The sequence below is a fragment of the Streptomyces sp. NPDC001507 genome, assembly GCF_042894765.1.
GTDB lineage: Bacteria > Actinomycetota > Actinomycetes > Streptomycetales > Streptomycetaceae > Streptomyces.
Genome location: NZ_JBIAVV010000003.1, coordinates 454772 through 570114, shown reverse-complemented (window position 1 = coordinate 570114; position 115343 = coordinate 454772). Strand labels below are relative to the sequence as shown.

The 115343-nt window shown below is 72.3% G+C and carries 99 protein-coding genes, 1 tRNA gene and 3 pseudogenes (1 of these 103 cut by a window edge); 47 read left to right on the top strand and 56 right to left on the bottom strand.

The genetic code is table 11. The features are described from left to right. Nucleotides 1-443, top strand: partial view of an LPXTG cell wall anchor domain-containing protein gene (locus tag ACFY0K_RS12925; RefSeq protein WP_390639867.1) — the 3' portion only. The gene continues 289 nt to the left of window position 1, outside the view; the window shows 443 of its 732 coding nt (coding positions 290-732); its start codon lies beyond the left edge, outside the window; the stop codon is at nt 441-443. A 66-nt stretch (nt 444-509) separates the two neighbouring features. On the opposite strand, the gene ACFY0K_RS12920 is transcribed toward ACFY0K_RS12925, so the two are convergent. After that, the gene (locus ACFY0K_RS12920) at nt 510-1094 is read right to left on the bottom strand and encodes a biotin transporter BioY (RefSeq protein ID WP_390639866.1); all 585 of its coding nucleotides are present in this window, start codon (nt 1092-1094) and stop codon (nt 510-512) included. A 435-nt stretch (nt 1095-1529) separates the two neighbouring features. On the opposite strand from ACFY0K_RS12920, the gene ACFY0K_RS12915 reads away from it, so the two are divergent. From ACFY0K_RS12915 to ACFY0K_RS12885, 7 genes are all read left to right on the top strand, one after another. Beyond that, nucleotides 1530-2738, top strand: a complete 1209-nt coding sequence (locus ACFY0K_RS12915) for an ROK family protein (RefSeq protein WP_390639865.1) — start codon at nt 1530-1532, stop codon at nt 2736-2738. 195 nt (nt 2739-2933) lie between these two features. Next, entirely contained in the window at nt 2934-4001 is a 1068-nt protein-coding gene (locus ACFY0K_RS12910) for an ABC transporter substrate-binding protein (protein ID WP_390639864.1), read from the top strand. After that, complete coding sequence (locus tag ACFY0K_RS12905) at nt 3998-4843, top strand: ABC transporter permease (protein ID WP_390639863.1); 846 nt, start codon at nt 3998-4000, stop codon at nt 4841-4843. Before ACFY0K_RS12910 ends, ACFY0K_RS12905 begins: the two co-directional genes overlap by 4 nt. Beyond that, entirely contained in the window at nt 4819-5532 is a 714-nt protein-coding gene (locus tag ACFY0K_RS12900) for an ABC transporter ATP-binding protein (protein ID WP_390639862.1), read from the top strand. Before ACFY0K_RS12905 ends, ACFY0K_RS12900 begins: the two co-directional genes overlap by 25 nt. Before the next feature lie 112 nt (nt 5533-5644). Further along, on the top strand, nt 5645-6997 hold the full coding sequence (locus ACFY0K_RS12895) for an LLM class flavin-dependent oxidoreductase (RefSeq protein WP_390639861.1): 1353 nt from the start codon (nt 5645-5647) through the stop codon (nt 6995-6997). 40 nt (nt 6998-7037) lie between these two features. After that, nucleotides 7038-7928, top strand: coding sequence for a TauD/TfdA dioxygenase family protein (locus ACFY0K_RS12890; protein ID WP_390639860.1), 891 nt, complete (start codon nt 7038-7040; stop codon nt 7926-7928). Between the two features lie 146 nt (nt 7929-8074). Then, nucleotides 8075-8722 (top strand): superoxide dismutase, encoded by a 648-nt coding sequence (locus tag ACFY0K_RS12885; protein ID WP_390639859.1) that lies wholly within the window; start codon nt 8075-8077, stop codon nt 8720-8722. A gap of 147 nt (nt 8723-8869) precedes the next feature. On the opposite strand, the gene ACFY0K_RS12880 is transcribed toward ACFY0K_RS12885, so the two are convergent. Continuing rightward, nucleotides 8870-9532 carry a DsbA family protein gene (locus ACFY0K_RS12880; RefSeq protein WP_351495350.1) on the bottom strand — a complete coding sequence of 221 codons (663 nt, stop codon included), beginning with the start codon at nt 9530-9532 and terminating at the stop codon, nt 8870-8872. Between the two features lie 147 nt (nt 9533-9679). On the opposite strand from ACFY0K_RS12880, the gene pepN (ACFY0K_RS12875) reads away from it, so the two are divergent. Continuing rightward, nucleotides 9680-12265: an aminopeptidase N gene (pepN, locus tag ACFY0K_RS12875; protein WP_390639858.1), complete on the top strand. Its 2586-nt coding sequence runs from the start codon at nt 9680-9682 to the stop codon at nt 12263-12265. Between the two features lie 207 nt (nt 12266-12472). Further along, nucleotides 12473-13510, top strand: a complete 1038-nt coding sequence (locus ACFY0K_RS12870; RefSeq protein ID WP_390639857.1) for a hypothetical protein — start codon at nt 12473-12475, stop codon at nt 13508-13510. A gap of 69 nt (nt 13511-13579) precedes the next feature. Here the strand turns inward: ACFY0K_RS12870 and ACFY0K_RS12865 are convergent, their stop codons facing one another. The 4 genes and pseudogenes from ACFY0K_RS12865 to ACFY0K_RS12850 all read right to left on the bottom strand — a co-directional run bounded on the left by ACFY0K_RS12865 (nt 13580) and on the right by ACFY0K_RS12850 (nt 17881). Next, on the bottom strand, nt 13580-14791 hold the full coding sequence (locus ACFY0K_RS12865) for a glycosyltransferase (RefSeq protein WP_390640004.1): 1212 nt from the start codon (nt 14789-14791) through the stop codon (nt 13580-13582). 310 nt (nt 14792-15101) lie between these two features. Continuing rightward, nucleotides 15102-15332, bottom strand: a pseudogene (locus ACFY0K_RS12860) (RNA polymerase subunit sigma-24); the annotation flags it as partial. Between the two features lie 64 nt (nt 15333-15396). Next, complete coding sequence (locus tag ACFY0K_RS12855; protein ID WP_390639856.1) at nt 15397-17172, bottom strand: TIGR03767 family metallophosphoesterase; 1776 nt, start codon at nt 17170-17172, stop codon at nt 15397-15399. 244 nt (nt 17173-17416) lie between these two features. After that, a complete protein-coding gene (locus ACFY0K_RS12850; RefSeq protein WP_390639855.1) occupies nt 17417-17881 on the bottom strand; it encodes an NUDIX hydrolase in 465 nt (154 codons plus the stop codon). 211 nt (nt 17882-18092) lie between these two features. On the opposite strand from ACFY0K_RS12850, the gene ACFY0K_RS12845 reads away from it, so the two are divergent. Beyond that, on the top strand, nt 18093-21410 hold the full coding sequence (locus ACFY0K_RS12845) for a S8 family serine peptidase (RefSeq protein ID WP_390639854.1): 3318 nt from the start codon (nt 18093-18095) through the stop codon (nt 21408-21410). 67 nt (nt 21411-21477) lie between these two features. On the opposite strand, the gene ACFY0K_RS12840 is transcribed toward ACFY0K_RS12845, so the two are convergent. Both ACFY0K_RS12840 and ACFY0K_RS12835 read right to left on the bottom strand, forming a co-directional pair. Further along, nucleotides 21478-22260 (bottom strand): hypothetical protein, encoded by a 783-nt coding sequence (locus ACFY0K_RS12840; protein WP_390639853.1) that lies wholly within the window; start codon nt 22258-22260, stop codon nt 21478-21480. 2 nt (nt 22261-22262) lie between these two features. Next, complete coding sequence (locus ACFY0K_RS12835) at nt 22263-22790, bottom strand: RNA polymerase sigma factor (protein WP_093502985.1); 528 nt, start codon at nt 22788-22790, stop codon at nt 22263-22265. 317 nt (nt 22791-23107) lie between these two features. Here ACFY0K_RS12835 and ACFY0K_RS12830 point away from each other — a divergent pair, with 317 nt between their 5' ends. The 4 genes from ACFY0K_RS12830 to ACFY0K_RS12815 all read left to right on the top strand — a co-directional run bounded on the left by ACFY0K_RS12830 (nt 23108) and on the right by ACFY0K_RS12815 (nt 28414). Further along, nucleotides 23108-24124, top strand: coding sequence for an aspartate-semialdehyde dehydrogenase (locus ACFY0K_RS12830; protein ID WP_390639852.1), 1017 nt, complete (start codon nt 23108-23110; stop codon nt 24122-24124). A 158-nt stretch (nt 24125-24282) separates the two neighbouring features. Next, nucleotides 24283-25071, top strand: a complete 789-nt coding sequence (locus tag ACFY0K_RS12825; protein WP_390639851.1) for an SDR family NAD(P)-dependent oxidoreductase — start codon at nt 24283-24285, stop codon at nt 25069-25071. A 100-nt stretch (nt 25072-25171) separates the two neighbouring features. After that, nucleotides 25172-27745 carry an aminopeptidase N gene (gene pepN / locus ACFY0K_RS12820; RefSeq protein WP_390639850.1) on the top strand — a complete coding sequence of 858 codons (2574 nt, stop codon included), beginning with the start codon at nt 25172-25174 and terminating at the stop codon, nt 27743-27745. A gap of 210 nt (nt 27746-27955) precedes the next feature. Further along, nucleotides 27956-28414 carry a DUF5707 domain-containing protein gene (locus tag ACFY0K_RS12815; protein ID WP_390639849.1) on the top strand — a complete coding sequence of 153 codons (459 nt, stop codon included), beginning with the start codon at nt 27956-27958 and terminating at the stop codon, nt 28412-28414. Between the two features lie 39 nt (nt 28415-28453). Here the strand turns inward: ACFY0K_RS12815 and ACFY0K_RS12810 are convergent, their stop codons facing one another. Beyond that, nucleotides 28454-29965 (bottom strand): FAD-dependent monooxygenase, encoded by a 1512-nt coding sequence (locus ACFY0K_RS12810; protein ID WP_390639848.1) that lies wholly within the window; start codon nt 29963-29965, stop codon nt 28454-28456. A 142-nt stretch (nt 29966-30107) separates the two neighbouring features. Between ACFY0K_RS12810 and ACFY0K_RS12805 the strand changes: the two genes are divergently transcribed. Then, nucleotides 30108-30719: a TetR family transcriptional regulator gene (locus ACFY0K_RS12805; protein WP_390639847.1), complete on the top strand. Its 612-nt coding sequence runs from the start codon at nt 30108-30110 to the stop codon at nt 30717-30719. A gap of 100 nt (nt 30720-30819) precedes the next feature. On the opposite strand, the gene ACFY0K_RS12800 is transcribed toward ACFY0K_RS12805, so the two are convergent. Then, nucleotides 30820-31071, bottom strand: a complete 252-nt coding sequence (locus ACFY0K_RS12800) for a hypothetical protein (protein ID WP_352361069.1) — start codon at nt 31069-31071, stop codon at nt 30820-30822. Nucleotides 31072-31204: 133 nt separating this feature from the next. Between ACFY0K_RS12800 and ACFY0K_RS12795 the strand changes: the two genes are divergently transcribed. Then, nucleotides 31205-32227: an SDR family oxidoreductase gene (locus tag ACFY0K_RS12795; protein WP_390639846.1), complete on the top strand. Its 1023-nt coding sequence runs from the start codon at nt 31205-31207 to the stop codon at nt 32225-32227. Nucleotides 32228-32280: 53 nt separating this feature from the next. Here the strand turns inward: ACFY0K_RS12795 and ACFY0K_RS12790 are convergent, their stop codons facing one another. The 3 genes from ACFY0K_RS12790 to ACFY0K_RS12780 all read right to left on the bottom strand — a co-directional run bounded on the left by ACFY0K_RS12790 (nt 32281) and on the right by ACFY0K_RS12780 (nt 35653). Beyond that, nucleotides 32281-33327, bottom strand: coding sequence for a helix-turn-helix transcriptional regulator (locus ACFY0K_RS12790; RefSeq protein WP_390639845.1), 1047 nt, complete (start codon nt 33325-33327; stop codon nt 32281-32283). A gap of 70 nt (nt 33328-33397) precedes the next feature. Continuing rightward, nucleotides 33398-35443, bottom strand: a complete 2046-nt coding sequence (gene malQ, locus ACFY0K_RS12785) for a 4-alpha-glucanotransferase (protein WP_390639844.1) — start codon at nt 35441-35443, stop codon at nt 33398-33400. Further along, entirely contained in the window at nt 35444-35653 is a 210-nt protein-coding gene (locus tag ACFY0K_RS12780) for a hypothetical protein (RefSeq protein WP_390639843.1), read from the bottom strand. A 130-nt stretch (nt 35654-35783) separates the two neighbouring features. Between ACFY0K_RS12780 and ACFY0K_RS12775 the strand changes: the two genes are divergently transcribed. From ACFY0K_RS12775 to ACFY0K_RS12765, 3 genes are read left to right on the top strand one after another with little or no spacing between them, the layout of a single operon-like run. Further along, complete coding sequence (locus tag ACFY0K_RS12775; protein ID WP_390639842.1) at nt 35784-36317, top strand: helix-turn-helix transcriptional regulator; 534 nt, start codon at nt 35784-35786, stop codon at nt 36315-36317. After that, a complete protein-coding gene (locus ACFY0K_RS12770) occupies nt 36314-37012 on the top strand; it encodes an ABC transporter ATP-binding protein (RefSeq protein WP_390639841.1) in 699 nt (232 codons plus the stop codon). The genes ACFY0K_RS12775 and ACFY0K_RS12770 overlap by 4 nt, the downstream gene beginning before the upstream one ends. Next, nucleotides 37009-38367 (top strand): ABC transporter permease, encoded by a 1359-nt coding sequence (locus ACFY0K_RS12765; RefSeq protein WP_390639840.1) that lies wholly within the window; start codon nt 37009-37011, stop codon nt 38365-38367. The genes ACFY0K_RS12770 and ACFY0K_RS12765 overlap by 4 nt, the downstream gene beginning before the upstream one ends. Before the next feature lie 87 nt (nt 38368-38454). Here the strand turns inward: ACFY0K_RS12765 and ACFY0K_RS12760 are convergent, their stop codons facing one another. Next, nucleotides 38455-38991, bottom strand: a complete 537-nt coding sequence (locus tag ACFY0K_RS12760) for an HNH endonuclease (RefSeq protein ID WP_181805740.1) — start codon at nt 38989-38991, stop codon at nt 38455-38457. A 352-nt stretch (nt 38992-39343) separates the two neighbouring features. Here ACFY0K_RS12760 and ACFY0K_RS12755 point away from each other — a divergent pair, with 352 nt between their 5' ends. After that, entirely contained in the window at nt 39344-40447 is a 1104-nt protein-coding gene (locus tag ACFY0K_RS12755; RefSeq protein WP_351959175.1) for a mechanosensitive ion channel family protein, read from the top strand. A 133-nt stretch (nt 40448-40580) separates the two neighbouring features. Beyond that, the gene (locus ACFY0K_RS12750; protein ID WP_390639839.1) at nt 40581-41201 is read left to right on the top strand and encodes a Uma2 family endonuclease; all 621 of its coding nucleotides are present in this window, start codon (nt 40581-40583) and stop codon (nt 41199-41201) included. A 12-nt stretch (nt 41202-41213) separates the two neighbouring features. On the opposite strand, the gene ACFY0K_RS12745 is transcribed toward ACFY0K_RS12750, so the two are convergent. After that, nucleotides 41214-41750, bottom strand: coding sequence for a hypothetical protein (locus ACFY0K_RS12745; RefSeq protein WP_390639838.1), 537 nt, complete (start codon nt 41748-41750; stop codon nt 41214-41216). A 240-nt stretch (nt 41751-41990) separates the two neighbouring features. On the opposite strand from ACFY0K_RS12745, the gene ACFY0K_RS12740 reads away from it, so the two are divergent. The 15 genes from ACFY0K_RS12740 (at nt 41991) to ACFY0K_RS12670 (ending at nt 61604) form a co-directional block, all read left to right on the top strand. Then, nucleotides 41991-42818 carry a hypothetical protein gene (locus ACFY0K_RS12740; protein WP_390639837.1) on the top strand — a complete coding sequence of 276 codons (828 nt, stop codon included), beginning with the start codon at nt 41991-41993 and terminating at the stop codon, nt 42816-42818. 301 nt (nt 42819-43119) lie between these two features. Further along, nucleotides 43120-44331, top strand: a complete 1212-nt coding sequence (locus ACFY0K_RS12735) for an ROK family protein (protein ID WP_390639836.1) — start codon at nt 43120-43122, stop codon at nt 44329-44331. 65 nt (nt 44332-44396) lie between these two features. Next, complete coding sequence (locus ACFY0K_RS12730) at nt 44397-45740, top strand: ABC transporter substrate-binding protein (protein ID WP_390639835.1); 1344 nt, start codon at nt 44397-44399, stop codon at nt 45738-45740. Nucleotides 45741-45742: 2 nt separating this feature from the next. Further along, nucleotides 45743-46684 (top strand): carbohydrate ABC transporter permease, encoded by a 942-nt coding sequence (locus ACFY0K_RS12725; RefSeq protein ID WP_390639834.1) that lies wholly within the window; start codon nt 45743-45745, stop codon nt 46682-46684. A gap of 2 nt (nt 46685-46686) precedes the next feature. Next, nucleotides 46687-47580 (top strand): carbohydrate ABC transporter permease, encoded by an 894-nt coding sequence (locus ACFY0K_RS12720; RefSeq protein ID WP_390639833.1) that lies wholly within the window; start codon nt 46687-46689, stop codon nt 47578-47580. A 7-nt stretch (nt 47581-47587) separates the two neighbouring features. Beyond that, entirely contained in the window at nt 47588-48856 is a 1269-nt protein-coding gene (locus ACFY0K_RS12715; protein ID WP_390639832.1) for a 6-phospho-beta-glucosidase, read from the top strand. After that, nucleotides 48847-49818 carry an N-acetylglucosamine kinase gene (locus ACFY0K_RS12710; RefSeq protein WP_390639831.1) on the top strand — a complete coding sequence of 324 codons (972 nt, stop codon included), beginning with the start codon at nt 48847-48849 and terminating at the stop codon, nt 49816-49818. The genes ACFY0K_RS12715 and ACFY0K_RS12710 overlap by 10 nt, the downstream gene beginning before the upstream one ends. Nucleotides 49819-50161: 343 nt before the next feature. Then, nucleotides 50162-51568 carry a hypothetical protein gene (locus ACFY0K_RS12705; protein WP_390639830.1) on the top strand — a complete coding sequence of 469 codons (1407 nt, stop codon included), beginning with the start codon at nt 50162-50164 and terminating at the stop codon, nt 51566-51568. 14 nt (nt 51569-51582) lie between these two features. After that, entirely contained in the window at nt 51583-52620 is a 1038-nt protein-coding gene (locus tag ACFY0K_RS12700; RefSeq protein WP_390639829.1) for a glutamate ABC transporter substrate-binding protein, read from the top strand. A gap of 47 nt (nt 52621-52667) precedes the next feature. Beyond that, nucleotides 52668-53993, top strand: coding sequence for a hypothetical protein (locus tag ACFY0K_RS12695; protein ID WP_390639828.1), 1326 nt, complete (start codon nt 52668-52670; stop codon nt 53991-53993). A gap of 2 nt (nt 53994-53995) precedes the next feature. Continuing rightward, on the top strand, nt 53996-56530 hold the full coding sequence (locus tag ACFY0K_RS12690) for a tetratricopeptide repeat protein (protein ID WP_390639827.1): 2535 nt from the start codon (nt 53996-53998) through the stop codon (nt 56528-56530). Further along, nucleotides 56531-57940 carry a protein phosphatase 2C domain-containing protein gene (locus tag ACFY0K_RS12685; RefSeq protein WP_390639826.1) on the top strand — a complete coding sequence of 470 codons (1410 nt, stop codon included), beginning with the start codon at nt 56531-56533 and terminating at the stop codon, nt 57938-57940. 166 nt (nt 57941-58106) lie between these two features. After that, nucleotides 58107-59447, top strand: a complete 1341-nt coding sequence (locus ACFY0K_RS12680; RefSeq protein ID WP_390639825.1) for a VWA domain-containing protein — start codon at nt 58107-58109, stop codon at nt 59445-59447. Nucleotides 59448-59515: 68 nt separating this feature from the next. Next, nucleotides 59516-61102: an FHA domain-containing protein gene (locus tag ACFY0K_RS12675; protein ID WP_390639824.1), complete on the top strand. Its 1587-nt coding sequence runs from the start codon at nt 59516-59518 to the stop codon at nt 61100-61102. A gap of 97 nt (nt 61103-61199) precedes the next feature. Next, a complete protein-coding gene (locus tag ACFY0K_RS12670) occupies nt 61200-61604 on the top strand; it encodes a globin (protein WP_390639823.1) in 405 nt (134 codons plus the stop codon). Nucleotides 61605-61622: 18 nt separating this feature from the next. Here the strand turns inward: ACFY0K_RS12670 and ACFY0K_RS12665 are convergent, their stop codons facing one another. The 4 genes from ACFY0K_RS12665 to ACFY0K_RS12650 all read right to left on the bottom strand — a co-directional run bounded on the left by ACFY0K_RS12665 (nt 61623) and on the right by ACFY0K_RS12650 (nt 65493). Continuing rightward, complete coding sequence (locus ACFY0K_RS12665) at nt 61623-62303, bottom strand: hypothetical protein (protein ID WP_388711693.1); 681 nt, start codon at nt 62301-62303, stop codon at nt 61623-61625. Beyond that, nucleotides 62300-62713 carry a thioesterase family protein gene (locus ACFY0K_RS12660; protein ID WP_093502926.1) on the bottom strand — a complete coding sequence of 138 codons (414 nt, stop codon included), beginning with the start codon at nt 62711-62713 and terminating at the stop codon, nt 62300-62302. The genes ACFY0K_RS12665 and ACFY0K_RS12660 overlap by 4 nt, the downstream gene beginning before the upstream one ends. Before the next feature lie 6 nt (nt 62714-62719). Beyond that, entirely contained in the window at nt 62720-64384 is a 1665-nt protein-coding gene (gene ettA / locus ACFY0K_RS12655) for an energy-dependent translational throttle protein EttA (RefSeq protein WP_351959157.1), read from the bottom strand. Between the two features lie 353 nt (nt 64385-64737). Then, nucleotides 64738-65493: a GntR family transcriptional regulator gene (locus ACFY0K_RS12650; protein ID WP_390639822.1), complete on the bottom strand. Its 756-nt coding sequence runs from the start codon at nt 65491-65493 to the stop codon at nt 64738-64740. 74 nt (nt 65494-65567) lie between these two features. Between ACFY0K_RS12650 and ACFY0K_RS12645 the strand changes: the two are divergent. Both ACFY0K_RS12645 and ACFY0K_RS12640 read left to right on the top strand, forming a co-directional pair. Continuing rightward, nucleotides 65568-65845, top strand: a pseudogene (locus ACFY0K_RS12645) (hypothetical protein). 594 nt (nt 65846-66439) lie between these two features. Beyond that, nucleotides 66440-66754 (top strand): hypothetical protein, encoded by a 315-nt coding sequence (locus ACFY0K_RS12640; protein WP_390640003.1) that lies wholly within the window; start codon nt 66440-66442, stop codon nt 66752-66754. A 311-nt stretch (nt 66755-67065) separates the two neighbouring features. Here ACFY0K_RS12640 and ACFY0K_RS12635 read toward each other — a convergent pair whose 3' ends face one another. Continuing rightward, a complete protein-coding gene (locus ACFY0K_RS12635; protein ID WP_390639821.1) occupies nt 67066-67461 on the bottom strand; it encodes a glycosyl hydrolase in 396 nt (131 codons plus the stop codon). Nucleotides 67462-68416: 955 nt separating this feature from the next. Then, nucleotides 68417-68794, bottom strand: a complete 378-nt coding sequence (locus tag ACFY0K_RS12630; RefSeq protein WP_390639820.1) for an STAS domain-containing protein — start codon at nt 68792-68794, stop codon at nt 68417-68419. Between the two features lie 159 nt (nt 68795-68953). Between ACFY0K_RS12630 and ACFY0K_RS12625 the strand changes: the two genes are divergently transcribed. Beyond that, nucleotides 68954-69433, top strand: coding sequence for an ATP-binding protein (locus ACFY0K_RS12625; RefSeq protein ID WP_390639819.1), 480 nt, complete (start codon nt 68954-68956; stop codon nt 69431-69433). Between the two features lie 302 nt (nt 69434-69735). Here the strand turns inward: ACFY0K_RS12625 and ACFY0K_RS12620 are convergent, their stop codons facing one another. Then, a complete protein-coding gene (locus ACFY0K_RS12620; RefSeq protein ID WP_390639818.1) occupies nt 69736-69969 on the bottom strand; it encodes a hypothetical protein in 234 nt (77 codons plus the stop codon). 239 nt (nt 69970-70208) lie between these two features. Between ACFY0K_RS12620 and ACFY0K_RS12615 the strand changes: the two are divergent. The 3 genes and pseudogenes from ACFY0K_RS12615 to ACFY0K_RS12605 all read left to right on the top strand — a co-directional run. Next, nucleotides 70209-70519, top strand: a pseudogene (locus ACFY0K_RS12615) (replication initiator); the annotation flags it as partial. A 41-nt stretch (nt 70520-70560) separates the two neighbouring features. Then, nucleotides 70561-70716 carry a helix-turn-helix transcriptional regulator gene (locus ACFY0K_RS12610; protein WP_390640002.1) on the top strand — a complete coding sequence of 52 codons (156 nt, stop codon included), beginning with the start codon at nt 70561-70563 and terminating at the stop codon, nt 70714-70716. Continuing rightward, the gene (locus ACFY0K_RS12605) at nt 70716-71330 is read left to right on the top strand and encodes a hypothetical protein (RefSeq protein ID WP_390639817.1); all 615 of its coding nucleotides are present in this window, start codon (nt 70716-70718) and stop codon (nt 71328-71330) included. The genes ACFY0K_RS12610 and ACFY0K_RS12605 overlap by 1 nt, the downstream gene beginning before the upstream one ends. Before the next feature lie 677 nt (nt 71331-72007). On the opposite strand, the gene ACFY0K_RS12600 is transcribed toward ACFY0K_RS12605, so the two are convergent. Next, on the bottom strand, nt 72008-72229 hold the full coding sequence (locus tag ACFY0K_RS12600) for a hypothetical protein (protein ID WP_351959151.1): 222 nt from the start codon (nt 72227-72229) through the stop codon (nt 72008-72010). Nucleotides 72230-72641: 412 nt separating this feature from the next. On the opposite strand from ACFY0K_RS12600, the gene ACFY0K_RS12595 reads away from it, so the two are divergent. Beyond that, nucleotides 72642-73436: a ferritin-like domain-containing protein gene (locus tag ACFY0K_RS12595; protein WP_390639816.1), complete on the top strand. Its 795-nt coding sequence runs from the start codon at nt 72642-72644 to the stop codon at nt 73434-73436. Further along, the gene (locus ACFY0K_RS12590) at nt 73433-74518 is read left to right on the top strand and encodes a zinc-dependent alcohol dehydrogenase family protein (protein ID WP_390639815.1); all 1086 of its coding nucleotides are present in this window, start codon (nt 73433-73435) and stop codon (nt 74516-74518) included. The genes ACFY0K_RS12595 and ACFY0K_RS12590 overlap by 4 nt, the downstream gene beginning before the upstream one ends. Nucleotides 74519-74529: 11 nt before the next feature. On the opposite strand, the gene ACFY0K_RS12585 is transcribed toward ACFY0K_RS12590, so the two are convergent. The 5 genes from ACFY0K_RS12585 to ACFY0K_RS12565 form a co-directional block, all read right to left on the bottom strand. Then, nucleotides 74530-74889 (bottom strand): hypothetical protein, encoded by a 360-nt coding sequence (locus ACFY0K_RS12585; RefSeq protein WP_390639814.1) that lies wholly within the window; start codon nt 74887-74889, stop codon nt 74530-74532. 24 nt (nt 74890-74913) lie between these two features. Then, a complete protein-coding gene (locus tag ACFY0K_RS12580) occupies nt 74914-76359 on the bottom strand; it encodes a Cys-Gln thioester bond-forming surface protein (RefSeq protein WP_390639813.1) in 1446 nt (481 codons plus the stop codon). Between the two features lie 469 nt (nt 76360-76828). Beyond that, the gene (locus tag ACFY0K_RS12575) at nt 76829-77308 is read right to left on the bottom strand and encodes a single-stranded DNA-binding protein (protein ID WP_390639812.1); all 480 of its coding nucleotides are present in this window, start codon (nt 77306-77308) and stop codon (nt 76829-76831) included. Nucleotides 77309-77581: 273 nt separating this feature from the next. Further along, on the bottom strand, nt 77582-79960 hold the full coding sequence (locus ACFY0K_RS12570) for a GTPase (protein WP_390639811.1): 2379 nt from the start codon (nt 79958-79960) through the stop codon (nt 77582-77584). Nucleotides 79961-79963: 3 nt separating this feature from the next. Then, nucleotides 79964-81571, bottom strand: coding sequence for a dynamin family protein (locus ACFY0K_RS12565; RefSeq protein ID WP_351959145.1), 1608 nt, complete (start codon nt 81569-81571; stop codon nt 79964-79966). Nucleotides 81572-81891: 320 nt separating this feature from the next. Between ACFY0K_RS12565 and ACFY0K_RS12560 the strand changes: the two genes are divergently transcribed. Together ACFY0K_RS12560 and ACFY0K_RS12555 are read left to right on the top strand one after the other, a co-directional pair. Further along, nucleotides 81892-81964 (top strand) — tRNA-Arg (locus tag ACFY0K_RS12560). Between the two features lie 167 nt (nt 81965-82131). Next, nucleotides 82132-84705 carry a BTAD domain-containing putative transcriptional regulator gene (locus ACFY0K_RS12555; RefSeq protein WP_390639810.1) on the top strand — a complete coding sequence of 858 codons (2574 nt, stop codon included), beginning with the start codon at nt 82132-82134 and terminating at the stop codon, nt 84703-84705. Nucleotides 84706-84921: 216 nt separating this feature from the next. Here ACFY0K_RS12555 and ACFY0K_RS12550 read toward each other — a convergent pair whose 3' ends face one another. The 28 genes from ACFY0K_RS12550 to ACFY0K_RS12415 form a co-directional block, all read right to left on the bottom strand. After that, nucleotides 84922-87174, bottom strand: a complete 2253-nt coding sequence (locus ACFY0K_RS12550) for a SpoIIE family protein phosphatase (RefSeq protein ID WP_390639809.1) — start codon at nt 87172-87174, stop codon at nt 84922-84924. Nucleotides 87175-87332: 158 nt separating this feature from the next. After that, the gene (locus ACFY0K_RS12545) at nt 87333-88031 is read right to left on the bottom strand and encodes a GAF and ANTAR domain-containing protein (RefSeq protein WP_390639808.1); all 699 of its coding nucleotides are present in this window, start codon (nt 88029-88031) and stop codon (nt 87333-87335) included. Between the two features lie 94 nt (nt 88032-88125). Next, nucleotides 88126-88785, bottom strand: a complete 660-nt coding sequence (locus ACFY0K_RS12540; protein WP_390639807.1) for a TetR family transcriptional regulator — start codon at nt 88783-88785, stop codon at nt 88126-88128. Nucleotides 88786-88941: 156 nt separating this feature from the next. Then, a complete protein-coding gene (locus ACFY0K_RS12535) occupies nt 88942-89250 on the bottom strand; it encodes an acyl carrier protein (protein WP_390639806.1) in 309 nt (102 codons plus the stop codon). Nucleotides 89251-89254: 4 nt separating this feature from the next. After that, nucleotides 89255-89830, bottom strand: a complete 576-nt coding sequence (locus ACFY0K_RS12530; RefSeq protein WP_351959140.1) for a nuclear transport factor 2 family protein — start codon at nt 89828-89830, stop codon at nt 89255-89257. A gap of 142 nt (nt 89831-89972) precedes the next feature. Then, nucleotides 89973-90218 (bottom strand): acyl-CoA carboxylase subunit epsilon, encoded by a 246-nt coding sequence (locus ACFY0K_RS12525; RefSeq protein ID WP_390639805.1) that lies wholly within the window; start codon nt 90216-90218, stop codon nt 89973-89975. Next, on the bottom strand, nt 90215-91726 hold the full coding sequence (locus tag ACFY0K_RS12520; protein ID WP_352365684.1) for an acyl-CoA carboxylase subunit beta: 1512 nt from the start codon (nt 91724-91726) through the stop codon (nt 90215-90217). The genes ACFY0K_RS12525 and ACFY0K_RS12520 overlap by 4 nt, the downstream gene beginning before the upstream one ends. 115 nt (nt 91727-91841) lie before the next feature. Then, complete coding sequence (locus ACFY0K_RS12515; RefSeq protein WP_390639804.1) at nt 91842-92684, bottom strand: 4'-phosphopantetheinyl transferase family protein; 843 nt, start codon at nt 92682-92684, stop codon at nt 91842-91844. Between the two features lie 8 nt (nt 92685-92692). Further along, nucleotides 92693-93148 (bottom strand): acyl carrier protein, encoded by a 456-nt coding sequence (locus tag ACFY0K_RS12510; protein WP_390639803.1) that lies wholly within the window; start codon nt 93146-93148, stop codon nt 92693-92695. 2 nt (nt 93149-93150) lie between these two features. Further along, nucleotides 93151-94758, bottom strand: coding sequence for an MFS transporter (locus ACFY0K_RS12505; RefSeq protein ID WP_390639802.1), 1608 nt, complete (start codon nt 94756-94758; stop codon nt 93151-93153). A 4-nt stretch (nt 94759-94762) separates the two neighbouring features. Next, the gene (locus ACFY0K_RS12500; RefSeq protein WP_390639801.1) at nt 94763-97021 is read right to left on the bottom strand and encodes an SDR family oxidoreductase; all 2259 of its coding nucleotides are present in this window, start codon (nt 97019-97021) and stop codon (nt 94763-94765) included. 3 nt (nt 97022-97024) lie between these two features. After that, nucleotides 97025-97963, bottom strand: a complete 939-nt coding sequence (locus ACFY0K_RS12495; protein ID WP_390639800.1) for an aromatase/cyclase — start codon at nt 97961-97963, stop codon at nt 97025-97027. A gap of 29 nt (nt 97964-97992) precedes the next feature. Further along, on the bottom strand, nt 97993-98778 hold the full coding sequence (gene fabG, locus ACFY0K_RS12490) for a 3-oxoacyl-ACP reductase FabG (RefSeq protein ID WP_390639799.1): 786 nt from the start codon (nt 98776-98778) through the stop codon (nt 97993-97995). An 85-nt stretch (nt 98779-98863) separates the two neighbouring features. After that, nucleotides 98864-99136 (bottom strand): acyl carrier protein, encoded by a 273-nt coding sequence (locus ACFY0K_RS12485; RefSeq protein WP_093502896.1) that lies wholly within the window; start codon nt 99134-99136, stop codon nt 98864-98866. Between the two features lie 415 nt (nt 99137-99551). Further along, nucleotides 99552-100760, bottom strand: coding sequence for a ketosynthase chain-length factor (locus ACFY0K_RS12480; RefSeq protein ID WP_351959131.1), 1209 nt, complete (start codon nt 100758-100760; stop codon nt 99552-99554). Continuing rightward, nucleotides 100757-102031: a beta-ketoacyl-[acyl-carrier-protein] synthase family protein gene (locus ACFY0K_RS12475; protein ID WP_390639798.1), complete on the bottom strand. Its 1275-nt coding sequence runs from the start codon at nt 102029-102031 to the stop codon at nt 100757-100759. The genes ACFY0K_RS12480 and ACFY0K_RS12475 overlap by 4 nt, the downstream gene beginning before the upstream one ends. Next, on the bottom strand, nt 102028-102357 hold the full coding sequence (locus tag ACFY0K_RS12470) for a TcmI family type II polyketide cyclase (RefSeq protein WP_390639797.1): 330 nt from the start codon (nt 102355-102357) through the stop codon (nt 102028-102030). Before ACFY0K_RS12470 ends, ACFY0K_RS12475 begins: the two co-directional genes overlap by 4 nt. A gap of 126 nt (nt 102358-102483) precedes the next feature. Then, nucleotides 102484-103941, bottom strand: a complete 1458-nt coding sequence (locus ACFY0K_RS12465) for an FAD-dependent monooxygenase (RefSeq protein ID WP_390639796.1) — start codon at nt 103939-103941, stop codon at nt 102484-102486. Nucleotides 103942-104003: 62 nt separating this feature from the next. Continuing rightward, entirely contained in the window at nt 104004-104942 is a 939-nt protein-coding gene (locus ACFY0K_RS12460; RefSeq protein WP_390639795.1) for a hypothetical protein, read from the bottom strand. 26 nt (nt 104943-104968) lie between these two features. Then, a complete protein-coding gene (locus tag ACFY0K_RS12455) occupies nt 104969-106732 on the bottom strand; it encodes a biotin carboxylase N-terminal domain-containing protein (RefSeq protein ID WP_390639794.1) in 1764 nt (587 codons plus the stop codon). A gap of 1 nt (nt 106733) precedes the next feature. Continuing rightward, nucleotides 106734-107303 carry a flavin reductase family protein gene (locus ACFY0K_RS12450; RefSeq protein ID WP_351959125.1) on the bottom strand — a complete coding sequence of 190 codons (570 nt, stop codon included), beginning with the start codon at nt 107301-107303 and terminating at the stop codon, nt 106734-106736. 31 nt (nt 107304-107334) lie between these two features. Beyond that, nucleotides 107335-109050 carry an NAD(P)/FAD-dependent oxidoreductase gene (locus ACFY0K_RS12445; RefSeq protein ID WP_390639793.1) on the bottom strand — a complete coding sequence of 572 codons (1716 nt, stop codon included), beginning with the start codon at nt 109048-109050 and terminating at the stop codon, nt 107335-107337. Between the two features lie 183 nt (nt 109051-109233). Next, nucleotides 109234-110154 carry a MarR family winged helix-turn-helix transcriptional regulator gene (locus ACFY0K_RS12440; RefSeq protein ID WP_390640001.1) on the bottom strand — a complete coding sequence of 307 codons (921 nt, stop codon included), beginning with the start codon at nt 110152-110154 and terminating at the stop codon, nt 109234-109236. A gap of 154 nt (nt 110155-110308) precedes the next feature. Beyond that, nucleotides 110309-111778, bottom strand: coding sequence for an MFS transporter (locus tag ACFY0K_RS12435; RefSeq protein ID WP_390639792.1), 1470 nt, complete (start codon nt 111776-111778; stop codon nt 110309-110311). Between the two features lie 65 nt (nt 111779-111843). Beyond that, entirely contained in the window at nt 111844-112503 is a 660-nt protein-coding gene (locus tag ACFY0K_RS12430; RefSeq protein ID WP_390639791.1) for a hemerythrin domain-containing protein, read from the bottom strand. Between the two features lie 156 nt (nt 112504-112659). After that, the gene (locus ACFY0K_RS12425; protein ID WP_390639790.1) at nt 112660-113964 is read right to left on the bottom strand and encodes a cation:proton antiporter; all 1305 of its coding nucleotides are present in this window, start codon (nt 113962-113964) and stop codon (nt 112660-112662) included. A 215-nt stretch (nt 113965-114179) separates the two neighbouring features. After that, entirely contained in the window at nt 114180-114770 is a 591-nt protein-coding gene (locus ACFY0K_RS12420) for an NADPH-dependent FMN reductase (RefSeq protein ID WP_390639789.1), read from the bottom strand. Further along, a complete protein-coding gene (locus ACFY0K_RS12415) occupies nt 114767-115177 on the bottom strand; it encodes a nitroreductase family deazaflavin-dependent oxidoreductase (RefSeq protein ID WP_351959119.1) in 411 nt (136 codons plus the stop codon). The genes ACFY0K_RS12420 and ACFY0K_RS12415 overlap by 4 nt, the downstream gene beginning before the upstream one ends. Nucleotides 115178-115343: the final 166 nt, after the last annotated feature.

The window sequence follows — 115343 nt, the reverse complement described above, 5'->3', positions numbered from 1 at the left end:
GTTTCGACGGGCTGAAGGTCACCGGGGTGCAGGGGTGCGACGCCGTCGCCGCGAAGGACCTGCCGGCCGGTTCGAACAGCGCCTTCAGCTGTCCCGTGGGCGCGCTGGGCGCCGGCAGGTCGAGGTCGTACGCGGTCGACGCGACGTTCGATCTCGGCAGGACCGGGAAGATCTGCCTGCCCGTGCAGAGCGCGGACGGGAAGAAGACGTTCTGGCAGCAGGGCCCGGTGCCGTTCGGTACGACGAACCCGTCGCCGAACGCCCCGGCCACCCCGCTGCTGCTCGGCACCGACAACAAGCCGGTGGGGCCGAGCGGCGACCAGCTGCCGAAGACCGGCGCGGGACGTGACGTGCTGCCGCTCGGGGCGGCCGGCGCGGCGCTGATCGCGGCCGGGGCGGCGGGGGTGTGGTGGTCGCAGCGCAGGCCGCGGCGGCAGTCGTAGCGGCCGGTACGACAGCGGGGCCCGGGGTGCCGAAAGCATCCCGGGCCCCGCTGTGGTGGTGCGGGGTCAGCGCTTGCCGACGAGCTTCCACGCCGCGGGCACCGCGCCCATCGCCAGGGCCGCCTTCACCGCGTCGCCGATCAGGAACGGGGTGAGGCCGGCCGCGATCGCCGCGGACGCGGACATGTCCGCGGCGTAGGCCAGGTACGGCACGCCGACCGCGTAGATGAGCGCCTCGCCGAGCAGCATCGTGCCCGCCATGCGCAGTACGCCGCGGTCGGCGCCGCGCCGGGCCAGGGCGCCGACGACGGCGGAGGCGAGCATCATGCCGAGGATGTACCCGAAGGAGACCGAGACGCCGGAGGTGCCGCTCGCGAACCACGGCACACCCGCGAGGCCGGCCAGCGCGTACAGGGTGAGGGAGAGCAGGCCGCGGCGGGCGCCGAGGGCGGTGCCGACGAGCAGGGCCGCGAAGGTCTGGCCGGTCACCGGGACCGGGGAGCCGGGCACCGGGACCGCGATCTGGGCGGCGAGGCCGGTGAGCGCGGCGCCGCCGGCCACGAGGGCCGCGTCGCGCACCCGGGACGCGGGCAGGAGATCGGCGAGGACGGTGCCGGTGCGGGTCGACGCGGCGGCGGTGGCGGTGCTCATGGGGACTCCGCGGGATGGGGGCAGGCAAGGGACTCTGTGACGCTATCCCGGCCCGTCTGAGCCGGACACGTCAGCGGTCGACAAAGGCCGGAAGCGGCACTTGGTGGGCTCCCCACAAAGGATGCGGGTTACACGCGGTACGGGGTGACGCCGATCACTGAGGCAGGGATGTTTCGGTCACGTCAACGGCATTGAACAGGCCTGTGGAGTTCCACCAATCGAATCCCAGCGCTCTGGTGGGATTCAAGGTTTCTGGCCTACGCTTCCGGACATGGTCGCCCAGTCCCGGAACTTCACGTCGCGTCGCTATGTCGACCTGCGGCGCCAGGGGGCTGCCACCTGTCGCCGTACGCCCTGAGGCCGCGCGGCGGGAGACCGGTCCGGCGCGCCTCGACCCGAGAGACGTGTCGGCCCCGTTCCCGAGGACGGTTTCCCATGCCCCGTACCGCGGCACCCCCGCTCACCTCCGCCCCCCGTGACCGGCGGCGGACCAGCGCCAGCGTGGTCCTCCGCTCGGTCCTCGAACACGGGCCGGTCGCCCGCTCCACCATCGCCCGGCTGACCGGGCTGTCCCCGGCCTCCGTCACCGACTACTGCGCCCGCTTCACCGAACTCGGCCTGATCCGGGAGACCGAGGCGCCGCAGCGCGCCAAGGGCGTGGGCCGGCCGCACGTGCCGGTCGACCTGGACGACTCGCGGTTCGTGGTCGGCGGGGTGCACGTGGCCGTCCCGTACACCACGGTCGCACTGCTCGATCTGCGTGGCCGGGTCGTCCTACGGCGTGAGTTGAAGCACCGGGACACCGATCCGCGCGCGGTGCTGGCGCGGGCCGCCGCCGGGCTCGCCGCGCTGCTCGACGAGGTGCCCGGCAGCCGGCCGCTGGGCGTCGGCGTCGCCGCCGGCGGCTGGGTGGACCGGGACTCCGGGACCGTCGTCGAGCACCCGCTGCTCGGCTGGCGCGAGGTGCCGGTGCGCGAGCTGCTCGGCGCGCGCACCGGGCTGCCGGTCCATGTGGACGGCCACGCGCGCGCGTTGGTCAACGGGGAACGCCTCTTCGGGCGCGCCCGGGGCAGCCGGAGCGTGCTGCACCTGTTCGTCGGCAACGTGGTCGACGCGGCCTTCGCCACCGGCGACGAGGTGCACCACGGCCCGCGCTCCCAGGCCGGCATGATCGGCCACCTCCCGGTGCCGGGCGGCACCGAGCCGTGCGGCTGCGGACGCACCGGCTGCCTCCAGGTGGAGCTCAGCGAACGCACCCTGGTGCGGCGGGCCCGGGCGGCCGGGGTGACGGACAGCGGCAACCCGATGGACGTCCTCGCGGCGGCCGGGGCCGGCGATCCGGCGGCCGCACGGCTGCTGGTGGAGCGGGCGCGGATGACCGGCCGGGCGGCGGCGCTGCTGCTCGACGTCCTCAACCCGGAGAGCGTGGTCGTCACCGAGGTCGGCGTGCTCTACCGCGAGGACTGTCTGCGCGCGCTGCGCGAGGCGGTCGGAACGGAGCGGGCGGCCGTGGTCGCGCCGACCAGTTTCGGGGCCTCGGTGCTGGCGGTGGCGGGCGGTTCGGTGGTCCTCGACGTGCTGTACCGGGACCCGCTGAGCGCCTCGCCCGCCGCGGCTCCGGCCCTGTCACCAGAGCTTATTTAATTCAGAAACTCGGAATATTGACAGCCGTCGCGCACGGCAAGGAACATCCATCCCATGACCTGTCGCACCCTCTGTTGCTGACGTCTTGACGCGCCCCGGGCGCGCATTTCCCTCTGCGTGAGATCTCTCTTTCCGGCCCCCCGTCGCCGGGAATTCGCCCTGCCTTTCTGCTGCTTTTCTCCCCGGAGCACTCCCATGCCTTCTGCGTCCTCCTCCGGCATCGACCGCCGGCTCTTCCTCACCTCACTGCTCGGCGCCTCGGCGGCCGTGGCCGGGCTGAGCGGCTGCGCGGGTGGCAGTGCCGCCGCCGACACCGCGGGCGCCTCGACCGCTCCGCTGGCCGACAAGGTCCCGGCCGGCACCAGCCTGAAGATCGCCTCCTATCTGGGCCAGCAGCAACTGGAGTTCAAGCTGGCGAAGCTGCCCGCGCTGCCGTTCACCGTGTCGAGCTGGGTGAACATCGGCGCCGGTCCCGACGTCATCAACGCGTTCCGCGCCAAGTCCCTCGACCTCGCCAACAACGCGGGAATTCCGCCGATCCAGGCGCAGTTCCAGGGTTTCGCCGCAAAAATCGTGGCGATCGAGCTGACCCGCAAGCCGAACTACCTGTTCGCCACCAAGCCCGGCAGCGACATACGCACGGTCGCCGAATTCAAGGGGAAGAAACTCGCCTTCTCCCAGGGGCAGGCCCAGGGTGTCGTCCTGCTGCGGGCGCTGAAGAAGGCCGGGCTCGCCTACGACGACGTGAAGCTGGTCCCGCTGACCAGCAACCAGTTCCTCACCGCCCTGCAGTCCGGCCAGGTGGACGTGGCCCCGCTGGCCAACTCCCAGGCGCCGGCCTACCTCCAGCAGTACGGCCCGAAGGGCGCGCACACCATCGCCACCGACGTCGTCGACCTGCTCAACCTGCTGTGGGCGCCGCAGGCGGTGCTGAACGACAAGGCCAAGGCGGCCGCGGTCGCCGCGTACATCCCGCAGTGGGCCAAGGGCCTGGTCTGGCAGTGGGAGAACCCGGACACCTGGAACGAGGAGTTCTACGTCAAGACCCAGAACCTGACCCTCGCCCAGGCCCAGGGCATCACCAAGCTCGCCAACAAGCCGCTGTTCCCGCCCAGCTGGGACGAGGCGATCAAGTGGGAGCAGGAGACAGCGGACCTGCTCGCGGAGGGCGGGTTCGTGAAGAAGACCGACGTCTCCGGGCTCTTCGACCACCGTTTCGAGTCCATCGCCGCCAAGGCCGTACCGGCGGAGTACCGGAAATGACCGCCGTGACCACCGGCACCGTGCCGGTTCCCGTCGCGCAGGACGAGGCGCACCGGGTCCGGCCGCGCCGCCGGCTCTCCCCCGGCCGCCGGCTGCCCGCCGCCCGGCTGGCCGGACCGCTCGTCGTCCTCGCCGCCTGGGCGATCGCCTCCGCCGCCGGGCAGCTCGACCCCGGCGCGATCCCCGCGCCCTGGACCGTCCTGGACACCGCCGTCCACCTGTGGACCGCCGGGACGCTGCGCACCGACATCCTGACCTCCGTGGAGCGGGCCGGGTACGGCTTCGCGATCGGCCTGACCGCCGGGGTGCTGCTGGCCCTGGCCTCCGGGCTCAGCCGCACCGGCGAGGCGCTGATCGACGGGACCGTGCAGATCAACCGGGCGATCCCGACCCTCGGCCTGATCCCGCTGTTCATCCTCTGGCTGGGTATCGGCGAGACCTTCAAGATCGCCATCATCGCGATCGTCGTCTACATACCGATCTACCTGAACACCCATGCCGCGCTGTCCGCCATCGACAGCCGGTACATCGAACTCGCCGAGGTGCTGGACCTGTCGAGGGTGCGGTTCATCCGGGAGGTCGTGATCCCCGGCGCGCTGCCCGGATTCTTCGTGGGGCTCCGGCTCGGCGTCACCGGTTCCTGGCTCGGCCTGGTCGTCCTGGAGCAGATCAACGCCACCAGCGGACTCGGCTACATGATGTTCCAGGCCCAGAACTACGGGCGCAGCGACATCATCCTCGTCGGTCTGCTGATCTACGGCGTCTTCGGTCTCGTCTCCGACACCGTGGTCCGACTCGTCGAACGGAGGGTGCTGTCGTGGCGCCGCACACTGAGCAGCTGACCCGACCCGCCGTGCGACTCCGGGGCCTGACCCGGTCGTTCGGGGAGCGTACGGTCCTCGACTCCGTCGACCTCGACCTGCCGGCCGGGCAGTTCACCGCGCTGCTCGGCCACAGCGGCTCCGGCAAGAGCACCCTGCTGCGGGCCGTCGCGGGACTCGACCACGGGGTCGCCGGCCGCGGGGAGCTCAGCGCGCCGGAGCGGGTGTCGGTGGTCTTCCAGGACTCCCGGCTGCTGCCCTGGCGCCGGGTGCTGGACAACGTGGTGCTGGGCCTGGACGGCAAGGACGCGCTCGACCGGGGTCGCGCCGCGCTCGAAGAGGTCGGCCTCGGCGGCCGTGAGCGGGCCTGGCCGGGCGAGCTGTCCGGCGGCGAGGCACAGCGCGCCGCGCTCGCCCGCTCCCTGGTCCGCGAGCCCGAACTGCTCCTCGCCGACGAGCCGTTCGGCGCCCTGGACGCGCTCACCCGGATCAGGATGCACCACCTGCTGCGCGAGCTGTGGAAACGGCACCGCCCGTCCGTCCTGCTCGTCACCCACGACGTCGACGAGGCGATCGTCCTCGCCGACCGGGTCCTCGTCCTGGACCGGGGCCGGATCGGCCTCGACCTGACCGTGGACCACGACCGGCCGCGCGGCGAGTACCGGGGCCGGCTGCTGGCGGCGCTGGGCGTCACGGAGGACGTCGCGTGACCGTCGGTCGCGGTGGCCGCCCGGGGGGCCGCCACCCCCGGACCCCCGCTCCGGCCTCCGGCCTCGTCCTCGACCGCCGGACGGGCTCAGAAAACCACGTAAAGGACCCCGCATGACCCGCCAGCTCCATCTCAACGCCTTCCTCATGAACACCGGTCACCACGAGGCCTCCTGGCGTCTCCCGGAGAGCGACCCGTACGCGCACGTCGATCTCGGGCACTACGTCGGGCTCGCGCGGACCGCCGAGCGCGGCACCTTCGACTCGCTCTTCCTCGCGGACGGCCCGCACCTGTGGGGGAGCGTCGCGCAGCGGCCGGCCGGAGCGCTGGAGCCGCTCACCCTGCTGACCGCGCTGGCCACGGCCACCGAGCACATCGGCCTGATCGCCACCGCGTCCACCTCCTACAACTCCCCCTACAACCTGGCGCGCAGGTTCGCCTCGCTGGACATCATCAGCGGCGGCCGGGCCGGCTGGAACATCGTCACCACGGCGGGCGCGGAGGCGGCCCGCAACTTCGGCATCGACGAGGAGCCCGCGCACGCCGAGCGGTACGCGCGGGCCGCCGAGTTCCTCGACGTGGCGCTGAAGCTGTGGGACAGCTGGGAGGACGACGCGATCGTCGCCGACAAGGCGGCCGGCGTCTGGGGCGACGACGCGAAGATCCACCCGCCCCGGCACCGGGGCACGTACCTCAGTGTCGAGGGCGCCCTGAACGTGCCCCGCAGCCCGCAGGGTTACCCGCTGCTGGTGCAGGCCGGGTCGAGCGAGGACGGCAGGGCGTTCGCGGCCCGGTACGCGGAGGCCGTGTTCACCGCGCAGCAGACCGTCGAGGAGGCGCGGGCGTTCTACGCCGACCTCAAGGCACGTACGGCCGCGGCGGGCCGCGATCCGGACCACATCAAGGTGCTGCCCGGCATCGTCCCCGTCATCGGCTCGACCGAGGCCGAGGCGCGGGCGCACGAGCAGGTCCTGGAGGACCACATCGTGCACCGGCACGGGGTGGCCAACCTGGAACGACTGCTCCATGTCCCGGCCGGCACCCTGGAGTTGGACGCCGAACTCCCCGCCGGCCTCCCGCCCGAGGACGCCATCGAGGGTGCCAAGAGCCGCTACACCCTGGTGGTCGGGCTCGCCCGCCGGGAGCGGCTCACGGTGCGGCAGCTGATCGGCCGGCTCGGCGGCGGCCGCGGCCATCTGACCTTCGCCGGAACGCCCGAGCAGGTAGCCGACGCGATCGAGACCTGGTTCACCCAGGGCGCCGCCGACGGCTTCAACATCATGCCGCCCGTGCTGCCCTCCGGCCTGGAGACCTTCGTCGACCACGTCGTCCCGATCCTGCGCGCCCGCGGCCTGCTGCGCGGCGAGTACGGCGCGCGCCGGACCCTGCGGGAGCGCTACGGCCTGCCGCGCCCCGCCAACCAGTACGTCACCCCCGCACTCACCACCGCACTCGCCACCGCCTGAAACCCGCAGAAAGTCCGAGAATCCGAAAGGACGCCCCCGCATGTCCATCGAGATCCGCAAGGTCACCGCGAACATCGGCGCCCAGGTCCTGGGCGTGGACATCGCCAAGCCGCTCGACGAGGAGCAGGTCGCCGCGGTCCGCGAGGCCCTGAACGTCCACAAGGCCCTGGTCTTCGACGACGTCCGCCTCGACGACGAGGGCCAGGAGGCCTTCGCCCGGCACTTCGGCGACCTCACCACGGCCCACCCGACGGTGCCCGCCGTCGACGGCGCCCCGAACGTGCTGCCCGTCGACAGCGAGCGCGGCCGGGCCAACCACTGGCACACCGACGTGACGTTCGTCCTGAACCCGCCCCAGGCCAGCACCCTGCGCTCGCTCACGGTCCCGCCGTACGGCGGCGAGACGCTGATCGCCAGTTCGGCCGCCGCCTACCGCCAGCTCCCGGAGCCGCTGCGGGCGCTGGCCGACACGCTGTGGGCGGAGCACACCAACGACTACGACTACGCCGTGCCGGACGAGGAGATCGACGCGGAGCAGGCCGCGCAGCGCGCGCAGTTCACGTCGATCAAGTTCCGCACGGTCCACCCGGTCGTCCGGGTGCACCCGCTGACCGGTGAGCGCGGGCTGTTCATCGGGGGGTTCGCGCAGCGGATCGTCGGGCTGTCCAAGGACGAGTCCCGCAGGATCCTCGACCTGCTCCAGGCCTACGTCACCCGTCCCGAGAACATCCTGCGCCACCGCTGGTCCCCGAACCAGCTGGTCCTGTTCGACAACCGCATCACCCAGCACTACGCCGTCGACAACTACGACGGCGCGCCGCGCCGCCTCAACCGCGTCACCGTCGCCGGTGACGTCCCGGTCGGCATCGAGGGCAAGGAGAGCTACTCGATCGAGGGCGACGCCTCGCACTACACGTCCGTGGCCGCGTGACCACGGCGCCTTGACGGCGCGCCCGCTCCCGCGAGGCCCCCACGTGACGACACGTGGGGGCCTCGCTTCTTGCCCCCGTCCGGCTTGTTGTTGCTAACGTGTAGTTGCAAGCTTCTTGCAATAAGGTTCGGAGGGGATCCACACCCATGCCCGTCTACACGCTTCCTGAACTGCCCTACGACTACTCGGCGCTCGCGCCCGTGATCAGCCCCGAGATCATCGAGCTGCACCACGACAAGCACCACGCGGCGTACGTGAAGGGCGCCAACGACACCCTGGAGCAGCTGGCGGAGGCGCGGGACAAGGGGAGCTGGGGGTCGGTCAACGGGCTGGAGAAGAACCTGGCGTTCCACCTCTCCGGCCACATCCTGCACAGCATCTACTGGCGGAACATGACCGGCCCGAAGGACGGCGGCGGCGAGCCGCTGGCGGCGGACGGCGTGGGCGACCTGGCGGACGCGATCACCGAGTCCTTCGGCTCGTTCGCGGGCTTCAAGGCCCAGCTCACGAAGGCGGCGGCCACCACCCAGGGCTCCGGCTGGGGCGTCCTCGCCCACGAGCCGCTCAGCGGGCGGCTGGTCGTCGAGCAGGTCTACGACCACCAGGGCAACGTCGGCCAGGCCTCCACCCCGATCCTGGTCTTCGACGCCTGGGAGCACGCCTTCTACCTGCAGTACAGGAACCAGAAGGTCGACTTCGTCGACGCGATGTGGGCCGTGGTCGACTGGCAGGACGTGGCCCGCCGGCACGCGGCCGCGCGGTCCCGGGCGGATGTGCTGCTGCTGGCTCCCTGAGCCGCCGATGCGTCCTGCCTCGTGATCGTCTTCTCACCGTTCACCGGGGGCAGGCGGAAGAAGGGAGGCCCCCGCGAGAACGTGACTCGCGGGGGCCCTCCTGTGCGCGGGTGCCTCAGAGCGTGCGGGCGAGGCCGCCGTGCTGGCCTACAGGTTGCTGAAGTCGGGGCCCTTGGTGCGGGTCCGCTTGATCTCGTAGAAGCCGGGGACGGAGGCGACCGCGAGGGTGCCGTCCCACAGGCGGGCGGCCTCCTCGCCCTTGGGGGCGGGGGTGACGACCGGGCCGAAGAAGGCGATCTGCTCGCCGTCGGAGCCGGGGACCGCGATGACCGGGGTGCCGACGTCCTGGCCGACCTTGTCGATGCCCTCCTTGTGGGAGGCGCGCAGCTCGGCGTCGAACTCGAAGTCCTCCTGGTCGGCGTAGTCGATCAGGTCGGCGGGCAGGCCGACGTCCGCGAGCGCGCCCGCGATGGCCTCCACGGTCGGGCCCTCGCCGTTGTTGTGGATCCGGGTGCCGAGCGCGGTGTACAGCGGGCCGAGGATGTCGGAGCCGTGCTTCTGCCAGGCCGCGGTGACGACGCGGATCGGCTTCCACGCCTTGGTCTCCAGCAGCTCGCGGTACTCCTCGGGCAGCTCGTCGAGCTTGGGCTCGTTGAGGACCGCGAGGCTCATGATGTGCCAGCGGACCTCGATGTCGCGGACCTTCTCCACTTCCAGGACCCACCGGGAGGTCATCCAGGCCCAGGGGCACAGCGGGTCGAACCAGAAGTCGACGGGGGTCTTGCCGGAGCTGGTCACGGTCTCGGACATGGTTCTCCTCGGAATACGGCCTTTTCCAGCGGCAACACCGTCACCGGCCACCCCATTCCCGGGTGCCCGCCGTCAGGGGCACGTGGGAGGATCGGTGCTGTCCCGGCTACCGACGACGACGTGTACCGACCCGAAGGAGTGCCGCCCGTGCCCGGTGAGAATCTGTCCCGCGACGAGGCCCGGGAGCGGGCCGCCCTGCTGTCGGTCGACGGGTACGACGTGTCGCTGGACGTACGGTCCGCCGTCGGGGAGGGACAGGACGAGCCGCGCACCTTCCGCTCGGTGACCACGATCCGCTTCCGCTGCAACGAGCCGGGCGCGTCGAGCTTCGCCGACCTGATCGCGCCGGGCGTGACCGCCGTGACCCTGAACGGCAAGGACCTCGACCCCGGCGAGGTCTTCGACGGCACCCGGATCACCCTGGAGGACCTGGCCGCGGAGAACGAGCTGGTGGTGGACGCCCGCTGCGCCTACTCCCGCACCGGCGAGGGCCTGCACCGCTTCGTCGACCCCGAGGACGGCGAGGTCTACCTCTACACGCAGTACGAGCCGGCCGACTCCCGCCGGGTCTTCGCGAACTTCGAGCAGCCGGACCTCAAGGCGCCGTTCCGCTTCGAGGTGCGGGCGCCCGAAGGGTGGACGGTGTGGAGCAACGGCGCCGGTGAACTCGCCGACGGGGTGTGGCGGTTCGCGGAGACCAAGCCGATCTCGACGTACATCACGTGTGTGGTGGCGGGCCCCTACCACTACGTGACGGACTCGTACTCCCGTGCCCTGCCGGACGGTTCGACGCTGGAGATCCCGCTCGGCGCGATGTGCCGCAAGGGCCTCGCCCCCTACTTCGACGCGGACGACGTCTTCCTCGTCACCAAGCAGGGGCTGGACTTCTTCCACGAGCACTTCGACTACCCGTACCCGTTCGGGAAGTACGACCAGGCGTTCGTGCCCGAGTACAACCTCGGGGCGATGGAGAACCCGGGTCTGGTGACCTTCCGGGAGGAGTACATCTTCCGGGGCAAGGTGACGCAGGCGTCGTACGAGGCGCGCGCCAACGTGATCCTGCACGAGATGGCGCACATGTGGTTCGGCGACCTGGTCACCATGGTGTGGTGGGACGACCTGTGGCTGAAGGAGTCCTTCGCGGACTTCATGGGCACGTTCGCGAACGTCGGCGCGACCCGTTTCCAGAACGCCTGGACCACCTTCGCCAACCGCCGCAAGGCCTGGGCGTACCGCGCCGACCAGCTGCCCTCCACCCACCCGATCACGGCCGACATCCGCGACCTCCAGGACGCCAAGCTCAACTTCGACGGCATCACCTACGCCAAGGGCGCCTCGGTGCTCAAGCAGCTGGTGGCGTACGTCGGCCAGGACGCGTTCCTTGAGGGCGCCCGCCGCTACTTCAAGCGCAACGCGTACGGCAACACCCGCCTCGGCGACCTGCTGTCGGTCCTGGCCGAGACCAGCGGCCGGGACATGGGCGCCTGGGCCGGGAAGTGGCTGCAGACGGCGGGGGTGAACTCGCTGACCCCGCAGGTGCTGCTCGACGGGGACGGCAGGGTGGCCGAGCTGGCGGTGCTGCAGGAAGCGGCCGAGTCGCACCCCGAGCTGCGTCCGCACCGGGTCGCGATCGGGCTGTACCGGACGGAGGGCGGCGAGCTGGTCCGGTACGCGCGGGCCGAGGCGGACGTGGACGGCCCCCGTACGGTGATCACCGAGCTGGCCGGTGCCGACGCCCCGGAGCTGGTCCTGGTCAACGACGACGACCTCACCTACTGCAAGATCCGCTTCGACGAGACCTCGCTGGCCACCCTGCGCGAGCGGCTCGGCTCGCTCACCGACCCGCTGGCCCGGGCGCTGTGCTGGTCGGCGCTGTGGAACCTGACCCGGGACGCGCTGCTGCCCGCCCGGGACTTCGTCGGCCTGGTCCTGCGGTTCGCGGGCCGCGAGTCGGACATCGGCGTGCTGCAGATGCTCCAGGCGTGGGCGGAGTCGGCGCTGGTCCACTACGTGGCGCCCGAGGGCCGGGAGGCGGCCGGGCGGCTGCTCGCCGAGGGCGCCCTGCGGGAGCTGCGGCAGGCGGCGCCGGGCAGCGAGCACCAGCTGGCCTGGGCGCGGTTCTTCGCGTCGACGGCGGCGGACGGTGCGGACCTCCGGCTGCTCCAGGACCTCCTGTCGGGGGCGGCGGTGATCGACGGCCTGGACGTCGACCAGGAGCTGCGCTGGGCGTTCCTCGAACCCCTCGCCGCGCACGGCGTGGCCGACGAGTCGGTCCTGGCGGCCGAACTGGCCCGGGACGACACGGCGTCCGGCAAGCGCCACCAGGTGCGGTGCCTGGCCGCCCGTCCGTCGGCGGCGGTGAAGGCGCAGGCGTGGGCGCAGGTCGTGGAGTCGCAGGCGCTGTCCAACGCGCTCGTGGAGGCCACGATCGCGGGCTTCGCCCAGCCCTCGCAGCGGGAGCTGCTGGCTCCGTACGCCGAGAAGTACTTCGAGGTCATCGCCGGGATCTGGGAGAGCCGCTCGATCCAGATCGGCATGGACGTGGTGCGGGGCCTGTACCCCTCCTTGCAGGACCGCCCGGAGACCCTGGCGGCGACGGACGCGTGGCTGACGGCGCACGCCGACGCGCCGCCGGCGCTGCGCCGGCTGGTCCTGGAGGCCCGCGACGACCTGGCACGGACGTTGCGCGGACAGGAGTGCGACGCGCGCGCCGCCGAGGCCGCCGCGAGCTGACCTTTGGCCAGAGGTTGCCCGCCGGGTGACCGTTACGCAATTCATTCCATCATGGCCGTAACCCCTGGTCCCCACCCATCCGGACCAGGGGTTTTGGCTTCCTACTCGGCACCCGAACACCCGTCCTTTAGTACCGTGTTGTCCGCATTTATCGACGAACACGTAACACCGGTTAAGGACCCGGCCGGCCCCGGGAATCCCGAGGCCATGACCCACAACACCCCGCTCTCCCCCCGCCCCCTCCGCCACCTGTCCGACGTCCACCGCCGGGTCCTGACGACGGCCCAGCTCCGCTCGCACGGCGTCGCGGCCAACGAGATCGCCGAGCAGTGCCGGCCGGGCGGCCCCTGGCAGCAGCTGCTCCCGGGTGTGGTCCTGCTCCACCCCGGCCCGCCGACCAGCGAGGAACGCCTGCACGGCGCCCTCCTGTTCACGGCGCGCGAGCCGGCCCCGGGCGTCCCGGCGCAGCCGACCCCGGACTCCCCGCACCGCCCCGCCTACGCGGACGTGATGATCACGGGCCTGGCGGCGCTGACCCTGCACGGCTTCTCCGCCACCCCGCCGCTGCCCGCCCTGGACCACGTGGACGTCCTCGTCCCGCGGATGCGCCGGCTGCGCTCCACCTCCTACGTCCGCGTGCTCCGCACCCCGGCCCTGCCCACCCCCGAGCAGGTCACGGGCCTCCCGGTCGCCCCGGTTCCCCGCGCCCTCGCGGACGCGGTGGCGGACCTGACCGACGCGGAGGCGGTACGGCGGCTGCTGACCGAGGCGGTGCGCGGCGGCCACTGCGAACCGGCGGCGGTGGTCCGGGAGCTGAACCAGGCGAAGCTGCTCTCCCGCCCCCACGTGGTGGACGCCGTCGACTCCCTGGTCGCCGAGGGCCGGGCCATCGCCGAGGACCGCCTGTACCGGATGGTCCACGAGTACGCCCTCCCCGACCCGGTCTGGAACGTGGACCTGAGGCTGCCGGGCGGCCCGCACCTGGGCGGCGTCGACGCCTACTGGCCGGAGCAGGGCGTCGCCGTCGAACTGGACACCCGCGCACCGCGCCATGACGAGGACGCCCTGTGGTCCGAGTACGCCCGCAAGCGCGAGCACCTGGAGCGGCTCGGCATCACGGTCGTGTACCTCACCCCGCGAAAGCTCCGCGACGGGATGGAACAGCAGGCGGCGGTGGTCCGCACGGCCCTGATGGCAGCAAACGACCGCGACCCGGCCGCGTACGTGGTGGTCCTGCCGCGCTGAACAACACGGAACCAGGAGAGGCCGCCGGTTCGGAGGGGGACCGACGGCCTCTTCTCACGCCCTGCGCCGCTACTGCCCGCCGACGCCCGGACGCAGTCCGTCGCGCACGTCGCCCACGACGTGGTCGAGCAGGTCGGCGTAGGCGGCGATCATCCGGGTCCGGCTGAACCGCTCGCGGCTCGCCGCCAGCGCGGGAGCGAACAGCTCGCGGTCGGCCACCGCCGCCGACCAGGCGAAGGCGATCGCGTCGGGGTCGAAGGGTGTCACGAACCCGTGCCCCTCGACGATCGAGGCGCTGTCGCCGACGTCCGTCGTGACCGGGACGGCGCCGCACATCATGCCCTCGATGAGGCAGAGCGGCGCCGCCTCGCCGGAGACGGAGGTGAGGGCGACGACGTCGGAGCCGGCGTACACGGTCTCCATGTCGTGCCGTACGCCGAGCAGGTGCAGCCGGTCGCCGAGGGCGGCCCGGTCGGCGCCGAAGGCGACCTCGATGTCGGCCCACAGGGCGGGGTTGTCCTCGGTCATCCCGGCCCCGCACATCACCACGTGGCCGCCGCCCTCGCGGGCCAGCCAGGCCCGCGCCGCCCGCAGGAAGAGCGGCACGTTCTTCATGCCGGCGTACCGGGCGGCGAACACGACGACGGGGGCGTCCGGAGCCGTGACGGAGATGCCGAGGGACTCGCGGAAGGCGAGCCGCCGCGCCGCGTCCGGCCGGAAGCGGAGCAGGTCGACGCCGTTCGGGATCACGTGCAGCAGCTCGCCGGGGATCCCGGCGGCCTCGTACGCGTCCCGGGTGGACTCGGCGCAGCACACGCAGGCGACCACCGTGCCGTCCGCGATGGCGGCCTTGAGTTCGTCGAGCGCCCGGCCCTGGTTCTCCGGGTCGGACCGGTGCAGGCAGACCACGACGGGGCGGCGCGGCAGCCCGGCCTGGTTGAGCAGCGCGAGCGGCTGCTCCTTCAGCGACAGGATGACGTCCGCGCCGGCCATGGCCCGAGCCGTATCGGCCAGTTCCGGGCCGCTGAAAACCGACGCCGCGACGGTGCCGTCCACCAGTCCCGCGGTACGGCCGAGGGAGGTGACCTCGATGCCACCGGCCGTAAGCGCCCGGTAACACGCGTCGTCCTCCATGCGCTGCGTGGTGGCTTCTCGGTGGACCTCACCGTGCAGACTCAGCACCCGATGCCACTGCTGTCCGCCCTCCACCAGGCCCAGCAGCACATCACTGTGCACGATCCGGGCTCCCCCGGAGAAAAAGCCCTCGTAGACCGAGAGCACACGAAGTCCGAGCCGAGCGCCCACACGAACACCTGCCTTGCACCAGATCGAGCCATCCCCGGGATCCGCGGGTTAGCCGATATGAGGCGGTACGGACGTTTCATTCGGATGAACGGAGTGTCTCGTGTCGAAGTCGGCTGCGTTTACAGGATCAGCTGCGGGCGCAGTGCCGCCAACATCATTCCGCTTCCCTCGCCGCCACCCTTCTGACCTGCACTTTCGCAAGGGCATTCGGCTCCCCCGCACCCTCCGGACGGGCGCGGCCGACGGCAAAAAATCGGCAAGCGGAGCACCCGGACGCGCGACGATGTCACGGGCCGCGCTCGGCGTCGAGGCGGACGGTGAGACGGGCGGCCCGGCGGGTCAGGTGGCCACGTTCGGCGATGTTCGTGGCCTTGCGGGCGGCCTCGGCGTACAGCCGGGCGGCGGTCACCGGGTCGCCGTCGCGTTCGTGCAGGCAGGCGGCGACCGCGGGGTGCCGGGGCGGGCCGGGGCCCAGCTCGGCGAGGGCGGCGAGGCCGGCCCGGCGGCCGTCCGCCTCGTGGCCGCCTTCGCCCCTGGGACGGAGCCGGCCACGGGTTCTCGAGATCGCCGCCGGGGATTTTTCAGGCCTTCTTCAGGACCAGCTCCGTGTTCCGGTCCGTCGGGTCGCCGGCGAGGGCCTTGCTGGCGCCGGGGGCGTTGAAGGCCAGTTCGCGGTAGAGGGCGGCGAGGCCGGTCTGGGAGAGGTCGGCGAAGTCGGTGCGGTGCGGGGCGGCGGACTCGATCAGGGTGGTGAAGAGCGAGATCGTGCCGTCCTTGTTGTCCACCAGCTCGACGATCCTCGCGAGGTGCGGATAGTCGACGTGCGAAGCGGTGGTGATCTCCCAGAACGAGTTGCCGTTGGACGCCTTGTGCGGGGTGATGAGGTTGCGGTGGATGTGGCCGTTCACCCAGGCCAGCACGTTGGCGTGGCGGTTGAGCACGGTGACCAGCTCGGCGCCGGTGTGGCGGCGGTCGCTCGGGTGGGCCGGGTCGGGACGGGTGTTGGTCATCGACTTGCCGGTGTGGTGGCTGAAGACGACCGCGTAGGAGTCCTTGTTCTCCCGCAGGGTCTTCTCCAGCCAGGCCAGCTGGACCGAGCCGATCGAGCCGTCGTAGTGGCCGCCCGCGTCCGTCGTGTCCAGGCTGATGCCGATGACGTCGCCGGAGATGCGGAAGGCGTAGTACTGGGTGCCCGCGGCCACGTTGGCGCTGGAGTAGCCGTGGCCGACCGGGCCGAGGCCCTGGTAGGCCGGGTCCAGGTGGGCCTTGAGGTAGTCCGCGGAGGTGTAGGGGGCGCGCTTCTCGTCAGCGGTGACCGAGCGCATCGACCGGGCGTGCGCCTTGAGGAAGTCGCGGTAGCCGCTGCCCTTCGGGTCCTGGGCGTTGCGGATGGAGTCCTGGAGCTTCTTGGCCTCGGCGTCGCCGACCGACATCAGCTTCTTGCCGGCGACCGCGGCCTCGGCCAGATAGGGGTCGGCGTGCGAGCCGTAGCAGCCGAGCGGCAGGGCGTCGTGGTTGCCGACCGTGGAGTACCAGGGCAGGTTGAGGCCGGGGCTCCGCACCTCGCGGATCGCGGCGGCCAGGTAGCCCGCGAGGTGCGGGAAGCCGAGCGCCTTGTCCTGGTCGCGGACGGTCGAGGAGGCCTGCCAGTACAGCTTCATCCCGCTGTTCTGGACGCCCTCGTAGTGGTGGGGGTCACCGGTGTTGGGGGTGATCCGGCCGCCGCTCATCACCTTCATGAACCACTCCAGTTCGGAGTGGGCGTTGTTGTCGGTGTTGTCGCCGGTCGTCATCACGAAGTGCAGCGGCGAGCCGGTGACCGGGGCGCCGCGCAGCGCGTTGACCCGCTCGACGAGCGAGACGGCGCCGGGCACGGTGAGCGCCTCGTGCGGGCGCCAGGCGTGCCGGTCGTGGGCGCGCACGTACTCCAGGCGCAGCGGGTGCTGGACGTCCATCAGGTGCAGGTCGGTGAACTGCACGAACGCGGCGAGTGCGGTACGGCGGCTCTCCCGGCCGGACTTGGCGGCGGCCAGGTCCGAGCGCAGCACGCGCGACCAGCCGGCGCCGTCGCCGAGCCGCCGGTAGCCCGAGCTGTTGCGGGGCGCGGCGACGGAGGCGAGGGTGGTGCCCTTGGTGTACGGGGCGAGGGCGGCCGCGGGAGCCTTGCGGCCCTCGGCGACCGGCTGCTCCTCGGCCGCGGCGGGGGCGGCCTCGCTGCCGGTGGGACGCAGTGCGTAGCCGATGCCCGCGGAGAGCGAGACGGCTCCGGCGGCAGCGAGCACGGTACGGCGGTTGATCTCCAGTGCCTCGCGGCCCTTGTGGGCCGCGGAGGTGGCGACAGAGCGTATGCGCGACATGGCGCGATCTCCCCGAGTACGAACGCGTCGGCAGTGGTCGCGGGCGATCGCTTCCGCGAACTTCCCGCTCACTGTGGATCGTTGGCACCGGGGGTGACCTGCGCGTGAACGCGGCGGCAACGCGCAGCGCCGATCACCGTACGTGGATCAGCCGAGGTGGGGACCGGTCATGGAGCGGATTGCGGGCGGCCGGGGCCCGGCTACTCGGCGTTCATCTGCCGGGGTAGGGGAGGGTCTCCGGCGCTTACGACTGCTCTTGTGCAAACCGTCCGGCGGCCGGCCGCTCCCGCCACAGCCGCAGGGCGGTGTCGATCAGCGGGATGCGCCTGAGGGACGGTACGGCGTCGAGGTGGTGCCAGGCGGCCATGTCGGTCGAGCCGCCGACCTCGTTCCTGAGCTCGCCGCCGACGATCTCTCCGGTGTAGACGATCCGTACGCCATGGTGGTCGGTGGCGGGGCGCCGCAGACCCGCGCGGGGGAAGCGGACGCGGTTCGAGTCGATGCCGAGCAGGCCGGTGACCTCGATGCGGTAGCCGGTCTCCTCCATGAGTTCGCGGCGGACGGTGTCGTAGGGGTCCTCGCCGTGCTCCATGCCGCCGCCGGGCAGCACCCACTCGGGTGTGCCGTCGTCGGCCGGTGACCGGGCGAGCAGGATCTGACCGTCACGGACACACACGGCGTAGGCCGCCACCCTGAGCTTCTCGCGCACGTCGGCACGGTAGGGCCGACGGCGGCCCGCAGCCAACGGGATTTCCTTTCACAGCAAGGACACAGATAGGGGGTTTTCCCCATACGTTCATATCGATTCGGTCAACGTTCCCAAAAAGCCGTTCCCTTGGGTAAAGCTGTGCGCCTACACGCCGGTTCTTGACCAAGTTCCGGCCGCTCCATGCTCGTTCCTTTACCTACAAGGGATGCAGATGACCCTCAGCCCCCAGCACGACCCGATACCGGGCCACAGACGCCTGGGCCGAATAGCCGTCGCCGTCGGCGTCGTGGCCGCGCTCGCCGCCGCCGGGCCGATACCCCTGGCCGCCGCCGCGGCCCCGGCCGCCGCGTCCGCCGGCACCGCCGACCCCGGCACCAAGTCGGCCCACGACAAGCTCGGTTCGGACGACGCCGAACTGCTCGCCGAGGCCAAGGCCGACAACGCCAAGAACGTCACGATGATGATCGCGACCGCCCCGGGGCAGACCGGCCAGGTCGCCGAGGAGCTGGACGCGGTCAAGGGCGGCTCGGTGGGCCGTACGTACGACAAGCTCGGCTACGTACGGGCGACCGTCCCCACCGGGCGGGCGGACGCGGCGATCGCCGCCGCCGCGAAGCTGTCCTCGGTGCACGCGATCGACCTGCGCCAGGAGATCCAGCTCGACGACCCGACGGTGAGCGGGACCGGCGCCACGGCGGCGACGTCCGCCAAGTCCGCTGCCACTTACCCGGGGCCGAACAAGAACACTCCCGCCGAGAACCCCTACAACCCGTCCTTCGAGACGGGTGCCGTCGACTTCGTCAAGGAGCACCCGAAGGCGGACGGCCGGGGCATCACCATCGGCATCCTGGACTCCGGCGTGGACCTCGGCCACCCGGCGCTGCAGAAGACCACCACCGGCGAGCGGAAGATCGTCGACTGGGTGACCTCGACCGACCCGATCGTGGACAGCGACCAGACCTGGCGGCCGATGGTCACGGCCGTGTCCGGGCCGAGCTTCACCTACGGGGGCAAGAGCTGGACGGCGCCCGCCGGATCGTACGAGATCAGCACCTTCAAGGAGTCGTACACCGCCGGCGGCGACGCGGCCGGTGACGCCAACCGGGACGGGGACACCACCGACAGCTGGGGCGTGCTCTACGACCCGGCGGCCGGCACGGTCACCGTCGACCTGAACAACAACAACGACTTCTCCGACGACACGCCGATGAAGCCGTACAAGGACGGCTACCAGGTCGGCTACTTCGGCACCGACAACCCGGCGACCGACGTCGTCGAGCGGCAGCCGTTCGTGGTGCAGATCCGCAAGGACGTCCCCATGGACCCGTACGGCGGGGACTGGGTCGGCAAGAAGGCGGACTTCGTCAACATCGGCGTCATCGAGTCCGAGCACGGCACCCACGTCGCCGGCATCACCGCCGCCAACGGCCTGTTCGGCGGGAAGATGAACGGCGCGGCCCCCGGCGCGAAGATCGTCTCCTCCCGGGCCTGCACCTGGACCGGCGGCTGCACCAACGTGGCCCTCACCGAGGGCATGATCGACCTGGTCGCCAACCGGGGCGTCGACATCGTCAACATGTCGATCGGCGGCCTCCCGGCGCTGAACGACGGCAACAACGCCCGTGCCGAGCTGTACACGCGGCTCATCGACACCTACGGCGTGCAGCTGGTGATCTCGGCCGGCAACTCCGGCCCGGGTGCGAACACCATCGGCGACCCGGGGCTGGCCGACAAGGTCATCTCGGTCGGCGCGGCCATCTCCAAGGACACCTGGGCCGCCAACTACGGCTCCCAGGTGACGACCAAGTACCAGCTGCTGCCCTTCTCCTCGCGCGGCCCGCGCGAGGACGGCGGCTTCACGCCGACGCTGGTCGCGCCCGGCGCCGCGATCAACTCCACCCAGACCTGGCTGCCCGGCTCCCCGGTCGCCGAGGCGGGCTACTCACTCCCGGCCGGCTACTCGATGCTCCAGGGCACCTCGATGGCGTCCCCGCAGGCGGCGGGCGCGAGCGCGCTGCTGCTGAGCGCGGCCAAGGAGAAGGGCATCACCCTCTCCCCCGCCGACCTGCGCACCGCGCTGACCTCGACCGCCCACCACATCAAGGGCGTCCAGGCGTACGAGGAGGGCGCGGGCCGCATCGACATCGTCGACGCGTGGGAGTCCATCCGCGACCACGCCACCGCGCACGACTACACGGTGAAGGCGCCCGTCGACACCGCGATCGACTACGCGCTGAAGACCCCGGGCTACGGCACCGGCCTTTACGACCGTGAAGGCGGCCTGAAGGCCGGGCAGAAGAAGACGTACGACATCACCATCACCCGCACCTCCGGCGCGGACAAGGCGGTCCGGCACGAGCTGCACCTGGCGAACAACGCCGGGCACACCTTCAAGATCCTCGGCTCCGACGAGGTGACGCTGCCGCTGAACCAGCCGGTGACGGTCAAGGTGCAGGCCAGGCCGAAGAGTTCGGGCATCAAGTCCGCGATCCTCGAGGTCGACGACCCGCGGACCGAAGGCGTCGACAAGCAGATCCTGACCACGGTCGTGGTGTCGGACCCGGTCCACTACGCCTACTCGGCGTCGGGTTCGGTGCAGCGCAACAGCTCCACCTCGTACTTCGTGACCGTGCCCGAGGGTGCCACCTCCCTCGAGGTCGCGATGAGCGGGCTCGCCGACAAGAGCCAGACGCGGTTCATCGCCATCCACCCGTACGGCACTCCGGTCGACAACACCGGTACCCCGTACTGCTACAACAACTACCTGAACGGCAACGGCTGCACGCCCGACGTCCGTTCGTACGCCGACCCGCAGGCCGGGGTCTGGGAGATCGAGGTCGAGGCGCGCCGCACCTCGCCGCTGCTCGACAACCCGTACCAGCTGGGCGTCACCGTGCTCGGCGCGGCCTTCGACCCGGCGACCGTGACCGTGCCCGAGGCGAAGGTCGGCACCCCGGTCACCGCCTCCTGGAAGGTCACCAACAAGTTCGCCGCCCTCGACGGCAAGCTGGTCGGCGGCCCGCTCGGCTCCTCGAAGACGACCCGCCCGGCCATCAAGGAGGGCGAGACCCAGACGACCACGGTGACCGTGCCGGCGGGCGCGAACTCCCTGGACGTGGCGATCGGCAACGTGTCGGACGCCTCGGCCGACCTGGACCTGACCGTGTACGACGCGTCCGGCAAGCAGGTCGCGCAGTCCGCCGACGGCGACTCGGAGGAGGCGGTCTCGATCGCCTCGCCCGCCGCGGGGACCTACACGATCAAGGTCGTCGGCTACTCGGTCCCGGCCGGTTCCACCGACTACGACTACCGGGACGTGTTCTTCTCCGCCGCGCTCGGCTCCGTCACGGTCGACGACTCGACGCCGGTCAAGCTCGGCACGGGTGCCTCGGCCACGGTGACCGGCCAGGTCACGGCCGCGGCCGAGGCCCCCGCCGGCCGGGAGTTCTTCGGCCGGATCCAGCTGGTCAACGCGCGCGGCACGGTCGCGGGCACCGGCAGCGTCCAGATCGAGAAGGTCACGCCGTAACGGGGTGACACGCACGGGAAGGGCGGGCGTCCTGCGGGGCGCCCGCCCTTTCGGCTGTCCGGGCACGTCATGATCCGCTGTCCGGGCACGTCATGGTCCGCGACGCGGGCAGGTCGCGGACGATCCAGGACCGCTCCGCGGCGATCCGCGCCTCCCCGACCGCGTACCGGTCGGGCACCTGCTGCCCGGCCCTGACGCCCACCAGGAGGCGGGCGCCGGTGCGGATCCGGGCGTCGGTGCCGGAGTCGAGGAGGAACTCCACCTCGTCGGCGGTCTTCGCCGGTTTGTAGGCGCGGGTCACGCGCAGGGTGACCCGTTCCCGGCCGGAGTCCGCGAGCTGCCGCACCCCGGTGACCGTGCCCTCGACGACCAGCCGGGCGCAGGCGAGGTAGCCGGGGCCGCCGGCCTGCTCCTTGCCGCCCTGGCCGGCCGAGCCGGCCGCGCTGCTCGCGGCCTTGTCGGAACTGGCACTGCCCGACAGGGAGCCGGAACCGCCGTTCGCCGCGAGCCATCCGATGCCGAACACGGCCCCCGCGAACGCGGCCGCGAGGGCGCCGGCGAGACCGAGGGCGCGGACGCCGGGGTGCTGCCAGGGGCGGCGGTGTCCGGCCGGCCGGGGGCGGGGCTCCGGGCGCGGGGGCGGCGCGGCCAGGGTGTCCCCGATGACGCCGAGGTGCTCGCGCAGGAGCGCGACATCGGCGGCGGCCGCCCGGTGCTCGGCCATGAAGGCGGGGTCGGCGCGCTGCTCGGCGGTGAGCGGCTCGTCCGCGAGCACGGCGAACAGGGCGTCGGTGCCGCCCGGCTCACCGGAATCGCCGCCGTGTCCGGCGGGCATGTGTTCGGCGGGCATGGTCACACCACCTCGTCCTCGTGCAGTCGGGCGCGCAGGGCCCGTACCGCCGTGTGCAGCCGGCTCTTCACCGTGCCCTCGGGGATGCCCAGTTCCCCGGCTATGTCGCGTACCGGCAGGTCGGCGTAGAAGCGCAGGACGAGGATCTGGCGCTGGGCGTCCGGCAGCTCGTCCAGACCGCGGGCGACGGCGACGGAGAGCAGCCTGCTGTCCTCGCCGACGGCGTGGTCGGGCTGGCGGAGGGAGGCCAGCCGTTCGCCGAGGCGTTCCTGGCGGCGCTTGGCACGGTGCCAGTCCATGGCGAGCCGGGAGGCGACGACCGCCGCCCACGCCGACACGTCCCGCGGCGCCTCCTGGCCGCTCGCGGCCCGTTCCAGCAACCGCAGACGTACCTGCTGTACCCCGTCCGGCAGGTCCGCCTGCGGTACGCCGCCCAGCGCGAGCACCGCCCGCACCCGGCGCTCCTGGTCCGCGTCCAGAGGATCACCGTGCTGGTCCCCCCGGTCGCGGCGGGCCTTTCTGCGCAGCACAACCCACCCCCTCACCGCGTTTCTCCTACGACGCCGCAGCCCCCGGAAACGTTCGCCCCACGCCCGGAAATCTTCCGCCCGGTGTCCCGGGGGCCTCAGAGGCGTACGTCACACCGGCGGGCGGCGCAGCACAGCTTGCGGTACGACGGCAGGGCGGAGGTAATTTTTGCAGCTCAGCGAGGGTGCGGGCGGGAGTTCCGCGGGCCGGGTGGTCCGGTCGGTGGACATGGCGCGCAAAGAATTGGACAGGCTGACCCTGGTCGGCCGCATGATGGAAAGGCCGTAGACACACGTCAACGTATGCAGAGGGAGTCGCTGTGAGGGTCGGAATCGTCGGAGCCACCGGTCAGGTCGGCACGGTCATGCGCAGGATCCTCGCGGAGCGCAACTTCCCCGTCGACGAGCTGCGCCTGTTCGCCTCGGCCCGCTCGGCCGGGACCGTGCTCGACGGTGTGACCGTGGAGGACGCGGCGACCGCCGACTACACGGGCCTGGACATCGTGTTGTTCTCGGCGGGCGGGGCCACCTCGAAGGCGCTCGCGGAGAAGGTCGCCGCCCAGGGTGCCGTCGTGATCGACAACTCCTCCGCCTGGCGCAAGGACCCCGAGGTCCCGCTGGTCGTCTCCGAGGTGAACCCGCACGCGATCGCCGACCGCCCGAAGGGCATCATCGCCAACCCGAACTGCACGACCATGGCCGCGATGCCGGTCCTGAAGGTGCTGGACCGGGAGGCCGGTCTTCAGGCGCTGGTGGCCACCACGTACCAGGCCGTGTCCGGCTCCGGTCTCGCGGGCGTCGCGGAGCTGCACGGCCAGGTGCAGAAGGTCGCCGCCGACGCGGAGAAGCTCACCCACGACGGCACCGCGGTCGACTTCCCCGAGCCGCAGGTCTACAAGCGGCCCATCGCCTTCAACGTGCTGCCGTTCGCCGGCAACCTCGTCGACGACGGACTGAACGAGACCGACGAGGAGCAGAAGCTGCGCAACGAGTCCCGGAAGATCCTGGAGCTCCCCGGGCTGAAGGTCTCCGGCACCTGCGTGCGCGTCCCGGTGTTCTCCGGGCACTCCCTCCAGATCAACGCCCGGTTCGCCCGGCCGATCTCCCCGGAGCGGGCGACCGAGCTGCTCGCGGACGCCCCGGGTGTCGAGCTGTCCGACATCCCGACCCCGCTGCAGGCGGCCGGGCGCGACCCGTCGTACGTCGGCCGGATCCGGCGCGACGAGACGGTGGAGAACGGAATCGCGTTGTTCGTCTCCAACGACAACCTCCGCAAGGGGGCTGCGCTGAACGCCGTGCAGATCGCCGAGCTGGTGGCGGAGGAGCTGTCTGCTTAGGGGCCGGGCGCATCAGGGGGTGCGGGGATCGGCCGTCGCGCGGGTGCGGGTACGTGGGGGCTGGTCGCGCCCACGCGGCGGGGCCGCATATCGGCACAGCCCCGCGCCCCTGAAGGGGCGCTGATGCTCACGTCAGTAATCCAGGGGAGCCACCACATATGAGCAACAACCGACCGTCGTGCGACAGGTCGCTTGTCCTCGACGGCAAGGTCGCCATGATCACCGGGGCGTCCAGTGGGATCGGGGCGGCTGCCGCGCGGTTGTTCGCGCGGGAGGGGGCGGCCGTGGTGGTGACGGCGCGGCGCGCGGAGCGGCTGCGGGCGCTCGTCGAGGAGATCTCGGCCGGCGGCGGTCGGGCGCTGGCCGTGCCGGCGGACGTGGCCTCGGCCGCGGACGTCGAGCGGGTCGTCCGTTCGGCCGTCGACGCCTTCGGGCGCCTGGACTGCGCCTTCAACAACGCCGGGTTCGGCACCGCCGGCACCGAGCTGCACGAGACCGGCCAGGACGTCTACGAGCAGACCATGGACGTCAACGTGCGCGGGGTGTGGAACTGTCTGCGCTTCCAGATCCCCGAGATGCTGGGGGCCGGCGGCGGCACGATCGTCAACACGTCGAGTGTCGCGGGGCAGCGGGCCACCGGGGCGTCGGCGGCGTACGTGGCGGCCAAGCACGCGGTCCTCGGGCTCACCCGGGCGGCCGCGGCCGAGTACGCGCAGCGCGGCATCCGCGTCAACGCACTGGTGGTGGGCAGCACCCGCACCGAGATGATGGACCGGGCCGTGCGGACCATGCCGGAGCTGCGGGAGCGGTTCGAGGACGAGACGCTCCAGAAGCGCATGGCGGGACCCGCCGAGGTCGCCGAGGCCGCGCTCTGGCTGTGCAGCGACCGCGCCTCCTTCGTCACCGGCGCGGCGATGCCGGTCGACGGCGGCACGACGGCGGCCTGACGGCAGCGGCCCGCGCGATCTCTGGGGTTTTCCCTCGTCGCCCTCCTCCCCGGTCCCGTGGAAGGATGGCGCAACCCACACATAACGAGGAGATGACCGCGTGCCTGGCACAAACCTGACTCGCGAAGAGGCGCAGCAGCGGGCGAAGCTGCTCACCGTTGACTCGTACGAGATCGATCTCGACCTCTCCGGCGCGCAGGAGGGCGGTACCTACCGGTCCGTGACCACGGTGCGCTTCGACGTCGCCGAATCCGGCGCCGCGTCCTTCATCGACCTGGTGGCCCCCGCGGTCCACGAGGTCACCCTGAACGGTGACGCCCTCGATCCCGCCGAGGTCTTCGCGGACTCCCGGATCGCGCTGCCGGGGCTGCTGGAGGGCCGCAACGTCCTGCGGGTCGTGGCCGACTGCGCGTACACCAACACGGGTGAGGGTCTGCACCGGTTCGTCGACCCGGTCGACGAGCAGGCCTATCTCTACACCCAGTTCGAGGTGCCGGACGCCCGCCGGGTCTTCGCCAGCTTCGAGCAGCCGGACCTCAAGGCGACCTTCCAGTTCACGGTGAAGGCACCGAGCGGCTGGACGGTCGTCTCGAACTCGCCGACGCCCGAGCCCAAGGACGACGTCTGGGTCTTCGAGCCGACGCCCCGCATCTCGTCGTACATCACCGCCCTGATCGTCGGCCCGTACCACTCGGTGCACAGCGTGTACGAGAAGGACGGCCAGAGCGTGCCGCTCGGCATCTACTGCCGGCCCTCGCTCGCCGAGTTCCTCGACTCGGACGCGATCTTCGAGGTGACCCGGCAGGGCTTCGACTGGTTCCAGGAGAAGTTCGACTACGCGTACCCGTTCACCAAGTACGACCAGCTGTTCGTGCCGGAGTTCAACGCGGGCGCGATGGAGAACGCGGGCGCGGTGACCATCCGCGACCAGTACGTCTTCCGGTCCAAGGTGACCGACGCGGCGTACGAGACGCGGGCCGAGACCATCCTGCACGAGCTGGCCCACATGTGGTTCGGCGACCTGGTCACCATGGAGTGGTGGAACGACCTGTGGCTGAACGAGTCGTTCGCCACCTACACCTCCATCGCCTGCCAGGCGTACGCCCCCGGCTCGCGCTGGCCGCACTCGTGGACGACGTTCGCGAACTCCATGAAGACCTGGGCGTACCGGCAGGACCAGCTGCCCTCCACGCACCCGATCATGGCCGAGATCCGGGATCTCGACGACGTGCTCGTCAACTTCGACGGCATCACGTACGCCAAGGGCGCGAGCGTCCTGAAGCAGCTGGTCGCGTACGTCGGCATGGACGAGTTCTTCAAGGGCGTGCAGGCGTACTTCAAGCGGCACGCGTTCGGCAACACGCGCCTGTCCGACCTGCTGGGCGCCCTGGAGGAGACCTCCGGGCGCGACCTGAGCACCTGGTCGCAGAAGTGGCTGCAGACGGCCGGCATCAACATCCTGCGCCCGGAGGTGGAGACCGACGCCGACGGTGTCGTCACCTCCTTCGCCATCCGCCAGGAGGCCCCGGCGCTGCCGGCCGGCGCCAAGGGCGAGCCGGTGCTGCGTCCGCACCGGATCGCGATCGGCCTGTACGACCTCGACGAGGCGACCGGCAAGCTGGTCCGCACCGACCGGATCGAGCTGGACGTGGACGGCGCGCTGACCGCCGTACCGCAGTTGTCCGGCCGCCGCCGCCCCGCGGTGTTCCTGCTCAACGACGACGACCTGTCGTACGCCAAGGTCCGCCTGGACGAGGAGTCGCTGCACGTCGTCACCGAGCACCTCGGCGACTTCGAGTCCTCGCTGCCGCGCGCGCTGTGCTGGGCCTCGGCCTGGGACATGACCCGGGACGCGGAACTGCCCACCCGGGAGTACCTGTCCCTCGTGCTGTCGGGCATCGGCAAGGAGTCCGACATCGGTGTCGTGCAGTCGCTGCACCGCCAGGTGAAGCTCGCCATCGAGCTGTACGCCGACCCGACCGCCCGCGAGGCCCTGCTCACCCGCTGGACCGACGCCACGCTGGCCCACCTGCGGTCCGCCACGCCGGGCAGCGACCACCAGCTGGCCTGGGCCCGCGCCTTCGCGGCCACCGCCCGCACCCCGGAGCAGCTGGACCTCCTGGACGGCCTGCTGGAGGGCACCCACACCATCGAGGGCCTGGCCGTCGACACCGAGCTGCGCTGGGCGTTCGTGGAGCGGCTGGCCGCGGTCGGCCGCTTCGACGAGGCGGAGATCGCGGGCGAGTACGAGCGGGACAGGACCGCCGCCGGTGAGCGGCACGCGGCCACCGCCCGCGCCGCCCGCCCGACCGAGGAGGCGAAGGCGGAGGCCTGGGCGTCGGTCATCGACTCCGACAAGCTGCCCAACGCCGTGCAGGAGGCGGTGATCGGCGGCTTCGTCCAGACCGACCAGCGTGAGCTGCTGGCGCCGTACACCGACAGGTACTTCGAGATCCTGAAGTCGGTGTGGGACTCCCGCTCGCACGAGATCGCCCAGCAGATCGCGGTCGGCCTCTACCCGTCCCTCCAGGTCTCCGAGGAGACCCTGGCCAAGACGGACACCTGGCTGGCCGCGGCCCAGCCGAACGCGGCCCTGGCCCGGCTCGTCTCGGAGTCCCGCGCGGGCGTCGAGCGCGCCCTGAAGGCCCAGGCGGCGGACGCGGCGGCCCAGTAGGCGGTACCGCGACGGGGCGCCCGGCGGGATCTCCGCCGGGCGCCCCGCCCTGTGCACGAAGTACCCATCACCCAGGACGAGTTGAGTATCCGTGCTCACGCCCGGGACGGTCGTGCGTTGCGAGGATCGACGCAACGGCGCGGCAGTCAGCGCCGGTCCGTCCGGCTCAGGCAGCCTGAGCCGGCCCGAGCCAGCTACGGAGAACTCGCCATGTCCCGTCGTATCGCCCTGTCCGTGATTGCCGGTGTCGTCGTGCTCGGAGGTGCCGGGGCCTTCGCCCTCGCCTACGCCGGCGACCAGGACCCGGCGCCCGCCCTGTCGCACAGCGCCGTCCGCTACACCGCCCCCGGGGCCGGTCACAAGGGCTCGCTCTCCTTCACCACCGAGGTCACCGCGCCCTCCGGGGTGCAGAGCCTGAAGGTGCTGGCCTGGCCCGAGCGGTCCGAGTTCGCCGGCAAGCCGCTGACCGCCAAGGACATGGCCTCGGTGGAGTCGGCGACCTGCACGCCGGCCGGCGGTCGCACCGTCCGGTGCGGGTACGGGGAGGCGGTGTCCGCCGCCGACGTCGCGTCGTCCGCGCACGGCACCTGGCACATCGCCGTGCTGGCCACGGCGAAGGACGGGCACACCACCCTCGACACCGAGGCGGCGGACTTCACCGTCGCGTGAACCGGTCGCCCGGCGCTCACCCAGCCGCTCACCCCGCGCTCAGCCGACGTGGGTGGCCAGCGCCTTCTCGACGTCCGGCGCCTGGGCGTCCTCGGCCGCCCAGGCCACGTATCCGTCGGGGCGCACCAGGACGGCCGTACGGCGGCCGCTCCTCCAGTGCGCGACGGCCAGCCGGTCGCCGTACCGCTTGCCCGTGTCGTCCGGATCCGGGCCGGGGTCCGCGTCCGGGGCCGGGGTGACCAGGACGAACCGGCCGCCGCGCAGGGCCTCGTACAGGCGGCCGTCGCCTTCCAGGGCGAGGTCGGGGGCGCGGGTGCCGGTGAGCGGGTGGGCGCCTCGCGGGGCGGGGTAGCGGTAGCCGATGCCGGTGATCTGGGCCAGGATCCGGCGGCGGACCGGGCCCACCAGGCCGAACGCGCGGATCAGTCCGGAGCGCACCGGCAGCACGGGGCCCTTGGCCATCGCGAGGCGGATCAGGGCGCCGCTGCTGCGCAGCACGGTCCTGCCGACCGGGTGGCGTTCGCTCTGGTAGGTGTCGAGCAGGCCGGGATCCGCGTGGCCGTGCAGCACGGCGGCGAGCTTCCAGCTCAGGTTGGCGGCGTCCTGCAGCCCGGTGTTCATCCCCTGACCCCCGGCCGGGGTGTGCACGTGCGCCGCGTCGCCGGCCAGGAAGACCCGGCCGACCCGGTAACTGGGCACCTGGCGCTCGTCGCTGTGGAAGCGGGACATCCAGCGGGCGTCGTGCATCCCGTAGTCCTTGCCCAGCGCCAGCCGGGTGATCTCCCGGACCTCGTCGAGCCCGACCGGCTCGCGGTCGGGGACGTCATGGCCGCGGTGCCAGCAGATGACGCGGTGGTAGCCGTCGCCGAAGGGCGCCAGGAACGCGAACGCGTCGCCGACCGCGGCTGCCGTCAGCAGCGTCTCGGGCTGCTCGGCGAGCAGCACGTCGGCGAGGACCACGGACCGGATCGCCGAGCGCCCCGGGAACGGCAGCCCGACCGCCTCCCGCACCGCGCTGTGCATGCCGTCGGCGCCGACCACGTACGCGGCACGCAGGCTTTCGCCGTCCTTGACGTGCACGGTGACCCCGGACGCGTCCTGGGTCAGGCCGGTCACCTCGCACTCGTTGCGGAACTCGACGCCCGCCTCGGCCGCCCGGCGCTCCAGCACCTTCTCGACCTCGTACTGCGGGAGGACGAGGACGTGCCGGAAGCGGGAGGGCAGGTCGCCCAGGTCGAGGGTGAGCCCGCCGAAGAGGCCGAGGCGGGCGAGCGGCCTGCCGACGGCTTCGAGCTCGTCGGCGAGGCCCCGGGAGTCCAGCTGCTCCAGGGCGCGGGCGTGCAGGGCGAAGGCGCGGGAGAGGTTGCTGATCTTGCGGGGGCGCTTTTCGAGGAGGGTGACCGGGATACCGGCGGCGGCGAGGTCTCCGGCCAGCAGGAGGCCGGTGGGGCCGGAGCCGACGACGATCACGTGGGGAGTTCGGCCGGTGTTCGGGCCGGTGGTCCGGCCGGCGGTTTCCCGGGTGCCGGGCGTGCCGATCGTGCCGTTCATGGGGGCCTCCTGGATGTCTGCGCTCGTTTGCCAACATCCGATGACCAACACCTGTTGGCCAACGCTTGTTGACAACCCTAGGGTGGGCCCGTTCCGGAGTCAACACTTGTTGGCCCACACGTGTTGGCCTACGCTCGTTGGCATGACCGGCACTCCCAGTGGAAACACAGGCCCCGCGAACGGCCGGGCGAGCGGCCCGGCGGCGCGCCGCTCCGACGCCAGCCGCTCCGCCATCCTGGCCGCCGCCCGCGAACGCTTCGCCGCCGACGGCTACGAGCGCGCCACCATCCGCGCCATCGCCAAGGACGCCCGCATCGACCCCTCCATGGTGATGCGCTACTTCGGCAGCAAGGACGGCCTCTTCGCGGCCGCCGTCACGCTCGACCTGCGGATGCCCGACGTGTCCGAGGTGCCGCACACCGAGGTCGGGCACGCACTGGTGAGCCACTTCCTGGACATCTGGGAGGCGAACGAGGAACTCACCGCGATGCTGCGGGTCGCCGTCACCAACCGGGCGGGGACGGAGCGCCTGCAGGACGTCTTCCAGGAGCAGGTGGTGCCGGTGGCGGCGCGGGTGTGCCCGGATCCCGAGCAGGTGGTGACGCGGGCGGGGCTGTGCGCCGCCCAGCTGATGGGGCTCGCGCTGACGCGTTACGTGGTGCGGCTGCCGCCGGTCGTGGCGCTGGCGCGCGAGGAGGTCATGGCATGGCTCGGGCCTGCCGTGCAGCGGTACCTGACCGCGCCGAGCCCCTGAGGAACGCGCCGAGGGCGCCGGTCGGCTCCCGTACGTGCGGTACGTACGGAAGGCGACCGGCGCCCTCGGTGAAGCGGCGAGCCCGGGCCCGGGCCCTGGCCTACGCCTTGGCCTTCGGCTTGGTGACCCGGACCTTGGACTTGTCCAGCACCATCACCAGGCCCGCGATGACCGCGAACAGCACGAGCGGTATCAGGACGTAGAGACCCAGCGTCTGGACGACGCTCAGGCCCTTGCCGGGGTCGTCACCGTCGTCACGCGTGAGCGCGAGGGCGGGCGACGACATGAGCAGCATCATCAGCGTCGTACCGGCAGCCAGGGCGCCGGCGCGCAGGGCGTTCTTCTTGTCCACGAAGCCAAAGTTAGCGGGCCGACCTGGCAGGCGCGCGTCCGGGGGTACCCGTAAGCCGCCCTCGCCCGTGGCCCGGGCGGATCGCCGGAAAAAGGTGACGCGCCCTGTCACCTTTGGCGGGCACCGTGGTGCCATGGACGACAAGGACATCAGCACGAAGGACGTCAGCACGCCGGACACCGGCACCCGGGACACCCGCACCCAGGACGCCGGCTCGCAGGACGCCGGCCGGGAAGGCTCGCTCGCCGGCCGGATCGCGCTCGTCGCCGGGGCCACCCGCGGCGCCGGACGTGCCCTCGCCGTGGAGCTCGGGCGCGCCGGCGCCACCGTGTACGTCACCGGCCGCACCACCCGCGAGCGGGCCAGCGAGGTCGGCCGGACCACGGAGACCATCGAGGAGAGCGCGGAACTGGTCACCGCGGCCGGCGGCACCGGCATCGCGGTCCCCACCGACCACCTGGACCCGGACCGGGTCCGGGCCCTCGTCGAGCGCATCGACCGCGAACAGGGTCGGCTCGACATCCTCGTCAACGACCTCTGGGGCGGCGAGCACCTGCTCACCGGCTCCGTCTTCGGCAAGAAGAGCTGGCAGACGCCGCTCGCCGACGGCCTGCGCATCCTGGACCTCGGGGTGCGCTCACACGTGATCACCGCCGCGCTCGCCCTCCCGCTCCTGGTCCGCTCGGACGCGCCGCTGCACGTGGAGGTCACCGACGGCACGGCGGCCTTCAACCGCCGGTACCGCGAGAACCTCTACTACGACCTCGCCAAGACCGCCCCGATCCGCATCGCCTTCGGGCTGGGCCAGGAGCTGGCGGAGTACGGCGGTACGGCGGTGGCTGTCACGCCGGGCTTCCTGCGCTCGGAGCAGATGCTCGCCCATTTCGGCGTGGCCGAGGAGAACTGGCGCGACGCGGTCGCCCGGGACCCGCACTTCGCCATCGCCGAGTCGCCCCGCTACCTCGCCCGCGCGGTCGCCGCGCTCGCCGCCGACCCGGACCGGGCCGCCCGCTGGAACGGCGGGTCCACCTCCAGCGCGGAACTCGCCCGTGCCTACGGCGTACGGGACGTGGACGGCAGCCGGCCGGACGCCCTGGCGTACTTCGAGGACGTCGTGTACGGCGGCAAGGCCGCCTCACCGGACGACTACCGCTGATCCCCCGCTACGGCTGATCCCCCGCTACCGCTGGTCCTCACTGCCGCCGCTCCTCACCGCCCCCGCTCCTCCGGTCCGGCGGCGTAGACGGCGGCGAGGGCGCGCGCATGCTCGCGGAAGCGGGCCCGCAGGCTCGCCGGGGCCAGCACCTCCACGTCCGCGCCCAGCCCGGTCAGCTGGCCGAAGGCGACGTCCTCCGACTCCACCGGCAGGTCGAGCGTGACACGCCCGGCGGCGTCCGGCGCGGTCGCGGACTCGGACGCCAGCGCGACGGCCACGCCCGCCGGGTCCGCCACGGCGGGCAGCCGGCGCAGGCCGGGCCCGGTCAGCCGCACGGTGACGGTCGTGCGCAGCAGCGCCCGGGCGAACCCGGCCGCGTGGGCCCGCCAGTGCGCGGCCAGGTCGAAGGACGGGTCGCGGACGAAGGGTCCGGCGGCGCCGGGAGCGGCGGACAGTGCCGTGACCCGGTCGACGCGGTACGTGCGCCAGACGCCGTCCCGGCCCGCCGCCCGCTCCGCCGGGACGCGCCCCACGACGTACCAGACCCCCGCTTTCAGGACGAGCCCGTACGGCTCCAGCAGGCGGGTCACCGTGCGGGGCGGCGCGCCGTCCCGGCCCGGCCGCGCGTAGTCCAGTTCGACGGTGCGGTCGGACCACACGGCGCGGGCCAGCTCCGGGAGCACTTCCGGTGCCGACGGCTCGCGGAACCAGGCCGGGGCGTCCAGGTGGAAGCGGCGCACCGACGACTCGGCGGCCGCGCGCAGCGAAGGGAGCAGGGTGGCAGACAGTTTCAGCCGGGCGGTGTCCGCCGCGTCCGACAGGCCCAGATCGCGCAGGGCGGTGGGCAGGCCGGAGAGGTAGAGCGTCTCCGCCTCGGTGGGATGCAGCGTGGTGAGCCGGGTGCGGTGGCCGGGCGCCAGGTGGTAGCCGCCCGCGCGGCCGCGCTCGGACCGGATGGGGACGCCCGCCTCCTGCAGGGCCTGGGCGTCGCGGATCACCGTGCGCCGGGAGACGTCCAGCTCCCGGGCGAGGGCGTCGGCGGTCAGTCCGGGGCTCGACTGGACCAGAAGCGCCATGCGGATCAGGCGGGCGGCACGCATGCCTCAAGGATCGTCGACCGGCGTCCTGACGGCTTCCGGCGCCGGGAGGCGTCAGGGCGCCGGGCCGTCGTCACGCGGTGGACGTGCCGTCCGTGTGCAGGGTCCGGAACAGCGCCCGTACCCGCTCGGAGGCCGTCAGCTCCTCCAGGGTGACAGGGCGGCCCTTCGTGTCGGCGATGGGGAGGCGCCAGTTCGGGTACTGGTCCCAGGTGCCGGGGAGGTTCTGGGGGCGGCGGTCGCCGACGGTGTCCGGGAGCCAGATGCCGATCATGCGGGCCGGGGTGCGGAGCAGGAAGCGGTGCACGGCACGGATCTCGGCCTCCTCGTCGCCGGACTCGGCGGCGGCGATCAGGCCCAGGCTGGTCAGCAGGGCCAGCCACTCGGCGATGTCGGCCGCCGCCTCGGCCCGTTCCTCGGCGAGCGGGCGGGTGAGCAGGCCGAGGCGGTCGCGGAGTTCGACGTGCTCGCCGGTGAGGCGGGCGGCGGTGGGCGGCAGGTCGTGGGTGGTGGCGGTGGCGAGGCAGTCGGCGCGCCAGCGTTCCGGGGGCAGCGGGCGGCCGTCGCCCGCCCAGTCCCGTTCGAACCAGAGCACGGACGTGCCGAGCACCCCGTGCCGCTGGAGCGTCTCGCGCACTCCGGGCTCCACCGTGCCCAGGTCCTCCCCGATCACCACCGCTCCGGCGCGGGTCGCCTCCAGCGCCAGCAGGGCGAGCATGGCCTCGGCGTCGTAGCGGACGTAGGTGCCCTCGGTCGGCGGCCGGCCCTCGGGCACCCACCACAGCCGGAACAGGCCCATCACGTGGTCGATGCGCAGGGCACCGGCGTAGCGGAAGAGGGCGCGCAGGAGTTCCCGGAAGGGGGCGTGGCCGGAGGCGGCGAGGCGGTCGGGGCGCCAGGGGGGCAGGCCCCAGTCCTGGCCGCGGGCGTTGAAGGCGTCGGGCGGGGCGCCGACGGACATCCCGGCGGCGAAGTGGTCCTGCTGGGCCCAGGCGTCGGCGCCCGCGGGGTGCACGCCGACGGCGAGGTCGTGCACGATCCCGACCGGCATCCCGGCCTCGCGGGCGGCGCGCTGGGCGGCGGTGAGCTGGGTGACGGTGAGCCAGGCGAGCCGGGCGTGGAAGGCGACCCGGTCGGCCAGCTCGGCGCGGGCGCGGGCGGTCTCCGGCGAGCGGGGGTCGCGCAGGGCCTCGGGCCACCGGTGCCAGTCGGAGCCGTGCAGCTCGGCGAGCGCGTACCAGGTGGCGTGGTCCTCGAGGGCCTGTCCCTCGGCGGCGCGGAAGGCGTCGTAGGCGGCCTGCCGGTCGGGGGTGAGCGGCGCGGCGGCCGCGGTCTCCAGCGCCTCCCGCTTCAGCTCCCACACGGCGTCCCGGTCGATGAGGGCACCCTGGTCGAGGACTGCGGAGCGCAGGTCTCCGGCACGGTCCGCGAGGGAGCCGGTCGCGGTGTACTCGGGTACGGCCTCCGGCCGCAGGTGCACCGGGTCGGGGAACCGGCGGGAGGAGGGCCGGTAGGGCGACGGGTCGGTGGGGGCGCCGGGTACGGCCGCGTGCAGCGGGTTGACCTGCACGAACCCGGCGCCCGCGATGCGTCCGGCCCAGTCGGCCAGCTCGGCCAGGTCGCCGAGGTCGCCCATGCCCCAGGAGCGGCGGGACAGCAGCGAGTAGAGCTGGACGAGGATCCCGTACGAGCGGTGGGCGGGGGTGGGCAGCCGGTCGGGGGCGACGATCAGGTGGGCACGGGCGACGCGGCCGTCGGGCGCGGCGGCGGTCAGCAGATGCACCCCGGGCGGCAGACCCGCCACGTCCTCCCGGCTCTCCCCGTCCTCCGTGCGCACCTCCAGGCGGGTGCCGGCGGGCAGGCCGAGGGCGATCTCGCCGGTGCCCGTCCAGTGGACGACGGTCGGTGGCAGCAACTGCCCGGCGAGCTCCCGTTCCCGGTCGGCGAGGGCGGCGCGGACGGCCTCCGGGTCGCTCGCGTCGACGCCCAGGGCGCCCAGCGCGGCGGTCACGGCACCGGCGGAGGCGGCGACCGTCCGGTCCGGGGCGGGGCTGTAGGAGGTGGCGACGCCGTGCAGCTCCGCGAGCCGGCACAGCCCCGGGTCCAGGGCTTCGTTCATCTACAACCCCGGCTCGCTGGTCAGCGGCACCGCGTCGGCCAGCGGCGGCTCACTGGTGAGGGGCTCGGCGTCGGGCAGCGGCGGCTCGCTGGTGAGCGGGGTCTCGGCGCGGGCGCTCTCGGCGCTGAACACGCACAGGTGGGGTTCCTCCTCGGTCTGCACCGGGGGTTTGAACTGGGCCGGGATCGGATGATGAACCGTTGCGGCCACGGCGGCCTCCTCGTCTCTCGTCGGGTACGGCGGCGTATGCCGGGTCAGAGCAGGCCTACCCCGTCGGTGCGAGGGCACTCCCCCGGTCCACTATTCACTCAGTACATGTATCCAGTGCATAATGGCCGTCATGAGCACCCGGCACATCCTTCTGGGGCTGCTGGAGGCAGGGCCGAGTCATGGCTACGACCTCAAACGGCGCCACGACGAACGCTTTCCGCAGGCCCGTCCGCTGGCCTACGGGCAGGTGTACACGACCCTGCAACGCCTGGTCCGCGACGGTCTCGCCGAGATCGAGGGGACCGACGCCGACGGCGGGCCGGAGCGGACGCTGTACCGGTCGACGGACGAAGGGGCACGTGAACTGGTCCGCTGGGCCGGGGAGATCGCGCCGCCCGTGCCGTTCGTGGCGAACGAGATCTTCGCCAAGGTGGTCGTCTCGATCCTGGCCGGCGGCGATCCTGCCGCCTACCTGCGCACCCAGCGCGCCGCGCACATGGAGCGGATGCGGGAACTCACGGCCGTGAAGACGGCCCGGAGCGCCGATCTGGCGACCGTGCTCTCGGCGGACTACGCCCTGAACCATCTCGATGCCGACCTCCGCTGGATGAGCACCACGGCGGAACGGCTGACCACTCTGACCGCGGAGGTCGACGCAGGATGAGCAACAAGGGGGACTCCTCGGCGCCGCTTCTGGCGGGCCGGGACCTCGTCAAGGCGTACGGCAGGACCGAGGCGCTGCGCGGCGCGAGTGTCGAACTGCGCGCCGGCGAGATCCTCGCCGTGACCGGGGCCAGCGGCAGTGGCAAGTCCACGCTGCTGCACTGTCTGGCCGGGATCGTGCGACCGGACGCCGGCTCGGTGGCCTACGACGGGCTGCGGCTCGACCGGCTGCCGGAGAAGCGGCTGAGCGAACTGCGGCGCTCCGACTTCGGCGTGGTCTTCCAGTTCGGGCAGCTGATCCCGGAACTGACCGCCCTCGACAACGTGGCCCTGCCGCTGATGCTGGCCGGAGCGGTCCGCACCGAGGCCCGGGCGCGGGCCGGCGCATGGCTGGAGCGGTTCGGGGTGCGCGGACAGGAGGAGCTGCGGCCGGGCGAGATGAGCGGCGGCCAGGCGCAGCGGGCCGCTCTGGCGCGGGCGCTGGTGACCGGTCCGAAGGTGGTCTTCGCGGACGAGCCGACGGGGGCGCTGGACTCGCTGGCGAGCGAGCAGGTGATGACGTCGCTGGTGCACACGGCCCGCGAGTCGGGCACAGCCGTGCTGCTGGTCACTCACGACGCCCAGGTCGCGGCGTACGCGGACCGCGAGGTGCGGCTGGGCGACGGGACCCTGACGCAGACAGGGGTGGCGGCGTGAGGGCCGACCTGCGCCTGGCGCTGCTGCTCACGCGGGGGTCGGACCGACGGGAGTGGTGGCGGGTGCTGCTGACGGCGGTCGGGGCGGCGCTGGCGACGGGCATCGGGCTGGTGATCGCGGTCCTCGTCCCGATGGACGGGCAGTACAGCGTCCCGGTCGGCTCCGGACTGCTCGACCAGCCGGGAACGCGCGCCGGAGTGATCACCGCGCTGATGCTGCTGTTCATCCCGGTGTTCGGGTTCCTCGGGCAGTGCGCGCGGGTCGGCGCGGTGCACCGCGACCGGCGGCTGGCCGCGCTGCGGCTGGCGGGGGCCACGCCCGCGCAGGTGCGGCGGATCGCGGCGCTGGAGTCGGGGCCGGCCTGCCTGGCCGGTTCGGCCGTGGCCACGGTGTTCTCCGTGCTGTCCCTGCTGCGCCTGTGGCACCGTCCCGGCCCGGCGGCCTGGGCCGGCATCGCCGTGGTGGCCGTGCTGGTGCCGGTGCTGGGCGCGGCCGTGAGCGCTCTGGCGCTGCGCCGGGTGGTGGTCTCGCCGCTGGGCCGGCTCCGACGGGTCCGGCCGGCCAAGGGGCCGGGACGGGTGTTCCTGGTGGCGACCGGGTTGCTGGCCGTGTCGGCGGTGCTGTTCGCGTCGGCCGCGTTCGGCGGGGATCCCTTCGCGTCCCCTCTTGCCGCGTCGGCCCCGCCGGCTGTCTTCGCCCTCTGTCTGCTGGTCGGCGCCTCGGCGGTGTGGCTGGCGGGCTGGTCGTCCCGGTCGCTGGGCCGGGTGCTCGCCGCCCGTGCGCGGCGTCCGGCGCCGCTGATCGCGGCGGAACGGCTGCGCGACGACCCGTGGGCGGCGTCCCGCACGCACGCGGCCGTCCTGCTGGTGACCGTCGTAGGCACCGGGTTCGTGGGGGTGCGGCAGGTGCTGCTCGCGGATCTGCACGCCATGGACCGGGCGGGTCGGCTCGGCATGGGTCTCACGTACTACACGACGGGTCTGGACCTCACGGCTGCCGCGATCCTCGTCGCCCTGGCGATCGCCCTGTCCGGTCTCGCCGTCGGCACCGCCGAGTCGCTGGCCACCCGGCGCCGGGGCCTGGCCGCGCAGACCGCCGCCGGAGTGCCTCGCGGTGTGCTGGGCCGGGCACTTTTCCTGGAGACCGCGCTGCCGCTGGCCCCGGCGGTCCTGGTGGCGGGCGCGGGCGGGACGGCGATCGGCGTCTGGTACGCCTCCGTCACCGGGAGGTACACCGTGCCGTACACGGCCCTGCTGGTTCCGCTCGCGGTCTACGGCGCCTGTCTGCTGGCGGCGGCCACCGCGCTCCCGCTGCTGCGCCGCTCGGTGCACCCGGCGGAGCTGCGCTACGCGTGACCGCCGGACGAGTGTCCGGTCCCCGGGCACGGGGGAAGCCCGGGGACCGGAGCACGCGCGTACCCGGGTACGCGAAGGCCCGGATCGTCAGGCGGAGATGCCGTCGATCCGGGCCAGGGCGTCGTCCGCGCCGTACGGCTGCAAGTACGGCAGCCAGCGCGGGTCCCTATGTCCGGTCCCGATGATGCGCCAGGCCAGGCCGGTGGGTGGGGCTGGTTTGTGCCGCAGCCGCCAGCCGATCTCGAAGAGATGGCGGTCGGCCTTGACGTGGTTGCAGCGGCGGCAGGACGCCACCACGTTGTCCCAGACGTGCTGACCCCCGCGGCTGCGCGGGATGACGTGGTCGACGCTGGTTGCGACGCCACCGCAGTACATGCACCGGCCCCCGTCGCGCGCGAAGAGCGCCCTCCGGGTGAGAGGAACGGGCCCCCGGTAGGGAACCCGTACGAATCGCTTGAGCCGGACCACGCTGGGTGCGGGGACTGTGACGGTTGCGCTGTGCATATAGGCGCCCGATTCCTCCAAGGCGACAGCCTTGTTCTCCAGGACGAGGACGAGCGCGCGGCGGAGCGGTACGACGCCGAGCGGCTCGTACGACGCGTTGAGGACCAGGACATGCGGCACGGGTGCCTCCTTGGGCGTCGGCGGCGCGTGGCTCGCGCCGGGACGATCTGTGGCCAGTCTCCCCTCATGCCTGGTGGACGCGCCACCATCTCCCGGTAACGGGCTGGGAGTGTTTTCGACCACACCGCATTCATCCCCCGGTTGCACCCCTTTTCAAGCGGCCCTGTTCAAGCGGTGGTGAGAAGCGGGCGTGAGCACGGTCTCTCCTTCTCATATCGGCCCGGCCCACACACAACGCCCCGTTAGTGTGGTTGTCCTGCCCGTCCGGTGACCTTTCCGTGACCTGGAACGCCGTATCTGACCCTGATCGCCGTGCCGGAGGGCAGTACCGCACCGCCTGGAGGTACCCGCCGTGTCCTTGCCCGCCGTCCTACTGGCCGCCGGTTCCTCGCCGTCGCCGACCCCCTCGGGTTCGTCGACCCCGGCGGTGCCCACGCTCCAGGACGCCCAGCAGAGCGCCACCAACGCCGCGAGCTGGGTCGAGCAGAACTGGTCGACCTGGCTGGCGATAGGCCTGAAGGTGCTGCTGATCCTGGTGATCGCGGTGGTGCTCAGAAAGGTCCTGCTGCGGGCGATCACCAAACTCATCGACCGGATGAACCGGACCGTCGAGTCCGCCGAGGGCACGACCCTCGGGGGGCTGCTGGTCAACGCCGAGCGGCGGCGGCAGCGCTCGCAGGCGATCGGGTCCGTGCTGCGGTCGGTGGCGAGCTTCGTGATCCTGGGCACGGCCGCGATGACCGTGCTGTCGGCCTTCCAGATCAACCTCGCCCCGCTGCTGGCCTCCGCCGGTGTCGCGGGCGTGGCGATCGGTTTCGGCGCCCGGAACCTGGTCACGGACTTCCTGTCCGGCGTGTTCATGATCCTGGAGGACCAGTACGGCGTCGGCGACACCATCGACTCCGGGGTGGCCTCCGGCGAGGTGGTCGAGGTCGGCCTGCGCGTGACCAAGCTGCGCGGGGCCAGTGGCGAGATCTGGTACGTCCGCAACGGCGAGATCAAGCGCATCGGGAACCTCTCGCAGGGCTGGGCCACGGCGGGCGTCGACGTCACCGTGCGCGCGAACGAGGACCTGGACAAGGTCCGGGCCACCCTGGACGAGGTCGCCGAGAAGATGGCCAAGGAAGAGCCCTGGAACGAGGTCCTGTGGAGCCCGATCGAGGTGCTCGGCCTGGACTCCGTGCTCATCGACTCGATGGTGGTCCGGGTCTCCGCGAAGACGATGCCGGGCAAGGCGCTGACCGTGGAGCGCGAGCTGCGCTGGCGGATCAAGCGGGCGTTCGACGCGGCGCACATCCGCATCGTGGGCGGCGAGACGGCCGTACTCCTGGACGAGGAGACCCCGGACCGCACGGCAGGGGTGGCGGCGCCGGCGGTGTTCGCCGACTCGGACTCACCGCAGGTGGCGGCGACGGCACCGATCGCTTCGCCGCGGTCGGCGACGGCCGGGAAGTAGCGGAACGGTTCAGCACGCTCGTTCGAGTGAAGGATGGGGCATTCCGGCGTCCTACGACGTCCGGGGTGCCCCATCGTTCTGCCGGGGCACCCATGGCGGGCTTAGCCTGGCGTCAGCGTGAGGAGAACCAGGGATGAGCGCCGAGCCGATCATGGAGAAGATCATGACGGAGCAGGACCCCATCGATCTGCTGATCGCGATCGAGGAGGCGTCGGTAGCGCCGATTCGACCCGAGTACGTCGAGGGGACGGTCATCGTGCCGCCGCAACCGAACAACCAGCACAACGCCGGCGCTTTCAGGCTCGCCGTTCAGTTCTTCACGGCAGGGCTCGACCTGGCGGGCATGGGCAACGGCTATCGAGGCGCGCACCAGGACGGGAGCACCATGGCCCTCGTCATCCCGGACTTCTACGTCCTGCGACGCGAACCGACGGAACTCGACGAGGCCTACCGCAAAGCCCACAAAGGCTGGTACCCCATTGACATGGTCGCCCTGGTCGGCGAGGTCACGTCGACCAATCACGCGGTCGACACCGGTGCCGAACTGGGTACGTATGCCGCAGTCGGCATCCCGGTCTACGTCCTCATCGACCGCCACACCAAGACCGCCCACTGCTACACCGACCCCGTCCTCCCCGGCGACGACCCCACCGAGGCCTACTACAAGACCGACGAGAAGGTGAGCCTCGGCGACCCACTCCCCCTCCCCGCCCCCTACCCCACCCTCGACACGGCCCCCTTCCTCGGCGACTGAGCGGCCCTCGGCTCACCGGCTTTCGAGCGTGCGCACTATCTGGCAGAGGGCGATGAACGCGGCACCCCGGAAGAGGACGACGTCGGCGCCGAGGCGCCGGCCGGCGCGGACCTCGATGTGGGTCTCCCCCGTGGACTCGACGTAGGTGACCGTCCCGTCGGCGGACGCCCGGTTCCGGAACGGGCGCCACCGGAAGTCGACGGGGTTGCCGCCGCGGACCTCGGACGCCCGCCGGGCGACGCCCAGTTCGGCGCGGACGCGGGAGAGCGGGATGCCGGTGAGAGTGTGCGTCTGGGTGCCGTTCAGGGCGTCCGCGGAGACCTCGATGCCCAGCCCGCGCGCCACACGCACCAGCGAGCGGGTCCGCCAGGCCGCCCACAGCAGGGAGAGCAGCAGCCACACCGCCACGATCTGGGCCGCCTCTCCCAGGGCCCGCCAGGCGATGCCGTCGTCGACGAGAGCGATGCCGCACACGATGATCGTCAGGGCCGCGAAGTCGGCGAAGGTGCTGCGCAGAAGCCGTACGAACAGCCCTCTTCGCGGGGTCATGTCCAGCCGCCGTTCTCCGGGTCGGTGTCGGTTCCAAGAGCAGCAAGCCGTACGAAGGGCCTGCTTGACCAGGGGTGGCGAAGATCGTGACGCAGCCGTGATCGCAGATCGGCCGTCGGCCGGGGTCTTCACAGGCCCCCCGCATTCTCCCCGCACCCGCGATGATCTATGGTCAGCCTGCTACGGGCCCTTGTTCTGGAGCGCGACGTCGCCCGGGGGCCCGTCTCGAAGGTGGGGAAAATGAGAAAGCTCGCCATAGGCGCCGCCCTGTCCGGTGCCCTGGCCGTGGCCGGAATCGCGGCGCCCGCCGCCTCCGCGGCCACTCCGAACCTGGTCTTCTCCGGCGTGACCGTGAACAAGGGCAAGGCGATCGTCGTCGGCACCGCCAAGACGGTGAACGTGCCGGTGTCGTACACCCTGACCCGGCCCGCCGGCCTGGTCATCGACAACAAGAAGACGTTCGCCGCGGTGGTGCTCTACCGCGGCACGCTGCGGACGCTCGACAACGAGCTGGACCCGGAGGTCATGCCCGTCTGCACGACGACCGCCACCACGGACACCACGGTCACCGAGAGCTGCACCGAGACCATCCCGGTCGTCCCGGGCGACTCCCTGTACCAGGCCGCGGACGCCACCACCTGGAAGGCCGCGGGCCTGTACGCCCACTTCGACGGCACCGCCTCGGACGACTTCCTCAGCTCCGAGACCGACGTGGCCATGTGGGGCAACCTCGCCACCGCGAAGCTGCAGCGCGCCGCCAAGCTGACCGCCGACGCCTCGCCGGAGCCGGTGGCCAAGGGGAAGACGATCACCGTCAAGGGCAAGCTGACCCGGGCGGACTGGGACTACTCGTCGTACAAGGGCTACTCGGGGCAGAAGGCCGTCCTGCAGTTCCGCGCCGAGGGCGGCAAGACCTACGCGAACGTGAAGACGATCACCTCCGGCACCGGCGGCGCCCTGTCCACCACGGTGAAGGCGTCGAAGAGCGGCTACTACCGCTACGTCTTCGCGGGTACGACGACGACGGCGGCGGCGACGGCCACCGGCGACTACATCAAGGTGAACTGACGGCCCTGCGCTCAGGCCGCTCCGACACCTCAGGGCCCGTCCGGATCTCCGGGCGGGCCCTTCGCATGACCTTTCGCGCACCCCTCCGCGCGGCCCCGCGCATGCCCAAGCGCAGGTAACGACTGGGTTGCCGCCCCGGCGGGCTATTGACGCTCTCCTTCCGGCGGCTTACGTTTTCCAGCCAACAGGAAACTTTCCTAACAGTGATCAACGGACGGACGGTTCGAGCGGGTCACCCGGGTGGACCGATCGCCCTGATCACTGGGAAACTGAGCGGCTGGAAAGGCAGGTGTCGAACCCCATGGCAGGAACCGCCGGTACGCCGGGCACCCCGCGCGTCCTGCGCGCCATGAACGACCGCGCCGCACTGGACCTGCTGCTGGAGCACGGCCCGCTCTCGCGCACCCGGATCGGCAAGCTGACCGGCCTCTCCAAGCCGACCGCCTCCCAGCTGCTGGCCCGCCTGGAGGCGGCCGGGCTGGTCCTTGCGACCGGCACCAGCGAGGGCCGGCCGGGCCCCAACGCCCAGCTGTACTCGGTGAACCCGCGCGCGGCCCACGCCGCCGGGCTGGACGTGAACCCGGGCCGGATCCGGGCCGCAGTCGCCGACGTCACCGGCCGTACCGTCGGCGAGTACGAGCTGCCGACCCCCGGCCGCCGCCCCACGCAGTCCGTCGTCCGGCAGGTCACCGACGCCCTGGACGGCGCCGTGAAGGCGGCCGGGCTGGCCCGGGACGACGTCCACCGGGTCGTCGTCGGCACGCCGGGTGCCTTCGACCCGAACACCGGCCGGCTGCGGTACGCCTCGCACCTGCCCGGCTGGCACTCCCCCGCGCTGCTCGACGAGCTCGCCGCCGCGCTGCCGATGCCGGTCGAGTACGAGAACGACGTCAACCTCGCCGCCATCGCCGAACAGCGGCTCGGCGCGGCCCGCGGCCACGGCGACTTCGTGCTGCTGTGGAACCAGGAGGGCCTCGGCGCCGCCCTGGTCCTCGGCGGCCGGCTGCACCGCGGGTGGACCGGCGGCGCCGGCGAGGTCGGCTTCCTGCCGGTGCCGGGCACCCCGCTGGTCCGCCAGGTCACCAAGGCCAACAGCGGCGGCTACCAGGAACTCGCCGGTTCGCAGGCCGTGCCCCGGCTGGCCCGCGAGCTGGGCATCGAGGACCTGCCGGCCGGTCCGTACGACGAGGTGGCCGCCGAACTCGTGGCCCGCGCCGCCGACCACGCCACCGGCCCCTACCACCAGTTGCTGCGGACCTACGCGACCCGGCTCGCCACCGGTCTCGCCTCCCTCGTCTCCGTCCTCGACCCCGAACTCGTCGTCCTCAGCGGCACCGCCCTGACCGCCGGCGGCGAGGTGCTGCGCGCCCTCGTCCAGGCCGAACTGGAGGAGCTGGCGGCCGCCCGGCCGCGGCTCGTCGTCGGCGACGTCCGTGAACACCCCGTGCTCCGCGGCGCGCTGGAGAGCGCGCTCGCGACCACCCGCGACGAGGTCTTCGACACCTCGCGCTGAGCCCACCTCAGCCCCCCGCACCGCCAGTCCTTTCTCGCTCACCGCCCGCCCCGGGAGATCTCGCCATGCCCATACCCTCCGCTGCCCGAAAGACGGCTTTTGCCCTGACCGCGGCGGCCAGTTCGCTGGCCCTGCTCACCGCCTGTACCGGCCAGTCGTCCTCGGGAGCCGACGACGACGCCTCCGCGAACACCACCATCAACTTCTGGCACGCCTGGAGCGCCCCGAACGAGGTGAAGGCGGTCAACGCGCTGATCGCCGGCTTCGAGAAGGCGCACCCCAACATCCACGTCAACGTCGTGAGCAACATGACCGACGACAAGATCAACCAGGCGCTGCGCAGCGGCGGCGACAAGGCCCCCGACGTCATCTCGTCGTTCACCACCAACAACGTGGGCAAGTTCTGCTCCTCGGGCGCGCTGGTCGACCTGAACCCGTTCTTCAAGAAGTCCGGCATCGACCCGGAGACGACGTTCCCGAAGGCGATGAACGAGTACACCCAGTACGACGGCAACCGCTGCACGGCGCCGCTGCTCGGGGACGCGTACGGCCTCTACTACAACAAGACGGCGTTCAAGAAGGCCGGCATCGCCGGCCCGCCGAAGACGTGGACCGAATTCAAGGCCGACGCCAAGAAGTTGACGATCGCCCAGGGCGACGGCTACCAGCAGCTCGGTTTCATGCCGGACTACCACGGCTGGGAGACCACGACCGAACACTACGCGGCGCAGTTCTCGCCGACGTACTTCACGTCCGACGGCAAGTCGAACGTCGCCAAGGACCCCGCCTTCACCGAGGCGTTCACGCTGCAGAAGGACCTCGTCGACGAACTCGGCGGATTCCAGAAGCTGGAGAAGTACCGGGCGACGCTCGGCGACGAGTGGGGCGACAAGCACCCCTTCCAGACCGGTCAGGTCGCCATGCAGCTCGACGGCGAGTGGCGGCTCGGCATGGCCCTGGACGCCAAGACCAAGTTCGACATCGGGGTCGCCCCGCTGCCCGTCCCGGACGACCAGGTCGCGCAGTACGGCAAGGGCTACATCACCGGCACGATCGCCGGTATCGCCGCGACCAGCAAGAAGCAGAACGCGGCCTGGGAGTTCGTCAAGTACATCACCACGGACACGGACGCGGTGGTGGGCTTCTCCAACGCCATCCACAACGTGCCCTCCACGCTGGCCGCCCTGAAGTCGCCGAAGCTGCAGTACGACCCGCGCTTCAAGACCTTCCTGGACATCGCCGCCAACCCGGACTCCACGACGTCCCCCGCCTCCATCAACGGAGGTGTGTACCTGGCGACCATCCAGAACTTCGGATACGACTACGAGAGCGGCAAGGTCAAGGACCTCAAGTCCGGTCTGGAGGCCACGGCCAAGCAGATCGACACGGACATCGCGCAGGCCAAGTAGCGATGAGCACCATCACGTTGGCGTCGAAGCGCCGCCGGTCGGCGCTTCGCACGGTCGCTTTCATGTCGCCCTGGCTGATCGGTTTCGCGGTGTTCTTCGCGTACCCGCTGATCTCCACGGTCTATTTCTCCTTCATGCACTACGACGGCTTCAAGGCGCCGACGTGGACGGGCACGAAGAACTGGACGTACGTCTTCGAGCACTACCCGTACTTCTGGCCCGCGCTGCGCAACACCCTGTGGCTGGTGGTCGTGATGGTGTCGCTCCGGGTCGTCTTCGGGCTCGGCGTCGGCATGCTCATCACGAAGATCAAGACGGGTACGGGTGTCTTCCGCACCCTCTTCTACCTGCCCTACCTGGCCCCGCCGGTCGCGGCGACCATGGCGTTCGCGTTCCTGCTCAACCCCGGTACCGGGCCGGTCAACTCGATCCTGGAGAAAGTCGGCATCCCGGCCCCGGGCTGGTTCAACGACCCGACCTGGTCCAAGCCGGCCCTGACCCTGCTGGCGCTGTGGGGCGTCGGCGACCTGATGGTCATCTTCATGGCCGCGCTGCTCGACGTGCCGACGGAGCAGTACGAGGCGGCGGAGCTGGACGGCGCGTCGGCCTGGCAGCGCTTCCGGTTCGTGACGCTGCCGAACATCTCGCCGATCGTGATGTTCGCGGTCGTCACCGGCGTCATCCAGACGATGCAGTACTACACACAGCCGCTGATCGCCGGAAAGGTCGCCTCGGGCGTCATCCAGGGCGCGGGCACGCAGTTCGAGCCCGGCTATCCCGAGAAGTCGACGCTCACGCTCCCCCAGCTGGTCTACAACCTCGGTTTCCAGCGCTTCGACTACGGCTCCGCGTGTGTCGTCGCTCTCGTGCTCTTCGTCCTGTCCATGGTGTTCACCGCGTTCCTGATGCGGCGCCGGGGCGGTCTCATCCAGGCAGGTGACTGACGATGACCCAGGTACTGGAACGGCCCACGGAACTGAAGGCCCCGGTGTCGCAGGCCGAACGCACCGCCCGCCGCAAGGCGTTGCTGAACTGGGTGGCGGTCCACTCCCTCGGCGTCGCCGCCGCCCTGTTCTTCACCCTCCCCTTCGTGTTCGTGTTCCTGACCTCGCTGATGAGCGACAGCCAGGCACTGAGCCGGGACCTGATCCCGCACACCTGGGAGTGGGGCAACTACAAGAAGGTGTTCGACACCCCGGGCTTCCTGACCTGGTGGAAGAACACCCTGATCTACGCCGGCCTGGGCACCGTCCTGACCGTCGTGTCCTCGCTGCCGGTGGCGTACGCGCTCGCCAAGTTCCGCTTCCGGGGCCGCAATCTGTCGCTCATGCTGGTGATCTCGATGATGATGCTGCCGCCGCAGGTGGTCATCATCCCGATGTACCTGTTCTGGGCGAAGCAGCTGGACCTGTCGGGCACCCTGTGGCCGCTGATCGTGCCGATGGCGTTCGGCGACGCGTTCTCCATCTTCCTCCTGCGCCAGTTCCTGATGACGATCCCGAACGAGTACCTGGACGCGGCGAAGGTGGACGGTTGCGGTGACCTCAGGACCCTGCTGCGGGTCGTGATCCCGATGGCGAAGCCGGGCATCGCCGCCGTCGCCCTCTTCCAGTTCTTCTACGCCTGGAACGACTACTTCGGCCCCCAGATCTACGCCTCGGAGAACCCGGGCGCCTGGACCCTCTCCTACGGCCTGGAGTCGTTCAAGGGCATGCACCACACCGACTGGAACCTGACCATGGCCGCGACCGTGCTGGTCATGGCCCCCGTGATCCTCGTCTTCTTCTTCGCCCAGAAGGCGTTCGTCGAGGGCGTCACGCTCACCGGAGTGAAGGGTTAACCCATACATGAAACTCACTGTGGTCGGCGGAGGCTCGACCTACACCCCTGAACTCATCGACGGTTTCGCACGCCTGCGGGACACCCTGCCCGTCGAGGAACTGGTCCTCGTGGACCCGGCCGCCGAACGCCTGGACCTGGTGGGCGGACTGGCCCGCCGGATCTTCGCGAAACAGGGCCACAGCGGCCGGATCGTCACCACCTCCGACCTGGACGCGGGCGTCGAGGGCGCCGACGCGGTCCTGCTCCAGCTGCGCGTCGGCGGCCAGGCCGCCAGGCAGCAGGACGAGACCTGGCCGCTGGAGTGCGGCTGCATCGGCCAGGAGACCACCGGCGCCGGCGGCCTCGCCAAGGCCCTGCGCACGGTGCCCGTCGTCCTGGACATCGCCGAACGCGTCCGCCGCACCAACCCGAACGCCTGGATCATCGACTTCACCAACCCGGTGGGGATCGTGACCCGCGCCCTGCTCCAGGCCGGCCACAAGGCGGTCGGGCTCTGCAACGTGGCGATCGGCTTCCAGCGGAAGTTCGCGAACCTGCTCGGTGTCACACCCTCCGAGATCCACCTGGACCACGTCGGCCTCAACCACCTCACCTGGGAGACGGCGGTCCGCCTCGGCGGCCCCGAGGGCGAGAACGTCCTGCCCAAGCTGCTCGGGGAGCACGGCGACACGATCGCCGCCGACCTGAAGCTGCCCCCGGCCCTCCTCGACCGCCTCGGCGGCGTGATCCCCTCCTACTACCTGCGGTACTACTACGCGCACGACGAGGTGGTGCGGGAGCTGCGCACCAAGCCGTCCCGGGCGGAGGAAGTCGCCGCGATGGAGAAGCAGCTGCTGGAGATGTACGGCGACCCGGCCCTGGACGAGAAGCCGGAGCTGCTCGCCAGGCGGGGCGGCGCCTACTACTCGGAGGCGGCGGTCGACCTGGCCGCGGCCCTGCTCGGCGGCGCCGGGAACCCCTACCAGGTGGTCAACACCTACAACGGCGGCACGCTGCCCTTCCTCCCCGACGACGCGGTGATCGAGGTCCAGGCGGCCGTGGGCGCGAACGGCCCGGTGCCGCTGCCCGTCCCGGACGTCGACCCGCTCTTCGCCGGGCTCGTCGCGAACGTGACGGCGTACGAGGAGCTGGCCCTGGAGGCGGCCCTGCGCGGCGGCCGGGACCGCGTCTTCCGCGCCCTGCTCGCCCATCCCCTGATCGGCCAGTACGAGTACGCCGACGCCCTGACCGACCGACTGATCGCGCACAACCGGGAGCACCTCGCGTGGGCCTGACCGCAAGTGTCCTCGCCATCGACGCGGGCAACAGCAAGACCGACGTCGCGGTGGTGGCGGCGGACGGCGAGGTCCTCGCCACGGCCCGGGCCGGCGGCTTCCGGCCACCGGTGGTGGGCGTGGAGCAGGCCGTGGACGAGGTGGCCGCGGCGGTCGCCGAGGCGTACGGCGCCGCCGGGGTCACCTCGGCCGCCCACGTCTCGGCGTGCCTGGCCAACGCCGACTTCCCCTTCGAGGAGGAGCAGTTGGCCGCCGCGCTGGCCACGCGCGCGTGGGGGGCGACGGTGGCGGTCCGCAACGACACCTTCGCGATCCTGCGGGCCGGGGTCACCGAGCCGCGCGGGGTCGCCGTCGTGTGCGGCGCCGGCATCAACTGCGTCGGCATGCGCCCCGACGGCCGCACCGCCCGCTTCCCCGCCCTCGGCCGCATCTCCGGTGACTGGGGCGGCGGTTGGGGGCTGGCGGAGGAGGCCCTGTGGTACGCGGCACGCGCGGAGGACGGCCGCGGGGAGGGTACGGCGCTGGCCCGCGCGCTCCCGGCGTACTTCGGGTACGACAGCATGCTCGCGCTGATCGAGGCGCTGCACCGGGAGGAGGTCGAGGCCGCCCGGCGGCACGAGCTGACGCCGGTGCTGTTCGCGACGGCGGCCGACGGGGACCCGGTGGCGCGGGCGGTGGTGGACCGGCTGGCGCAGGAGGTGGTGGCGATGGCGGTGGTCGCGCTGACCCGCCTCGATCTGCTGGACGAGGAGACGCCGGTGCTGCTGGGGGGCGGGGTGCTGGCCGGCGGACACCCGCAACTCGACGACGGAGTACGCGAGTTGCTGGCGGCGCGGGCACCGAAGGCGGTGCCGCGGGTGGTGACGGCGCGACCGGTGCTGGGCGCTGCGCTGCTGGGGCTGGATGTGGTGGGGGCGGGGGTGGCTGTGCAGGAGAGGGTGCGGGGGTACTTCGAGGGGTAACCCGGGGTCGGGGCGGGGGGACGCTTACCGGCGCCGGCAGGGTGCCGCTGCGCCCACCCGTGCCGCCCCAGCGGCACGACTGCCCGCAGCTACGACGTGCCCCGTAAGGGGCGCTGGGGGTCCCCCCGGCCGAAGGCTGGGGGAGGAACTGCGCGAGCAACCCCCACCGGCCCGCGCCCCGCGACGATGCAACACCACCCCCTAGGAACCGAACCGATCCCCCCGGCGTATTCATGGGCAGGGGTTCCGCTGCGATCCGATCAAGATCCAGTGAAGGCCGGTGCCGATGGTCGGTCCGGGCGGCGATACTGGGCGGCGACCGGATGACCATGGGGGAGGTCACGTGACACACCCGCCGACGAAGAGCGCGGCACCACCGGGCACGGGCGCGGCCCTGCCCGCGCAGCGGACGCGGCCCGGCACCCCCACGCCTCCTCGCCGCTCCGCGTTCGCGGAGGGCGTCGACCGGCTCCGCACCGCCGCCACCACCGAGCCCGGCCGGCTCCGGGTGATCGGCGCCGTCCTGGCCGTACTGATCGTCGCGTTCGGCGCCGTCACCGCCTGGCAGATGAGCGAGCGCGCGGCCGCCGCGGACGACGTGCTGCACCGCAGCCAGCCGCTCAGCTCCGGTGCGGCCGACATCTACCGTTACCTGGCGGACGCCAACACGGCCGCCTCCAGCGGCTTTCTGGCGGGTGGTCAGGAGACGGCCGCCTCCCGCCAGACGTACGAGACCGACATCCAGAAGGCCGCCGCCGGGCTGGTCAACGCCGCCGCCAACTCCGAGCCCGGCTCGCCCGCCGAGAAGGCCGTGGCGAAGCTGAACCAACTGCTCCCGGAGTACAAGGGGCTCATCGAGCGGGCCAGGGTCTACAACCGGCAGGGCTATCCGGTCGGTGGCGCCTACCTGCGGTACGCCAACGACAAGATGCAGGACGAGATGCTCCCGGCGGCCCAGGAGCTCTACGAGAAGGAGAACGCGCGGCTGTCGTCCGACTACTCGGACGCGACCCCGTACCCGTGGGCGGCCATCGTCCTCGGCCTCCTCGCGCTCGCCGCGCTCGCCTGGGCCCAGCTGCGGCACTACCGCCGGACGAACCGGCTGCTGAACCACGGCCTGGTCGCGGCCTCGGCGGCCACCGTCGTCACCCTGCTGTGGCTGGTCGTCGGTCACACCCTCGCCCGAGCCGGTCTGGACAGCTCCTACGACCACGGCGTGCGCTCGCTGAACGTGCTGCACGACGCCAGGATCGCCTCCCTGAAGGCGCGCGGGAACGAGAACCTGAGCCTGGTGTCGCGCGGCGCCGAGACCATCACCGTCGACAAGAAGTCGTACGACAAGTACTACTACGACTTCGACAAGGAGATGAACGCCCTCGGCAAGGGCCTCAGCCTGGCCGCGGCGCTCGCGGACGACTCGGCCGGCAGCAAGCCCGTCGTGGCGGCCGAGGGGAACATGAAGGTGTGGAAGGAACGGCACGCCGTCGCGCGCGACGCCGACGAGAACGGCGACTACCAGACGGCGCTGGACAAGGTGATAGGCGCCAAGGGCGCGACCGCCGAGTGCTTCGACAGCGTCGACAACAACCTGAGAGTCGCGTTGGCCCATGAGGACGGCGAGTTCAAGGAGCGGGCCACGGACGGGCTGGACGCCATGGCCGGGCTGTCGATCGGCGCTGCCATGCTGGGGGTCGCGGCGGCGGCGGGCGCGCTGTTCGGTATCGGGCGCAGGCTTTCGGAGTACCGGTGAGAGGGGGCGTGGCCATGTTCTCGCAGCGGATGAGGGCCTCCCTGCGCGGCTGGGGCGGGGTGGGCGCGATGGCGGTCGGCTGCGTACTGGCGCTGGCGTTCGCCCTGCTGCTGCCTCTCACCCAGTCCCGTGGCGGGGGCGGTGGGGGCGTCGGGCTCGGCGGTCCGGGGCTGGCCACCGGCAGCCCGGCGAAGGCCGGCAACTGCGTCGACTCCCAGGCGCAGAACGACACCTGGTCGCCGTCGAGCGCCGACGGCGGGACGATCGACGCCATCAAGGCCCGTAAGGGCGACAAGCGGAAGCTGATCGTCGGCGTCGACCAGAACAGCTACCGCTGGGGCTACCGCAACCCGAACAACTCGAGTGCGGACCTGGAGGGGTTCGACATCGACCTGGTGCACAAGATCGCCCAGGAGATCCTCGGTGACCCCGGCGCCGTGACGTTCAAGGCGATTCCGACCAGCCAGCGGATACCGGCGATCCAGAACGACCGGGTCGACATGGTGGTGCGCACGATGACCATCACCTGCGAGCGCCTGGACGACGTCGCGTTCTCGGCGCCGTACTTCAAGACCGGGCAGCAGGTGCTGGCGCCCAAGTCGTCGTCGATCAAGGGGTACGACGCGACGCTCGCGAACAAGAGGGTGTGCACGGCCGCCAGTTCGACGGCGTACGACGACGTGACCGCCGACAAGGGGTCCGGCAGACTGCCCTCCTCGGTCAAGGTCACCGTCGTCCCCAACCAGCTCGACTGCCTGGTGCGGCTGCAGCTCGGCGAGGTCGACGCGGTGGTCACCGACGGCGCGCTGGCCGCCAGCCAGGCCGCCCAGGACCCGACGGTCGAGCTCAAGGGCGCCGCCTTCACGACCGAGTACTACGGGGTGGCGATGAAGAAGGACGCGACCGATCTGGTCCGCCGGGTCAACCAGATCCTGGTGGAGTACCGGTCCGACGGCTGGCAGGCGTCGTACGACAAGTGGTTGTCGGCGACACTGGGAGCGAACTCGACGGCGTCGAAGCCACCCGCGCCGCAGTACCTGCGCACCAGCTGACCCGCATCCGCGAGGCCCAGCCCCGACGAGCAAGCGAGAGGTGATCGATGGGCGTCACGGACCCCGCCGGGCCGGTGATGGACCGGGACGAGGTGGACCGTGCGCTGGCGCGGCTGGGCGCGGAGCACGAGGCGATCGAGACCTCGCTGCTCGCCCTGCAGGACCACGCGGGCCGCAGGCTCCTCGAAGGCGCCGAGCTGACCGGGACGACCCGGGAGCGGTGGACGGCCGCCGAGGCCTCGATCACCCTGCTGTGGGCGTACTTCGACGCCTACACGGACGCGTTGCGCTCTGCCCGCGAGATCAGGGCCAGGCGCCGCTGGTCCAGCCGTGAGGACCTGGTGGAGCTGACCGAGCTGCTGCGCGGCGAGTCCGTGACGGTGGCGGGCAGCGCGACCGCGACGGCGAACGCGCCGACCCTGCTGTCGGCGGCCGGCCGGCTCAGCGAGCGGTTCTCGCTGTCGGGTCTGGTCGACCGGATGAACGAGCTGTACGCGACCTCGCTGGACATGGTCGTCACCGCCGACGCGGTGTGGTCGGCGCTGCCCGCGCGGATCGATTTACTCGCCGCCGAGCTGCAGCGCACCCGCACGCTGGCGCACTCGGTCGGAGTCCGCCCCGGCGAGCACCCGGCGGGCGACGACCTGGAACGCATCACCCGCACGCTGACGAAGCTCCGCGAGGACGTGGTCTCCGACCCGTTGGCCTTCTGGGTTCCCACCCAGGGGAGTTCGGCGCCGGGTGGCGGCCGCCCGGACACCACGGTGTACGACCGGGAGGCGCGGGCGCTGGAGGAGGTGCGGCGGGAGATCGACGCCGTGCTGACGGTACGGCAGGACGCCGAGGCCCGGCTGATCAGGCTGCGGGACGTGCTGTCGCGCGCGGACCGCACCCTCGCCGAGGCCCGCACCGCACGCGGTGAGGTGCTGGCGAAGATCGCGGCGACCGAGGTGCCGGTGGTCAGCGGCCCGCCGACGGTGCTGCAGGAGCAGCTGGCAACGGCCGCCGAGTACCGCAGAGGGGCACAGTGGCACCGCCTGTCGCCGCTCCTTGAGTCCCTGGAGCAGAAGGCGGAGGACGAACTGCTGCGCGCCCGTGAGTCGTTGACGGCGGTCACCGCGCCGCTCGCGGTCCGTGCGGAGCTGCGCGGCCGGCTGGACGCGTACAAGGCGAAGGTGGCCCGGCACGGGCTGGCGGAGGACCCGTTCCTGGTCGAGCGGTACGACGCGGCCCGCCGGATGCTGTGGAGTGCGCCCTGCGACCTCAGGGTCGCGGAGCAGGCGGTGCTGCGCTACCAGCAGTCGGTGGCCGAGGCGCTGGGGGCGCCGCGGGTGCCGCAGCAGGGCGGGCCCGAGGACCGGAGGGGGGAGTAGTCGTGAGCCAGGCGGGAGAGAACTGCCAGCGGCCGGACTGCGAGGGTACGTACGAGGACGTCGGCGGCGGTGAGCTGTACTGCGACACCTGCGGGCTGGCCCCGGTCGTCTCGGCTGGGGGTCCCCCCTCTGGGGGAGGGCTGGTGGGCTCGCCGCCCACCGGGATCACGGCGGGCGGCAAGGGCTCGGCGGGCAGCGGGAGTTCGGGCTCCAGCAGCCGCAGCAGCCGGAGCAGTTCGCGTACGTCGTCGCAGTCGTCGAAGTCGCGGCGCTCGGTCTCCGGGCGGCTGTCGCGGTCCCTGTCGGGGAAGTCGACGGGCCGTTCGGTGTCGGTGCGCAGCTCCGGTTCGTCGGCGAGCACGTCGGGGCGCAGCCGGCTGGGGGCCGGCCTGGTCGCGGTGCCGCAGGTGCCCAAGCCCGACCCGCGCGAGATGGTCCTGGAGAACCCGGAGGTGCCGGAGCGCAAGCGGTTCTGCTCGCGGGCGGACTGCGGGGCGCCGGTCGGGCGGGCCCGCGGCGAGCGGCCGGGGCGGACCGAGGGCTTCTGCACCAAGTGCGGCAACCCGTACTCGTTCGTGCCCAAGCTCAAGGGCGGAGACGTGGTGCACGGCCAGTACGAGGTCGTGGGCTGTCTCGCGCACGGCGGCCTGGGCTGGATCTACCTCGCGGTGGACCGGGCCGTCTCGGACCGCTGGGTGGTCCTCAAGGGCCTGCTGGACACCGGCGACCAGGACGCGATGGCCGCGGCGATCTCCGAGCGGCGGTTCCTCGCGGAGATCGAGCACGCCAACATCGTGCGGATCTACAACTTCGTCGAGCACCTCGACCAGCGCACCGGCTCCCTCGACGGCTACATCGTCATGGAGTACGTCGGCGGCAAGTCCCTCAAGGAGATCGCCAACGACCGCCGTACCCCGGAGGGCCGCCGCGACCCGCTCCCGGTGGAGCAGGCCTGCGCCTATGGCATCGAGGCCCTTGAGGCCCTCGGCCACCTGCACAGCCGCAACCTGCTCTACTGCGACTTCAAGGTCGACAACGCCATCCAGACCGAGGACCAGCTCAAGCTGATCGACATGGGCGCGGTGCGCCGGATGGACGACGACGAGTCGGCCATCTACGGCACGGTCGGCTACCAGGCGCCCGAGGTCGCCGAGGTCGGCCCGTCCGTCGCCTCCGACCTGTACACGGTCGGCCGTACCCTCGCCGTCCTCACCTTCGACTTCCAGGGCTACACGACCGTCTTCGTGGACTCGCTGCCCGACCCTGACAACATCGAGGTGTTCCGGCAGTACGAGTCGTTCTACCGGCTGCTGGTCCGGGCCACCGAACCGGACCCGGCCCGCCGGTTCGCCTCCGCGCAGGAGATGGCCGAGCAGCTGACCGGCGTGCTGCGCGAGGTGGTCTCGGTGCAGACCGGCACGGCCCGGCCCGCGCTGTCGACGCTGTTCGGGCCCGAGGTGAAGGTCACGGACACCGAGCTGTTCCCGAAGCTGGACGGGGACGTGTCCCGGCTGGGCGGGCGGAAGGTGGCCTCCAGATCGCTCGCGCTGGACCCGTCGGGACCGGCCGCGGCCCCGGCCGACCCGGCGCTGGTCCGGCCGGTCGACACCGCCGCCGCCGCGCTCGCCCTGCCGGTCCCACTGGTCGACCCGAGCGACCCGAACGCCGGTTTCCTGGCCGGCCTGTCGACCTCGCTGGTCGGCGAGGTCAGCCTGCTCAGCGCGCTGGCCGCGGCGCCGGCGCAGACGGTCGAGACCGAGCTGCGGCAGATCCGCGCCCGGCTGGACAACGGCGACTTCGAGGCCGCGCTGGTGAGTCTCGGCCGGCTGGAGGACGAGCGGCCCGACGACTGGCGGGTGGTCTGGTGCCGGGGCGTGGCCGGCCTGGTCACCGGCGACTTCGAGGGCGCGGCGCTCTCCTTCGACGCGATCTACGACGCCTTCCCCGGCGAGACCGCGCCCAAGCTGGCGCTCGGCCTGTGCGCGGAGGTGCTCGGCCAGCTGGACAACGCGGCCGAGTACTACCGGCTGGTGTGGGCGACCGACCCGGGCTTCGTCAGCTCCGCGTTCGGCCTGGGCCGGGTGCAGCTGGCGGCCGGGGACCGGCGGGGTGCCGTACGGACGCTGGAGTCGGTGCCGGAGGCCTCGATCCACTACACGGCGGCCCGGGTGGCGGCCGTACGGGCGCGGCTGCGGCACCGTACCGCGGCGGCCGGCGACACGCCGTTCCTGGACGACCTGACGGCCGCCGCCGGGCAGATCGAGGCGCTGGACGCGTACGGTCTGGATCCGGCCCGGCGCGAGCAGTTGTCGGCGGAAGTCCTCGGCTGCGCGCTGGACTGGATACTCTCCGGGGGCCAGGACTCCCAGCCCACTGCCGGCGGCCGGGTGCTGCTGGGCAGCGGTCTGGACGAGCGGGGCCTCCGCTTCGGCCTGGAACGCTCGTACCGCACGCTGGCCAGACTGGCGACCGGCGGTGCGGAGAGGATCGACCTGGTGGAACGGGCCAACCGTTACCGCCCCCGGACGTGGGTGTAGTTGATGTCGCAGATGCCCCAGCAGGCCGCACCGGCGAAGTGCCCGAGCTGCGCGGAGCCGCTCGAATCGGGTGACCTGTTCTGCGGCGCGTGCGGGTACGACCTGTCGGCCGTGCCCGCCGCGCCGCAGGACCACCCGACCCTCACCATGGGCGCCGCCGGTGTGGGACCCTCGGGCGTGGACTGGCCCCCGCCCGAGCCGGAGAGCTCCGAGACGCCCGCGGCACCGCATCTGCCGACCGACCTGCCCGGCACCGACTCGGGCGGCAAGCCGCTGCCGGTGTCGTCGCCCGCGCACGGCTCGCCGGCCTCCCCGCCGCCGCACGGCGCGCCCCCGCACGGTTCGCCGGTGTCCCCGGCCGCCGGGGTGCGGTTCGACCGGCCGCCGGAGCCGGACGAGTACCCGCTCCAGGCGCCGGACCCGCGGGTGGCCGCCTCCGCCGGCGACACGGGCGAGGCGGCCGAGACGGCAGGGACCGCCGAGACCACCGAGCTGCCGAAGGTGTGCGTGGCCTGCCGCGCGGGCCGGGTCGACGACGACGGCTACTGCGAGAACTGCGGGCACGCCCAGCCGCGCGAGCGCGACCACATGGAGCAGGAGTCGGGCCCGGTGGCCGCCGTCAGCGACCGCGGGCTGCGCCACCACCGCAACGAGGACGCGTTCGCCGTCGGCCACACCGCGCTGCCCGACGGGACCCCGGCCGCGCTGGCGGTCGTCTGCGACGGTGTCTCCTCGGCGACCCGGCCCGACGAGGCCTCCATGGCCGCGTCCCGGGCCGCCGGCGAGGCGCTGCTGGCCGCGCTGCCGCAGGGTACCCATCCGCAGCAGGCGCTGCACGACGCGATCGTCGCCGCCTCCCAGGCCGTCAACGCCCTCGCGGAGGAGCCCCCCTCGGCCCGCGAGCACACCCCGCACCAGAACGCCCCGGCGTGCACGATCGTCGCCGCGATCGTCGCCTCGGGCCTGCTGGTGGTCGGCTGGGTCGGCGACAGCCGCGTCTACTGGGTGCCGGTGGACCGGAGCGCCCCGGCGGCCCGGCTCACCGAGGACGACTCCTGGGCCGCGCAGATGGTCGCCGCGGGCCTGATGAGCGAGGCGGAGGCGTACGCCGACGAGCGTGCGCACGCGATCACCGGCTGGCTCGGCGCGGACGCCTACGAGCTGGAGCCGCACACCGCCTCCTTCAAGCCGGACCGGCCCGGCGTGGTGGTGGTGTGCACCGACGGCCTGTGGAACTACGCGGAGGCGGCCGAGGAGATGGCCGAGGTCGTCCCCGCCGACGCGGACGTACGGCCGCTGCACGCGGCCCGGGTGCTGGTCGGTCACGCCCTGGACGGCGGGGGCCACGACAACGTAACAGTGGCGCTGCTGCCGTTCCCGGAACCGCCGCAGGGGGCAGGATCCGCCTGAGGCCGCCGCAAAACGGCCGCAAACGGCAGCGAGAGGCACGGGGAAGAGCACCGGGAAAGAGGCGTACGGCGACAGGCGTACGGGGAAGCACCGGCGGACCGGAGGGGACCGGTCCGCACACCGTCAGCACCCACCACGCGTGGGGTGGAGGGGGACCAGAGCAGTCATGGCCAATTTCTCGAAATCGAGCGTGCCGCAGTTCTCGGTGGACGTGTACCAGAACGAGTACCTGCCGGAGGGCGGCCGCGAGGTCAACGCGATCGTCACGGTGACGGCGACCGGCGGCGGCACCGTCGGGACCGCGGTCGGCGCGTCGTACGCCCCCGGGCAGGGGCCCGCCGCCGGGGTGGCGATCATGGTCGACTGCTCGGGGTCGATGGACTACCCGCCCACCAAGATGCGCAACGCCCGGGACGCCACCGCGGCCGCGATCGACACCCTGCGCGACGGCACCCACTTCGCGGTGATCGGCGGCACGCACGTGGCCAAGGAGGTCTACCCGGGCGGCGGCCGGCTCGCGGTGGCCGACCGCTCCACCCGGGAGCAGGCCAAGCAGGCGCTGCGCCGGCTGAGCGCGGGCGGCGGCACGGCGATCGGCACCTGGCTCCGGCTCGCCGACCGGCTGCTCGCCTCCGCGGACGTCACCATCCGGCACGGCATCCTGCTCACCGACGGCCGCAACGAGCACGAGTCGCCGGAGGACCTCAGGGCCGCCCTGGACTCCTGCGCCGGACGGTTCACGTGTGACGCGCGCGGTGTCGGCACCGACTGGGAAGTGAAAGAAGTCACAGGGATCGCCTCCGCGCTGCTCGGCACCGCCGACATCGTCGCCGACCCCACCGCTCTGGCCGCCGACTTCACGCAGATGATGGAGACGGCGATGGGCAAGGAGGTCGCGGACGTCGCGCTGCGGCTGTGGACCCCGGTCGGCACGACCATCAAGTTCGTCAAGCAAGTGGCGCCCACGGTCGAGCAGTTGACCGACCGCCGCACCGAGGCCGGGCCGCGCGCCGGGGACTACCCCACCGGCTCCTGGGGCGACGAGTCCCGTGACTACCACGTCTGCGTGGAGGTCCCCACCGCCGGCCTCGGCCAGGAAATGCTCGCCGCGCGCGTCTCGTTGGTCGTCCCGCAGCCCGACGGAAGCGTCCAGAACCTGGGCGCACAGGGGCTGATCAGGGCGGTGTGGACGGACGACATGGTCGCCTCGACCTCCATCAACCCCCAAGTCGCCCACTACACAGGTCAGGCCGAACTGGCGCAAGCCATCCAACAGGGTCTGGATCTCCGCAAAGCGGGCGATATGGACGGGGCAACGGCCAAACTGGGTCGGGCCGTTCAGTTGGCAAGCGCTTCCGGGAACGCGGATACTGCGAAACTGCTTGCGAAGGTGGTGGACGTGGTCGACGCCACGACAGGTACTGTGCGACTGAAGGCGAAGGTCGAGGAGGCCGACGAGATGACTCTCGAGACACGGTCCACAAAGACTGTTCGTGTAAAGAAGTGACCTGACAGTCCACACGCAGGACCACCCAGACAGGCTCAGGACGATCCTGACAGAGAGGGAAGCCCGCCATGCCGACCTGCCCGAACGGACACCAGTCGGGTTCCGACGACTGGTGCGAGGTGTGCGGTCACCGCATGGCCGGTGCCGTACCTCCGCCGCCTCCGCCCCCGCCGACCGCGGGCGGCTACGGCTTCCCGCCACCCGCGTCCGGCGCCCCGGCCGGCGGCCCGGTGGGGGGCGGCCGGCATCTGTCCGCCGTGCCGAACTCCCCCGAGCCGGAGCTGTGCCCGCAGTGCCGCACGCCCCGTGAGGGCGGTGCGCCGTTCTGCGAGGAGTGCCGCTGGAACTTCCTGACCAACACGGCCACCTCCTACACCCCGGCCGCCCCGCGCCCGCCCGCGGGCGGCGGCCCGGCCGCGCCGACCTTCCGGCCGCCGGCCCCGCCGTCCTTCGGCGGCACCGACTCGTACGAGTACCAGGGCTCGCGCCCCTCGCAGGTGAACCGTCCGGCCGAGCCGATCCCGTCCTTCGGCAGCGAGCCCTCGGGCCCCACGCCGTTCGCGGGCGAGCGCGGCGGCCGGCCCGGCCCCTCCGGTCCGTCGGGTCCCGCCGGCCCGTCCGGCTTCGGCGGCGACCGCGGCCAGGCGGGTCCACCCGCGTTCGGCGGCGACCGCGGCCAGCCCGGGCAGTCCGGCCCGTCGGGCTTCGGCGGGGGCGACCGTGGCCAGTCCGGCCCGCCCGCCTTCGGCGGCGGCGAGCGCGGCCAGTCCGCTCCCCCGCCCTACGGCGGGGAGCGCGGCCCGGCTGCGCCGTCGGGGCCGTTCGGCGGCGCCCCCGGGCAGAACGCCGGCGGCGCGTCCGCGTTCGGTGCCCCGCCCGGCACCGGCCAGGCCTCCGGCCCCTACACCCGCGATCCCGGCGGCGGCCCGGCCGCCGGTCCGTTCGGTGGCCCGGACCCGTCCCGGCCGCCGGTTCCGCCGCCGCCCGGCGGCCCCGGTGCGACCACCGGCGGCGCTCCCGGCGCCTTCCAGCAGTCGGCCCCGCCCGCGCCGCCCGGCTTCCCGCAGGAGACCAGGCCACCGGCCGGCGGCCCGTCCTTCGGCGGCGGTGACGACGACTGGGTGATCTCCCCGCCGGGCCGGGCCGCGGGCCCCGGCGCGCCCGCCCGTCCCGGCGGTTACGGCTACCCGCAGCCCGGCGCCACCCAGGCCCCGCCCGGCCCCGCCTTCCCGCAGGCCCCGCAGGCTCCCGCGACCTGGACGGCGACGATCGGCCCGGACCGCGATTACTTCATGGCGATGATGCAGCGCTCGGGCCCCGAGGCGGCCGGACTCAACCTGCCCGCGTACTCCCCGGAGCAGCAGCGCACGCTCACCGGCAACCAGGTCACCATCGGCCGCCGCCGGCACTCCACCGGCGACACCCCCGACATCGACCTGGCGGTACCTCCGGAGGACCCGGGCGTCTCGCACCAGCACGCGGTCCTGGTCCAGCAGCCGGACGGCAGCTGGGCGGTCGTCGACCAGAACTCGACGAACGGGACGACGGTGAACGGCGGCGAGGAGCCGATCCAGCCGTTCGTCCCGGTGCCGCTGCAGGACGGCGACCGGGTGCACGTGGGCGCCTGGACGACCATCACCGTGCGACGGGGCTGAGCCGCGGCGCCCCCTCGGGGGCGCCGCCCCTTCCCCCGCACGTGCTCCGGGTCCTAAGCCTCAAGTCCTCGGCCACCCCGTCTGAGACCATGTAGGGGTGAGAGAGATTCGGCGCGGCACGCTTCAGGAGAAGACCTTCTACGAGCAGGTCGGCGGGGAGGAGACCTTCCGTCGGCTCGTCCACCGTTTCTACGAGGGTGTCGCCGAGGACCCGGTCCTGCGGCCGATGTACCCGGAGGAGGACCTGGGCCCGGCCGAGGAGCGACTCACCCTGTTCCTCATCCAGTACTGGGGCGGTCCCACGACGTACAGCGAAAACCGCGGCCATCCCCGGCTGCGGATGCGGCACGCGCCGTTCACCGTGGACCGGGCGGCGCACGACGCCTGGCTGCGGCACATGCAGGTGGCCGTGGACGAGCTGGGCCTCACCGAGGAGCACCGGGAGACCCTCTGGAACTACCTCGCCTACGCGGCCGCCTCGATGGTCAACACCCCCGACTGAGCGCCGACGGCGCGGCGCTCAGCGGACGCTGACGTCCAGCGCCCCGAGTCCGGCCCCGCGCACGGCGATCGACCCGAACGGGGTCCGCAGCCGCAGCCAGGCGCCCGCCGAGAGCAGTACGGCCTCGTCGCCCGGCTCGGTGCGCGGGCGCAGGAAGCCCAGTGACTGCGCCGCGTGGACGGCCCGGACCGGCAGCCGGGTGCCGCCGACGGTCCGGGACCAGATGTCCCGCCCGATCAGGTCGAGTGCGGCGCGGGTACGGCCGTCCGGGCCCAACTCCTCGGTACGGGACCGGAATTCGCCGACCGCTGCGGAGACCGTGGCGCGCAGCGCCTGGGGCGCGGGCAGCCCCGGCTCGGCCCGCCAGCCGCTCCGGGGCGGCAGCACCCCGGCCCACGGCGGCCCGGTGACCGCCTTCGGCACGGCGGCCGTGGCGGCCCGTTCGTCCAGCGACTCCAGCAGTTCGCCCGCCGACACGGTCACGTCGAGGGTGACGTCCAGCCCGTCCTCGTACGGCTTGGCGAGCCGCACCGCGCGGATCGCCAGCACCTCGAAGGAGGGCGGCCGGCCGAAGACGGCGAGCGCGGTGCCGGCCGCCTGCAGCCGCACCGCGGCCGAGCGGTCGTAGTGGAGCAGCCGGGAGAGGAAGGCGGCGAGGTCCGCCGCCTCCCCGTCGTCGGCCAGGTGGAGCACCGTCATGCGGCGACGGCCTCCTCCTTGTCGTCGTCGCGGTACTCCTCCAGGAAGTCCCGCTCCTCGGCGGTGATCCGGCGTGGCCGTCCGGCGTCGAAGTCGAACGGCACGACGACCGTCGAGGCCCGTACATAGACCAGGTCGTCGTCCTTCACCTCGTAGGTGATGGTGAAGGACGCGGCCCTGATCTCGGTGATCCACAGCTCGACGTCGACCGGGTGGTGCCGGTGGACGAGCTGCCGCTTGTAGTCGATCTCGTGGCGCGCCACCACCGACCCCTGCTTGAACTCCTTGTCCGGGCGGAACAGGAAGTCGATCCGGGCCTCCTCCAGGTAGCGGATGAAGACCGCGTTGTTGACATGGCCGTACGCGTCCATGTCGGACCAGCGCAGGGGGCAGCGGTAGAGATGGCGCAAGGTCGATCAGCCCCGGGTCAGCTTCTTGTAGGTGGCGCGGTGCGGACGCGCGGCGTCCGGTCCCAGCCGCTCGATCTTGTTCTTCTCGTAGGACTCGAAGTTGCCCTCGAACCAGAACCACTTGGAGTCGCCCTCGTAGGCGAGGATGTGCGTCGCCACCCGGTCGAGGAACCACCGGTCGTGGGAGACGACCACGGCGCAGCCGGGGAACTCGAGCAGCGCGTTCTCCAGGCTGGAGAGCGTCTCCACGTCGAGGTCGTTGGTCGGCTCGTCGAGGAGCAGCAGGTTGCCGCCCTGCTTGAGGGTGAGCGCGAGGTTGAGCCGGTTGCGCTCACCGCCGGAGAGGACACCGGTCGGCTTCTGCTGGTCCGGGCCCTTGAACCCGAACGCGGACACGTAGGCCCGGCTCGGCATCTCGACCTGGCCGACGTTGATGTAGTCGAGCCCGTCGGACACGACCTCCCACAGCGTCTTCTTCGGGTCGAGGTTGGCACGCCCCTGGTCGACGTACGAGATCTTGACGGTCTCGCCGACCTTGATGTCGCCGGCGTCCGGCGTCTCCAGGCCCTGGATCATCTTGAAGAGCGTGGTCTTGCCGGCGCCGTTCGGGCCGATGACGCCGACGATCCCGTTCCGCGGCAGCGTGAACGAGAGCCCGTCGACGAGGACCTTCTCACCGAAGGCCTTGTTCAGCTTCTCGACCTCGACCACGACGTTGCCCAGGCGCGGGCCCGGCGGGATCTGGATCTCCTCGAAGTCCAGCTTCCGCATCTTGTCGGCCTCGGCGGCCATCTCCTCGTACCGCGCGAGACGGGCCTTGGACTTGGCCTGGCGCCCCTTGGCGTTCGACCGCACCCACTCCAGCTCTTCCTTGAGCCGCTTCTGCCGCTTGGCGTCCTTCTGGCCCTCGACCTTGAGGCGGGTCGCCTTGGTCTCCAGGTACGTGGAGTAGTTGCCCTCGTACGGGTAGGCACGCCCGCGGTCGAGCTCGAGGATCCACTCGGCGACGTTGTCCAGGAAGTACCGGTCGTGGGTGATGGCCACCACGGTGCCGGCGTACTTGGCGAGGTGCTGCTCCAGCCAGTTCACCGACTCGGCGTCGAGGTGGTTGGTGGGCTCGTCGAGGAGCAGCAGGTCGGGGGCCTCCAGCAGCAGCTTGCACAGCGCCACACGCCGCTTCTCACCACCGGAGAGGGTGGTGACGGGCCAGTCGCCGGGCGGGCAGCCCAGCGCGTCCATGGCCTGCTCCAGCTGGGCGTCGAGGTCCCACGCGTTGGCGTGGTCCAGCTCCTCCTGCAGCTTGCCCATCTCGTCGAGCAGCGCGTCGGAGTAGTCGGTGGCCATCAGCTCGGCGATCTCGTTGAACCGGTCGAGCTTGCCCTTGATCTCGGCGACACCCTCCTGGACGTTCTCCAGGACGGTCTTCTCCTCGTTGAGCTCGGGCTCCTGCATGAGGATGCCGACGCTGTAACCGGGCGAGATGAAGGCGTCGCCGTTGGACGGCTGCTCGATCCCCGCCATGATCTTCAGCACGGTCGACTTACCGGCGCCGTTCGGGCCGACGACGCCGATCTTGGCCCCCGGCAGGAAGTTCAGGGTGACGTCATCGAGAATCACCTTGTCGCCGTGCGCCTTGCGCGTCTTGCGCATGGTGTAAATGAACTCAGCCAAGAGAAACCGTCCGGCAGCTTGAAATCTGGCAGTGGGCAGATACACCCCATCTTGCCTGACGTCCAGCCTCGGGTGTTAACCCGTTTGGTCCGGGGGCTGTGACCTGGGGGTTCGCCGGTGGCGACGGTCACCGGACTGTCACCGCCGGTGGCTGCCGAGTGGCCTCGGGGAGCCTTGGACGGCCCAAGGGCGGCCCAGAAGCGATCACTCGATGAAGCCCTCCCGGTGATCAGCACGTAGGAGTGGGATCGGAGCAGGAACCGCATCCGGTACCGGCTCGCGCCCGCCACTGCAGCTGCTCTCAACATCCACGGGGGCAGTAGCGAACCCCTCAGCTGGAACAGGGTTGTGCGTTATCGGTTGATGGGGATCTCGTAGACGATCTCGCAGTGGGCGGCGGGCACGATGATGTCCGCGGTTTCCACGGGCCGTCCCTGGTCGCTGTAGTAGGTGCGCCGGATGTGGGTGACGAGAGCGGCCTTCTGAATACCGAGGAGCGAGGCTTCCTCGGCGGAGGCCTGCCGGGGCTCCGGCTGCTCCACGGCATGGCTGACGGTGACCCCGATGGCGGCCATGCGGTTCACGACGCCCGTCCCGGCGTGCGGGCCTCCCTCGGGGAGGACGACGAGGGTGCCGGCGGTGAGGTCGTAGGGCTCCCAGCTCGTGGAGAGCTGCACGGACCTGCCGTCGGCCAGGAACTCGTACGCGGTCCGCACGCACAGGTCGCCTTCGGCGATGCCCAGCCGCGCGGCGACGTCGGCGGGAGCGGGCACCTTGGCGTCGGTCCGGCTCTCCCAATCCCCCTGCCCGCCAAGGGCCTTCATGTCCGCGCGGAACGGCGACCCCTGGGGCTGCTCGCGCACCGAGGACCGGACGACCCGCACGCGCTGCCGGGGCTCGGCAACGTACGTGCCCGATCCCGCCCGCCCCTCCAACACGCCCTGTGAGATCAGCAGTTCCTGCGCCCGGCGGACGACGTTCTCGCCCACGCCGCACTCCTGGCCGATCTGCGCTCGGGAGGGAAGACGGTCCCCCGGCTCCCACACGTGCTCCGCGATCCGCCGCCGGAGTTCGTCGGCGATGCGGAGGTAAGGCGGCTGCTCAGACATGTGGAAAATCTAGTCGACCCTAATCTAGTTAACTAGCTTCACTGAAAGTGATCGCTGGTGAAGGAGGCTGCCCTGTGCCCGCTTCGGGAGTTAGCGCGGCGGCCATCGCCGCCCGGCTGTCCGCAGTCGGATTCTCCACGCGGGTGGAGGAACGCGCCGGCTTCACGTCGGTCGAAGCGGAGTTACCGGAATCGCTCTCCGCCGAGTTGTGGAGGGAGGCCCTGGAGGTGGTGGCCGAGGCCGATCGGTCGGGCTCCACGCCACCAGCCTGAACGGCCGCACCCTCTGGGCGGTCGGACGCAAAGCGGTCCCCACAGCGGGCGATGCCGGGGGACCGAGCCATCAGCGATAGGAGCTGATTCAGCGTGCTCAACCGTATCCGCCACGCCGTCGCCCGCACCAGGGCGCGGTACGTCCCCAGGGGCAGGCACCGCCGCTGCTGAGCGCCGCCTCGGCTGCCATCTGCCCGTGTGTCCTCCGCGCCCGTTGACGGGCCGACGGTCGCTCTAAGGAGGGGTCTCCGACCGGATGGGCCACCGCGACCTGCTCAGAGGCGAGGACACCCCGGTTGTCCGCCCTTACTTGCTGGCCCGGGAGAAGCACGTACGGCAACTCTCGATGGATGCCCTGGCTACCGATGCGTCGGCTGGTGCGGGGTCGGTCCTGCTGGGGGTTGGCTGATGTCCCCGCAACAGCAGCCGCGCGAACTGGACGCCTCGGCCGCGACCTACCGCTCAACTGCCTGCCGTGTCGGCACGCACCACGAGTACGCAGAGTCTTCTCCGGCGTCGGCACCGGTCGACGTCCCGCTGATCTATGAGGCGTGCGACTGCTCGTGCCACTCGGTGACTGGTCCCTCGGCTTCGAGTGGGGTGAGGGGGTGAACGTCCGGGACTCTGGCGGTTTGCAGGCATCCAACATCGAAAGTCGACAGACGGGCGCGGGGATGACGACACACCGCGGGCTGAGGCTTCTCCCTTGGGTGGGGCCCGAGGGTAAGCCCTGCTACCTGAACACTGATGGCCCGGAAGGCTTCATGTCCCGCCTTGCGGACCATATCGAGTCGATTCAGGTCGGCATGGCGTCCGAACTTCTGGAGCATGCGACTTCGGCACTTGATGACGAGACCGCGAACGGCGAGGAATTGCGCCTTCTCGCAGCGCAGTTGGCTGGCGCATTGCGGGACGTGCTCCGTGTGGCTACCAGCCGCGGACGCCGTCACGCGGAGGACCTGGGAATAGAAGCAGCCTCCGGCCTGTAACACTCCAGTGTAGGGGCCCTATCGAAGACCAGTCAGACGGAACCGAGCTGAGTGCGACGACTCACATGAGGTCGGGTCGTCGCGCTCAGCACACCTTTTTGATCCGTAGCTCTACGGATAGCGGTCGGCAGAGGTCATGCGAGTCAGTCTGAGGCTTCTACGGACCGGTGTGGAGTATTGCCGGTCGTCAGAGTTGCCGTACTTCGCTGCTGTACGCAGCAATAGTCCCCAACACCTAGAGCTGAGCTGGAACACCCCTGCACTTGAACTAGCCTGATGATGTTTCGGCCCCACGCCGGCAAACAGACGCGCTAGTACCAGCCGGTGCAGGCGATTTCAGGGCGGTTACCGGCTTTGCCGCACGCTCGCATCACATACCCGGCGTCGTTGTGAGCGACCGTGTGCGCCTCGTGGCCACCCCGCGGGATCTTGGTGACGTCCAGCTGCTTCCAGGTCTGCCCCCCATTAGCGGACCAGTCGACCCAAACCGAGTCGCCACGCGAGCCGTTCGAGATACGCCCCCATGCGCAGCGGGTGCCGCTGTGGTAGCGCAGTTCAATCTTCCGCCGCCACACTTCAGCAATACCAACCGTTGACATGTAGCGCGGATCCCACAGGCTGGGATTGCCACCTGCAGGGCATGTCCACGGATTGGCTGCTGCGGCCGGCGTGGCCACTCCGATTGGACCGACGATCGCTGCACTCACGGCCAACGTCCAGGCCGCGCCAATTGCAGTACGTCGCGAAAAGCATATAGATGACATGGAAACCCTCCGAACTGGGTGGAAGTAATCAGCATGCCCCTCCCCGGCGCTTGCGTCTCCTGTCACCAGCCAGCGCATGGGCGTACGGGCAGTAGCTCAGGAAAAGGCGTGCGCCCTCGCTGTACCCACGCACGGAGACCCAGGCGGCACTGAGGCCTGTTGTTTGATCGTGGGCCACAGTCAACGGTGGTGACCGTTGTTGAATGAGACGGAAAACGAGACGGACTGGCGTGGGCTGACCACCGTTCGCATTACTGTTCGCAGGCGCATCCGACGCCTGCCTCGGCCGCGCATTTCGGATGCTGGTCGCAGCAACTTTCAAGGAAGGGTCCCGGCTAGCAGGCGCCTAGCCCTGCGGTGTGCGCTTTTCGTGACCACTTAGCAGCGGCGCCAGGCGTGCGCCTTCACAGATGTGCGGACCTAGCGACCATCACCGTCACCCCGTGACACTCCTGTCGTGCCGTGCGCTGATTGAAGTGACCCCGGGCGGGGTCATGGCGCCCAGGCTCCGGGGGGAGACATCCGGGCGCCGCAGGAGCAGGCTCGGTCTCCCCCCATGACCGGGCCTGCTCCTGCTCGCATCCCTACGCACCGCCGGACTTGTCGGCGCTGTATAAGTGGACCCAGGACCCTAGGGTTCCGTGACGCTCGCTCCCCCCCTTGAGCGAGCAGTCGCGTACAAGGGGCAGGCAGGTGCGTCCCCCCGTCGCCTGCCTGCCCCGTACGGGGTGTCCATGAGAACGGATCGCTCCTCGCCACCACCTGCGGCTGGAAGGCGAGCAGGGGGCGCCCTGCTGAAGACGCGGTTGCCGGGCGGCACGAGTCCACGACTCACCGTCCGACCCAGTACGGCAGGCAGCCCTGTGGGCCGGCCGAGTAGCTGGGGAGCTGTGACCGGTCAGGCGGTGAGTGCCTGGGAGAGGGTTTCGTGGCAGTCGATGACGATGTCGATGCCGACGAGTTGCAGGACGCGTTGCACGGCCGGGCAGGGTTGAGCCAGGCGGAGCCAGCCGCCGGCCTCGGTCAGGGTGCGGTGGGCGGTGATGAGGATGTTGATGCCGCTGGAGTCCATGAAGGTCACCTGCTCCAGGTCCAGCACGACGCGGGACCGGGGCGCTCCAGAGGCGTCGAGGGCCTGCGCGAGGATGTCACCGGTCTGGTGGTCGATCTCCCCGGCGACGGTCAGCACGTGGATACCGTCGGTGACGGAGGCTGCGATCGACAGTTCGCCCACCTGCATCGCCTGTTCGGTATCCGCCACTTCTCTTTCAGCCATGTCGGCGATCCTGGCACAGCCTTTCCCCCGCGCATATCGCTGCTCTGAACGCACGGAGTGATGCCTGGGTGAGACGAAGGCAACGCAAGGCGGCATGCGTCACGATCCCCGGTGCGGGTATACGCGCGTGGTGTGATTGGGGTAGCGAGGGTGGCCGCGATGGAAGCAGTACCAGTGGGTGAGGAAGGCACCACACCGGGTGAAAGAGCCATACAGACCACAGTGGCCCTGGACGGGGCTGGCAGCGCCATCCCCCAGGCGCGTCACCTGGCTGCCGATTTCCTCACCCGTGTCCAGGCGGAGCATGGTCTGCCGGTTTCGCAGCGTGCCATGGACCTGACCCAGCTGGTGGTGAGCGAGCTGGTCACCAACGCCCTCAAGTACGCTCCGGGCCCGGTGCTGTTGGACCTGCGGATCGCGGGTGACACGGTCGAGGTCGTGGTGTGGGACTCCGACCCGGTGCTGCCCATCGCCCGGGCTGCGGATGCCGGACGGGTGGGCCAGCACGGGCTGGAGATCGTCATGGCGGTCTGCCAGGGGTTCGAGGCGCAGCGGGAGCCGGTCGGCAAACGCATCACCGCCCGCATCACCCTGCTGGACGACCCGGGCGGCGCGATCACCGGACGACGCCCCCTGTAAGGAGGGCGCTCGCATGCCGAAGAAGTGAAGAGCCGGGTCTCTGACCTGCGGCCGTGCAATCGATCAACGCTGCGACCTGCGACTTAGCTGTCGGTGGTTGTCAGCGTTGGTCGTCGTTGAGCATCCCCGCACGGCCCAGAGACGGCCCCGAGCGGGAGGGCTAAGACAAGGACGACTGGACGACCGTTGGCACTTAGCGTGCCCGACGGGTCGGCACGGTCCCTGTGACTCTCCACGGCTATGCTCGCGCGGGAACGCCCCGCAGCGCGTGGCTGCGGAGCATTCCTGGCGCCTAGTGGCGTTTAGTCGACTGCCTGCCCGTTGCCCGTGCCGCCCCTGCAGGTCCCGGTGCCGGGGTTGGCCGGGTTGGGGGTCCAATCGACCGTTCCGCCGCCGTCGGTGCACTCACCCGGGGTGAGGGCGGCGCCGAAGCCCTGACTCGGGGTGAGGCTGGCGGCGGTGGCGGCACCTGTGAGGCCGAGTCCGGCGAGGGCTGCCGTGGCGATGCCGGCGGCGAGGATGCGTCGAATGCGCATTCGGTTCCCCTTTCGCGGATTGTCTTGATTGGGGCACTAACAGGTTGATGTTCGTCCATGTGGGTGGCACGTCACGTTGGGCCGTTCGGGTGACATAGCTATCGGGCGCGGGGTCGGTGGGGCGACCCGCCGGACAGCACACCTAGGTCGGCGTAGCAACTTTGGCCGGGAGCTGCTTCGGCGCGAGTGATCATGGCCCCTTACGCTGGCCCGCGGATCGGGCAGGCTTGTGGACCTGCATCTGGGCCTGGGCCCACATGCTCGGCTTCCGCGGCCACTTCTCCTCCAAATCCCGCCGCTACTCCACCACCCTCGCGCCCTGCGCCAAGCCCGCGCCGACTACCGCGCGACCCAAGAGGCCGACACCTTCGGCCTGGACGCCGTCGAGCCGGACACCGTCCTAGTCCTGGCCGACTGGCAGTACGCCGGTCACGGCCACACACCGGGGGAATCCGCCCTCGCCGCCACCATCGCCCGCGACCTCCAACTCAACCGGGAACCCGCCCGCGAAGCCCTACGCGACCAACTCGCCCAGGAAGGAACCGCCGCACGACGACAGGGCTTCCGAACCGGTTCCTCACCCCTGACGACCTGGTCGAGTTGTTCGAGCTGCCCAGCGTCGAGACGGTCTACCAGTGGCGTCGGAAGAGGACCGGTCCTCGCGGCTTCCGCGTCGGCCGGCATCTCCGCTTCGCCCCGGACGACGTACGGGCTTGGGTGGACTCCCAGTTGGGGGAGGCTGCCTGATGGCCGGACACATCCAAGACCGGTGGTACCGGGCCGAGGTCGGGCCGGACGGCAAGACCCTCAAGGTCAAGACCGAGCGCTACGGCACCGGCATGCGATACCGCGCCCGGTACATCGGGCCGGACGGCACGGAGAGGTCCAAGAGCTTCCCTGACAAGCAGAAGCGCTTGGCCGACTCGTGGCTGACCAACATCGAAGCGGACATGGCGCGCGGGCAGTACATCGACCCGAAGGCGGGACGGACGACGTTCCGTGAGTACGCCGAACGGTGGCTCGGCGCCCTCACCACCGACCTCACCAGCCGGGCCGCCGTTGAGCCTGCGCTGGCCTCCGCCGGCATCACCCCCACCCCGGAGAAGGGGCAGCGGTACGCCTCCGCCCGCGAGCACGGCATGCATGCGCTCCGGCACTTCTACCCCTCGGTCCTGCTGGACGCCGGACAGAGCATCAAGGCGCTGAGCCTGTATCTCGGGCCCAGCGACCCCGGATTCACCCTCCGTGTCTACACGCACCTCATGCCGTCCAGCGAGACGCGGATCCGGAAAGCCATCTCCGCGATGTACCGGGCCGCCGGTCACGCTCATGACAGCCCAGAGACGGCCCAGGCTGCCTGAGACGGCCCCTCATCGGCCGGAAAGTTGCTGGTGAGGGGCCTTTTCATGCCCTCTCGTGGCAAGTAACACCCCATCTTGCTGACGTCCAGCCTCGGGTGTTAACCCGTTTGGTCCGGGGGCTGTGACCTGGGGGTTCGCCGACGCTGACAGTAGCCCGTCCGTCACTGTCGGTTGCTGCCGAGGGGAAGGGGCACGGTTGGATCAGGGCTGCCGACCGATCCTGGAGGTTCATGCTGTTCCTCGGTCAGGACGGCAACGCGCTGGTGGCATGCACCGCCGTGCGCCGAAGCCCAACCGAACCCTGACATCCGGATGGGCCGACGCCTACCGGAGCCCGGATCTCCACCAGGCTTTCCCACCGTGGTGATGGGGCAGCGGGTCGTCGGTGCCGGGAGCGTTGCGGGTTCGGCTGAACGGTCGTGCAGGGTTCAACGAGACGGAAGCCGAGCCACACGCGTGCCCGAGGCGGGCTCCTCCGTGTCCTGGAGCAGCAAGGTCTCGTCTTCCCCGCAGTCAGGGGCCTGGAAGGGGTTGGCCGACGGAGGCGGCGATGCCGCAGCGGGGCGACGGGGTTGCCCTTCCAGGGCGGAGAACAGCGAAGTCATATCGATGAGAGGACTCTCTTTCGTTACGAGCCCTGAAGGGGCCCGGGTGTGCCGTGACCGGGCACAACGGTCCTACAGCTTGGTCATCTTGGCGTACGGGCTCAGGATCCGCATTTGCGCCGAGCCGAAATCCACGAGCGCCGCGACTCCGCCCTCGATGCCGATGACTCGGCCGAGGCCGTACATGTCGTGGGTGACCTGGTCCCCCACGGCGAAGTGTTTGGGAGCCGGCGTAACGGCGGCCTTGAAGGGGCTGGTAGGCAAGTGACGCTTCGGCGCAGCAGACTTTGTCATGGCTCAGTATGCGCCCACATGTGTCCCAGCCGCTGTGGCCGCCAACACAGATCGGGACGGGAACAGCCCTTTCTTGCCACTGACCTGGGGTTCCATGGCCAGGAAGAAGGTGGATGGGGGCGTGGGCCGCTCTGTGGTGGTTTCGGCGGGTGGCTTCAGAGGCTGCATCGGCAGGAGAGGTGGTCGCCCGCCGTCCGGGCCCTTCGCGTCGGTCCAGTCCGCGCCCGACTCCTCCAGGGACGTCCCGCGCAGGCAGTCTCCGTCGGTCACCGGGTCCCGGGATCAAGTAGGGCGAGTAGAGCAGGCGGCACCGACGACGCCGGGAGAGCGGCCGCCCGCGGAACGCTTCGGCGCCGGGCTGCGTCGTCCCTCTCCGGGGCACGGTGGGCGTGTTCCGGAGAGGGGAGACCGGGTGCTTACGGGCGGCTTCGCCAAGTGGACGGTGCGGTTCGAGGACGAACGTGCGCGCAGGCGTGCCCAGGGTGATCCGGACTGGGGGCGGGGCGCGACGCTGCATCCGGCGGTGTGGGCGAGCATCCAGCGCTTCCAGGTCGGCGAGGACGGCGACGGCGCCAACCTGATCGGCAAGGCGGACCAGGCCGGCGACGCCGACTACGGGGAGGCGGTCCGGCTCTTCGTCGCCGAGGAACAGAACCACGCCCGGCTGCTGGCCCGGCTGCTGGCCGCGGGGGGCGTGCCGACCTTGGCCGGGCACTGGAGCGACGCGGTCTTCGTACGGCTGCGGCGTCTCACGGGCCTGCGCATGGAGCTGCTGGTACTGATGATCGCGGAGGTCGTGGCGCTGCGTTACTACCGGGCCCTGCGCGACGGCACCGACGACGCGCTCACCGAGGAGGTGGCGGGGCGGATCCTGTCCGACGAGGAGCGTCACGTGCCGTTCCACTGCGAGCGGCTGCATTCCTCCCTGGCGGAGCTGCCCCGCGCCACCCGCCGGCCGGTGATGGCCCTGTGGCGGGTTCTTCTGCTCGCCGTCTGCGTCGTCGTCGCCGCGGACCACGGAGCGGCGCTGCGCCGCCTCGGCACCGGGCGCCTGCGGTTCGTGCGGGATGTCATGGCCTCGTCCCACGGGGTGGTCTCCGCCGTGCTGGTGCCCGGCCCGGGCCCTGCGGGGCATTCCGCCGCTCCCTTCGACATGACAGCACTCGGGCCGGAGCGCACGCTGGGAGGGTCGAGAGGTCGCTCATGACGCGGTACATGCGGGCGCTCGTGGCCGGCAGGGCCGGTGAGCCGGGCGATGTCCTGCGGGTGGAGTCCCGGCCCGTTCCCACGGCGGGGGCGGGCCAGGCGCTGCTGCGGGTGGAGGCGACGCCGGTCCACGCCAGTGATCTGCACGTGCTGCGCGGGCGCTACGGCTTCTCCCCCGGGTTCCCCGCGGTCGGGGGGTACATGGAGTGCGTGGGCCGTGTCGAGGCCATCGGCACGGGCACCGAGGGGCTGAAGATCGGCGAGCGCGTGGTGTACGTCGCGATCCCCGCGGTGCCCGGGCCGCAGGTCGACGGGACCTGGCAGGAACACCTCGTCGCCGATGCGCACCGGCTGCTGCCGGTCCCCGGCAAGCTGAGCGACTCCGACGCCTGCCAGCTCGCCGTCAACCCGTTGACCGCGCTGCTCCTGGTCACGCGCGAGCTCGACGTGCAGCCGGGTGAATGGCTGTTGCAGACGGCGGCGGGCTCCACCGTCGGCCGGCTCGTCATCCAGCTGGCCCGGCATCTGGGCATCCGCACGATCAACGTGGTGCGGCGGCGGGATGCCGTCGAGGAGATCAGGGCGCTGGGCGGCGACGAGGTCATCTGCACGCAGGACGAGGACCTGGTGCGGCGGGTGGCCGAGATCGCGGGACCGGCCGGTGTGCACAAGGCCACCGACTGCGTCGCCGGCGAGGTGGGTGCCCAGGTGTCCCGGGCACTGGCTCCGGGAGGAGTGACCGTGGTCTACGGCGCGCTCTCCACCCACCGGCAGACCGACCCCGTGGCGCTGACCATCCCGGTGTCGGCGCGCTCGGTCATCTACGAGACGAAAGTGGTCCGCGGGTTCTGGCTGAACCGCTGGTTCGGCACCGCCTCGCCCGCGGAGGTGCTGGACGCGCTGTGTGAGGTCCGCAGCCTCGTCGTCGGTGGAGTGCTGAGCATCCCCCCGGGCCGGCCGTTCCCGCTCGAACGCTTCGCCGAAGCCGTCTCGTTCGCCGAGGCGCCCGCTCACGGCGCCAAGCCGCTTCTCGTCTTCGAGGACGGACGGGCTGGACGGGACGGACGGGACGGACGGGACTGAGAAGCGGCCGCCTAGCGAGGGCGCAGGGCCTTGTGCAGGAACAGGACTGTCACCGCGACCGCTCCGACGGCTCCGACGGCTCCGGTCGAGCGGAAGGCCCGGGAGGATCGCCAGGACAGGGTCGACCAGCGGGAGTTGGCCGAGAGGACGGAGCCTGTGCTCAGCCAGGATCCGGCCGAGACCAGGGACAGCGCCGAGCCGATCGAGCCCGCCGAGAGGGCGCTGCCGATCGAGCCGACGGAGAGGGCCGAGCCCACCGAACCGATGGAGAGCACGGAGCCCACCGAGCCGATCGACAGCACCGAGTCGTGCGACCACAGGGACAGGACCGAGTCCGACGACACACTGCGGGGCGCGGGTGAGTTGGTCATGACGTCATAGTGCCCGTCCGGGAGTCAGTCGGTCTGCTGGTTCTCCCGCTGGCGGAGGATCACCAGGACCGCGCCGCCGATCACCACCAGGCCGATGGCCACGCCCGTGATCACGCCGGTCGCGGAGTCGCCGCCGGTCGCGGCCAGGTTGACGTCGGAGGCGGTGCCGCCCACCGAGGCCGGGCTGGGCTCGCTGAGGGTCTGGGTGGCGAGGCCGGCGTCGGCGCCCTGGGTCTTGCAGTCGAGGACACCGGTGAAGCGGCGTTGGAGGCCGTTCGCGTCGGTGATCGTGAAGTCGTAGGCCTGGTCCTCCTGGAGCGGGACGGTCACCGTCCGCGAGGAGTCGGCGGGGATGGTGTACTCCGTGCTCACCAGCTCGAAGGTGAACGGCTTGTCCCCGGTGTTGGCCGCGGTGATGTCCACGCCGCTGCGGGCGCAGTTCTTCTGGGCCGACAGTGCCGGTATGGCGCCCTGGTCCGCCCAGGTCGCGTTCGCGGTCGCGGCGACCGTGGACTCGCTGGAGCCGGCCAGGATCTGGGTCTGGCTGCGGCTCGCGGAGGTGAAGGCCCGGCCGACGGGGACGGTCGTCGACGCCTGGACGCTCAGTTCGGCGGAGGCGTCCGCAGCATCGTCGGGGACCTTGAAGTACAGCTCGCTGCCGTCCCGGGCGGTGGTGACGGGCTTGCCTGCCTTGTCGGTGATCCGCACGCCGCTGAGGGCCGCGTCGGACGGCGGGACGACGGTGACCGTGCTCGCGTTGGTGTGGACCGTCACCGGACCGAGCAGGCCGCCCGGCCGGCCGGACACGGCCGACGGGGAGAGGGTCAGCGAGGCCTGCGGCTCGTTCTGGCCGCGGGCGTTCTTCTCCAGGTAGTCGGCGAGCTTCTCGGCCTGCGGGTCGACGGCGTCGACGTCCGCGCCGTCCGAGTAACGCCAGATCGCCACCTGCGTGCCGGCCGCCGCGTCCTGCTCGGTGAGACCGCCGGCACCGGCCTTGCGGGCCAGCGCGGCGAGGTCGTTGACCTGCGGGTAGGAGTTCTGCAGGATCCAGCGGATGTTGCCGGCGTTCTTGTTGGCGCCGAGCGAGGTGCCGCTCCACGCCGTCTCCTGGTACTTGGCGTCCCGCTGGGCGGGGTTGTGGAGGTCGACGCAGTACGTCTGGAGCGTGCCGCCGCCGTCCACGGACATCTCGAACAGGCCCGCGGCCACCTGCTCGTCGCCGCTGTCTCCGTGGACCACGGCCGCGCCGTAGGTCTTCAGGCCGTTCATGGTCGCCGTGGCCCCGCTCTGGCTCTGGGCGGTCCCGTCGTCGGCCGCGGCCGGGCCGGCGCCGGTCAGCGCGGCGGCGGCCACCAGCCCGGACACCAGGGCCGCGGCGGCGAGGCGGACCATGCCTCTCGCGGCCACGGCGGTGCCGTAGTGCCTGGTGGACGCGCTGGGCGCCGAGAGACCAGAGAACGCAGCGAGCACAGAATTCCCCTTCGAGCAGGACCCGTTGGACGCGGGGTGTGGTCCCACCAGCAGAATCAGCGGCCCCAGGGGCCACGCCCGGCATCCTATGGATCAGCCGGACCCCCCTTTCCCGGTGGGATGGTCCGATGAGCGATCCGATCCGTAATCGTTATCGCGGAGGCGTCAACGAGCAGGGCCTATCGACAAATCCACCCGGTCGTGGTGACGGGCACTTCGGAGCGCGTTCACCGATAAGCCGTCAAGAGACCTCAACGGACGTCAAGGGACGTCAAGGGACGTCAAGGGACGTCAAGGGACGTCAAGGGACGTCAAGAGCCGCCAAGGCGTCGTCAGTCGGGTGTCGGTGGCTGACGCCGGGCGCCCGTGGGCGTCGACGGGCGCCGACGGATGTCAACGGGCGGCCGTGCGGCCGCCGTTCGGGTAGCCCGACGTCGACGGACCTTGACGCGCAGTCACTTCATGCCCCTCACGGCGCAGCGGCCGCCACCGCCACCGGTTCCGGCTGCGCCCCGGCGGGCGGGTCGGGGGACTCCGCCGGTGTCTCCCAGTCGGGTTCCGGGCGCGGTGGCGCGGGTGCCGCCGTGTCCGGCCTGCCGGTCCGCCGGAAGGCCGCCGTGCCCCGGGCGAGGTCGTGGCCGATCGCCACCGCGTCGATGTCGGCGGAGGTCCACTGCTGGCCCTCCCGGGTCTCGGCGCGCACCTTCAGCCGCCCCTGTACGACGACCGGGTCGCCGACCGTCAGCGAGGTCGCCGCGTTGGTGGCGAGTTGTCGGTTGGCCCACACCGTGAAGAAGTTGGTGTGGCCGTCCGTCCAGGCGTTCTTCTCGCGGTCCCAGTAGCGCGCGGTCACCGCCAGTCGGAACCGGGCCGACGGACCTGCCGCCAGCTCCCGGAACACCGGCTGCGTCGCCACGTTGCCCACCGCGCAGACCATCGTCTCGTTCATCACGAACCCCTCCCTCACCCGGCCGCCACGGCCGGGCGGATCCGCGTACGGGGCCGTCCCGTACGGCTGTGTCCACCACGGCGACCGCCTGCCCGGGACGCCGGTCGCGGTCGCCGTGGGTCCAGACTGCCGCCGTCGGCGCAGGCCCGCCGAGCGCTGTGGACCACCGCCGGCCTGTGGAGAACCCCGCCACCCGCACGAGTGACCCCGTCCCCCAGGCGGGGCCCCGCCCAGGCCCGAACCCCGGCCGCGGCCCCGCCCCGTTCCCCGGCCTCACCCCACTCCGGCCACTCCGGTCGCTCCGGCCACTCCGGTCACTCCGGTCGCTCCGGTCACTCCGGCCACTCCGGCACCCGTCCGCGTCACCCGCGCGTACTGCTCCCGCACCTCCTGGTAGCGCAGCAACTCCGCCGCCACCGGATCCAGCACCCGGGCCCGCCCGCAGCCGGCCGCCGCTTCGCGGAGCCGGCGTTCCGCCTCCAGGCCGTACCGGCGGGCCGGGCCGCGGGCCGCCATCCGGCAGCCCCACTCGACCAGCGGGCCGCCGATGATCCCGGAGACCATCAGCAGCACCGGAACGCCCAGGTTGGGCGCCGTCACCCCGGCGATCTGCCCCATCAGCCACAGTCCGCCGACCACCTGGAGGAGCGTCATGGCGGCCTGGGCCAGCACCGCCACCGGCCACCAGCCCGGCCGCGGTGGCCGCCCCGGCGGCAGCCCGGCCCGCGCGGCCAGGTCGTCGAGCGCTTCCGGAAGGCCCTGCGAGCCGCGTACGGCCGCCTCGCGCACCGCCTGCGCCCAGGGTGCGGGCAGTCCGGCCGAGGCCCGCTCGGAGACCGTGCGCACCGCCTGCTCGACGCGCTGCCGCGCGGTGGCCTCCACCTCCGGCTGGGCCTTCTGCAGGCGTCCGGTGGGCGGCTCGCCGCGCTTCTGGTACCAGCGCCACAGCCGGAACCAGGGCGTGCCGCAGGCCCGGTTGGCGTTGCGCCGCCAGGCCCGTTCGGCGGCCTCGCCGGCGGCGGTGGCACCGACCGCGTCCGCGAGCCGCCCGGCGAACTCCTCGCGCGCCTCCTCGCTGAGCCCGGCGCGCCTGCCGGTGGCGTAGACGGGCCGCAGCCGGGCCGCGGCGGCGTCCACGTCGGCGGCGACCCGGCGGGCCGCCGCGCCCCGCTCGGACACGAACTGGCCGAGCACCTCGCGCAGTTCGCCGACGCCGTCGCCGGTGAGCGCGGACAGCGCGAGCACGGTCGCGCCCGGATCGCCGTACTCGCCGAGGGCGATGCCGTCGTCGTCGAGCAGCCGGCGCAGGTCGTCCAGGACCTGGTCGGTGGCCTCGCCGGGCAGCCGGTCGGTCTGGTTGAGGACGATGAACATGACCTCGGCGTGGCCGGCCATGGGCCGCAGATAGCGCTCGTGGAGGACGGCGTCGGCGTACTTCTCGGGGTCGACGACCCAGATCACCGCGTCGACGAGTTTCAGGATCCGGTCGACCTGTGCGCGGTGCTGGACGGCGGCCGAGTCGTGGTCGGGCAGGTCGATCAGGACCAGCCCGCGCAGCTGTGCGTCGGCCTCCGGGTTGTGCACGGGGCGGCGGCGCAGCCGGCCCGGGATGCCCAGCCGGTCGATGAGGGCCGCGCTGCCGTCGCTCCAGGTGCACGCGATGGGTGCGGAGGTGGTGGGCCGGCGTACTCCGGTCTCCGAGATGGCGACTCCGGCGAGCGCGTTGAACAGCTGGGACTTGCCGCTGCCGGTGGCGCCGGCCAGGGCGACGACGGTGTGCTGGCCGGAGAGCCGGCGCCGGGTGGCCGCCTCGTCCAGGACCCGGCCGGCCTCGCCGAGGGTGTTGCTGTCGAGGCGGGTGCGGGAGAGGCCGACGAGCTCGCGCAGGGCGTCGAGGCGGGAGCGCAGGGGGCCGTCGTAGGCGAGCGGGGCGGGGGCCGGGGCGCCCGGGCCGCGGGTCTCCACGACGGGGACTGCGGCCTTGGCGGTCTCGGTGACCCGGCGGGCGATGAGGCCGTCGTCCCAGACGTCGTCACCGGCCGGATCGTCCTCGGCGGCGGCCGGGCGGTCACCGCTGGCGGGCGGGCGGTCACCGGCGGCGGCCGGGCGGTCACCGGTGGCGGCCGGACGGTCGCCGCTGGCGGCCGGGCGGTCACCGCTGGCGGCCGGGCGGTCACCGGTGGCGGCCGGACGGTCGCCGCTGGCGGGCGGGCGGTCGTCGGCCGGCTCCCGCTGCTCCCGCACGCGTGCGTGCGGGACGCTCTCGGCGGCCGACTCGGCGGCCTCGGTCGCCTCGGGAGTCTGCGGCGCTCCGGAAGCCTCGGGAGCCTCGTCGGTGTCCGTGTGCTCCTGCGGCTCCTTGAGGTCCTTCCCGGCCTCGTCCCGATGCCGGTCGCCGTCCGGGGCACGGTCCCGTACGGACTCCCGTACGGACTCCCGTGCCGACCCCCGCGCGGACTCCCGTGCCGACCCCCGCGCGGACTCCCGGGCCGACCCCGCCGACTCCCGTGCCGGCTCCCGCACGGCGTCCGGTGCGGTGTCCACCGCGGCCGGTCCGGCCTCGAAGTCGCTGGCGTAGTCACCGGTGAAGTCACTGGTGTGATCCATGCGTTCCATGCGATCCGTGTGGTCGTGGTCAGTGACGGCGGTCACCGGTCACCTCTCCTTCTGCAGGACGGACAGGGCGGCGATGAGTTCGGCCTGGGGCTCGGGGTGCACGTCGAGGGCGTCGAGCGGGGCGAGGCGGCGCTCGCGTTCGGCGTGCAGAACGCGGTCCACGTGTTCGGAGAGCAGCCGTCCCGCGCGGTCGCGCAGCCGCAGCGCGCCGTGGGCGCCGATGCGCTCGGCGAGCCGCTCCCCCGCGATCTTGGTGCGCCGGCCGCCGAGCAGCGCGGTGGCGACCAGGGCGGCGACCACCTCGGAGTCCGGGGCGACGCTGCGGTCGAGCTCGCGCACCTCGTCCTCGGCGTACTCCTCCAGCTCGCGCCGCCAGCGCCGGACGGCGAGGCCGATGCGGTGCTCGGCGCTCTCCAGGGACGGGTCGCGGTCGGTCAGCCCTGCGGCGGCGGAGGCCGGCTCGCGCCGCCAGGCGTCGTCGACACGTTCGTCGGCGGCGGTGACGGAGCAGAGCAGCAGGGCGGCGAGGCTCTCCACCAGGGCGTCCAGGAGTTCCTCGGCGGAGCAGTCGAGCGGGTAGGCGCGCCAGCGCTTGAGGGCGTCGCCGGCGAGGACGGCTCCGGCCTGGAGGCGCCCGCGTAGGCGCGCGTGTTCGCTGTCGTAGGCCGTGTCGACGGCGGAGGTCAGGCGCAGCGCGGCGGCGTACTGGGCGGCGGCGGCGCCGGCCAGTTCGGGCATGCGGGCCTTGAGGGAGTCGAGGAGGCCGTGTGCGGTGCGGGCCAGGGTGTGGCTGCGGGCGCCGGGATCCTGGGCCTGGTGGAGGAGCCAGGCGCGCAGCGGGGCGACAGCGGTGGCCGGGAGCAGGCCGCCGCCCCAGGCCGACTCGGGCAGCTCGGGCACGGTGAACCGGGGTACGTCACCGAGTCCGGCCTTGGTGAGCAGGGCGCCGTACTGCCGGGAGACCTCCGAGACGACCGTGTGCGGGACCCGGTCGAGGACGGTCACCAGGGTGGCGTCGTACTCCTTGGCGGTGCGCAGCAGGTGCCAGGGGACGGCGTCGGCGTAGCGGGCTGCCGTGGTCACCATCACCCAGATGTCGGCGGCGCAGATGAGTTCCGCGGCGAGCACGCGGTTGTCGACGACCAGGGAGTCGATGTCGGGGGCGTCGAGCAGGGCGAGGCCGCGCGGGATGCTGTCGGCGGTCTCGACGCGCAGCACGCGCGCGGGATTGTCGCCGGGGAGGAAGGGGTCGTCGCTTGGCTCCTGGTGGGGCACCCACTCCCGGGTCAGGTCGGGCAGCACGCGCATGCCGCTGAACCAGTGATGGTCCTCCGGATGACAGACCAGGACCGGGGTGCGGGTGGTCGGCCGCAGCACGCCCGCCTCGCTGACCCGGCGGCCCACCAGTGAGTTGACGAGGGTCGACTTGCCGGCACCCGTGGACCCGCCCACCACGGCCAGAAGTGGCGCTTCGGGTTCTCTGAGGCGGGGCACCAGATAGTCGTCGAGCTGTGCGAGCAGTTCGTCGCGGTTGGCACGCGCGCGTGGAGCCCCCGCCAGGGGCAGCGGGAAGCGTGCGGCAGCGACACGGTCGCGCAGGGCGGAAAGTGTGTCGAGCAGCTGAGGCCGTACGTCCAAGGTCACCACATGCGAAGAATGCCCAATTTTAGGGGAATTCTGAAGCATATAGACATGTCTGCGTGCCGACAGGACACAACGGGCGGAAGGGGCGACTGGGACGGAGGCACAGTCCAGGCATAACGAGTGCACAACACCCGGTGCGTCGGGCGCCAAAAGCGATGCACGATTCGTACCTGCCTGCGATTATCAGGACCGCTTCACCGAACCTCCACATCGAGCCACGGAGGCGAAGCAACAGGGACACGGATCGGGGAGTTCTATCCTTGTCCCCGGCAACGTCACGGACCCGCCCCACCAGGGCAGTGCGTACGAGGCCAGCACAGCCGGCCCCCGTAGCTCAGTGGATAGAGCAGGCGCCTTCTAAGCGCTTGGCCGCAGGTTCGAGTCCTGCCGGGGGCGCTTCGCGGAGGCGGCGCGGCAGGTGGCCGGTTCTCTCCCGTGACCACAGGGGGTCTCCCGTCCTGCCGTAGTGGATCCCCGGCCGTGACGGCCGCGGTGACCGGCGGGCCGGTGCGGGCCGCCCGGAGCCGCCTGACGCGTCTGTCCGGACGGCTAAGCTCTGGCAGGTGGCGACGGCGGGGGAAGCGTACGAGTTCGGGCTGCTGGGGCCGCCGAGCGGCCGCCACGGCGGGCGCGAACTCGATCTGGGCAGCCCCTTGCAGCGCGCCGTCCTGGCGCGGCTGCTGCTCGGCGACGGCCGCCGGTGCGGCCTCGACCAGCTCATCGACGCACTCTGGGAAGACCCGCCCGGCAACGCGGTGCGCTCCGTGCAGACGTACGTCTACCGCATCCGCCTCTCCCTGGGCGAGGAACGCTCCCGGCTGGAGACCACGCAGCGCGGATACCGGCTCGACGTCCCCGAACAGGCCGTCGACGCCCTGCGTTTCGAGCGGCTCGTCCGGGACGGGGAGGAACTGCGGGCGGCGGGGCGGACCGGCCCCGCCCTGCGCGCCTTCGACGCCGCGCTGGCGCTGTGGTCGGGAGAGCCACTGTCCGGCGTGCCCGGCCCCTACGCCCAGCGGCACCGCCGGCGCTTCACCGAGCTGCGGCTGAACGCGCGGGTGGCGCAGCTGGAGTGTGCCGGCGAGCTGGGTGAGCACGCCCGGGTGGCGACGGAACTGCTCTCGCTGATCGCCGACCATCCGCTGCGCGAGGACCTGTACGCGCTGCGCATGCGCGCGCTGCACCGCGCCGGGCGGACGGCGGAGGCCCTGGCGGTCTACGCCGCGGCCCGCGAGACCATGGTGGCCGAACTGGGCATGGATCCCGGGCCGGAGCTGCGTGAGCTGCAGGCCCGGATCCTCGCCGGCGCCGAGCCCGACGCCGCAGGGCCACCGGCCGGGGAGAGCCCCGCCGTCGCCACCGCCGACCGGTCCGGGGCGGTGCGGGGCGAGGAGGCCCCGGCCGGCGTCCGCCCGCAGCAACTGCCCCCGGCGCCCGGCGACTTCGTGGGCCGGGAGCGGTTGCGGGAGCGGCTCGGGCGCGCGCTGCGGCCCGGCGGGGAGGCGGTCGCGCTCGCGGTGCTCAGCGGGATCGGCGGCGTCGGGAAGACCGCGCTCGCGTTGCGCGTCGCCCACGGCATCCGCGGCGACTACCCGGACGGGCAGCTCTACGTGGACCTGCGCGGCGACGGCGGCAGCCCCGCCGACCCCGCCGACGTACTGGTCGACTTCCTGCTCGCGCTCGGCATGCCCGCCGCCCGGATCCCCGCGACGCCCACCGCCCGCGCCGGGGCCTACCGCACCCTGACCGCCGACCGCCGGATCCTGGTGGTCCTGGACAACGCCTCCGACACCGCCCAGGTGACACCGTTGCTCCCGGGCACCCCCGGCAACGCCGCGCTGATCACGACCCGGCACCGGTCGCTCGTACCGCCCGGCGCGACGCGGTTCGAGGTGCCGGTGCCCGACCAGCGGGAGGCGGTGGCCATGCTGGGCCGGTTCACCGGCGACGCCGAGGTCGCCGCAGACCCCGAACTCGCGCTGGAACTGGTGCACGCGTGCGGGCAGCTGCCGTTGGCGCTGCGCATCATCGGCGCCCGTACGGCGGCGCGTCCCGGCCGCGGCCTCGGGGCGCAGCTGCTGCGGCTGCGCGCCGAGGAGCACCAGCTCGACGAGTTGCGGGCCGGCGGCATGTCGGTGGAGGCCACCTTCCAGGTCGGCTACCGGGCGCTCGCCCCCGACCGGGCCCGGGCGATGCGGCTGTGCGCACTGCTGGACGCCGCCGACTTCCCGGTCGCGGTCGCGGCGGTGCTGCTCGACCGGCCCGAGCAGGAGACCGAGGAGCAGCTGGAGCACCTGGTGGAGGCCGGCCTGCTGGAACCGCACTCGGCCGACCGCTACCGGTTCCACGACCTGGTACGGGCGTTCGCCGCCCGGCGTGCCGACCGCGAGGATCCCGTCGCGGACCGCGAGGCGGCGCTGGTGCGGCTGACGATGTTCCTGCACGCCACCCTGCTCCAGGCCATGAGCGCGACCGAGCAGGCCGGCTCGCTCAGCACCCACCTGTTCGCCGTGCCGCTGACCGGACTGCGGTTCGACGACGCCGGGCAGGCGCGGGCCTGGCTGCTGGCCGAACACACGCTGCTGGTCTCGGTGTTCTCCCGGGTGCTGCGCGACGTCCCGGACGCCTCGCGGATCGTCGCCGCCGCGCTGTCGGTGATCGCGGCGAGCGGGCTCTTCGCCGGGCCCGCGCACCAGCGGGAACTGGAGCGCCTCGCGGACCAGGCGGTCGCGGCGGCCGAGCCGGGCGACGACCCCGCCTGGCAGGCGCAGACCCGGCACATCCGGGCCTGGCTCGCCTTCATCCGCGGAGACCTGGCGGCGGCGGAGACCGATCTGCGGGCGGCGATCCGGCGGGAGAACGCCGTCGACGACCCGGTGCCGTTCTTCATGTCCACCCGGCTGCTGTCGGTCGTCCTTGCGGACCAGGGGCGGACCGCCGAGGCCGTCGCGTTCTTCGCCGAGTCGGAGGCCGTCGCCGGCTCGGAGGACGACCCGGACAGCCCGGCCTGCTTCCACCGGGAGGTGGGCCGCCTGTTCACCGCGCTGAGCTCGGACCGGGCCGAGGTGAACATCTCCGCGGCCCAGCATGTGTACGAGGTGAGCGACCGCCTGCGGAAGGAAGCGGCCGAGCGCTGAGGCCGCCGCCCGCCGGAGCGAGGGGGCGGACCTGCCCGCCCGCCGTACCGGCCCCGCTTTCACGCGCCGTCGACCGTACGTCCATCCGTGTTCGGCAGGGTGGTCCGTGAACGGACCGCAGTACCTCCCCGAACAGGTGACTGACGGATCTGGCCCACCGCTTCCACGAACTGCCGCGCAAGGGCTGAGGAATCCGGCGCGGGTCGCGGCCGCAGCTCACAGGCCGGCGGTCAGGTCCGGGAAGCCGGGCGGGCCGGTCCCGGTCAGTTCGGCCCAGACCGTCTTGCCGTGCCGGGCGTGGCGGGTTCCCCAGCGGGCGGCGAGCTGGGCGACCAGCAGCAGGCCGCGACCGCCCTCGTCGAAGGTGCGGGCCCTGCGCAGGTGCGGGACGGCGCCGCCGGCGTCGGAGACCTCGCACAGGACGGCGCGGGCGGGACCGTCGGCGGGCCGGTCGGGGGTCCGGGGCAGGATCAGGCGCAGCCGGACGGGCGGGCTGCCGTAGCGGATGGCGTTGGTGACGAGTTCGCTGACCACCAGTTCGGCGGAGAAGGCGAGGTCCTCCAGGTCCCAGGCGGTGAGCTGCCGGGCGACGCCCGCGCGGGCCGGTGCGACGGCCGCCGGGTCCGGTGCCAGGTCCCAGACGGCGACCCGGTCGGCGCCGAGGGTGCGGGGGCGGGCCAGCAGCAGCGCGACGTCGTCGTGCGGCCGGTCGGTGGGCAGCAGGGCCTGGAGCACCGTGTCGCAGGCGGCCTCCAGGGAGGCGGCGGGCCGGACGAGGACCTCCCGCAGGGCGGCGAGGCCCGCCTCCACGTCGTGGTCGTGGCCTTCGAGCAGGCCGTCGGTGTACAGGGCGAGCAGGCTGCCCTCGGGCAGGTCCGTCTCCACCGCCTCGAACGGCAGCCCGCCCAGGCCCAGCGGGGGTCCCGGCGGCAGGTCGAGGAGATCGGCACTGCCGTCGCGGTGCACCACGGTGGGCAGCACGTGGCCGGCGCGGGCCAGGCTGCAGCGGCCGGCGACGGCGTCGTAGACGGCGTACAGGCAGGTGGCGCCGATGTCCCCGGCCGGCGCCGCGCCCGGATCCGGGCCGGGATCGAGGCCCGGGCCGGGGCCGAGGCCGCGGGCGGAGCCGGGACCGCGGGCGGGGCGGGATCCGGGACCGGGGTCCGGATCCGGGTCGGCGGCGGCCTCCGCGGAGAGCCGGATGACGACGTCGTCCAGGTGGGTCAGCAGTTCGTCGGGCGGCAGGTCGATGTCGGCGAGGGTGCGGACGGCGGTGCGCAGCCGGCCCATCGTGGCCGCCGCGTGGATGCCGTGGCCGACGACGTCGCCGACCACCAGGGCGACCCGGGCCCCGGACAGCGGGATCACGTCGTACCAGTCGCCGCCCACCCCGGCCCGGCCGTCGGCCGGCAGGTAGCGGCAGGCGACCTCGGCGGCGGACTGCTCGGCGGTGCGCCGCGGCAGCAGGCTGTGCTGGAGGGTGAGCGCGGTGGCCCGGGCGTGGGTGTAGCGGCAGGCGTTGTCGACGGCGACGGCGGCGCGGGCCGCGATCTCCTGGGCGAGGAGCAGGTCCTCGTCGTCGAAGCGGGCGGGGTCGCGGTGCCGGGAGAACCGGGCGACGCCGAGGGTGGTGCCGCGGGCGGTCAGCGGCACCACCAGCGTCGCCCGGTCCGCCGCGGTGTGCCGGGCGGGCCGTCCGGTGGCCAGGGCACGGGCCGCCGGTGACCCGTCCGGGCAGCTGTGCAGCTCCTGCACCTTGACCGCCGGTTCCGGGGCGCCGCCCGGCGCGTACGTCCCCTGGGCGACCCGGCGCAGCAGGAACCGCTCCGCCGCCCGGGGGGCGTGGCCGCGGACCACGGAGTCGAGCAGGTCGACGGTGACGAGGTCGGCGAAGTCCTCGGCGGCGAGGTCGGCCAGCTCCTGGGTGGTGCGGGCGATGTCCAGGGCGGTCCCGACCCGCAGGCCGGCCTCGTTGACCAGGGACATCCGCCACTGCAGCCGCCGGTCCCGTTCCTCCTGGAAGGCGAGGATGCCCTGCTCGCCGATGCGGTCGACGTACCGGGTGGACAGGGCGAGCAGCCGGCGGGCGACCGCGTCGACCAGGCCGGGGTCGTCCGTCAGCCGGGGCAGTTCGGCGAGGAGGCCGTCGAGGATGACGCCCTCCCCGAGGCGGTGCGCCCGCAGCATCACGGTGACGGGGACGCCGCGCCGGGCCAGCCGGCGGGCGCGGTCCACGTGGGCCGGCGGCGGCTCCAGGCTCCTCGGGCCGAGGCCCGCTTCCAGGCCGCCCAGCACGCCGGCGACATGCTCGGCGATGTTCTGCGAGGTCATCCGGGCGAGCTCCGGGTCCACCCAGAGCTCGGGAACCTCGGCGCGCAGGCACCCGGCGACGTCCGTGATCAGCTCGTCCGCCCGCGGGGCGAGTGCACGCGCGGCCCGGGAGACGAGCCCGTCGGCGGTGCCGTCCACACAGTCGACGGTACGCCCCGCGGGCGGCCGTTACGCGTCGGCGCCCGTCCCGGGCGGGGGCTTGAGCGCCCCTTCGGGGCGCTGGGGGTACCCCCGGCCGGGGGCGGCGAGAGTGCGGGCACGGCGTCGCGGGGCGGACGGGAACGCGACGACAGGGCCTAGGACAGGCTGCCCTGGTCGCAGACCCGGCGGGCGACCTCGCGGAGCTTGACGTTGTTGTCCTGCGAGTAGCGGCGCAGCACGTCGAAGGCCTGTTCCTCGGTGAGGCGGTGGCTGCCCATGAGGATGCCCATGGCCTCGCCGATCAGGTGGCGGGTGGCGACGGCCTGCTCCAGCTGGGCCTGGGTGCGGGCGGCGGAGAAGGCGACCGCCGCGTGCGAGGCCAGCAGCCAGCCGGCCAGCTCACTGGCCTCGGTGAAGGCGCCGGGCCGGCGGGAGTAGATGTTCAGCGCGCCGAGTTCCTCGTCCTCGGTGTACAGCAGGAACCCCATCATGCTGCCGACGCCGAGCCGGTGGATCTCCGGGCCGAAGGCGGGCCAGCGCGGCTGCTCCCGGGTGAGGTCCCGGATCCGGAACACCCGCTCCCCCGCCCTGGTGCGGGCGGCGTCGAAGCAGGGCCCCTCGCCCAGCCGCTCCTGCAACCGGTCGCTGTCGACGACCAGTTGCTCGGTGGGCGCGAGCGTGCGCACCTTGCCGCCGTGCAGCACCAGGATGCCAGCCGCGTCACAGCCCTCCACCAGTTCCACGGCCGAGGCGGTGATCCGGTCCAGGGTGGCGTCGACCGACTCCTGTGCCAGCAGGTCCCGCGCCATCGCCGCGAGTTGCTGCGCGAACCGGGCCCAGTCCGTCACGCCCATCACCTCCCGGTCGGTTGCGCCGAAGCCGCGCCCTCAGCATGCCACGCCCACCGGACCCGGCCTACGAGGTGCCCGCGGCGCGGGAGCGTGCGGTTCAGGCCCCGGCGGGCTCCTCCGGCACGGCCGCGGCGGCGATCTCGGCGGCCACCTCGGCGACCACCGTGCGGGCCTGCCGCTCCGGGACGCCGGCCGCGATCAGCATGGCGACGGCCGTGCGGGCACCGTCGTCCTCGAAGGTTGCGCCGTTGACCTCTTCCAGCAGGGCGATCGCCATGCCCTCCAGCGCGGCGGCGAGCACCGCGGGCGGGAGGTGGTGGTGGAAGACGCCGTCCCGCTGGCCGTGCTCCACGACGGCCGTGGCCCGCAGCCGGGCGGGCCGGAGGATCCCGGTCACGCGTTCCGCGCCCAGGTCCCGGTGGGCGAGGGCCAGCAGCATCCGGTAGCGGTCGCCCACCGGCCACATCGACAGGGAGAAGCGCGCCAGGGCCCGGTCGGCCGGCTCCGCGGGCTTCGCTCCCCGTGCCACGGCTGCCTGGAGCGCCTCGGCGGCCTCCTCGGCCAGCGCCTCGAGGAGCGCGGCCCGTCCGGGGAAGTGCCCGAAGAGCGTGCGCCGTACGACACCGGAGGCGCGGGCCAGCTCCTCCAGGGTGATGTCGGGGTTCCGGCCGAGTTCCTGGCGGGCGGTGGCCAGGATCCGCGCCCGGTTGGACCGTGCGTTGCGACGCTGCGGCACGCGGCCGAGGGGCTTGGACACGGACTACCTCGTTGAAGACCGGACGGACGACGGGCGTCCTCATTCTGACACGGGCGCCCCGGACTGTTGGACAACGTTGTCAGAAGGGCGGGTGCGCCTGATGTCACCGGTAACCGTGCCGTCGTCCCACCGGTGGCATCAGGCGCACCCGGGTGCTCAGGTGCGGTCGACCAGTTCGCTCAGGGTCGCGGCCAGTTCGCCCACCGACTGCTCGCGCAGCAGGTGGTGGGCCGGTACCGGGATGTTCAGGGCCGACTCCAGGGTGCGCTGGAGGGTGAGCGCGGTGAGGGAGTCGATGCCCTGGGTGTAGAGGGGGCGGTCGCGGGCGATGCGGTGGGCCGGGGGGATGTCCAGGTGCTGGGCGAGGTTGCGGCAGAGGAACGTCTCGAACGCCTGCCGGCGGTCGTCGCCGGAGGTGTCGCGCAAGGCGCCCAGATTCAACGCGGTCGTCGGTGTGCCTGACACGGTCTCATCGTCCTTTCGGGTGGCGTGGTCGTGGCTGGGAACTGCGCAGTTCGCGGGGGTCGGGGCCGGGACGGGGGCCGGCGCCGTCGGACCACACCAGCCGGAACCGCCAGCGGTGCAGCCGCCAGCCGTCCGGGGTGCGGACCGCCTCGCCCTCGCTGTAGCCGCCGATGTCGAAGCGGCCGTCCGGGTCCGGGCCGTCCTCGTGGTGGACGTGGGACGCGACGAGGTGGACGCGGATCCGGGCGGTGTCCCCCGACACCCGGATGCCGTAGTTGGCGGCCAGGTGGTGGGTGCGGGCGAACCGGGACTTCCGGTCGTGGTGGAAGGCGGCGGCCCGGTCGCGGCCCTCGACGGTGCCGACCGGGAACTCCAGGCGGCAGTCCGGGGTGAAGACCGTGGCCGGCCAGGTGGGGTCGAAGCCGTGGTCGTCCTGGGTGTCGAGCAGGGTGATGTAGCGGTCGACCAGCTCGGCGACCGCCGCGCGGTCGGCGAGGGCGCCGAACTCGGCGCGCAGGGCGTCGAGTTCGGAGCGGAGTTCGGTGACCGTGTCAGCGCGGTCGAGGTACGGGGTGGTCATGGGGTCCGGGACTCCGATTCTGTCGGGGATGCGGGGGCGCCGGTCGGCTGGAAGCGCCGCGATGCGCCGTCGGCCGGCCGCCGCGCCGGCGTGGCCGGTCGCGCCGTTCCCCGCGGCCCTTTGGGGGGTGGCCAGGCGGTTGTCATGCTGCTCGGGTGCCGGTGAGGTGCCAGCCGCGGGGGTCGCGGTGGGGGGTGAGGCGTTCCGGGCGGCGCCAGGCGGCCACCGGGCGGGGTTCCAGGGGGCGGGGGTCCAGCGCGGCCAGGGCGGCGGCGCGGGTGAGCAGGACGGTGGTGAGGGCGGCGAGCTCGGCGGGGCTCGCCTGCCCCTTCACGACCCTGATGACCAGGGCGGCCTCCGCGCCGTCCGGGTTCTCCGGCGCGCTCACTGCGGCGGGTTGCCGTGCTTGCGGCACGGCAGGTCGGCCTGCTTGCTGCGCAGCATCGCAAGGGCGCGGATGAGGGTGGAGCGGGTCTCCCGCGGGTCGATGACGTCGTCGATCAGACCGCGCTCGGCCGCGTAGTAGGGGTGCATCAGCTCCGCCTGGTACTCCTTGATCTTCTGCGCGCGGGTCGACTCGGGGTCGTCCGCGGCCGCGATCTCCCGGCGGAAGATGACGTTCGCCGCGCCCTCGGCGCCCATCACGGCGATCTCGTTGGACGGCCAGGCGAGGGCGAGGTCGGTGCCGATGGACCGGGAGTCCATGACGATGTACGCGCCGCCGTACGCCTTGCGCAGCACCAGGGAGATCCGCGGCACGGTGGCATTGCAGTACGCGTAGAGCAGCTTGGCGCCGCGCCGGATGATGCCGTTGTGCTCCTGGTCCACGCCGGGCAGGAAGCCGGGGACGTCGATCAGGGTGACCAGCGGGATGTTGAAGGCGTCGCAGAACTGCACGAACCGCGCCGCCTTCTCACTGGCGTCGATGTCGAGGACCCCGGCGAACGAGGCCGGCTGGCTGGCGACGAGGCCGACGACCTCGCCGTCCAGCCGGGACAGCGCGCACACCACGTTGGTGGCCCAGCCGGGCTGGATCTCGAAGTAGTCGCCGTCGTCGACGATCTCCTCGATGACGGTCCGGATGTCGTAGACCCGCCCCGGGTCGTCCGGGACCAGTTCCACCACCCGGTCGGTACGGCGGTCGGCCGGGTCGGTGGTCGCCGAACGGGGCGGCAGGTCACGGTTGTTGGACGGCAGCAGCGACAGCAGGTGCCGTACGTCCTCCATGCAGCTGCGCACGTCGTCGTAGGCGAAGTGGGCCACGCCGGAGGCGCCGGCGTGGACGTCGGCGCCGCCGAGGTCGTTCTGGGTGATCTCCTCGCCGGTCACCGCCTTCACCACGTCCGGTCCGGTGATGAACATCTGGGAGATGTCCCGCACCATGAAGACGAAGTCGGTCAGGGCGGGCGAGTAGGCGGCGCCGCCCGCGCACGGCCCGAGCATCACGCTGATCTGCGGGATCACCCCGGAGGCGCGGGTGTTGCGCTGGAAGATGCCGCCGTAGCCGGCGAGCGCCGAGACGCCCTCCTGGATCCGGGCGCCGGCGCCGTCGTTCAGCGACACCAGCGGGGCCCCCGCCGCCATGGCCATGTCCATGATCTTGTGGATCTTCTGGGCGTGGGCCTCGCCGAGGGCGCCGCCGAAGATGCGGAAGTCGTGCGCGTAGACGAAGACGGTACGGCCGTGAACGGTGCCCCAGCCGGTGATCACCCCGTCGGTGTACGGCCGTTTCTTCTCCAGGCCGAAGCCGGTGGCACGGTGCCGGCGGAGCATCTCGACCTCGTTGAACGACCCCTCGTCGAGCAGGAGTTCGATGCGTTCGTACGCGGTGAGCTTGCCCTTGGCGTGCTGGCGCTCGGTGGCGAGGGGGTCGCCGTGCCGGGCGGCCTCCTTCATCAGGCCGAGCTCCTCGATGCGCTCGGCGGCGGTCCACTGGCCGCGGTGCTCACGATCGTGCAGGCTCTGGCGGCCGGCTGCTGGACCGGCTTTCTGTTCGAGTGACATTGGCGGGTCACGCTCCCCAGTCGGATACTCGGGTGGTCACGCCCACGGGCGCGGTCACGGGCACGCCCACCGTCCCGTCGGCGTCCAGGTCGACCGTCTCGCCCGCGTACAGCGCGGTCGGCGGCACCCAGCGCACGGTGACCTGGTCGGGGGCCGCGCCGCGCACCGCGACGGCCGCGTTGTGCCGGGGCCCGGACGGCAGGTCGAGCAGCGTCCAGCCGGCCGGCCTGCGCTGCGGGTCGGCGCCCAGGTAGTCGTGGCCGGGATCGCGGGAGAGCCCGGTGCCGAGCGCCTTGAGATAGGCCTCCTTGCGGGTCCACAGCCGCCCGAAGGCGGCGCGCCGCTCCCCGGCGTCGCCGAGCGCGGCCAGCTCGGCCTGCTCCCCCGGGTGCAGGGCCGGGGTGCAGACCTCGACGGTCTCGGCCCGCGGCAGCCGCTCCACGTCGGCGCCGACGACCGTACGGGAGACGGCGACCACGGCCATGCCGTGGCTGTGCGCGAGGGAGAAGTGCAGCGGCGGGTCGGGGTGCACGACCGCCGGCCGGCCGTGCGGCTCGGCGCAGCCCGGGCAGGGCTCCCGCACGAACGGCACGTCCTGCGGGGGCAGCCCCAGGTAGCCGCCGAGCAGCCGGCGCAGGGCGACGTGCGCGGAGGCGTACGTCACCCCGTCCGCGGGCCGGACGAAGGACGCGGTCCGCCGGCGCTCCGCCTCGCTCAGCTCGGACAGGTCGAGCAGTTCGGCCGCGGTCTCCAGGGCGGCCCGGCGGACCAGCCAGACGTCCAGCAGGCCGGCGGCGGGCAGTCTCGGCGCGGCGGCGAGGGTGGCCGTGCCGAACTCCAGGACCGGCATCTCCCCGATCACCTCGGGCTCGGCACGCGGTGCGCGACCAGGTGGTGCTCGCCGCGGCCGGCGTGCTTGTGCGGGCTGTCCTCCGGGCCGAGCTGGCCGGCGAGGCAGTCGACCAGCTCGGCCGCGCTGTTGGCCCGCAGCAGCCGGTTGAGGTTGACGTCGACACGCAGCGCGGCCTCCATGCGGCGCTGGAGTTCCAGGCCGTTGATGGAGCCGATGCCCAGGCTGTTCATCGGGCGGCCCACGGTGTCGATGCTCTCCGGGGCCACCCGCAGCACCCGGGCGAGTTCACCGCGCACGTACGCGTCGATGAGCCGGGTGCGCTCGGCGAGGCCGAGGGAGGCGAGGTGCGCGAGGCTGGGCGGCACCACCTCGACGATCTGGTCGCGCTCGAACTCGTAGTCCAGATCGTCGAGGTCGTCGTCCAGGTCGTCGAAGACCCAGGTCTGCGTTGTCTGGTCCATGGTCATTCCCCGTGGTGTGGTGAGGGTGAGGAGGCTGGGGGTCGGGTGCGGATCAGGCCGGTGAGGCCGACGAGCAGGCCGAGGAGGCCGAGGGCGGCGACCAGGGTCAGCGCCGGCCGGCAGGCCGCCGCGGCGGCGGCCGGACCCGCGCCGTGCGCCGGCGCGTGGGCGGCGAGCAGGGCGGCGGCGAGCGCGACCGCGAGGACCGCGGCGAGCTGGACGGCCGTCTGGTACAGGCCGCTGCCGGTGAGCCGGTCGGCGGGGGCGAGGCGGGACATGGCCTGCATGTTGAGCGCGGCGAAGGAGAGCACGAAGGCGGCGCCGACCAGCAGGAGCGTCGGCAGCATCCGGCCCGGGTAGTCCAACGGCCATGCATGCGACCGGAGTTGCAGCATGGTGCCCGCGAACGCGCAGGTCGCGCCGGCCACGATGAGGCGCGGGGCGCCGAACCTGGCGACCAGGCGGCCGGAGGCCAGCGCGGTGAGCGCCGGGGGCGCGGCGGCCGGGAGCAGGGCGAACGCCGTGCGGAGGGGGGACCAGCCGGCGAGGGTCTGGGTCTGGTACGTCAGGACGAACAGGAGGCCCAGGTACGAGCCGTTGAGACAGGCGGCACCGATGGCGGAGCGGATGAGGGCGGGGTTGCCGCGCAGGGGGCCGGTGTTCAGGAGGGGGTCGGCCGAGCGGCGCTCGATCTGCCGGAACAGCAGCAGGAGGAGTACGGCCGCGGTGAGGGGGGCGGTGGCCTGCGGGGCGGTCCAGCCGTGGGCGGGGAGTTGGGTGATGCCCTGGACCAGGGCCAGGAGGGCTCCCAGGAGGGTGAGGGCGCCGGGGATGCCGAAGTGCCGGGTCGTCGTTGTTCGGGTGCGGCCCGGTGGGGGCTGGTCGCGCAGTTCCCCGCGCCCCTTCGGGGCGCTCCTTGCGACCCCCGCCGGAACATCCGCGCCCTTCGGGGCGCTCTGGGCGCCCCCCGCCGGAACATCCGGCCCCTTCGGGGCGCTCTCGTCGTCGCCCTTGGGAATCAGGCGCAGCCCGCACGCGAAGAGCAGCAGCACCACCGGGGCCGGGAAGGCGAAGGCCCAGCGCCAGGAGGTCTCGGTCAGCCAGCCGGAGAGGAGGAGGCCTGCGGTGAAGCCGCCTGCGCCGAAGAGGGTGTAGACGGAGACCGCTCGGGAGCGGGGGCGGCCCTCCGGGAAGGTGGAGGTGATGATGGCGAGGCCGGTGGGGGCCGTCAGGGCGGCGCAGAAGCCCTTGGCCAGGCGGGTGGCCAGGAGCAGCCAGGGGTCGTGGGCGAGGGCGCTGAGCACGGTGGCGGCGGCGAAGGCGAGGAGGGCCGCGAGGTAGACGCGGCGGCGGCCGAGGAGGGTCACCACGCGGGCGCCGAAGAGGAGCAGGCCCCCGAAGCCGGCGGCGAAGCCGGTCATCGCCCACTGGGTGACGGTCGGCGGCTGTCCCAGGTCCGTGCCGATGGCGGGCAGCGCCACCACCGCCACGGACACCTCCAGGGCGTCGATGAGCATGTTGCCGGCGAGGACGAGCAGCAGCCCCCACAGCCGGGGGCCGAACCGCTCGTCCGCGCCCGCGGCGACCGGTGCCGGAAGGGTCCTGGTCACCGCGTCACCCGAGGAGGGTGCCGCCGCTCGCGTCGACGAAGGAGCCGGTGACCCAGCGGGCGTCGTCGGAGACGAGGAAGGCGATGACGTCGGCGACGTCCTGCGGCTCGCCGACGCGGTTGAATGCGGACAGCGCGGACATGGCCGCGACGGCCTCGGGGATGTCGAACAGCGGGTTGCCGTTGCGGGTGATGCCCGGCGCGACGCTGTTCACGGTGATCCCGCGCGGGCCCAGCAGCTTGGCGTAGTGGAGCGCCAGTTGCTCCACCGCGCCCTTGCTCATGGCGTAGGCGATCTCGTCCGGGTTGGCGAACCGGGTCAGCCCCGAGGAGATGTTCACGATCCGCCCGCCGTCGGGCATGTCGGCGAGCGCCCGCTGGATGACGAAGAACGGTGCCTTGGCGTTGACGGCGAAGATCCGGTCGAACTCCTCCGGGGTGGTGTCCTCGGCCTTGACCCCGCCCATCACGCCCGCGTTGTTGACGAGGATGTTCAGCTCGGTCTCGCCGGTGCGCTCCTTGAGCCCCGCCTCCAGGGCGAGGAACAGTTCGTGGACGTCGCCGGGCGTGCCCAGTTCGGCGCCGACGGCGAAGGCCCGCCCGCCGTCCTTCTCGATCCCGGCGACCACCTCGGCGGCGGCCTCCGCGCTGCTGCCGTAGTGCACGGCGACCAGCGCGCCGTCGGCGGCCAGCCGTTCGGCGGTGGCCCGGCCCATGCCCCGGCTGGCGCCGGTGACGAGGGCGGTCTTTCCGGCCAGGTTGCCCATCTTCCTTCTCCTGACGGTTGGTTGTGGTGTGTGGGGGGCGCGTGGGTCGGGTGCGAACCAGCGGCCGAGTGCCTCGTGCAGGCCGTCCGCGGTGGGGCCGGCCCAGGCGACATAGCCGTCCGGGCGTACGAGCACGGCGGCGAGGCCGTCGAGGGGCCCCGCGGGACGCGTGACGACCGTGTCGACGGACGCCGACCAGTCCCCCGCCGCCCCGGCCAGCACCGGGTCCGTCGCAAGCAGCAACCCACGTGCCGGGTACAGCAGTTCGGCCGTTCTGGCCCCGGAGTCGAGCCGCACCTCCGGCAGCCGCGAGCCGGTCAACGGCTGCCGGTCGTCGTCCCCGTACCGCACGTCGAGGCCGCTGATCGTCCCGGCGAGGTGCGTCCGGACCTTCTCGTACGCCATGAGTTCGCCGACGACCGAACGCAGCGGCTCCACCTCGGGCCCGCCGAGCAGCAGCCGGGCCTGGGCGCGGATGGCGGACAGGACGCGGCGCCCGACGGCGTGCCGTTCGTCGTGGTAGCTGTCGAGGAGTCCCGCCGGGGCCCGGCCGAGGACGGTGGCGGCGAGCTTCCAGCCGAGGTTCACGGCGTCCTGGAGGCCGAGGTTGAGGGCCTGGCCGCCGATCGGCATCTGCTGGTGGGCCGCGTCGCCGGCCAGCAGCACCCGGCCCGCGCGGTAGCGCTCGGCCTGCCGGGAGGCGTCGCCGAAGGAGTTCACCCACAGCGGGGTGCCGTGGCCGATGTCCTCGCCGGTGACGTCCCGCCAGGCGGCGACGATGTCGGCGAAGCGGGTCTGCGCGGTGCGCGGCGGGGTGCCGAACCGGTGGACCATGACCCGGGTGACGCCGTCGCCGCGTCTGGCGGCGATGGCGAGCCCGTTCGGCAGCCGCTGGAAGCGCCGGTTCGGGATGTCGATGCCGTCGACGTCGGCGCGGATCAGCTCCCGTCCGGCGGCGTCGCCGGGGAAGGCGATGCCCGCGAGGCGTCGTACGGCCGACTGCTCGCCGTCGCAGCCGACGACGTAGCGGGCCGTGAACTCCCGGCGGTGGCCCTGCTGTTCGGTCGCCACGGTGACGTGGTCCGGGTGCTGCGTGAGGGCGAAGACCTCGTGTCCGCGCAGCACCCGCGCCCCGAGCCGCTCGGCCCAGGCGCCGAGGAGTTCCTCGGTGCGGGTCTGCGGGACCTTCCACTGCCCGGGGTGGCTGCTGGGCAGGGTGAGGTCGAGGGGGAGGCCGCCGAAGTGGCCGCGGGGCTCGTTCGGCGGCGGTTCGGGGGCGGCGAAGCCGCCGGGTCCTTCCAGCAGCCCGCGCTGGCGCAGCAGTTCCATGGTGCGTGCGTGCAGGGTGGACGCCCTGGACTCCGTGGTGGGGGCGGCCAGTCGTTCCAGGACGGTCACGTCGGCGCCGCCGAGGCGCAGTTCCCCGGCGAGCATGAGCCCGACGGGTCCGGCGCCGACCACCAGGACGTGCGTGTCGACCGCGTCGGCACCGGCCATCGGTCAGCGCCTCGCTTCGGCGTACGCCTTGGCGTGGTTCAGGGTGGCGCGGCTGTTGGTGCTGAGCGCGCCCTGCACGTACTCCCGTGCCTCGGCGACGCCCGCCTCGGGACCGAGGATCTTCGCGATGTTCTCGGGGCGCAGCACGACGGTGTGCTGCGAGGAGGCGAAGGTGCCCTCGTCGGTCTCGCGGAAGGTCCAGTAGCCGGTGTGCAGGTTCATCAGGGCCGGCAGGGTGGTCTGCTTGTAGGCGATCTTCCGGCCGTCGAGGCAGACCCGGTACGACTTGGTGGTGTGCGTCGAGCCGTCCTTGGCGCGGGTGTCCATCTCCAGGGTCTGCAGTCCCGGGGTGTCCTCGGTGAGCCGGACGGTCGCCACGTGCGGCAGCCGCTCGGACCAGCGGTCGGCCTCGTTGACGAAGTCGTAGAGGTCCTTGGCGGCCCCGTCGACCCGCACGGTGTCCTCGAAGGAGAACGTCAGCTCCTCCGACGCGGTGGCGAGTTCGACGTTCGTCTTCAGCGCGGCCAGCTCGGAGCGGGAGTTGCGGTCGACGGCCTCGTCGATCCAGGCCAGGCCGGCCGGGTCGTCGCCGACGGCGGTGTAGTCGTGCAGCAGCCGCACCCGCGAGGCCCCCTCGCCGGCGGGCTCGATGATCCAGGTGCCGCCCATGGTCGCGACGGGCGGGGTGGAGACGGTCTGGCGGAAGGTGATCCGCAGGCCCTCGGGGTCCAGGACGCGACGCGAGGTCCAGTTCTTGGCCTCGCCGTTGGCGGTGGCCCAGATCCCGATCAGCTCCTCGTTCCCGGAGCGCTCCAGGTGGTCGACGTAGATGGTCGGCGGGAAGATCCGCGGCCAGTTGGCCACGTCGGCGATCAGCCGGTAGACCTCGGCGGCCGGCGCCGAGACCGTGATCTCGTGCTCGACTTCCTTCGGCTCGGACATGGGTGAACTCCTAGAGGGTGCCGGGGTTTTCAGAAGTTGCCGAGGCCGCCGCAGACGTTGAGGGCCTGCGCGGTGATGGAGGCGGCGGTGTCGGAGGCGAGGTAGCCGACAAGACCGGCGACCTCCTCGGGGGTGGAGTAGCGGCCGAGCGGGATCTTCGCGGTGAACTTGTCGAGGATGGCGTCCTCGCTGGTGTCGTAGGCGGCGGCGTAACCGGCGCGCACCCGCTGCGCCATGGGCGTCTCCACGTACCCCGGGCAGACGGCGTTGACGGTGATGCCGGTGGGGGCCAGCTCGTTGCCGAGGGCCTTGGTGAAGCCGACCACGCCGTGCTTGGAGGCGGAGTACGGCGCCCCGAGCACGACGCCCTGCTTCCCGGCCGTGGAGGCGATGTTGATGATCCGCCCGCGGCTCTTCTCCCGCATGCCGCCGGTGGTGAGGGCGGCGCGGGTGAGGCGGAAGACGCTGTTGAGGTTGGTCTCGACGACGTCGTACCAGAGCTCGTCGTCGATGTCGGCGGTCACGCCGCCGCCGGAGCGGCCGGCGTTGTTGACCAGCACGTCGACGGTGCCGTACCGCTCGACGGCGGCCCGCACGAAGTTCTCTATGGACAGCGCGGACCGCACGTCGAGGGTGGTCCCGTCGACGTCGAGCCCCTCTGCACGCAGTTCCTTCACGGTCCGCTCGACGTTCCCGGCGTCGCGGGAGCCGATGAAGACGCGGTGGCCCTGCTGGGCCAGCAGCCGCGCCGAGGCGAGACCGATTCCGCTGGTGGCCCCGGAGACCAGGGCGACCCTCTGCTGCTGTTCGGACATGTCTGCAGCTCCCTTTCAGGGCATGGGGGAGCCGCCGGCGCCCGGTCAGGACGGGCGCCGGCGGCCGGAGGGGGTGGGGAGAAGGTCAGGCAGCGGCGGCGACGTCACCGAGCTGCGTGTTGACGACGGCGAGCAGCTCGCGGGGCGTCCTGGCCTCGGTCACCACGGTGTCGTCCAGCGTGATGTCGTACTCCCGCTCGATGCGCCCGCAGGTCTCCAGGATGGCGAGGGACTCGTAGCTGAGCTCCTCGAAGTCGGTGTCGAGGATGTCCCCGTCGAGATCGACGCTCTCATCGGCGCCGGCGGCCTCCAGCAGGATCCGCTTGAGGTCGTCGAGGGTGAAGGACTGGGTGGCCACGGTGATCTTCCTTTCACGACTGAGAATGAAAACGCCCGCCCTGCCGGCCCCGGGCGTGGGAGAACAGGAAGGGGGCCGGGAGGACGGGCGGGTCTTTGAGGGGGCTGGGGCGAGGGTGGGGACGCTCACCGGCGCTTGCCAGGTGCTGCTGCGCCCACCCGTGCCGCCCTGCGGCACGCCTGCCCGCAGCTATGGAGCCAACGCGACTGCAGCGCCCCACAAGGGGCGCGGGGAACTGCGCGACCAGCCCCCACCGGACCGCCGCCGCGACACCCCGCAAGCACCTGCGGTCATCGGCGGCACGACTGGAAGACCCGACTACAGCGCCCCGTCAGGGGCGCGGGGAACTGCGCGACCAGCCCCCACCGGGCCACGGCCGCGGCACCGCGCAAGCGCCTGCGGCCGTGGGCGAGCGCTACGCCCGTACGACCATCGCCGAGTTGAAGCCGGCGTACCCGCGCGCCAGCACCAGGGCCGTCCGTACCTCGGTCAGGCGCGGCTCCCCGACCACCAGGTCGAGGTCGTACCCGGTCTCCGGCGAGACGTTCACCGTCGCCGGTACCACCCCGTCGCGGACGGCGAGCAGCGCCGTCGCGACGTCCAGCGGCGCAGCCCCCGAGTACAGCCGCCCGGTCATCGTCTTCGGCGCCGTCACCGGCACCCCGTGCGGCCCGAACACGTCGGCGATCGCATCGGCCTCCACCCGGTCCAGCTCCGGCACGGCCGCCGCGTCGGCGAACACCACGTCGACGTCGGCCGCGTCCGCCCCCGCGTCCGCGAGGGCCAGCTCGATCGCCTTGCGCAGCCCGGGCGGCCGCCCGCTCCCCGGCGCCGGATCGAACGTCGCGCCGTACCCCGCGATCTCCCCGTACACCCGGGCACCGCGCCGTACGGCCGTCTCCTCGGCCTCCAGGATCAGGATCGCGCCGCCCTCGCCGGCCACGTGCCCGGCCGCCGCGGAGTCGAACGGCAGGTAGGACCGGTCCGGCTCCTCCGACGTGGACAGCCGCTCGCTGGCGAGCTGCGCCACCCACCCCCACGGGCAGATGGACGCGTCGATCGCCCCGGAGACGATGAGCTGCGTCCCCTTGCGGATCTGCCGGCGCGCGTGCGCGAGGGCTTCGAGGCCGCCCGCCTGGTCGGAGACGACGACCCCGCTCGGGCCCTTCATGCCGTTGCGGATGGAGATCTGGCCGCTGTTGACGGCGTAGAACCAGGCGAACGACTGGTATGCCGAGACGAACTGGCTGCCCTGGCTCCACAGCTTCTGCAGCTCCCCCTGCCCGAACTCGAAGCCGCCGGAGGAGCTGGCGGTGACGACGCCCATGTCGTAGGCGGGCAGGTCGGCCGGAGTGACCTCCGCGTCGGCCAGCGCCCAGTCCGTCGCGACGAGCGCGAGGCGGGTCATGTGGTCGGTCTGGGCGAGCAGCCGGTTCGGCAGGTGCTCCGCGGCGCTGAACCCGGGCACCTCGCCCGCCAGCTTCGCCGGATACCCGGACGGGTCGAACCGCGTGATGCGGCCGATCCCGCTCTTCCCGGCGCGGGCCGCCGCCCAGTAGTCGGTCGTGCCAAGGCCGTTGGGCGCGGCGATGCCGAGCCCGGTCACCACGGTCCGCGTGCTCATGCGGCCGCGCTCCTCTCCGGTCGGGCGAGCACCATCGCGCTCTGGAAGCCACCGAAACCGCTGCCCACGGTGAGCACCGCGTCGGTGCGGTGCTCGCGGGCGGTGAGCGGGACGTAGTCCAGGTCGCACTCGGGGTCGGGGGTGTGCAGGTTGGCCGTCGGGGGCACGACGTTGTGCTCCATGGCGAGGACGGACGCGGCGATCTCGATGGAGCCGATCGCGCCGAGCGAGTGCCCGACCATCGACTTGATCGAGGAGACCGGGGTCCGGTAGGCGTGTTGGCCGAGGCTCTTCTTGAACGCGGCGGTCTCGTGCCGGTCGTTCTGCTTGGTGCCGGAGCCGTGCGCGTTGATGTAGTCGATCGCCTCGGGGCCGAGGCGCGCCTCGTCGAGGGCGACCGTGATGGCCTCGGCCATCTCCGCGCCGTCGGGCCGCAGCCCGGTCATGTGGAAGGCGTTGCAGCGGGAGGCGTACCCGGCGATCTCGGCGTAGATGTGCGCCCCGCGCGCCCGCGCCCCCTCCAGTTCCTCCAGGACGAACACGGCCGACCCCTCCCCCAGCACGAACCCGTTGCGGGTGCCGTCGAAGGGGCGGGAGGCGTGCTCGGGGTCGTCGTTGCGCGGGGTCGTGGCCTTGATGGCGTCGAAGCAGGCCAGGGTGATCGGGGAGATCGGGGCGTCGGTGGCGCCGGCGATCATCGCGCAGGCCGAGCCCTCCCGGATCAGCTCCACCGCGTGCCCGACGGAGTCGAGCCCCGAGGTGCAGCCGGTGGAGACCACCGTGGCGGCGCCCTCCGCACCCACCGCCCAGGCGACCTCCGCCGCGAACGAACTGGGCACCAGGTAGTTGTAGAGGTGCGGGACGGCGTAGGTGTGGTCGACGAGGTCGAGCCGACCGCCGTCGCTGACCACCCGGTACTCCTGGTCGAGCCCCATGGTCGCGCCGACCGCGCTGCCGATGGTGACCCCGACCCGGTGGGGGTCGGCGCCGGACAGGTCGAGCCCGCTGTCGGCGAGGGCCTCACGGGCGCTGACGACGGCCAGCTGGGCCGCCCGGTCCATCCGCCGTATCTCCTGCGGGCTCAGCCCGTGCTCCTCGGGGTCGAAGTCGACCTCGGCGGCGACCCGGGACCGGAAGGAGGACGGGTCGAAGAAGGTGATGCCGCGGGTCGCGGTGCGGCCCTCGCTGAGCAGGTTCCAGAAGTTCTTGGTGCCGACACCGCCGGGGGCGATGACGCCGACCCCGGTGATGACCACTCGCCTGGCGTTCACGACCGGCCCTCCCAGTCGTAGAAGCGCGTGGCGACCGCGTCGGCGGGAGACCGCCAGGTGGCGGGGTCGTACGCCTGGATGAACGGCTTCAGGTCCTCGCTGATCCGCACGAACCGCGCGTCGGTCTTGGCCTCCTCGATCAGCTCGCCGCCGTTGTCGGTGTCGAAGTGCTGGAGGTGGAAGTACAGCCCGCGGTAGGCGAAGAGCTCCCGGCGCCGGGTGCCCATCAGGTGCGGCATCTCGGTCCGGTCGAACTCCCCGAACAGCCGCGCGACTTCCGCGCTGCTCCCCGGTTCCATCCGGGCGACGATCAAGGTGCTGTGCATGAAAACTCCTCATGGAAAAGCGCCCCGTCAGGGGCGCTGGGGGCACCCCCGGCCGAAGGCTGGGGGAGGAACTGCGCGACCAGCCACGACGTCGGGGCAGCCGCAACACGACACGACCCGGCACCCTCACCGCGCGGGCCCGAACCACCGCTCAAGGGCCATCGGCAGATCCGCGTGACTGCCCGGCGCCGCCCACGCCACATATCCGTCGGGCCGCACCAGCACGGCCGTGGTACCCGCGAGCGCGCCGTCCGCCGCCCCCGCCGTCACCACGTCCACCCGGTCCCGCCAGGCCCAGGCCCGCTCCCGCAGCCGCGCGTTGTCGGCGAGGTCGAGCAGCACACCCCGCCCGCCGCGCAGCGCCTCGGTGCTGGAGGACACCCTCCGGTGCCCGGTGAGCGGCACGTTCGGCAACCGCCGGCCCAGCAGCGCGTGAGCGCCCCCGTCGACGTCGTAGTGGATCTCGAGGCCGGACACCATCGCCGCCAGGTGCCTGCCGACCTCCGGATACCGGATCAGCTCGTTCAGCACGTCCCGCAGCGGCTGCACCTCGGGCCCGGACAGGAACAGCAGCCCCTGCGCCCGGGTGTTCATCATCAGCCGCTCCCCGACCGGGTGCCGTTCGTCGTGGTAGGTGTCGAGCAGTGTCTCCGGCGCCCGTCCCCGCACCACCGCGCCCAGCTTCCAGCCGAGGTTCACGGCGTCCTGGATGCTGGTGTTCATGCCCTGGCCGCCGGCCGGCAGGTGGATGTGCGCGGAGTCGCCGGCGAGCAGGATCCGGCCGCGCCGGTACTCGGTGACGAGCCGCGTGCCGTCGCCGAAGGACGACACCCACACCGCCTCGGCGTGCGAGATGTCGTCGCCGGTCAGCCGCTGCCAGGCCGCCGCGGCCTCCGCCCAGGTCGGCGGCTTGTCGCGGCGCTGCGGCGGGGTGCCGCGCTCGCAGATGATCAGCCGGGTGGTGCCGCCGGGCAGCGGGCCGACCATGACCATCCCGCCGGGCAGGGTCTCCCCGATCATCCGGGGCTCCAGCTCGATGCCCTTCACGTCGGCGAGGTACATCTCCAGCGTCGAAGGCGTTCCCGGGAAGTCGAAACCGGCGGCCTTGCGGATGGTCGAGCGGCCGCCGTCGCAGCCCACCAGGTACTCGGCGCGCAGCCGGTGCACGCCCTCGGGGCCGCGCACCTCGACCTCGACGCTGTCCTCCTTCTCCTTGACGGACAGCACCTCGTGGCGGCGGCGGATGTCCGCGCCGAGCCGGCCGGCCCACTCCTCGAGGACGGTCTCGGTGACCGACTGCGGGATCGTTTTGGCAGCCTGGTGGGCGCCGTCCAGGATGCCGAAGTCGACCGGCAGGCCGCCGAAGTGGCCCACGTTGCTGACCTCGATGTCGCCGAAGCGGGGCAGCAGTCCGCGCTGGTCGAAGACCTCCATGGTGCGGGCGGTGAAGCCGAGGCCGCGCGACTCTCCGGTGCGCGCGGGCAGCTTCTCCAGGACGATGACGTCGGCGCCCGCGAGCCGTAGCTCGCCCGCGAGCATCATGCCGGCAGGACCGGCGCCCACGACGATGACTTGTGCGTCCATGACACTCCTCGGGAACGTTTCCGTACGGCCCCGTCGGGGAGACCGTCGGCGAAGACGAACTGTCAGCGGTACAGGCGGCCGATCGCCCGGTTGGCCGCGTGCGCGGCGGCCGCGTGCCGCGGGTCGGGAGCCAGCGCCTCGTGCCGTACGGCGACTTCGGCGAGCTTGATGGCGTGCTCGTCGCCGATCTGGACGGCCTCGGCGAACAGGGCGGCCGGGTCGGGGGCGGCCGGCAGCGGCGCCGCGGGCCGGGGCACGGCGTGGAACCAGTCGAGCATCGTGCGGCTGACGGCCCGCGCCACCCGGAACGACGGCCACCGCTGCTCCGCCGGCAGGTGCTCCACCACCAGCCGTACGGCGGCGGGCCCGGTGACCGAGTGGATCAGCGGGACCGGGTGCGGGAGGGAGAGCGTGGCGTAGATCCCGGAGAACTCGGCGACGAGCTCGTCCAGCGCCCCCACGACGTCACCGCCCTCGTCCTCGCCCTCCTGGACCACCACTCCGCCCTCGGAGTACCTGGCCGCCCAGTACCCCAGCCCCTGGGCCAGTTCGGCCAGTTGCAGGCGGCTGTCGGGCCCGGCGGCCACCACCGCCCGGACCGCGTGCGCGGTGCGGATCACGCCGTGCGTGAGCACACCGGACAGGCCGGGCAGCAGCCGGGGCCACCAGCGGGCCAGGACATCGGTCCACTCGCCCTCGGCCAGCTCCCGCTCGAACAGGGCGGTCCAGTCGGCGACCCGGCCGAACTCGCCGAGCGCCTGCCGCCAGTCGGCCTCGTCGGCCGGGTCGAGGGCGAACCGCCGCTCGGGCACGTCGTGGAAGGTGTGGCTGCGCAGATGGCCCTCCACCCAGCCGGGCACCTCGTCGGCGTACCCCATGTGGGCCAGGGCCTCGGCGGCCATCGGCGCGTGGTTGACGAAGCTGCGCCCGTGCTCGTACCCCACGGAACGCAGCCGCTCCAGGGCACCGTTCATGGCGTCGGAATAGGTGAGTGCTGCCAAAACGATCAGTCCTCGATGGGTCCGGATCAGTCCTTGATGGCGCAGACCGCGGCACCGGCGGCGAGGGCCTGCCCCACCTCGGCGGCGATCCCGGTCACGGTGCCGGAGCGGTGCGCGGTGAGCGGCTGCTCCATCTTCATGGCCTCGAGCACGACGACCAGGTCGCCCTTCTCGACCGTCTGGCCCTCGGCCACGGCGACCTTGACGACGGTGCCCTGCATGGGGGAGGTGAGCGTGTCCCCGGAGGCGGCGGGCGCGGCACCGCCGGCGGTGCGGCGACGGGACCGGGGCGCGGCGGCCGCCGCCACGAGCGTCCGGTCGGGCACCCTTCCCAGCTCCGCCGGCAGCGAGACCTCGAGGCGGTGCCCGCCGACCTCCACGACCACCGTCTCGCGACCGGCCTCCTCGGTCCCGGCACCGGCGGCCGGGGCCGCCGTGAAGGCCTCGATCCCGTTGACGAACTCGGTCTCGATCCAGCGGGTGTGGATGCGGAAGGGGTCCGCGGTGAAGGCCGGGTCCCTGACGACCGCGCGGTGGAAGGGGATCGCCGTGGCCATCCCCTCGACGCGGAACTCGTCGAGCGCCCGCGCGGCCCGTTGCAGTGCCTCGGCGCGGGTGCGGCCGGTGACGATCAGCTTGGCGAGGAGCGAGTCCCAGGCCGGGCCGATGACGCTGCCCGACTCCACGCCGGCGTCCAGCCGTACGCCCGGACCCGACGGCGGCTCGAAGACCGTCACCGTGCCCGGGGCGGGCAGGAAGCCCCGGCCCGGGTCCTCGCCGTTGATGCGGAACTCGAAGGAATGACCGCGCAGCTCCGGGTCGTCGTAGCCGAGCGCCTCGCCGTCGGCGATCCGGAACATCTCGCGGACCAGGTCGATGCCGGCGACCTCCTCGGTCACCGGGTGCTCGACCTGGAGGCGGGTGTTGACCTCCAGGAAGGAGACCGTGCCGTCCTGCCCGACCAGGAACTCGCAGGTGCCCGCGCCGACGTAGCCGGCCTCGCGCAGGATGGCCTTGGACGCCCGGTACAGCTCGGCGGTCTGCTCCGGGGTCAGGAACGGTGCCGGAGCCTCCTCCACCAGCTTCTGGTGGCGGCGCTGCAACGAGCAGTCACGGGTCGATACGACCACCACGTTGCCGTACCGGTCCGCGAGGCACTGCGTCTCCACGTGCCGCGGCCGGTCCAGGTAGCGCTCCACGAAGCACTCGCCGCGTCCGAAGGCGGCCACCGCCTCCCGCACCGCCGACTCATAGAGCTCCGGCACCTCCTCCAGGGTCCGGGCGACCTTCAGCCCGCGCCCGCCGCCGCCGAAGGCCGCCTTGATGGCGATCGGCAGGCCGTGCTCCTCGGCGAACGCCACGACCTCGTCGGCGCCCGAGACCGGGTCCGGGGTGCCGGCCACCAGGGGGGCGCCGGCGCGCTGGGCGATGTGCCGGGCCGCCACCTTGTCGCCCAGGTCGCGGATGGCCTGCGGCGGCGGGCCGATCCAGGTCAGGCCCGCGTCCAGGACCGCCTGCGCGAACTCCGCGTTCTCCGAGAGGAACCCGTAGCCGGGGTGGACGGCGTCCGCGCCGGTCTCCCGGGCGGCCCGCAGGACCTTGCCGATGTCCAGGTAGCTGGTGGCCGGGGTGTCACCGCCCAGCGCGAAGGCCGCGTCGGCGGCCCGGACGTGCAGGGCGTCGCGGTCCGGGTCCGCGTAGACGGCGACGCTCGAAATCCCGGCGTCCCGGCAGGCTCTGGCCACGCGTACGGCTATCTCGCCACGGTTGGCGATGAGCACCCTGCGCATGTCAGGACGCCTGCCGGGCGTGCTGGAAGCGGTCCGCGCCGGTCTCCAGCGGGCCCAGGGAGCCGTCGAAGAAGATCAGCGGTTCCAGGCCGTGTTCGGGGACGCCCAGCTCCACCACCTCGCCGATGACGATGTCGTGGTCGCCCGCGGTGTGCACGTCGACCGTGGTGCAGGTCAGGTGGGCGAGGGCCTCGCTGAGCACGGGCAGCCCGTCCTCGGTGAAGTGGTGCGGCACGCCCTCGAAGGCGCCGGCGCCGGCGGTGGCCCGGCGTCCGGCGAAGTGCCGGGCCAGCGGCTGCTGCCGTCCGGACAGGAAGTTGACCGTGAAGCCGCCGCTCCGCTCCAGGAGCGTGTGCAGCCGGGACTGGTGGTGCAGACAGAACAGCACCAGCGGGGGTTCCAGCGAGACCGAGGTGAACGAGTTGACGGTGGTGCCGTCCGCGTCGCCGTCGGGGCCGGTGGTGATGACCGTGACGCCGGTCGTGAACAGGCCGCACACGCGGCGCAGATCCAGCGGTTCGACGGGCCGGGTCTCTTCGGCGCGGGTCAGCGACCGCGCTGCTGCGGACATGCGGATCCCTTTCTGGCTTGGCGGGGAGGAGTCAGAGGAGCTTGCGGACCTTCGCACCGGCCTTGAGGATGCCGAGCAGGAACTCGCGGCCGACGCTGTTCATCTCGGCGGGGGCCTCGACGGAGGCCCAGTAGAGGAAGCGGGCCATGGTCAGCGTGGAGGGGTAGATGAACCGCTTCTCCTCGTCCTTCCAGCCGAAGACCGGGTTGACGACCGGGGACTCCTTGAGCAGCCCGAAGACGATGTCGGCGGCCTCGTCGCCGGTGAGCGCGCCGGCCTCGTACTTCTCGCAGGTCTCGGCGGTGGTCTCCAGGATCCGCTTGAAGGAGTCGCTCTGCGGCCACCACAGGCCGGGGTGGGCCACGTTCTCCAGCTCGTCGAAGTGGCGGGTGTCGTGGTCCTTGAAGTGCTTGAGGCGGGCCCGGGTCAGCCGCATGGTGCCGGGGGTGATGAAGGAGCCCCAGACCCGGAAGACCGCGTTCCAGAGCCGGAAGTGCGAGAAGGCGATGAAGGAGCTGTTGACCAGGTCGTCGTTGTACTGGAGCAGACCCTGCTCGACGCGCTCGACGTACTCGAAGCGCTCGGCGGAGAAGTCGCCGTCCTTGAGGGCGGGGATCAGCCGGGAGGTGAGCGCGTCGACGACCTCCATGGTGTTGGACAGGCCGCGGGAGAACAGCGGGTCGAGGAAACCGGCCGCGTGCGACATCAGGCACCAGCGGTCGCCGATGGTCTGCTTGGAGGAGTACTGCAGCCGGTCGGTGGAGATCCACTCGCGGACCCGGGTGGCGCCGTCGAACTGGCGCTTGACCGCCGGGTACTTGTCGAGGAAGGACTGGAACTCCTGCTCCGGGGTGAGGTCCTTCGGCTTGGGGTAGGTGCGCTCGTCCATCGTCAGGCCGACGCTGCACAGCGGGTTGCGGGACTTGGGGTGGTTGTCGAAGGGGATGATCCAGAACCAGCCGCGTTCGATGAGGTGGTGCATCGTGCCGGTGTGCCAGTCGGCCGGCGGGCGCAGCTCCTGGGGGTGGCCGCTGACGTCGTCGAACCGCTTGATGCCGACGTAGTGGGTGAACATCGAGCGGGAGTGGTGCTTGAAGCGGGCGGTGGGCTTGTCGCGCAGGTCGAACTTGTCGGCGAGCGGGGAGCGGAAGCCGGAGGCGTCCACCAGGTACTTGGCCCGGTACCGCTCGGGCTCGGCGCCGGGGGCGGCGCTGCGGCCGAGGACGGTGACGCCGTCGTCGTCGAAGTCGACCTCGTTCGCACGCCAGTTCTGCCGGGGGGTGCAGCCGTACTTGACGGCTACGTGGAACATGAAGGAGTCGCTGTCCTGCCGGAACATGTGGCTGTTCTGGTGGAATATCTTCGGCAGAGCGAGCTGGGTGGCCTCGCGCGGGTTCGGCTCTTTTCCGACCTCGTGCTTCATGAAACCGAAGTGAGCCTTCGTGCCGAAGGTCGGGCCGATGTCGCGGGTGGAGGCCTCGACGCTCGCGAGGCTTTTCAGCTCGGGAATGTCGTGGCGTTCGGCGAGGATGTGGATCCATTCCACGAGCTGCGGGGTCATGGACTCGCCGATGGCGAAGCGCGGGTGCGCGGCGGCGTCGACCAGCAGCACCTTGGCGCCGTGCCTGGCCAGGACGGCACCGGTGACGGAGCCGGCGAGGCCCGAGCCGAGGATGATGACGTCGAAGGTCATGTCCTCGGGTGTGCGCGCCGGTTCCGGCGCGCCGTCGGTCTTCTGGGCGACCATGACTGTCTCCTTCGTCGAGGGGCGGTGCGCAACGGGAAATCAGCATGAAAAAAGGCCCCTCGCGGCCCTTCCGTAAGGAATTCGGAAGGGCGGTGCGAAGAGCCTGGGAAAGGGTCAGGAAAAGGTCCGGAAAAGGGCACGACGTATCCGCTGAATTAAGCGTGACATCCTTTGGCCAGAGGGTCAACCCCTGGCGGAAACGGATGACTTGGTGTTCTCGGCGAATGCCGGACCGGAATGCGTCGGGGCGAGGAGTTTCAGCAGGAGCTCCCGCAGTTCGTCCTCGCCGCCGGGGCCGAGCATGGCGGAGACGTCCGCGGCGAGGCCCGCGACGGCCCGGGCCACGACACCGAGCTGCTCGCGGCCGAGGTCGGTGACTTCGAGGGCGTAGCGGCGCCGGTCGTGCGGGTCCCGGCCGCGGCGCACCAGGCCCAGCTTGACCAGTTCGTCGACGAGCTGGGAGGCGGCGGGGCCGGTGATGGCGAGCAGTTCGGCGAGCCGCTGCTGGGCGATGGGCCCGAGCACGTCGAGCGCGGACAGCGGGCCGTAGTGCCGCACCCGCAGGCCGGTGCCGGCCAGCTTGTCGTCGCCGTGCTTGCGCAGCCGGTGATGGGCCTGCCCGACCAGGTACTCGGTGCCCTGCACGAGGGGCTGCGCGGACTCGGGCAGCAGCCGGCCCAGCAGCTCGTCGAGCCGGGCGGTCTCCTCGTCCGTGAGGACGGCGGTGAGCCGGGCGTCCCGCTCGGCGACCGCCCGCCGGCTGGCCTCGACGGCCTCGCGCCCCTTGTCGGTCAGGGAGAGCACGTACTGGCGCCGGTTGTCGGGGTTGCGGGTGCGCCGGACCTCGCCGCGGGCCTCCAGGCGGTCGATGACGCCGACCATGATGGTGCGGTTGATGCCGAGCCGCTCGGCGAGGTCGAGCTGGGAGTCCCAGTCGCGGCCGGTGAGCGCGTCGAGGACCAGGAAGTCGCGGGGGTCGCTGCCGCCGCCGTCGTCGGTGGCGGCGAACTGTGCGTAGACGCGGCGCAGGAGGTAGCCGATGAAGTCGGTGAGCGCGTCCGGGAGGACGCCCGGGACCTCCGCGGTCTGCTCGGTCCGGGTCACCGGACCGCGATCGTCGTCGCTCTCGTACCGCAAGACAGCACCTCCTGCCCGAGTATATCGACGGCGCCCCGACCGGTACCGGCACCGACGCGGCGCCGGTACCGGGGAACCGGCGGCCCCGCCCGGGTCGTCAGGGCGGGGCCGCCGGGGTCGGTCACAGGGCGACGGGCGGGTGCTCGGCGTCCTGGTGCTGGGGGCGGGTGCCCGGGAGGGTGGCCAGGGCCACGATCAGGGCCAGCAGGTAGAAGCCGCCGCCGAGCAGGAACCCGTACGAGTAGCCGGTGGTGAGGGCGTGCGGGACGCTGCCCGGCAGCTCGTGGTCGGTGATGGCGGTGGCCGCCGCGGCGAGGGCCGCCAGGCCGATGGCGCCGCCGATCTGCTGGGCGGTGTTGACCAGTCCGGAGGCCGCGCCGGTGGCCTGCGGGGCGACCCCGCGGACGCTGACGATGGTGACGGCCACGAAGACCATGCCGAGGCCGAGACCGGCCACCAGCTGGGCCGGCAGCAGCGCGGCCCACGGGGTCTGGCCGGGCTCGATGAAGCTGAACCAGACCATGCCGGCGGTGCCGATCAGCAGACCGAGGGCGATCACGTTGCGCTCGGGCAGCTTGGCGAGCAGCTGCGGGCCGACGCCGCCGGCCGCGATGCCCATGCCGAGGGCGAAGGGCAGGTAGGCGACGCCGGTGACCATCGGGGCGTAGCCCTTGACGAGCTGCATGTAGAGGGTGAGGAAGTAGAAGGTGGCGAGCATGCCCGCGCCGACCAGGAACATGATCAGGTTGGCGCCGACGCGGCTCTTGTCGGCGAGCACCCCGCTCGGGATCATCGGCGCCTTGCTCGCGCGCTGGATGAGGACGAAGGCGAGGATCAGGACGAGCGCGGCGCCCAGTCCGGTCAGGGTGACGCTGTCGCCGAAGCCCTTGTCGCCGGCGCGGTTGATGGCGTAGACGAGCGAGCCGAAGCCCAGGGTGGCGGTGAGCGCGCCGGGCACGTCGACCTTGCCGCGCTCGCGCTCGCCCTCGACGAGGACGCCGGTGCCGAACAGGACGGCCAGGGCGATCGGGATGTTCACGAACATCACCCAGCGCCAGCTCAGGTACTCGGTGAGCGCGCCGCCGAGCAGCAGGCCGACGACCGAACCGAGGCCGCCCATCGCGCCGTAGACGCCGAGCGCCTTGTTGCGGGCGGGGCCGGCCGGGAAGGTGGTGGCCAGCAGCGACAGGGCGGTGGGCGCGGCGATGGCGGCGCCCGCGCCCTGGATCACGCGGGCGGCGATGAGCAGTTCGCCGCTCTGGGCGAGGCCGCCGAGCAGCGAGGCGGCGGTGAACAGCACCAGTCCGGTGCGGAAGACCCGGCGGCGGCCGAAGAGGTCACCGGCGCGGCCGCCGGCCAGCAGCAGACCGCCGAAGGCCAGGGCGTAGGCGGTGACGATCCAGCCGAGGCCGGACTCGCTGAGCCCGAGGGCGCTCTGCATGCTGGGCAGGGCGACGGCGACGATCGTGTTGTCGAGGACGAGCATGAGCTGGGCCGCGGCGATCACGAGTAACGCGAGTCCGAGCTTGCCGTCCTGCTGCGGCGGGGCCGCGGCCTTGGGGACGGCCTGAGTGCGGTCTTGCAGCGACATGAGATGTCTCCGTGTCTGTCTCAGGGTTGGGGGGTGTCGGGCGGAGCGGAACCCGGGGGATCCGGTCAGCGGCTGGTGGTGGCGGTCCTGGGGGTCCAGATGGCGAGGTCCTCGTAGGCCTTGCGCCAGTCGTTCTGGTAGGCGTTGCGCAGCGGCTCGGGCATCTTGCCGAGGATGTGCGCGACCTTCGCGGCGTCGATGTCGTCGAGCATCCAGGGCAGGTAGCGGGCGGAGTCGTCGCCGATCCGGGTGCGCTGTTCGGCGGAGAAGTCCTGCCACTGCTCCTGGGAGAGCGTGATGTCCATCAGCTGCAGCGCGTCCCGCTCCTCGTGGTCGAGGTGGGCGCCGAGCCGGGTGTAGAGGGTGTCGGTCAGGCCGGTCAGGCGCTCCAGGCCGGAGTCGCGGTCGGCGAGGGCGGCGTCGATGTCGGCGAGCAGCGGGTCGATGACGCCGTGCTCGGCCTCCATGTCGGCGAGCAGCGCCAGTTCGGAGTCCTGGCCGGCCAGCGCGGTCTCCATGACCGGCCAGATCTTCACGTCCTCGGAGGTGTGGTGGACGGTCAGGAACTTCTTGAAGAGCTCCCAGCCGACCGCGGTGCTCAGTACGTGCCGGGGGTCCTCGTCGACCCGCGCGGTGATCCGGGCGATCCGCTCCAGCTCGCGGCGGAGCGCGTCGTGGATGGCGAACATCATCGTCATGTCGAGGTTCTTGAAGTCCTGGCTCATCGTTCTCTCCCTCACTGCCTCACTGCTGCGTCGTACTGCGAGAGTATCGTCAACTCGCTTATCTATCAAGCTTCCAACTAGCAACCTTCCAACCATCAGGGTCAGAACTGTTCGCCGGTCGGCGGCTGACGCCGCTGCCCCGCCCGCAGGCGCAGGTCAGCGGGTTCTCGCGATCTCCAGAGCGGGTTCGTCCTGGCCGGTTCCGGCCGTCTCCCGCTCGGGCTCCTCGTCGATCCCCTTGCGGATCCGGGTCAGCGCCGGGGTGGTCATGGCCGTGGTGAGCAGCGCCATCAGCACGAGGACCGTGAACAGCTCCGGCCCGATGACCCCGAGACCGAGCCCGATGTTGAGCACGATCAGCTCGGTCAGGCCACGGCAGTTCATCAGCGCGCCCAGCGACATGGAGTCCCGCCAGTCCCGGCCGGAGAGCCGTGCGGCGAGCGTGCCGCCGCCCCACTTGCCGGCCACGGCGACGGCGAGCACGGCCCCCGCCCACAGCCACTGGGTACCGCTGCCGCCGAGCAGCCCCACGTCGGTCTTCAGACCGGTGCTGACGAAGAACAGCGGCAGCAGCACCGGCACCGCGAAGGCCCGCATCCGGGCCGCGGTGACCTCGATCCGCCGGCTGCCGCGCGGGGTGGCCACGCCGAACAGGAAGGCGCCGAACAGCGCGTGCACCCCGATCCGGTCGGTGGCGAACGCGGCCAGGCTCAGCCCGCTGAACAGCACCACCAGCACGACCGTGTCGGCGTACCGGCGTTCCGCCCGCGCGGCCCACCTGGCCAGCAGCGGCCGTACGACGAGGAACATCACGGCGGCGAAGGCGAGCGCGTACCCGGCGGTGGTCAGGGCCTCCAGCGGCGAGTTGCTCTTCGTCACCGCCACCACCGCGGCCAGCAGGCACCAGGCGCTGACGTCGTCCACGGCCGCGCTGGCCATGGCGAGCGCGCCGAGCCGGGTCCGGTACAGGCCCCGGTCGGTCAGGATGCGGGCCAGCACCGGGAACGCGGTGATGCTCATCGACACTGCGATGAACAGCACGAACGGCAGCTTCTCGGTGCCGGAGGGGGCGAACTCGCCGTACATGCCGAGGGCGAGCAGCGTGCCGAGGAGCAGCGGCAGCGCGATCCCGGCCTGGGACACGGCGACGGCCGTTCTGCTGTGGCCGCGCAGCGACTTCAGGTCGAGTTCGAGTCCGACGAGGAACATGAACACGAGCAGGCCGATGTTCCCGAGCACGCCGATGTAGGGCAGCGCCGACTGCGGGAACAGCCACGTCTGGGCACCGGGCCAGAGCCAGCCCAGCAGGGACGGGCCGAACAGGATGCCGACGAGTATCTCGCCGACGACCGGGGGTTGCCCGAGCCGTCTGAGCAACTGGGCGCCGGCCCGGCAGGCGAGGATCACCACGGGCACGGCGACGAGAAGAGGGGTGAGCGGATCGGGGGCGACGGCAGCCATCGCGTCTCCTTTGAAAGAGGGGGACCTCGTCCTTCTTGGGGGCGCGGGGAACTGCGCGATCAGCCACGACGGCGCCGCAGCCGCCCGACAACCGCACCCGGCACGGCGATGCGCAGGAAGTGCCGCGATCCGTGCTGGACCGGCCGCAGGTCCGATGTGGCTGGTCGCGCAGTTCCCCGCGCCCCTGATGGGGCGCGTTATCGGCGCCGGAACTCTCAAGTGCCGTAGGGACGCGCCGCCTTGGCGTCGCGCAGTACCGTCGCCCACCACATGAGCTGGTCCAGCATCAGCTTGGCCGCGGACTCGGCCCCGTCGGCGTCGGCCGCGAAGCGGCCCTCCGCGTCGTAGTGCTCCAGCACCCGCGGGAACGTCACGACGTCCTTCATCCCCACGCAGTGGAACTCGGCGAAGATCTGCCGCAGATGCTCGATCGCCCGCACCCCGCCCGCCATGCCGAGGCCGTAGCCGACGAACCCGACCGGCTTGGCCTGCCACTCGGTCTGGAAGCTGTCGATGAGGGTCTTCAGCGGCCCCGGAACACTCCGGTTGTACTCCGGTACGACGACCACGTACGCCTCCGCCCCGCCCAGCCGGGGCCGCAGCGCCACCGCCCGCGGGTCGGCCTCGTCGAGGCTCGCCGGCAACAGGTGCTCGGCCACGTCGACGACGTCCAGGACCAGGTCGTCGCGGCGGGCGGCGACCCGCGCGAACCAGCCCGCGACGTCCGGGGCGAGCCGCCCGTCGCGGGCCGACCCGACCAGCAGCGCCACCCGGACCGGCCGGGTGACCAGACCGGCGGCGGTCACGGCCGGGCCGCCCGCAGCCGCGCCGGTTCTGCGACCGGTGTCAGCGCGAGGAACTCGGTGGCCTCGACGCGGGAGAGGATCCGCCGGGTCAGGGCGGGCATCTTCGTCGTACCGTCGTCGGTGAAGACCACCGGCGCGGTGACCCGGATCCGGCGGCCGCGCGTGGTGATCTCGCAGCCGCCCGCCGCCAGCACGTTCTTGACCCAGTCGGAGCCGGGCCCGTACGGCAGTGTGATGACGATGTCCGCGCCGCGCCGGAACAGCTTGACGGGGGTGGCGAACTCGCGCCCCGACTTGCGGCCGCGGTGGTGCACCTTCCCGAAACCGGGCAGCCGGCTGAACAACGGCCCGGCGAAGTGGTTGGCGAACCGCCGGTTGAAGCGGGCGACTTTTCTGTCGATCGGCATGTCTCAGGTCCCTCCGTAGGGCACTTCGGTTCCATGGCGGCGGGGGGCGGCCCCCCCCCCCCCCCCCCGGGGGGGGGGGGGCCCCCCCGGGGGGGGGGCCCCCCCGGGGGGGGGGCCCCCCGGGCCCCCGGCCCCCCCCCCGCCCGCCCCCCGGGCCCCGAATTTA

Bases quoted from the DNA above. Each gene is read 5' to 3' on its own strand.
- ACFY0K_RS12825 (WP_390639851.1), top strand. From the start codon at position 24,283: ATGAGCAACAACCGACCGTCGTGCGACAGGTCGCTTGTCCTCGACGGC.
- ACFY0K_RS12700 (WP_390639829.1), top strand. From the start codon at position 51,583: ATGTTCTCGCAGCGGATGAGGGCCTCCCTGCGCGGCTGGGGCGGGGTG.
- ACFY0K_RS12530 (WP_351959140.1), bottom strand. From the start codon at position 89,830: ATGACCACCCCGTACCTCGACCGCGCTGACACGGTCACCGAACTCCGC.
- ACFY0K_RS12465 (WP_390639796.1), bottom strand. From the start codon at position 103,941: ATGGACGCACAAGTCATCGTCGTGGGCGCCGGTCCTGCCGGCATGATG.
- ACFY0K_RS12480 (WP_351959131.1), bottom strand. From the start codon at position 100,760: ATGAGCACGCGGACCGTGGTGACCGGGCTCGGCATCGCCGCGCCCAAC.
- ACFY0K_RS12815 (WP_390639849.1), top strand. From the start codon at position 27,956: ATGTCCCGTCGTATCGCCCTGTCCGTGATTGCCGGTGTCGTCGTGCTC.
- ACFY0K_RS12600 (WP_351959151.1), bottom strand. From the start codon at position 72,229: ATGACAAAGTCTGCTGCGCCGAAGCGTCACTTGCCTACCAGCCCCTTC.
- ACFY0K_RS12445 (WP_390639793.1), bottom strand. From the start codon at position 109,050: ATGGTCGCCCAGAAGACCGACGGCGCGCCGGAACCGGCGCGCACACCC.
- ACFY0K_RS12625 (WP_390639819.1), top strand. From the start codon at position 68,954: ATGGAAGCAGTACCAGTGGGTGAGGAAGGCACCACACCGGGTGAAAGA.
- ACFY0K_RS12890 (WP_390639860.1), top strand. From the start codon at position 7,038: ATGTCCATCGAGATCCGCAAGGTCACCGCGAACATCGGCGCCCAGGTC.
- ACFY0K_RS12680 (WP_390639825.1), top strand. From the start codon at position 58,107: ATGGCCAATTTCTCGAAATCGAGCGTGCCGCAGTTCTCGGTGGACGTG.
- ACFY0K_RS12520 (WP_352365684.1), bottom strand. From the start codon at position 91,726: ATGAAGGAGGCCGCCCGGCACGGCGACCCCCTCGCCACCGAGCGCCAG.
- ACFY0K_RS12805 (WP_390639847.1), top strand. From the start codon at position 30,108: ATGACCGGCACTCCCAGTGGAAACACAGGCCCCGCGAACGGCCGGGCG.
- ACFY0K_RS12500 (WP_390639801.1), bottom strand. From the start codon at position 97,021: ATGGCCGGTGCCGACGCGGTCGACACGCACGTCCTGGTGGTCGGCGCC.
- ACFY0K_RS12630 (WP_390639820.1), bottom strand. From the start codon at position 68,794: ATGGCTGAAAGAGAAGTGGCGGATACCGAACAGGCGATGCAGGTGGGC.
- malQ (WP_390639844.1), bottom strand. From the start codon at position 35,443: ATGAACGAAGCCCTGGACCCGGGGCTGTGCCGGCTCGCGGAGCTGCAC.
- ACFY0K_RS12915 (WP_390639865.1), top strand. From the start codon at position 1,530: ATGCCCCGTACCGCGGCACCCCCGCTCACCTCCGCCCCCCGTGACCGG.
- ACFY0K_RS12895 (WP_390639861.1), top strand. From the start codon at position 5,645: ATGACCCGCCAGCTCCATCTCAACGCCTTCCTCATGAACACCGGTCAC.
- ACFY0K_RS12910 (WP_390639864.1), top strand. From the start codon at position 2,934: ATGCCTTCTGCGTCCTCCTCCGGCATCGACCGCCGGCTCTTCCTCACC.
- ACFY0K_RS12905 (WP_390639863.1), top strand. From the start codon at position 3,998: ATGACCGCCGTGACCACCGGCACCGTGCCGGTTCCCGTCGCGCAGGAC.
- ACFY0K_RS12415 (WP_351959119.1), bottom strand. From the start codon at position 115,177: ATGCCGATCGACAGAAAAGTCGCCCGCTTCAACCGGCGGTTCGCCAAC.
- ACFY0K_RS12810 (WP_390639848.1), bottom strand. From the start codon at position 29,965: ATGAACGGCACGATCGGCACGCCCGGCACCCGGGAAACCGCCGGCCGG.
- ACFY0K_RS12725 (WP_390639834.1), top strand. From the start codon at position 45,743: ATGAGCACCATCACGTTGGCGTCGAAGCGCCGCCGGTCGGCGCTTCGC.
- ACFY0K_RS12775 (WP_390639842.1), top strand. From the start codon at position 35,784: ATGAGCACCCGGCACATCCTTCTGGGGCTGCTGGAGGCAGGGCCGAGT.
- ACFY0K_RS12730 (WP_390639835.1), top strand. From the start codon at position 44,397: ATGCCCATACCCTCCGCTGCCCGAAAGACGGCTTTTGCCCTGACCGCG.
- ACFY0K_RS12870 (WP_390639857.1), top strand. From the start codon at position 12,473: ATGACCCACAACACCCCGCTCTCCCCCCGCCCCCTCCGCCACCTGTCC.
- ACFY0K_RS12640 (WP_390640003.1), top strand. From the start codon at position 66,440: ATGACGACACACCGCGGGCTGAGGCTTCTCCCTTGGGTGGGGCCCGAG.
- ACFY0K_RS12455 (WP_390639794.1), bottom strand. From the start codon at position 106,732: ATGCGCAGGGTGCTCATCGCCAACCGTGGCGAGATAGCCGTACGCGTG.
- ACFY0K_RS12650 (WP_390639822.1), bottom strand. From the start codon at position 65,493: ATGTCTGAGCAGCCGCCTTACCTCCGCATCGCCGACGAACTCCGGCGG.
- ACFY0K_RS12740 (WP_390639837.1), top strand. From the start codon at position 41,991: ATGAGAAAGCTCGCCATAGGCGCCGCCCTGTCCGGTGCCCTGGCCGTG.
- ACFY0K_RS12885 (WP_390639859.1), top strand. From the start codon at position 8,075: ATGCCCGTCTACACGCTTCCTGAACTGCCCTACGACTACTCGGCGCTC.
- ACFY0K_RS12720 (WP_390639833.1), top strand. From the start codon at position 46,687: ATGACCCAGGTACTGGAACGGCCCACGGAACTGAAGGCCCCGGTGTCG.
- ACFY0K_RS12855 (WP_390639856.1), bottom strand. From the start codon at position 17,172: ATGTCGCGCATACGCTCTGTCGCCACCTCCGCGGCCCACAAGGGCCGC.
- ACFY0K_RS12605 (WP_390639817.1), top strand. From the start codon at position 70,716: ATGGCCGGACACATCCAAGACCGGTGGTACCGGGCCGAGGTCGGGCCG.
- ACFY0K_RS12770 (WP_390639841.1), top strand. From the start codon at position 36,314: ATGAGCAACAAGGGGGACTCCTCGGCGCCGCTTCTGGCGGGCCGGGAC.
- ACFY0K_RS12790 (WP_390639845.1), bottom strand. From the start codon at position 33,327: ATGCGTGCCGCCCGCCTGATCCGCATGGCGCTTCTGGTCCAGTCGAGC.
- ACFY0K_RS12545 (WP_390639808.1), bottom strand. From the start codon at position 88,031: ATGGGCGTGACGGACTGGGCCCGGTTCGCGCAGCAACTCGCGGCGATG.
- ACFY0K_RS12585 (WP_390639814.1), bottom strand. From the start codon at position 74,889: ATGACCAACTCACCCGCGCCCCGCAGTGTGTCGTCGGACTCGGTCCTG.
- ACFY0K_RS12845 (WP_390639854.1), top strand. From the start codon at position 18,093: ATGACCCTCAGCCCCCAGCACGACCCGATACCGGGCCACAGACGCCTG.
- fabG (WP_390639799.1), bottom strand. From the start codon at position 98,778: ATGTCCGAACAGCAGCAGAGGGTCGCCCTGGTCTCCGGGGCCACCAGC.
- ACFY0K_RS12665 (WP_388711693.1), bottom strand. From the start codon at position 62,303: ATGACGGTGCTCCACCTGGCCGACGACGGGGAGGCGGCGGACCTCGCC.
- ACFY0K_RS12435 (WP_390639792.1), bottom strand. From the start codon at position 111,778: ATGTCGCTGCAAGACCGCACTCAGGCCGTCCCCAAGGCCGCGGCCCCG.
- ACFY0K_RS12920 (WP_390639866.1), bottom strand. From the start codon at position 1,094: ATGAGCACCGCCACCGCCGCCGCGTCGACCCGCACCGGCACCGTCCTC.
- ACFY0K_RS12675 (WP_390639824.1), top strand. From the start codon at position 59,516: ATGCCGACCTGCCCGAACGGACACCAGTCGGGTTCCGACGACTGGTGC.
- ACFY0K_RS12425 (WP_390639790.1), bottom strand. From the start codon at position 113,964: ATGGCTGCCGTCGCCCCCGATCCGCTCACCCCTCTTCTCGTCGCCGTG.
- ACFY0K_RS12745 (WP_390639838.1), bottom strand. From the start codon at position 41,750: ATGACCCCGCGAAGAGGGCTGTTCGTACGGCTTCTGCGCAGCACCTTC.
- ACFY0K_RS12735 (WP_390639836.1), top strand. From the start codon at position 43,120: ATGGCAGGAACCGCCGGTACGCCGGGCACCCCGCGCGTCCTGCGCGCC.
- ACFY0K_RS12620 (WP_390639818.1), bottom strand. From the start codon at position 69,969: ATGCGCATTCGACGCATCCTCGCCGCCGGCATCGCCACGGCAGCCCTC.
- ACFY0K_RS12470 (WP_390639797.1), bottom strand. From the start codon at position 102,357: ATGCACAGCACCTTGATCGTCGCCCGGATGGAACCGGGGAGCAGCGCG.
- ACFY0K_RS12715 (WP_390639832.1), top strand. From the start codon at position 47,588: ATGAAACTCACTGTGGTCGGCGGAGGCTCGACCTACACCCCTGAACTC.
- ACFY0K_RS12515 (WP_390639804.1), bottom strand. From the start codon at position 92,684: ATGCCGGTCCTGGAGTTCGGCACGGCCACCCTCGCCGCCGCGCCGAGA.
- ACFY0K_RS12695 (WP_390639828.1), top strand. From the start codon at position 52,668: ATGGGCGTCACGGACCCCGCCGGGCCGGTGATGGACCGGGACGAGGTG.
- ACFY0K_RS12590 (WP_390639815.1), top strand. From the start codon at position 73,433: ATGACGCGGTACATGCGGGCGCTCGTGGCCGGCAGGGCCGGTGAGCCG.
- ACFY0K_RS12840 (WP_390639853.1), bottom strand. From the start codon at position 22,260: ATGCCCGCCGAACACATGCCCGCCGGACACGGCGGCGATTCCGGTGAG.
- ACFY0K_RS12510 (WP_390639803.1), bottom strand. From the start codon at position 93,148: ATGGACCAGACAACGCAGACCTGGGTCTTCGACGACCTGGACGACGAC.
- ACFY0K_RS12795 (WP_390639846.1), top strand. From the start codon at position 31,205: ATGGACGACAAGGACATCAGCACGAAGGACGTCAGCACGCCGGACACC.
- ACFY0K_RS12750 (WP_390639839.1), top strand. From the start codon at position 40,581: ATGAGCGCCGAGCCGATCATGGAGAAGATCATGACGGAGCAGGACCCC.
- ACFY0K_RS12575 (WP_390639812.1), bottom strand. From the start codon at position 77,308: ATGAACGAGACGATGGTCTGCGCGGTGGGCAACGTGGCGACGCAGCCG.
- ACFY0K_RS12450 (WP_351959125.1), bottom strand. From the start codon at position 107,303: ATGTCCGCAGCAGCGCGGTCGCTGACCCGCGCCGAAGAGACCCGGCCC.
- ACFY0K_RS12880 (WP_351495350.1), bottom strand. From the start codon at position 9,532: ATGTCCGAGACCGTGACCAGCTCCGGCAAGACCCCCGTCGACTTCTGG.
- ACFY0K_RS12430 (WP_390639791.1), bottom strand. From the start codon at position 112,503: ATGAGCCAGGACTTCAAGAACCTCGACATGACGATGATGTTCGCCATC.
- ACFY0K_RS12495 (WP_390639800.1), bottom strand. From the start codon at position 97,963: ATGTCCGAGCCGAAGGAAGTCGAGCACGAGATCACGGTCTCGGCGCCG.